Here is a 112,648-nt window from a genome sequence, read left to right on the forward strand (position 1 = left end):
CGTCAGCACGTCCGGGACCATGTTCCCCCGGATGCGGCCGCCGGCGTACATCGTCGCCCGGGTCTCGTCCGAGAGGTTCCCCTCGCGGGCCAGCAGGGACACCGAGACGACGTGGCCCTCGTGGACGAGCGCGTGGACGGTCAGGTTCGGCGCGTCCAGCAGGCGGGCCAGATCGGCCGGTTCCGTCCGGTAGTGGGCCAGGACGAGGAGCCCGAACACCTCCCGGAGCAGGTGCTCGTCGGCCAGCAGATCCGCCGCCGTCAGCCGATGATGGGTGACCGATTCCGGTGTGGCTTCGGCCACGAGCGGGTCCACGGCAGGGCGCGCGTCCAGCAATAGCGCCCGGAACGCCCAGGTCTCGATCGGGTCGGCCGGCGCGTACCGGATCGGCGTCGTCATCGTCACGTCGGTCACCTCGTGGTCGCTGTCGGCCAGGTGCCCGCGGAAGCGGACGTCGAAACTCCGGCCCGCTCCCTCGTAGCCGTGGACCGTCGTCGTGAACGCCACTGCGGGTGCAGCCAGCAGTTCCTGCAGGCGGTGGACCGGCAGGGCCGCCGCCTCGTCGACGACCACGACGTCGGCCGAATCCAGCGAAGCGACCACGTCGTCCGGCCGCTCGAACCGGATCGACCCACCGTCAGCGAGGATCAGCCGGTGCGGTTCGTCGGTATCGGCACCGTCGACGGCCACGCCGAGCGTCTCGAACAGCGCCCGCGCACGGACGAACACCTCTGCTGCGCTGCGGTACTGTGGGGCGGTCACGAGGACGTCAGCGCCGTCGAGCGCGAGGTTCGCGGCCGCCAGGCCGGCAGCCGCGGATTTGCCCCGTCCCCTGTCGGCCTCGACGACGACGGCGTGGCCGGGCTCTCGCAGTGCCTCGAACGCCTGGACCGCGTCGACCTGGTCGTCGGTGAGACAGGCGTCGTAGGTCGCCGGTCGGAACCTCGCGTCGGCGGGCACCGCCGGTGGTTGTGGGGGCCGACGCGGCGGCGGGTCGGTCAGCCCGTCTGCTTCGACCGTTCCGGTGTCGACGTCGACGATAGCGATGCCGCGGTGGGCCCGCAGCGTCTCGACGACCCGACGGCGGAAGTGGCCGGTCACCTCGGCTACCTCGAACGGCGGCACCGCCAGCGTCTCGTCGAAGGCGTCCCGACTGTCCGGCCACTCGCCCAGTGGGGGTGTCAACAGGACGAGCAGGCCACCGCCGTCGACGGCCCCCACGGCCCGCCCGAGCGCGTTGGGTCGGAACTCGTCGTGGCAATCCAGCACGACGGCCTCGCGGGTCCGACCGAGCAGTTCCGAGGCCCGTGACTGGGGGTACTGCTCGCAGTCGAGGAACGGGTCGGGACCGACGAGGGTCGTCTCGGACCGTGGAATCTCGGCAGCGTCGAGGGCCTCGGCCACTCGCTCGCGCGTCGCTGCTGGGTCCCCAGCGAGGACGAGTACGCGTCGCTCGTTCGCCCGTCGAGCCTCCGCTCTGAGCGACCGCGCGATGTCCATACTGGTGGTGGCAGAGCCGCCGATATGGACCTGGCGGTCGTCCGGATGGCTTTTGCCGACAGCGTATCGAATCCCGCCCATGTCCTCGCTGCGAACGCCGCTGTGTGACGTCCTCGGTGTCGAGTATCCGGTCGTCCAGGCACCCGTCGGGAGCGTCTCGACGGCGGCACTGGCCGCTGCCGTCGCCGACGCCGGCGGTCTCGGGATGCTCGCGATGTCCTGGCGAGACGCCGCGTCGATCCGAGACACCTACGAACGAGCAACGGCGGCGACCGACGGCGTCGTCGGCGTCAACGTGGTGCTGGACGACGAGACCGGCGTCGACTCGCCCGAGGCGTGTCTCGATACGTGTCTCGACGCCGGCGCGAGCGTCGTCTCGTTCTCGTTCGGCGAGGCGGCCGGGTTCGTCCAGCGAGTCCACGAGGCCGGCGGAATCGCCATGGTGACCGTCGGGAGCGCTGCCGAAGCACGGGCGGCCGCCGACGCCGGGGCAGACGTCGTCGTCGCACAGGGAGCCGAAGCCGGCGGCCACGTCCAGAGCGACGTGACGACGATGGCCCTGGTCCCGCGGGTCGCGGACGCTGTCGAAATCCCCGTCGTCGCCGCAGGTGGCATCGGCGACGGCCGCGGACTGGCGGCCGCACTCGCGCTCGGGGCCGACGGGGCCTGGCTCGGGACCCGCTTCGTCGCGACCCGGGAGTCCGGCGCCCACGAGTCCTACCGCGGAGCGCTCGTCGACGCGGCAGAGACCGAGACCCGGCGGACGGAGGCCTTCGACCGGGGATGGCCCGACCAGCCACACCGGGTCCTCGATACCGAGGAAGTCCGGCAGGGAGAACAGCAGGACGGAGAGCGGCCGGGCGTCGGCGAGACGGTTGCCACCACGTCCGACGGCGAGTCGGTCGAACGCTACGCCGACCTCCCGCCGCTCTCGGGGATGGACGGCGACGTCGAGGCGCTCCCACACTACGCCGGTCAGAGCGTGGGGCTGGCCGATTCGGTCCCGTCGGCCAGTGACGTCCTTGAGACACTCGTCTCGACGGCGTCGGCGGCTATCGAGGACGTGACTCGCCAGCGGTAGGACCACCCGACAGCGACCGTGTGGCGGGCTGGCACGTCGTTTCGGCTTCGAAAGCGCTTTTAGGGGCGGTAGCACAGAAAGGGATACAGCCTGTGCCGGGTTGATGATGCTCCCAGCCTTCTCAGGACACCGCGTACCAGCGGGGTGCGCCGCGGAACGCCCGCGAACGGCGGGGGAGCCTGAGCCCGCGCGCAGGAGGTGCACATACCAATGCCAGTATACGTAGATTTCGACGTTCCGGCCGACCTCGAGGACGACGCTCTCGAGGCGCTGGAGGTCGCACGAGACACAGGCACAGTCAAGAAAGGGACCAACGAGACGACCAAGGCCGTCGAGCGCGGCTCCGCAGCACTCGTCTTCGTCGCCGAGGACGTCCAGCCCGAGGAGATCGTCATGCACATCCCGGAACTCGCCGACGAGAAGGGCGTCCCCTTCATCTTCGTCGAGCAGCAGGACGACCTCGGTCACGCTGCTGGTCTCGAAGTCGGTTCGGCCGCCGCCGCTATCGTCGACGCGGGCGAGGCCGAGGCCGACGTCGAGGACATCGCCGACAAGGTCGAGGAGCTTCGGTGAGGTGACGACGGATGAGTGCTGAGGAATCCGAAGGCAGCGGCTCCACGCCCGCCGAGGTCATCGAGATCGTCGGCAAGACGGGGATGCACGGCGAGGCCATGCAGGTCAAGTGCCGCATCCGCGAGGGCGAGAACCAGGGTCGTATCATCACCCGCAACGTGCTGGGCCCGGTCCGCGAGGGCGACGTCCTCCAGCTGCGGGAGACGGCCCGCGAGGCCGACGCGATCGGAGGTCAGTAACCGATGCCCCGAACACGCGAATGTGACTACTGCGGCGCCGACATCGAGCCCGGCACGGGCACGATGTTCGTCCGCAACGACGGCACGACCATCCACTTCTGTTCCTCGAAGTGCGAGAACAACGCCGACCTGGGCCGCGAGGCCCGGAACCTCGGCTGGACCGATGCCGGCCGCGAGGCCGCCCGTCAGGAGACCGCCGCAGCAGCGGCCGCCGAGGAGTCCGCCGAGCCGGAGCCGGAGACGGCCGACGACGAGGAGAGCGCGGCGCCCGACCTCGAAGCGGCCGAGGAAGCGGCCGAGGAATCTGCCGACGACACCGAGGAAGACGACGAGGAAGCCGAGGAGGCTGAAGCCTGATGTCCGAGAGCGAGCGCACCTTCGTGATGGTAAAGCCCGACGGCGTCCAGCGTGGCCTCATCGGGGACATCGTCTCTCGGTTCGAGGACCGCGGCCTCAAGATGGTCGCCGGCAAGTTCATGCAGATCGACCAGGAACTCGCCGAGGAGCACTACGGCGAGCACGCGGACAAGCCGTTCTTCGACGGACTGGTCGACTTCATCACGTCGGGTCCGGTCTTTGCCATGGTCTGGGAGGGCCAGGACGCGACCCGCCAGGTTCGCACCATGATGGGCGAGACCGATCCCGCCGAGTCCGCACCCGGCACCATCCGCGGTGACTACGGGCTCGACCTCGGTCGGAACGTCATCCACGGCTCCGACCACGAGGACGAGGGCGCCAACGAGCGCGAGATCGCCCTCTTCTTCGACGACGAGGAACTCGTCGACTGGGACCGCATCGACGAGCCCTGGCTGTACGAGTAATCATCCGTTGCGGTTTCTCCGGTTTTCTCCACCGCTCAGTCACAACGCCCATCTGGAGTCAGTTCGTACTGGTTGGTATGACGCCAACGCTCTACCAGCTCGACGGCTGTCCGTACTGTGAGAAGGTCGCCGACCGCCTGGACGAACTCGACGTCGACTACGAGAGTATCTGGGTCGATGCGCTCCACTCGGACCGGAACGAGGTCAAGCAGGTCTCGGGCCAGCGGGGGGTTCCGGTCCTGGTCGACGACGAGTACGGCGTGACGATGGCGGAGTCCGACCGGATTCTGGAGTTCGTGAACCGGAGCTACGCCTGAGCGCCGTCGTAGGCTAGCGCCGCCCCGACCGAGACGAAGACCATCGGAAAGAGGAAGAACATCAGCGCGGTAAAGTACAGGTCCGGCTGCTGTGTAACGACGCCGTCAGTCCCGCTGATCGGGTTCCGCTGGACGAGTAGGAGCGATCCGAGGAGGCCGAGCAGCCAGTATCCTGCCGTGAATCCGGTTCCGACGAGCCCTGCTTCCGAGAAGCGGCCCGGGGCGGGCGACTCGCGGTACCGCTCGAAGACTGCACCGGCGATCACCAGCGAGACGGCCGGGATGAGGAAGTAGACGACTGGATGGGTCGCTGCGCCGCCCCGGATCAGCGCGACCCACAGGTCGTTCGCGAACGGTCGCGGAATCTGGACGCCCGGCGCAGTCGCCCCAGTGATGGTCCAGACGAAGTGTGCGTTGTACAGGATATGGGCGTACTGGACGAGAACGGCGACCGTGGAGTTGATGATCGGTTCCGATCGGTCGACGTTCGACGGGCCGAGGACGAACAACGCCGCAACGAGTAGGTACTCGACCAGGAACGTTCCGACGGCCGCAGCCGCGGCCCAGGGCCACGGGAACTGCCGGATACTGGGCGCAAAGAAGTGATCGTCCGCGTCTGCGTCCGTCTCCACGTCACCGTCGTGCTCGGCTTGGGCAGTCACTGGCACACCTACAGCACGGCGGAAAATGAGTCTGGTGGTGGTTACTCGTCGGGTTCGAAGTCGAGTGCGGCCCCGTTGATGCAGTAGCGCTTGCCCGTCGGCTCCGGGCCGTCGTCGAAGACGTGGCCCAGGTGGCCACCACACTCGGCACAGACGACTTCGGTCCGGCGCATGCCGTGACTCTCGTCGAGACGCGTCTCGATGTTGCCTTCCTCGTAGACGTCCCAGAAGCTCGGCCAGCCGGTCTCGGAGTCGAACTTCTCGTCGCTGTCGAACAGTTCCGCTCCACAGCCGGCACACGTGAACACGCCCTTGCCTTTGACATCGAGGAGGTCGCTGCTGAACCGGGGCTCTGTGCCTGCTTCACGGAGGATCCGGTACTCCTCGTCGGTGAGAATCTCGCGCCACTCGTCGTCGTTCTCGGGGAGGTCTTCGGCTTGCTCGCTCATGGGGTTTCGTAGGCGCCGGAAGTGGATAAGCCTCTGGTGTCGGAACGGTGTCACCGACTGGTGTCACCGACTGTCGAGACTGTGGCCCGCCTGCGCGAGCGCGTGGGCTCGCTCGTTGCGATGTCGCGAGACACTCCGATAGGTGACGACCGGGATGTCACGGAAACAGGACCGGACCGTCTCGACACGGCGTCGTGCGAGTCGGGTCGACGGTGTCGCCGGACGTGACGGGTCGGCGAGCCGGATCACGGCGTCGGCGTCGCCGTGGACGTGGACTGAACTGACGACTTCGGTCGACTCGTCGACCGCGCGTGCCGCCTCGACCAGCGCACGGAGTTCGAGGGCGGCGCTGGAGACGAACGCGTCGACGTGCTGTGACCCTTCGAGGAGGGTAGTGGTCCCGTCGTCGACGACGTAGCCGATGGCGGCGGAGGCGGGAGTCGCATTGTCCGGCCCGTACAGCAGACTTCCATCGAAATACAGCAACAGCGGACCGACTGCGCCGTCTGGTGACATCGGTCTCACTGCGCCCGGATGGCGCAAAACATCGTCGAATCGTCCGGACTCGGCTATGAGCGGTCCCCGGGTGTCCGGACGATTGCGTCCCGCGTGGGTGGGGCACACGAGGCCGTCTCACGCGCCACCGTCACTCACGCAAGCTATATATGTAACTCAGGATGATTGTAGCTCGATGCAACAGTTGAACTATCGATGCAACGTCTGTGGCACGGAGTTGAGCTACCAGACTACGAAACACACCGGCTGTGCGAACTGCGGCTATCTGCCCGCACACAGCGCCGACTGAGAGGATCTATCCGGTTCTGTCTGTCCGAGTTCCCGACGGGTGGCCGCTCTCTGCGTGTCACAAGATATTCAATCCTGCTTCGGGTAGCGCCACACATGACCCAGAGATTGGTCCTCGCGTTCGGGTCACTCCTCCTGCTCGCGGCACTCGGCGGCTGTTCTGCCGCCGGCAGTATTTCGATGACGCCGGTCGAGGACAGCGAGTCCCTCGGGGCCAACGCCAGCCACGAGATCGGAGCGAACTCGGACACCTACGAGATGCACCGACAGCAGCCCATCGAAGCCGCTATCGAGAACGACGCTGTCACCGTCAACGGCACCCACCTGACGACTGGCTCAGACCTCCCCTACGAGCACCGTGGCCGGTACTACAACGTCACCGGAGAGATAGTCGGCCAGACGGATGGCTATCACGGCGAGGCCGGTATCGACTACAACAGTTCCACAGTGGACGGAACCGTCGTCGCGTATCGTGACCTACCGGCGGTCGACCGGCGGGCACTGGCACCACTGCTGGCGCCGCCACGCGAGGGCGACGAGCCAGGAAGCGACATCGACATCCCGGTCTCGTACACCGAGGCCCAGGCGAACACGTCGATGCTCGTGACCGAACAGGAGATCGACGGGATCCGCTACGAGGGCGAGACCTACGACATCTACGTCACCACCGAATCGGCGACGCTGGACACCTACCGCTACAACGCGACACTCGTCGCCGCAAGCAGCGACGAGTACGCCACCATGCTCGACAGGCGGTACGCGTTCACGCTGACGAACCTCTCGGACGAAGAGACAGAGATACTCGATCGGTCGATCGGAGATACACACTACATCGAGAACGAGGGCAACAGCGGGTTCGCCTCTCTCGTCGACCGGTTCCGACATCACCGTCCAGTCAGGGTCAGCGAGTACGACGGCGCCTGGCTGGTCCGGTACGAAGGTCGTCGGTACTGGACGGAGGTCGACTTCGGCATGTACGTCTCCGACGACGAGCGGATCATCCTTGCGAACTCGACAGCGTCTTCCTGAAGACGTAACGAAGAGGCCTCACAAACGTTCTCCGTCGACCGGTGGCTTGTGGAAAGTTAACAAACATTCATGCGCGTCCAGGTCCAACAGCCCCCCATGCACACGAGACTGCGTATCGCACTGCTCGCGGTCGCCATCCCACTCCTGTTTACGGGTGTCGTCGCTGCACAGACCGGCGGCGGTGTCGGCGGACTCATCGACATCGTCGAATCGCTGATCGCGATACTCCAGTCGGTGCTGGAGTTCCTCCGGAACCTCGGGAGTGCCCCGAGCGTGTAGCGGCGGGTTCCGCTCGATGAGACACCATCCGCTCTCCCGGTGACCACCGATCCGAGCCCTTGTTGGCAAACGTATATTTGATAGTGGACAAAATTGTCTACTAGTGATTCAGGATGTCTCCTTCAGGCGACCACGGAGCCGATACAGAGTTCGAGACGGCCTTCGAGGACGCCACCGTGGTCTCTCCGCCGGACGACGTGTTCCGAGCGCTTTCGGAGGCTCCCCGGCGACGGATCCTGTCTCTGTTGATCGATGGGGACCGACGCGACGTGCAGGAGCTCGTAGACATGCTGGTCGGGTGGCAAGCGACCATCGACGGGCCTGCCGGTCCGGCGGAGTGGGACACGATGCGGACGGAACTGATCCACTCTCACTTACCGATATTGTCGGATGCAGGGTTGATCACATACGACCCAGCGAGTGACACTGTCGAACTCGCGTCGCTTTCTGGACCGATTCGGATGCTGCTTTCCCTCGCGGAGGCGTACGAACGTACCTGGTCCAGGTCGGACAGACAGGGGCTCGACACCGAGAGTCGATGAGTTTCGCAGCACTTCTCGACGACGTCGCCGACCAACGGAAACGTGTCGTCGTATACGCACCAGAGGCGACACGGACAGACCTTCAAGACCGGCTAGAGACCCGAAACCTTACTGTCGACCAGCGAACGTTCCCGGGACGTGCTGCGGACGCGTTCGTTATCGTTCGGGACGACGGCGAGTTCCGTGGTGCCATCGCGCTCGCGGACCTGTTGACGTTCCTCGAACCGCCCGTGAAACACCCCGATGAACTGAACACGCTCGAACCGGGGTATCGAGCGGTGTACGAACTTCTCGACGACACTCTCTTTGTCGGGCTCAGCAGACGACAGCTACTCGCGACTTCCAGGGAGTTCGAGGACCGCGCCTGGCGGACGGGACGCGGTCGACTCCACGCTGGCTTTCAGTCTGCGACTGCGCTGCAAGCGCAAGCGAGCCTCTATCGGGAACTGGCCGCGACGACGGACGTCGAGGTCCACGTCTATGCGGCAGACACTGTCCCGGAGGTGTTGTTCGAGGGGACGAGCGTCACTACACATACCGAACCTGCACAGGAGGTCGGACGGTTCTGGTTCCTCCTGTTCGACGACGGGGGCGACGGCAGTCAAAACTGTGCGCTCGTCGCGGAGCAACTGGACGACGAGTACAGAGGCATCTGGACCTACGATAGCTCACTGGTAGCACGGGCGTTCGAGGCGCTGGAGTGACATCGTCGTTTCGCCAGGGCGGCAATGGATGCTGTCCCAGTGGGGCCGGGACTGCAAAATAGTGTCAATAATACTATGGGTGCGGCGACAGACAAGGGACGAGTGGTCTCGACCCTTGGAGCGGGGACGGCCCTCCGGCGTGCTGTCGCCTTCGTCATCCTCACGTTCGGTCTGGTACTGGCTGTTTATAATCACGCACTGGAGACCTACCTGTGGGACGGCGGCCGACACACTGGGCATCGAGCAGTTCACCGCTGCCGATCGCCGACGTCCCGTATCAGGGGTATGCTGGACGTACGACGGAAGACACCAGGGCGGTGGAACCGGGTATATCGCCGCTTTCGTCCATTCATGACGGTATTCGGTTTGTCGAGCGTGGCACCGCCTACACAGTTGCGTCGCCGGGTCGTTCGAGGACTGTCCGTGGTTCCGGGGAATTTCTCACAAGTTTGGTAAACTTTTTACTAAAGAGTTGGCACACGAGAATTGCGTTCGAATGGGCAGAATAAAGTACAACCTACTGGAATATTATGGTATGAAATCACAGCCACCGGCCACCGAGTCTTCGTCGGCCCTCGAAGACCACCTGGAGACGGCCCTCGAACACGCAGAGAACGATACTGTTCGGTACCATCTTCGCGAGTCGCTCCAGATGGTCTACGGGCAGAACGACTCTTAACTGGCCGTTTCGAGTGGCGGGATGGTTGTCGAAGCCTTCGCTGCTCACTCCCGCCGAGCCCGTTGAATCCAGTCAGATTCCTGTTTCCGTTCGGCGGCATGGCGCAGGCCGCCGGCGACTTCTTCGGTGACCGTCTCGCCGAATGCCACGATGTCGGCGAGGAACGTGTCCTGGAAGGTTTCGAGGATGTCGTAGGACCACCGGCCGCCGAAGGCGTCGTCGGAATCGCGCTCTGCGACGACGCCACGCGGGAGATACTCGTCCCGCAGGTCGTCCGCGAGGTCGTCGTAGCCGCAGTCACGCAGGATGTGCTCGGCGCTCGCCAGGTGATCCATCGCTCGGCCGGTGCTGTGATGGAAACTCACCAGATGGCCGTGCGCCCTGTGGAGGTTCTCGACTCCCAACTCGACCTGGTGGAGTGCTTCGCGTTCCCGTTCGGTCAGGTTCTCCGGATACTGTTGCTCGTCTGTTCCCATGTGTATTGGTACCACCTACCGAAAAATACAACTTTCGTACAGAGACGATACCGCTCGGACGCCGGTATAGCCCATCTTCTTTGATATTTTACGCCCCTGACGACACTGTCGGTAGGTGTGGGGCCGGCCGTCTCACAGTGGTCCGAGCCAACACGTTCGCTCAGGGTGTCCCGCCTGGCTGGTGGCGTGTGACAGTGCTGCCGCTGGAGACACGGTTAAAAAATCCAGAAAGTGGAAGCCGATCAGGCTTCGGGACCGCTGTCCTGCCCGAGCGTGGCCGAGCTATCCCCGGACGCCCCTTCGTAAACGACCCTGATCGTGTAATCGTCGTTGACACCGACGGTGACACTGGTCCCGGCGGACACCTCGCTCGAACCCGAGACTGTCCAGTCACCACCACTGCTCTGTATGTCTGAGCTGGCTCCAACGTTCGTGATACTGTCACCCCTGACGTACAGTTCTGACGCGGAGATCGTGTCACCGCCATCGTGCGTGATCGTGAGCACGCCGCTGGAGGTCCCCCCAACGCTGGCATCGTAATCGAAGGCGAAGCTCGCCTGCGGCGCCGTGTTCTGCGTCTGATCTCCCAGTCCGAGCACGAACGACGCGATGACTGCCGCGAGGATCACCGTGATGGCGACCATCAGGATCACACCGATGACCGGCGAGACGGCCTCATCGTCGTCGAACAGTTCTTTGAGTTGCATTACACCTTCCCAATCTGTAGCATTTGTATATTGGAATGAGCCGTATTCCGGTCCCCCAGCGAGTTTCAGCTACCGCTTGATACTGCCGTGATAACGCCTCCGGATCTCCCGACACGGTTTGGATACTATCGGCTAAAGCGGACTGCAGACCTCCAGATCCCGCTTCTCTACACGGTCGGGGCCGCCTAACGTTCGGACGTCCTTTTCAGTACTACATGTCGGTGCTGTTTCGTGATCGCAGCCGATAGTAGGCATCTGCAAAGCGGAATAAAGCCCTCTGAAAACGCCGGGAATGACCGTCCTGGAAATACGTCTTCGAATGATTACACTCGAAGTGGGGTAATGTACTGCCTTCGATGGTCGAATCGGGGTGAGGTCGCACACAACCCTCTAACTACGGCGAAAATACGGGAGGGAGCCGACAAACCAGTATTCTAGTTGGGAGGATAGCTATCATCGGTGAAATTCCGACGGGCAGATTTATACAGGATACCGACCGGTCTTCAGACAAGTGTCCACCACGAGTCAGTACAGGTTGCTTTTTGTCACTCCGAGTGGCGATACGCAGCCCGCACTCGTTCCAGAACTCCGGGGAATTTCGGCGTTCGACGTCGAGACGCTTTCTGACCTCTCCGACGCGACGAAGATGCCCGATACAGCGGCCGTCGACTGTGTCTTGCTCTCGGGCGGATTTAGCGACACGAGTATCGAGAACACCGTTGTGACCGTCCGGAACCGCTGGCCAGATTCACCGGTCATACTGGCGCTCACTGATCGGCAGGGCCAGACGCCAAGCGAGGAGGTCTTATCGACGGTCGACGATTGCCTCGTCGGTGGGTCGGAGACGATACCACAGTCGGTTCTCGAACACCGCGTCGTCTCGACGATCGAGAACTCGCAGGCGCGAGCGGAACTGCATCGACATCGTGATTTCCTCAGACGAACCCAGGAGCTGGGCAATATCGGCGGCTGGGAGTACCATCTGGAAGAGAGTGTGCTGCGATGGACGGAACAGGTCTACGAAATATACGAACTCCCGCACGAATACGAACCGACTGTCGACAACGCGCTGGGCTTCTATCACGAGAAAGACCGTCCGCAGCTCCGGGAGAAGCTGGAGACACTGTTCGAGACTGGGGAGCCGTTCAGCATGCAGGTTCGCCTCGTGACTGCGGAACGGAACGTCAAGTGGGTCCGCGTCCGGGGAGACGCCGAAATCAGTGACGGCCAGGTGAAAAAGACACGCGGCGTCGTGCAGGACGTCACCAGTCTCGTCGAGCAACGGACCGAGACAGCGAAACTACGCGAGAGTCTTCGAGACGAGAAAGATCGGCTCCAGCGGCTGTCGAGAGTTCTCTCGCACGAACTGCGGAACCCGCTGACTGCAATTCACGGGCAACTTCAGCTGTACCACGATTCCGGCGACCAGACGCATCTCGAGAGCGTAGAGCGCAACGTCGCTAGACTCGAAGAGGTCATCGACGACACACTGTGGCTGGTCCACGAAGAGGACACCGTCTCTGAAATGTCGATGGTCGATGTCTCGTCGGTGGCATACGACGCGTGGCGAACCGTCGGTATCGACACGGTCACGCTCACCACCGACTCGATGGAGCGGATTCCTGCCAACAGGTCACTCCTCCAGACCGTCTTCGAGAAACTCTTCGAGAACACACTGATCCATTCCGCTGCGAGCGAGATCGAAGTCGGGCCGCGGTACATGGGCGACCATCTCGATGGGTTCTACGTCGAAGACAACGGAGACGGGTTCGATACGGGTGTTCCGGACGAACTGTTCGAGGTCGGCGTGAGCGGCGACGGCGGGAACTCCGGTATCGGCCTCTCTGTCGTGCAGGAGATCGTCGATCGACACGACTGGTCGATCGTCGCAACGGACAGCGAGACGGGTGGTGCCAGGTTCGAAATCAAGACCAGCCTTTTGTGAGGGCTTCGAACGTCTGCTATAGTAACAGTTGAACCGATTCACACACCGATCGCACCACAGTTGTGCGATCGGGTGTGCATTGCTTTTCAATGGCCACTATCGTGCACAGCGGCCGGTGAAGAGCATACGTGCTTCCACGCGTCCGCAACTGCGTTGCCGACCGCGAAGTCACGCCCAGGCTACTGCACCCAACTGATAGTACCCGTCGAATTCAGTGGCCTCCCGTCTGCGTGGTACCGATATCTGTTTCCAGCAACTGTCCGAGAACAGCCGCTACATGTCTGCTACCTTTAGAAAACTTGAAGATCGAGATGGGGTCGGAGGGATTTGAACCCCCGATCGGCTGATATCTCCGTCCTGTGCCTCGGAACTCCAGAGGGTCATCGTCGCGAACCGGTGATCAGCCGGACGCTCAGTATATCAGCCCTTGGAGTCTCGTCCCAGGCACGTGGCCTCTGGAGTCAGCCGCCTTCCCGGACTAGGCCACGACCCCGCACTCCGGCGTAAGCCGAGTCACACTAAAGGGATTTCGGTTGCCGGACGAGATATCGGTCGGCAATCACACACGAAGTATGAGTTTGCGGATCGGTTACTGTCCAGAACTACCCGCAGGAGCCGTCAGTCCCGTTCGGTGTCGGACCAGTCGCACTCCTGGCATTTGTACCCGGTGACGAACTCCAGGGCCGAGGGCATGTAGCCGACCGAGACGACGTTCTCTCCGCACTCGGGACACGCCTCGTCGGCGTCTTCGATCGGTTCGGCGTCCATTACGCTGTCGCCCTCGATGAGTTCGGCGAGGCTCTCCGGGGTCTGCATCCGCCCCTGGATAACACGATTGTCGGCCATGTAGATGCGAGGGGACGGGACGCGCCTAAACCTTCCCCCTCAGAGCCAGGGCGCACGTTCAGTGTCGGGGTCGTAGTCGACAGCGGCACCGTCGTCGGTCCGCTGGTCGCCGGCGACACCCTGGGAAGCACCGCCGTCGGAGAAGGCGGCGGTCAGGTCGACGTCGTCGGGGTGGTAGTCCGTGTGGCGCTCGCGGGCGTTGCCAGGGTCGAACGAGAGCAGTGCGGTGACCGCCAGCACGCCCAGCGCGACCGGTGCCGTCGTGGGGAGGATACCCAGGATGGACAGCGAGAGGACGCCCAGTGCGACGGCGCTACCGAAGCGGAAGCGGTCGATGTCGACGGCGTTGCGGAGCCACGGACTCGACAGCGCGATGACGAGCGCGAAGGCGACACCGATGCCGGCAGTGGCGGCGGCACGGGCCAGCATGCCGAGTTCGATCTCGGTAACGAGCGTCGCTCCGGCGGGGTCGAAGCCGGCGAGTAGTCCCAGTGCCACGATGACAGCCGGTCGGGGGAGGAACTCGCTGACTCTGGAACTGGCGGTCTGAGCAGCGATAGCCATGATGACGATACCGGCGAACCGTTCGAGGATGCCGGTTCGGACGACGCTGTCGATGGTCGGGGCGAGGGCAGCTTCGATGACAGCGAGCGGTATCAGCAGGCTCCCGATGAGGAGGACGGTCGTGGCCTGTTCGCGTGGGCCGCCGTCCATCTCGGCGAGGACGACCGCGACGGTCGCGGACCCACCGAAGACGAGCAAGCCGACTTCGAGCATCCCCGTCCAGGTCGTGAGTGCTCCGGCGAGCACGAGCACGGGGAAGATGCCGTCGATGAGCGGCAGGGCCATGACGGTACCGAGCAGTCGGCCGCCACGGCCGACCTGTCGCTCGACGCGGAGTGCGACGGGATGTCTGGAGCTACTCATCCTGGTTACAGACGGGATTCACCCGGTCTCCCTCGGGTGGCTACCGCACTGGGCAGGCACGGAAGAGTGGACCAGACCTGTTTCCAGTTCCCGAACCCTGTGAAGAATGTGTTGCCAGCCGCGGTCGAGAACGTCGGTTGCCGGACCGTGTTGGCGCCGAAGGGTTCGGTAGTTCGCATATGTAACATTATCTTTCGTCGCAGTATAAACGTTGTGTGAGAAGCGGCCACACAGGGCGTGAAACACAGTATAACCCGGTTCTCGTGGACAGATGTCACACGGCGAAGGCGGCTGATTCCCATGGTATCTCCCCCCAGTGGCAGCCTATCTCGCAACGTTTTTGCCCGGCCGTCGTGGACGGTTTACATGGCGAACGATTCCGAGCCCTTCTCCGAGAAACTCCGCGTTCCGGAGGCTCTCACATTCGACGATGTACTGCTGCGACCGAAGGAGTCCCGCGTCGAGCCGGACGAGGCCGACACCGCGACCAGTGTCTCCCGCTCGGTCGAACTGAACGTTCCGGTTCTGACGGCGGCGATGGACACCGTCACCGAGAGCGACATGGCCATCGCGATGGCTCGCCAGGGTGGGCTGGGTGTCCTGCACCGGAACATGAACGCTGACCAGATGGCCGCCGAGATCGAGCGCGTCAAACGCGCCGATGAACTCATCATCCGTGACGTCGTGACTGCCAGCCCCAATCAGACCGTCCGAGAGGTCGACGACATGATGGAACGCCAGGGCGTCTCCGGCGCTCCGGTCGTCGACGAGGAGAGCGATGAGGTTCTGGGTATCATCTCCGGGACGGACATCAGGCCGTACCTCGAAGTCGGTGAATCCGACGCCGTCACCGAAGCGATGACAGACGAGGTCGTCACGGCCCCCGAGGATGTCACGCCGCGGGAAGCGCTGGAACTGATGTACGATCACAAGATCGAGCGTGTCCCTATCGTCGACGAGGAGAACCGCCTGGTCGGTCTGGTCACGATGAAGGGCGTCCTCCAGCGGCGTGAGTACGACGAGGCGGCCCGCGACGAGGGCGGTCACCTCCGAGTCGGTGCCGCGGTCGGCCCGTTCGAGCTCGACCGCGCACAGGCGGCCGACGAGGCCGGCGTGGACATCCTCTTCATCGACTGCGCCCACGCGCACAACGCGAACGTCATCGACAGCGCACGCGACATCAAGGACGAGGTCGACGCCGACGTCGTTGTCGGTAACATCGGCACCCGCGAGGCCGCCGAAGCGGTCGTCGACTTCGCCGACGGCGTGAAGGTCGGTATCGGCCCGGGGTCGATCTGTACGACGCGGGTCGTCACCGGTGCCGGGATGCCGCAGATCTCGGCAGTCGCGCAGGTGGCAGACGTCGCCAGCCAGCACGACGTGCCAGTCATCGCCGACGGTGGGATCCGGTACTCCGGCGACGCGATCAAGGCCATCGCCGCCGGCGCGGACGCCGTGATGCTGGGCTCGTACTTCGCCGGCACCGACGAGGCGCCAGGTCGCGTCATCACGATGAACGGCAAGAAGTACAAGCAGTACCGCGGCATGGGCAGCGTCGGCGCGATGAACGAGGGCGGCGGCGAACGCTACCTCAAGGAAGACGAGGAGGACGAGGACTACGTCCCCGAGGGTGTCGAGGCGGCGACGCCGTACAAAGGCTCCCTGGAATCCGAACTCCACCAACTCGTCGGTGGGATGCAGTCCGGGATGGGCTACGTCGGCGCCGAGACGATTCCGGAGTTCAAAGAACGGGCGGAGTTCGTCCGTGTCTCGGCCGCGGGCCAGCAGGAGAGCCATCCACACGACGTGATGATCACGGACGAGGCGCCGAACTACAGCCCCGATAGCTGAACGGTCTCAGTATCCTTCTCCCGCGGACTGGCACGCGGGGCTACAGTACTCGGTCTCGGTTGCTCGCGCGCTCGGATGCGCGGCGAACGAGTCGCCACAGTTCGTACAGTCGTAGCGCTCGAAGTCGGACATCGCAAGCTTTCGATACCAGACGGACACCAAAAATCGTTGTGCCGCTCAGTCGTAGAAGTCGTCGTCGAGCGGCAGGTCCACGTCCGCGTTGGTTATGGACGTCACCGTCGTCTTCAGCGCCAGCGTCTCGCTACACTCGGGACAGATGACGGCCACGTCGACGTAGAGGCCGTCGTCCCGTTCGTAGATATCGAGCACCGCGGCATCTGTCGGATAGAGGTACTCTGCACCCAGTTCGTGCTCGTGATCGCTGGCGTGTTCGGCCGACATACACGTAGTGAGACGCGACCCGTCCTGTTGGCGGTTCCGGGCGCTCTCGTCGGCAGGCAGCGAACGCAAACTTCTCCGCGACCGAGCGAGAATCTCTCTTCATGTCTACGTACACCCTCCACGTCGGTGACGACGGGACAGTCGGTGACAGAGCCCGTGACGTCCGACGGACCGTCTTCATCGACGAACAGGGCGTCTCCGAGGCCGAAGAGATGGACGACAAGGACGAGATCGCGACCCACCTCCTGCTGACCGACGACGAGCAGCCCGTCGCCACCGCGCGCTACCGGCTGATCGACGATGAGACCGTCAAGATCGAACGGGTGGCTGTGCTCTCGGCGTATCGTGGCGAGGGCCTCGGTGTGCGTATCATGGACGCTGCCGAGGACGCCGCTCGCGAGGACGGCGCGACCGAGGCCGTCCTGCACGGCCAGCGCCGTGTCGAGGGCTTCTACACCAGCATCGGCTACGAGACGGTCAGCGACGAGTTCGTGGAGGCCGGCATCCCACACGTGGAGATGCGCAAGGACCTGGACTGAGTGGCCGATCCGCCTATCTTGAGTCAGCGAGAGAATCCCGGCCTTCAGGCCGGGCGTGAATCGCGTACACTCCGATGAGAAACCGCCGTGTTACTGGTGGTCTTGAGTCTCCAACGAGACTGGCTGAGTTCTACTTTCACTGTGGATGGCTGACCTTCAAGTCCGAACCAAACGTGATCTAAACTGGCTGATGAAGCGCACCAATACGTTCGCCGTGCGACCACTCTCCGACGAAGGGGAGCAGGTGCTACGGGACCTGTTGGACGCTTCTGCCGCGCTCTGGAACGAGATAAATTACCAGCGCCTCATGCGCTACAACGACGAGGACGGCTTCGAGGGCGACGTGTGGGACGCCGACACAGGAAGACTCGAAGGCAAATACAAAGACGTTCTCGGCGCGTCCACCGCTCAAACTGTCCGGCGAGCGAACAGCGAAGCGTGGCGCGGGTTCTTCGAGAACAAGAAAGCGTATCACGACGAGTCGAACACGTCGGTTACGCAACACCCGGAACCGCCGGGATTTCGTGGCAACAAGGACAACGGACGTGTCCTCAAAGGCGTCGTCCGAAAGGACGCATACACCGTCGAATGGGGAGACCGCTCTCGACTTGAGATGGTCGTCGGCAAAGAACTCCGTGACAGGCACAACAGCCCGAAAAGCCGTCTCCGGCTGGAAATCGTTGGCGACCCGAATTGGCCTGACTACGAAGACCAGAGCCGATTAGAATTGTGGTATGACGAGACTGACAGCACCTTCCGAGCTTCGCAACCTGTGACTGTTTCTGACGAGACACGGGACACTCCACTGGCCGACGAGATGGCCGCTCTGGACATTGGTGCAAACAATCTCGTTGCCTGTACCACGACGACCGGCGAGCAATACCTGTACGAAGGCCGCAAGTTATTCGACCGTTTCCGGCAGACGACGCGAGAAATCGCCCGGTTACAGTCCAAGCTACGGGAAGGCCGATACAGTAGCAACCGTATCCGGCGACTGTATCGGAAGCGAATCCGCCGCCGCAACCACGCCCAAGAAGCACTGTGTCGTGACCTGCTGGACCGACTGTACGCCGAAGGTGTCGATACGGTGTATATCGGTGGCTTGACCGACGTACTCGAAACACACTGGTCGGTCGAAACCAACGCGAAAACGCACAACTTCTGGGCGTTCAAGCAATTCACCGAGCGACTGGTCTGTACCGCTGAGGAATACGGTATCTCGGTCGAAGTACGGTCAGAGGCGTGGACCAGTCAAGAGTGCCCGCAGTGTGGCGGCACAGACTGGACGACACGGCATCAAGACACGCTCACCTGCCCGTGTGGGTTCGAGGGCCACGCCGACCTCACAGCGTCAGAAACGTTCCTGAGACGGCATACGAACAAAGAAGTCAGGCCGATGGCACGGCCCGTGCGGTTCGAGTGGGACGACCACAACTGGTCGGAGTCACCACGCTCTCCCGCGAGGGAAAGTCCCAAAGAACAGCGCACAGACCCGAGTACCGTCCACCACAACGGGAATGTTGCTTCCGGGGAATCGGCATAGCCGAGACTCCCACGGAGGAAACCGCGCCCTTCTGGGCGCGGAGGATGTCATTCGCGGACAACCACGTAGACCACCACTACGACGAGACCGGGGATCAGGCCGATAAAGAACCCGAGTGCCGTCAGGACCGCCCAGAGCGCCGCGTTGTCGTTCCCGCGTTTCTGTGCGTCGTTGTAGACCCAGTAGGTCGCACCGATCAGGATCGCCAGTCCGACGACGAAGAACACGAGCATCAGCAACAGTACGACGATCTCTGCACCGCCGGGGAACTGCAACAGTGGGAGGGCCATATCCGGTGGAAATATCGGGTTCTGTATAGGTTTTCGGGTTCAGGCAGCGATAGCGGGCCGGAAGGGAGTTGAACTTCCTGCACTTCACTCGCTATCGCTCGTTCGTACCGTCATTCAAATCCTTCCGCATTAGTATACGGCGCTCACGGGTTGTTCGCGCCATCAGAACGGGCCGGAAGGGATTTGAACCACTGTCGGACGTGCTCGTTCCTGTGCACGCCCTCCCTGCTTCAAATCCCTTCGAGCGTTTCCACTGCTCACAGTTGTTCGCAGGGAAACGGGCCGGAAGGGATTTGAACCCTCGACCGACGGCTTAAGAGGCCGTCGCTCTGCCAGACTGAGCTACCGGCCCAGTGCACTCGATTCTGGGTGCGGCCTGCTCAAATAGGTTTTCATTCGGCAGGCTCGTGTCGGGCGTTCCCACGGTACTGTGGGGTGGGTGGGGGTGGGAAAGGACGTGATTAAAGGGGCTGGCCGTCAAGCGATACAGACACTAATGAGTGCAGCCAGCGGCATCACGATGGCCTCCATGTCCACGTACGCTATCTTAGGGTGTGGGAGCGTGGGACACGCGGTGGCCGAAGAACTCGTCACCGAGGGGAAAGACGTACTCATCCTCGATGCCGACGAGGGCCGGGTGGAGGCCCTCCGAGATCAGGACCTCAACGCACAGCAGGCCGACATCGTCGAAGAAGACGTCGTCGGGATGGTCAGCGACAGGGACGTCGTGCTCATCATGTCGCCCGACGTCGCTGCTAACGCGAAAGCCGTCGAGAACATCCGTGCTGCCGACGGCGACCAGTTCATCGTCGCCCGTGCGGACGACCCCGTCTCGGCCGACGAACTGACCGACCTCGGTGCCGACGTCGTCATCAACCCCTCCGCGGTCATCGCCGACTCGGCGCTGCGGGCCCTGGAGACGGGCGAACTGGAGTATAAGGCCACACAGCTCAGTGACGTCATCGACGGCACCGAAGAGCGGATGGCCATCCTCATCCACCGCTCGCCCGACCCCGACTCTATCGCGTCGGCGGCCGCCTTGCGGGCAATCGCTGCCAGCCGCGACGTCGAGGCCGACATCATCTACGAGGGCGAGATCGGCCACCAGGAGAACCGTGCGTTCGTCAACCTCCTCGGGATCGACCTCGAATCGCAGGACGAGATCGACCTCGACGACTACGATACCCTCGCGCTGGTGGACGTGGCCAAGGGTGGCGAACCGCTGGTCGATCCCGTCGACATCGTCATCGACCACTACGAGCACGAACACGAGTACGAACACGACACCGCGTTCTCGGACATCCGCCCGAACGTCTCCGCGACGTCGACGATCCTGACGAAGTACATCCAGGAACTGGATCTCACCCTCGACCAGACGGTCGCGACGGCGCTGCTGTACGGCATCCGGGCCGAGACGTTGGACTTCAAACGCGACACCACACCCGCCGACCTGACGGCTGCGGCGTACCTCTATCCGTTCGCCGACCACGACACGCTCGAACAGGTCGAGTCGCCGTCGATGTCACCGGAGACGCTGGACGTGCTGGCAGAGGCCATCCGGAACCGCGAGGTCCAGGGGAGTCACCTGGTCTCCAACGCCGGCTTCATCCGTGATCGGGACGCCCTCGCACAGGCGGCCCAGCACCTCCTGAATCTGGAGGGGATCACCACGACCGCCGTGTTCGCCATCGCCGACGACACCATCTACCTGGCTGCACGCTCGAAGGACATCCGCATGAACATCGGGAAGGTGCTCTCGGACGCGTTCGGCGAGATGGGCGAGACGGCCGGCCACTCCACGGACGCCAGCGTCGAGATCCCGCTGGGTATCTTCACCGGCCTGGAGACCAACGACGACAATCGGGACACGCTCCTGGAGTTGACCGAAGAAGCGGTCAAGCGAAAACTGTTCGAAGCGATGGGCGTCGATAGTTCGAGCAGTGAGGGTGGAAACGGGAACTAGGCGGCGACCTCTTCACTGTCGCTGTCCGAATCGGCCTTCTGGAGTCGTTCGACGACGTCGTTGACGATGACGACGTCCCCGACGGCCTGCACCCAGCGGTACGGGATGATGACACCACGGGAACTCCGGGCCTGTTCGCCGAACAGTTCGTTGTTGAGCTGGTGCAGTGCCAGTCCCGTCACGGCCTGTCGATCAAGATCGAGCCGGATATCTTCGACTTCGCCGACGAACACGCCGTTCTTCGAGTAGACTTCGCGCCCGACCAGGGTCGTGATCTCCTGCGGGACAGTCTCTGGGTCCATACGCAGGTGCTTGTCCGGGCGGGCCTTAAATGTTCTTTGCGTGGACACGGTCCCGGACGACGGGCGTCACACGCCCGGATGACACACTTGTCGGCGGTCACCCGTTGGTGGCAGGTACCAGGACCTGGCTGGATTGGGCAGCGTGTTTTTGACGCTTCAGCCCCTAGCCGGCTCCGATGCGGGAGCTCTCGATCAGCGTCGATATTCCGGTCCCGCCCGACGTGGTCTGGACCGTTCTGACAGACACGGACGCCTATCCGCAGTGGAACACCCTGTTGCGGATCGAGGGGACCGTCGCCCCTGGCGAGACGGTCGACGCACGGTTGTCCGTGCCGGGGCTCCCGACGGTGTCGTTCAGCCCGGAGATCGTGACCGTCGAGCCAGAACGGGAACTTCGGTGGCTGTCGTCGTTGCTCGGTGTGACGGCCGAGCACGCGTTCCTGCTCGAACCGCTCGACGGGGGTTCCAGAACCAGATTCACGCAGTACGAGACCATCAGTGGACCGTTGACCGCGCGAGTCGTCGATCGGCTCGCACGCCGGCTACGTCGTGGGTTCGAACAGATGAACGTCGGTCTCAGACGGCAGGCGATCGCGGTACACGAGCCAGGTTAGCGGAGATCCAGTTCCGTGTCGGTGCACTGGCGGAGGCGGGCGTACGTGTTGTCTTCGACGGCGTCTCTGACGAGTCCGTAGACGCCACAGAGGTCGTGGTCGCGGGCCTGGGCGGTCGCGTGGTCGAGAAACCGGACGACGCGGTCCGTGTCCGCGTACATCAGGAACACGTTGAGGTTGTCGAACAGGATCCAGCCGCGGCCGTCGTCCAGCGCGTCGTAGGCCCGCGAGAGACGCATGCTCAGTCCCGTCAGGTCGTCGGGCACCAGCGGGTCACAGACCCACATGTCGCCGTCGTATTCGGATTCGGACCCCGAGATCGGGATCTGGCCGACACTGGAGAGGGCCGCCCCAGCGGTGGCCAGCGTCTCCGCGACCTCCGCTGGCGCCGAGGTCGTGACGATCAGCAGGTTCTCGTATGCAATCGGTGGTAGTTCTCTGATCGGCGATTGCATCGTCGAGAGCGAGACGAGCGCCTGTGCCCCGCTGTCGAGTAGCAACTCCTCGCCGGTCGAGTGGCGAACGTCGTCGTTGCTACTCACCGTCTGTACACCTCACAGTGCCCGGTACCCAACCGGACAGCCCCACCCAGTTGATACATAACAGTGTTTCTTGCGGGCTATCTGCCGTCCGCAAGGATATATTTTTCGGCTAGACCGCAACACTCATCAATAGCGTGTTGAATGGTAACGTATGCCGTCGCTGGTCGTCCACTACGCGTTCGTCGGACTCCTCGCTGCGACCCTGCTTGGCGCTGCATTCGACAAGCGGTCACTGTTGCTCGCCCTGATCGTGGTCACGATTCCGGACCTCGATTCGTTCATCGCACTGGTCTCCGAAGTCGGCCATCGAGCGGCGATGACGAATCTCGTGATTCCGGCGATTCTCGCCATCCTGCTGGCCATCGACCGCTACGTACGCGAGGAATCGTACGTTCGGGCACGCTGGGGTGCCTACGGGGTTCGAGTCGCGTGGTTCTGTGTGCTGGTCTACGCGGTCGGGCACGTCCTGTTCGATGCTGTTAGCGGCGGAGCGAACCTCCTGTGGCCGCTCCACGACCAGTTCTACAACATCCGTGGGCGGTTCGAGTTGTCGACCCAGCGTGGTATCGTCCAGACGTTCGTCGAGGTTAGCGGAAACGGCGGTGGGAGCACGAGTAGTGCGAGCAGTGGAAGCAGTAGCGGCGGTGGGCTACCGACGCTGAAGGGGATGGGGAACACCAGCGAGGTGCAGATGAGCACGGCTGTCGATCCCGACCCGTCCGGGACCAACGAGGGACCAGTCGACCGGATCTTCCCGGTCGTCCGTGGTGGCTGGCAACTGTACATCCTCGTCGTCGGGACCCTCGCGACTGTCGGTCGATTCCTCGTCGGGCACGACCTCCCCGAGGAGTGAGCGAATTCCGGACCCTTCATGTGGTTCGTGGGCGAGCGAGTACGCATGGGCTTCGAGGTGTCTCGCCGACTCAGTGTCGCCGACACGGTCACGCTCGTCAACGCCGTCGTCGGGTTCGTCGCCGGTGCGGTCGCGTTCGCCGACCTCCACCTCGCCGCACGGCTCCTCCTGCTCTCCGTCATCACCGACGCTCTGGACGGTATCGTCGCCCGCGGGAGCGAGTCTTCCGAGGTCGGTCCGCTGCTGGACTCCATCACCGACGTCGTTTCGTTCGGAGCGACCCCGAGCCTGTTCGTCTACGTCCTGCTGGCGAACGAATTCGGCGGTGTCACGAACGCTGGACTGGCGGTCTATCTCGCCATCACGCTCGTCGCGGCTGCCTACGTCGTCTTCTCTATCGTCAGGACCGCCTTCTACGAGACGTACATCGAGAGTGCCGACGGGCGGCCGGGGATGCCCAACTCGCTGGGCGCGATTATCCTCTCGACGGCGTACCTGGGTGGCATCAGGAATCCCCTGTTGCTGGCCGGTGCGATGGCGCTGTTCTCGGTGGCGATGATCGCGCCGTTCGACTACCCAAAACCGGGCCCCAAGCACGTCACACCCGTCGGCGTCCTGGTCGCGATGGCGCTGTTGGTCCCGGAGGCACTCTACAACGTCGGCCCGCTGTCCGTGCTGGCCATCGCGGTCCTGTTTTTCCTCCTGGGGCCCCGGTATTACTGGGCCGAGTGACGGACGCTCGCTGCTCGGGGCCGGGGACTCTCTTCGTACTTGATTCCACGCACGGGCCGCGTAGTGTCCACTCCTACCGCCTCCATCACACTGATATCGGTGGGGGATCTAGTGTGAACCGCATTCAAGGGATTCTATCGAACCCCTTAGCCGTGAGGGGGATTTCGACGAAATGTTTATATACTAATCGCACTTACCTTGGGTTAGGATGACTGCAGAAAAACAGCTATTCGACGAGACTCCGCTCCGCCGATTCGAGTACGACGACAGCGTCGTGCTCGCGGCGGACGTGGGTGCTGTCGACGACGCCTCCGTGGACGTGGTCGACGGGACGGTCATCGTCGTCGTCGGCGACGAACAGCGCGAGTTCGACGTCCCCGAGGGTGACGCACGAGCGTTTATCAACCACGGGATTCTCACTATCGAAATGTCTCCCAGCGAGGAGGATCACTGATGAAACTCACCGTCAAACCCCTGAAACAGAAAGACGCAGGTCGCGGGCTCGCAGCCATCGACAGAGCAGCGATGGCCGAGATGGACCTGGAGAACGGCGACTACATCGTTCTCAGCGGGCGCCAGAACAACCGCGCGGTCGCCCGGGTGTGGCCTGGCTACCCGGAAGACGAGGGGCAGAACATCGTCCGGATCGACGGCCAGCTCCGCCAGGAGGCCGGTGTCGGCATCGACGACAACGTGACCGTCGAGAAGGCGGACGTCCAGCCGGCAACGAGTGTCACCGTGGCGCTCCCCCAGAACCTCCGTGTTCGGGGCAACGTCGCGCCGATGATCCGGAACAACCTCAGCGGCCAGGCCGTCACGCAGGGACAGACGGTGCCGGTGAGCTTCGGCCTCGGCCCGCTCTCCTCGATGTCCGGCCAGAAGATCCCGCTGAAGATCGCCGAGACCGAGCCCTCGGGGACGGTCGTCGTCACGGATTCGACCGAGATCCAGGTCAGCGAAAAGCCCGCAGAACAGATCCGTGGCGGTGAGGGCGAAACCGGTCGCGAGACGCCGGACGTGACCTACGAGGACATCGGTGGCCTCGACAACGAACTCGAACAGGTCCGCGAGATGATCGAGTTACCGATGCGCCACCCAGAGCTGTTCCAGCAGCTCGGCATCGAGCCACCGAAAGGCGTGCTCCTGCACGGCCCGCCCGGGACGGGGAAGACCCTGATGGCAAAGGCCGTCGCAAACGAGATCGACGCGTACTTCACGACCATCTCCGGCCCGGAGATCATGTCGAAGTACTACGGCGAGAGCGAGGAGCAACTCCGTGAGGTCTTCGAGGAAGCCTCAGAGAACTCGCCGGCTATCGTCTTCATCGACGAACTCGACTCCATCGCGCCCAAACGTGGTGAGACCCAGGGCGACGTGGAACGCCGCGTCGTCGCACAGCTCCTGAGCCTGATGGACGGCCTCGAAGAGCGCGGGCAGGTCATCGTCATCGGTGCGACGAACCGCGTCGACGCCATCGACCCGGCACTGCGCCGCGGTGGCCGCTTCGACCGCGAGATCGAGATCGGCGTCCCCGACAAGGAGGGCCGCAAGGAGATCCTGCAGGTCCACACCCGCGGGATGCCCCTCTCCGAGGAGATCGACCTGGCCGGCTACGCCGAGAACACCCACGGCTTCGTCGGTGCCGACCTCGCGTCGCTGACCAAGGAGGGCGCGATGAACGCGCTCCGTCGCATCCGGCCGGAACTCGACCTCGAATCCGACGAGATCGACGCCGAGGTGCTCGAACACTTAGAGATCACCGAGCAGGACTTCAAGGAGGCGCTGAAGGGGATCGAACCCTCGGCACTCCGTGAGGTCTTCGTCGAGGTCCCGGACGTCACCTGGGACTCCGTCGGTGGCCTGGGCGACACCAAGGAACGGCTCCGCGAGACGATCCAGTGGCCCCTGGAGTACCCCGACGTCTTCCGGTCGATGGACCTGGAAGCGGCGAAGGGCGTGCTCCTGTACGGCCCGCCCGGCACGGGGAAGACGCTGCTGGCCAAGGCCGTCGCCAACGAGGCCCAGTCGAACTTCATCTCCGTGAAGGGGCCGGAACTGCTGAACAAGTTCGTCGGCGAGTCCGAGAAGGGCGTCCGCGAAGTGTTCAGCAAGGCCCGGGAGAACGCCCCGACGGTGGTGTTCTTCGACGAGATCGACTCCATCGCCAGCGAGCGTGGCAGCGGCCAGACCGACTCCGGCGTCGGCGAACGGGTCGTCAGCCAGCTGCTGACCGAACTCGACGGCATCGAGGAGATGGAGGACGTCGTCGTGGTCGCGACCACCAACCGGCCCGACCTCATCGACGACGCACTCCTGCGTCCAGGTCGGCTGGACCGCCACGTCCACGTCCCCGTCCCCGACGAGGACGCGCGGCGTGCCATCTTCGACGTCCACACGCGGGAGAAACCACTGGCCGACGACGTCGACCTCGACCGCCTGGCCCGCCGGACGGAGGGCTACGTCGGTGCCGACATCGAGGCCGTCGCCCGCGAGGCGTCGATGGCCGCGACCAGGGAGTTCATCCACAGCGTGGACCCGGAGGACATCGGTGACTCCGTCTCGAACGTCAAGGTCACCATGGACCACTTCGAGGCGGCACTCGACGAAGTTGGCCCCAGTGTCACCGAGGAGACCAAGGAACGCTACGCGGAGATCGAAAAGCGGTTCGACACGGCCGCGCCCGACCTCGAAGAGGACAAGGTCGGCCGGACGTTCCAGTAGGCCCGATCGCCGCACTCGGTGACCAACCGCTCGATTTTATCGACGCTTATCGCCCGGCTGGATCGCTGTCGGTCAGCGTCACCTCGAAACACTCGTACGCTTCGAGGACAGCCCCGCCACCGCCGAGCGAGACGACCCCATCGGTTGTTTCGATCCAGAGACTCTCCTCGGCGGCGAACCCACTGGTCACCGGATAGACGATGTTCTGACGGACGTTGACGAGGCGACCCTCGATCGTCGTCTCGGTCCGTTCACCGTCGACTGGGTAGCCCTTCGCGCGCACCCAGACGGTGACGTCGTCCTGCAGCAACAGCGCGGCTTGTACGGTCGCACCGCGGAAGTCAGTGTGTGTCGTCGGGAGCGTCGACCAGTCCCGGACGTACAGTTCCTCGCCGTTGGTCCAGAAGTTCCCCAGAAACGCGTTGGATACTTCGTAGGCCAGGTTCTCGCTCTCGAAGTACGTCACCGTACGGTCCTCGGGCGCCACCGTCAGCATCTTCCAGTGACCGCGCAGTCCACACTCCAGGTCGGCAGTGGCCAGGAGCGGGGGAACACCGTGCGGGATGTACCGAACGGCGGTCGCCAGCCCGCAGAACTGATCGTCAGGTGACACTTTCGGGACGCCCTCGCCGTAGACCAGTAACAGTACCAGCAGGTCGCGGTCGTACGCAGTCCGTAGCTGCTCGGCGATCAGGTCGAGCCGTTCGTAGGGGAGCGCGACGGTGAGCCCTGACTCGGCACTCTCGACGAGTTCGAGGAGTTCCGTCTCTACGTCCGCCCGCGTCTGCAACACCTCCAGCCGACCCTCTGCCATACCTGTCACACGGGAGTGCCCCATGTAATAGTTTCCGCGACTCGTTCCAGAGTTTCGTTGGCAATTGACTCCTGTCTGACCTGTCTGGCGAAAGTTGAAGGGGGATTGTCTGTAGTATAGACTCATGCCCGACAGCCCACAGGTGCTGTTCGTCGAGAGTCAGTTGTTCACTGATGGGGTCGTCGAGTACCTTCGTGGGGCAGGGTTCTCGGTCACGACTGCGGAGTCCCTGGACGACGCACTCGCGGTACTGCAGGCCGCGACTGTGGACTGTCTCGTCACCAACTCCGAGGTCGAGACGAGCGACGACACCACCTACCTCGGCGGTCTCGATGTTCTCGAAGTCGTCGGTGGACTCTATCCGGATATCCCCCGATTGCTGTATGCGGAGGTCGACAACCGGGATCTGGCGGACGAGGCAATCGAACGCGACGTCTTCGCGTACGTCCCCGCCAAGTCCGTGACCGACGCGCACGAACGGCTCAAGCAACAGATCGAGGCCGCTATCGCCTATCTTCCCGCGCGACGCCGTGCGACACGGCAGGAGGAGATCAACACGGCCGTCCGGAAAGTAAACGAGGCGCTCGTCAGAGCCGACTATCGTGAACTGATCGAACAACGGGTGACCGAAGTCATCGCCGAGACTGGACGGTACACACATGCCTGTCTGGCGAGTCTCGACGACGACGAACCGGTGATCGAGGCCTGTGCGACCAACTCTGGTGTCGAGACGACGACCCTGCTTCCCCACACCGAGCAGCTCGTCGAGACCATCACCACTGGCGAGGTTCTGCGTTCGACGATACCGTACGACGGCGCCAACGTCCCGGACAGGGTCGAACCGAGCACGCTCACCCTCCTCGCTGTCCCGGTGACCTACGAGGACGAGTCCTACGGCGTGTTGACCATCTGGTCCGACAGGGAGAACGCCTTCGACGAGCGTGAACAACAGACGCTCCGGGAACTCGGCCGGAACGTCGCGCTGGCCATCCACGCGGTCACGACCAAGCGGGAACTGGCTGCCCAACGGGCCGAATTGAAGTCACAGAAAGAGCGACTGGCGACGCTGGCACGCGTCATCTCACACGAACTCCGGAACCCCCTCCAGACCGCGATGGGACGGCTCGAAGCGGTCAAACGTGACGTCGACCATCCCGAACTGGACGTCATCGACCGCAATCACGACCAGATAGCGTTTCTCATCGACGACATGCTCGAACTGACCCGTCGCGGACAGCGGAGCTACGAGACGCTGCCGGTCGATCTCGAAGCGACCGTCCAGCGGGCGTGGGAGACGGTGGCACCGAAACACGGGACCTTGACCGTCGAGTCGGCAGCCACTATCGACGCCGACGACGAGCGGCTGGTACAGCTCCTGGAGAACTTCGTCCGTCTCGCGACGGCCGGCGACGAACCCGTGAGCGTCGAGGTCGGGACCCTCCCCGACGGGCTCTATCTCCAGCACGACGGCCCGGAGCTCCCACACGCCGAGGGGGAGTCGTTCGAACTGCGCTACGCGACGAGCGAGGAGGGTGTCGGGCTCGGGCTGACGATCATCAAACAGATCGCCGGCGGCCACGACTGGGAAGTCACCATCCCCGCTACTGGCGACGGGAGCGTCCGCCTGGAGATTCGAGGTGTGGAGAGGGTGGAGGCGTAACGCAACGCCCTTGCCTGCGCTTTCCCTAGCGAGGCTATGCAGGTCACGGCCCGTGATCACGTCGGTACGCTGACTGGCTTGCTGACCGTCGTCTCTCTCGCGCTCGTGTTCGGAGCGGTGCTGGGTGCGATCCCGGCATGGGTGATTCCCCGTGCTCCGGAGTCGGTGCTGACCGCGATTCCCCACGTCAACGCTGCCATCAGCGCGCTCGCCATCCTGACCATCGTCGGCGGTATCCGAGCGATCCGTCGGGGCGACATTCAGCGCCACCGGCGACTCATGCTGACGACGTTCGGGCTCTTCGGGACCTTCCTCGTCCTGTATCTCTACCGCGTCGTACTGAAGGGGCCGACCGACTTCACCGGGCCAGCGGCCGTCGAGACCTACGTCTACTTCCCGGTGCTGGCGATCCACATCCTGCTCGCCATCATCGCGATCCCGCTCGTCTACTACGTCCTGTTGCTGGCGCTCAGCTACCCGGTCTCGCAACTGCGCCGGACGAACCACCCTCGGGCCGGCAAGGCCGCCGCGGGGCTCTGGCTCGTCTCGTTCTCGCTCGGCATCGTCGTCTACGCGATGCTGTACGTCGTCTGGTGACTACGGCTCCCACTCCTCCCGGAGCAGGCCGAACCAGTGTGTGTCCCGCCACTCGCCGTCCAGCCGCCAGTCCTTCCGGTGTCGTCCTTCCTCGACGAAGCCGAGACGTTCCAGCACTGCCATCGAGCGGTCGTTGCCCCCGACGACACGGGCCTGCCACTTTCGAAGTCCGCGCTGGTCGAATCCGTATGCGACGAGGCGTCTGGCCGCCTCCGTGGCGAACCCCTGGTTCCAGGCGTCGGGGTCGAGCCAGTATGCTAGCTCGGCCGTCCCCTGCTCGGGTTCGTGTTCGGTCATGGCGACGAGTCCGATTCGATCTGTCCGCTGCTGGACCTGCCCAGGCTCGTCGGTGTCCGCATCGACACAGATCAGGAGATGGACCGAGTCACCGTCTGCGAGCGTCTCCTCGTAGAACGTTTCCATCTGCTCGTGTGTCATCGGCTGCGGATACGTCCCCCACCCCCACACCCGTTCGTCACAGAATACGGACTGCATCCAGTCGAGGTCGTCCTGTTCTGGCGGCCGGAGGGCCGTCCGTTCGGTCTCGATGAACGCGGGGCTCGGCATATTGGTGTCGTTTCGTTCCAGTGGAATAATCGTACCGCTGGTTCGGGGGTCTCTCACAGTACACATTCAAGCAACGTCGCGCCACACTCCATGGCTCACTCTGTTCACGGCTCGCTGTGCTCGCCGTTCACAATCGAGGCGGTTCACGCCTCGCATTCCCCGTTCGTGTTTCGTGGTTCTCGCTCGCTCCGAACCGCGCTAGTCGTCTGCTGGCGTCGCCGACCCACCGATCTCCGGGCGGACGACGTCCCGATCGGTCTCCTCGCCCTCGATATCGTAGGGGTATTCGCCGGTGACACAGCCCAGACAGAGGTCCGCACGGCTCGTCTCCAGCGTCTCGGCGATCGCGTCGATCGAGAGATAGGAGAGCGAGTCGGACTCGATCTCGTCGCGGATCTCTTCGACCGACTGGTCGCCCGCGATGAGCTCGTCGCGCGAGGCCATGTCGATGCCCATGTAACACGGGGCGACGATGGGTGGCGCGCCGATCCGCACGTGGACCTCCTCGGCACCGGCGTCCTTCAGGAGCCCGATGAGCTGTGTCGAGGTAGTCCCGCGGACGATGGAGTCGTCGATGATGGTGACCTTCTTGCCCTCGATGGTGGACTTGATCGGGTTCAGTTTCAGGCGGACCGCGCGTTCGCGCTCGTCCTGTGTGGGCATGATGAACGTCCGGCCGACGTACCGGTTCTTCATCAGCCCCTCCGCGAACTCGATGTCCGAACCGTCGTCCTGGGCCGCCTCGGCGTAGCCGGAGGCGAACGCACGGCCGGAGTCCGGGACCGGGAGGACCACGTCGGACTCGACGCCGGACTCCTCCCAGAGTTTCCGGCCCAGTTCGCGCCGGACCTCGTAGACGAGGCTCTCGTCGATGGTCGAGTCCGGCCGCGCGAAGTAGACGTGCTCGAAGAAACAGTGCGCCGTGTTCTCCTGCTCGACGAGCTGGTAGGTGTCGTAGCCCGTGCCGTCGGGATGCAGGACGACGAGTTCGCCGGGCTCGACGTCCCGGATGAGTTCGCCGTCGAGCGTATCGATGGCAGCGGACTCGGAGGCCAGCACGTAGCCGTCTTCGAGTTCGCCGATACACAGCGGGCGGTTGCCCTGCGGGTCACGCACACCGAGTACCGTCTCGTCGTGCATGATCGTCAGCGAGTAGGAGCCGTGGATGCGCTCCATCGTTCGCTTGACCGCACGGACCAGGTCCTCTTCGAGGAGGTTCCGGGCGAGGTCGTGGGCGATGACCTCGGTGTCGCCGTCGGAGGTGAAGGCATGACCCAGGTCGGCCAGTTCGTCGCCGATCTCGTCCGCGTTGACGAGGTTGCCGTTGTGCGAGAGGCCGAGCGACCCGGACTTGAACGAGACCGAGAACGGCTGGGCACAGCAGGCGTTGACGCTGCCTGCGGTCGGATACCTGACGTGACCGATCCCGTTCGAACCGTTCAGCGATTCGAGATCACCGGGGCCGAAGGCGTCGCCGACGAGGCCCATCTCGACGTGGCTGTGCTGCTGGAAACCGTCGTGAGTGACGATGCCGGCCGACTCCTGGCCGCGGTGCTGGAGGGCGTACAGGGAGTAGTAGAGGGGACGGGCGGCGTTTCGATCCTGCAGCGAGATACCGACAACGCCGCACTTCTCGTGCATGAATTGTGGGCCTTATTCGCCGGCTTTCGACTGCCACTCGTAGTCTCGTCGCTTCGCCGACTTGCCGAAGCCACACGACGAACAGACTTTCTTCTTTGTGTGATAGGACTTCTCTCCACACCGGCGACATTTCGTGTGTGTCGTGGTGTTCTTCTTGCCCTGAGAGGGAGTTCCTTTGCCAGTCATGGGTTAATCGAGACGACGTTATCCCCGCGTATAATCGTTGTGTCTTCGTCCTCGATGACGAGGTTCATATGCTGATCGTAGCCCGAGAGCTCGCCGGTGAAGATCTCACCGCCCTTGAGCTGCACGGTAACCTCCTCACCGAGCGACGCTTCGAGCACGTCCAGCGGTCGGCCACTCATGTTCGGGAAGGATAGTGACGGGCGCTTAAACGTACCGCTTGCGTGGTCGGCTATACGTCCACCGAGAAGGGCGCGTACTCGTGAGCACGGACGGCGAACCCGGCCATGAGGTCCGCTGCAGCGTCCAGATCGGCCGGATCGACGACCTCGACGGGGGTGTGCATGTACCTGTTCGGCAGGCCGACGTTGACCGAGGGGATACCGCCACGGGAGGTGTAGAACGCGTCCGCGTCGGTGCCGGTCCGCAGGCCGGTCGCCTGGAGCTGGATGTCGAGGTCGTCGGCCGCGCCCGTCTCGCGGAGCGCGTCGACGAGCACAGGGTGGTTCGCGCTGCCGCGAGCCACCGCGGGCCCCTCGCCGAGTTCGACGCCCGTCGACCGATCACTCGGGGCGTCCGGCGAATCGGTTGCGTGGGTGACGTCCGCGGCGAGGACGGCGTCGGGTGCGAGGTCGAACCCGACCATCTGTGCGCCACGGAGGCCCAGTTCTTCCTGGACTGTCGAGACGGCGTGGACCGTGACGTCGGTCCCGCGCTCGGCCGCACGTCGGAGTCCCTCGGCAGCCGCCCAGATGCCGACACGGTTGTCCATCCCGCGGGCGGCCAGGCGCCCGTTCGCGAGCTCGCTGATCGTCTGCGTGAACGTTACTGGGTCGCCCCGGTCGACCAGTTCCTCGACCTCGTCGCCGTCCTCGGCCCCGACGTCGACGAACTGCTCGGCGATCTCGGGAACGCTCTCGTCGCCGTTTTGCTCCCGGAGGTGGATCGCAGTCTGTCCGACGACGCCCGAGACCGGCCCGTCGGCCGAGTGGATCGTGACGTGCTGGCCACGGGAGATCGTCTTGTCGGACCCGCCGATACGGGAGAGACGGATGCAGCCGTCGTCGGTGAAATCCCGGACCATGAACCCGATCTCGTCGCCGTGGCCGGCCAGCGCCACCGACGTCTCGCCACCCGAGACTGTCGCGACCGCGTTGCCGTAGTCGTCGACCGTCACCTCGTCGGCGAACTCGCTGACGTAGTCGATCCAGACCCGCTGGCTGTCGGTCTCGTAGCCCGACGGGCCGGGTGTCGAGAGCAACGATTCGAGGAAGGATCGCCGTTCGTCGTCCATGCACCCCCCTTGCAGGGTCCGGGATATGAATCACCCGGAGCAAAGACCGATAAAGGACGCGCGTGTACTCCTACCTGTATGACCAAGATCACGTTCTTCGAACTCCATCTGGACGGTGCAGAGTTTACAGCCAACGCGCCGGGCGTCGGCGGAAGCGAGTCGGACGAAGAAGCCTCCGCGGTCGAATCGGCGGACGAGTCCGGATCCAGTGTCCTTCCCGTCCTCCTCGGACTGGTCGCTATCGTCGGTATCGCAGTCGCAGTGAAGAAGCTGCTCGGAGGCGACACAGAGCCCGCTCTCGACGACCTGGAGGAGTAGCCCTCGGGGAGAAGGCCTATCCCAGTCGCCCCCGTTCTCCGGGTATGGGCCTGTATCATAGCGTCCGTGCCGTCGCCGGCGCGTCCGGCGATGGCCCGATCGACTGGGCCGCCGTCGCTGAAGCCGCCAAAGAGTCCACCGCCCCCGGCGATCTGAACGTCTCGGCCGACGAACGGTCGGGCTACGCGACCGACGTCCGCGACGCCCGTGACCGTGTCCGCGAGGTCGGTGCCATCGACTTCGACCTCCCGGGGACCGTCGAGATACAGCACCGCCACCACTGGATCGACGCCAACGTCGAGACCTTCCAGCGGGTGATGGAACCGATCGAGCAGCAGGCCGACCACATCCCCGGCATCGCCCGTGTGGTCAACACCGGGTCGATGGCGTTCGCGCTCTCCTTCCTGGCGAACAACGTCCTCGGCCAGTACGACCCGCTCTTGCTCGCCGACGGCGACGAGCACGCGCTGTACTTCGTCCGGCCGAACATCCGGCAGGTCGCGACGCAACTGAACGTCGACCACGACCGGTTCCGTCGCTGGATCGCCTTCCACGAGGTCACCCACGCCGCCGAGTTCGGTGCGGCCCCCTGGCTCTCCGAACACATGGAAGATGCCATGGAAGACGCTATCGAGAATCTCTCGGGTGGTAGTATCGACCGCGCGTCGCTGGGCGAACTCGACACGATCATGACCGCCGTCGAGGGGTACGCCGAACTCCTGATGGACCGGGCGTTCGACGACGAGTACGACGATCTGCGGGCGAAGATCGACGCCCGTCGGCAGGGGCGTGGTCCCGTCGCCGAACTCGTCCGGAAGGTGCTGGGACTGGGCATGAAACGCCAGCAGTACGAGCGCGGCAAGGCGTTCTTCGACGAGGTCGCGGACGCCCGCGGGGTGGCCGCTGCCGGACTGGTCTGGCAGTCGCCCGACAACCTCCCGACGGACGCCGAGATAGAGACGCCCCGCCTCTGGATCGACCGGGTCGATCCGTGATCGGCCACGGGGCCGTCGCGGGTAGCACCGTACTTCTTTGACAGCGCGCTCGGAAGGACGCACGTGCCATCGAGCCAGTACGACCCGTCGGCGACACTGACCCCGGCGACGCCAGAGGGGTACGCCGATCCCGAGGCGTTCCACTACTCGTTCGCCGCTCTCCTCGGTCTCATCCTGCTCTTGCTCGTCCCCTGTCTCCTGCTGTTTGGAAACCTCCTGTGGTACGCGCAGGGGGGTGAGGCACTCGCCGACCTGTTCGGCTACGCAGTGACCGACGACGCGGGGTTCGAGTTCACCGTCCCGATTGCAGTCGCTGGTGTGTTTGTCGTCGCCATCGGTGTGGTGACTGTACTGCACGAACTCGTCCACGGGCTCGTGTTCCGACTCCAGGGGTACGACGTCTCCTTCGGCGTGGCCCCCCAGCTCGGTGCGTTCTACGCCGCCGCGTTCCACCAGTTCCAGGACCGTGACGACACGATGCTGGTCGGTATCGCGCCGTTGCTCGTCCTCGATCTCGCGCTCGTTCCGGTCCTGTTCGTCCCGATCCCGATGCTCGCGTTCGGGGCGTTCGTCGCCCTCCTGTTCAACACGCTCGGTGCTGTCGGGGACCTCTATCTCCTGGCGAACCTGCTCCGGATGCCGCCCGGAACGCTCCTCTACGACAGCGATATGCGCCACTCGTACGTGTTCTACCCAGACCGGTGAGGCAGTCTCGGATCTCGGTGCTACATCCGTCGGGCGGGTTGTCCGTCCGGCCCGTCTCAGGGCGGCGGACTACCCGGATAGATTCGCTCTCAATCGGTAAAAATCCGTCTTGAGTGAACGGTATCTTATCAGGAGTCTCCGTTGAACGACCGATATGATCAATCAGTACACCACCGTCGCAGTCGTCGCGTTGCTCGTCGGCTCACTCGTCGGCGCCGGCACGGTCTTCGCTGTCGGGGCGTCCGGTTCGGCAGGCGGGCCCACCGATGCCGGCCCGTCGACGACAGCGACACAGCCGAGCACTGTGACGCCCGTCGACAGCCCCGACGACACTAACACGGGGACGGTCGCACAGTTCGGCAGCGAGGCAGCGTTCGACAGCTACGTCCAGCAGGGATTGCTCGAGGCGAAGCATCGACAGCCGCGTCCGCGAGTCTTCAGGTTCGATACCCAGATCCAACTGACCGAGAGTGCGGCTCTGACGGCCAACACTGCCGGCGGTGACGGTGGCGGGGGCGACGTCGCGGTCAAAGCTCCGTCCCGTGTCGGGACGACGAACGTCCAGGTCGCCGGGGTCGACGAACCGGACACGGTCAAGACCGACGGGCGGAACTTCTACTACACGCCGTTCCAGTCCCGCGGGCCGATCGGTATCCTCCAGCCGCGGCCACCGGCGGCAGGTGTCGCACCGATGCCCGACGTCGAGCGGCCCGATACCGACACCCACGTCATCGACGCTAGCGACCCGGCCGCGCCCGAGGCGATCAGCGAGATCGACGACTCCGGCAAACTGCTCCAGACCGGCGATACGCTGATCGTAATCGGCTATCGCAACGTCACCGGCTACGACGTCAGCGACCCGGAGGACCCCGAACAGACCTGGGAACGACCGCTGAACCACTCGGTCGTCACCGCACGCCAGCACGACGGGACCGTCTATCTCGTGACTCGCTCGGCCGTCAGCCTCGATACGCCGTGTCCGATCAGGCCGCTCGGCGACGAGCACGCCATCGCGTGCAGTGACGTCTACCGGCCAGGCTCACAGATTCCGGTCGACGCGACCTACACCGCGCTCTCGCTCGATGCCAGCGACGGCGAGATCCGCGATTCGGTCACGTTCGTCGGGACCGGCCAGAACACCGTCGTCCACATGTCGACCGACGCGCTGTACGTCACCTACACCGAGGAGACGAGCCACGCCGAACACCTGGGGACCTTCCTCCGGACCGAGTTCGACGAGACGCCGGACCACCTGGTCCAGCGCATCGCCGAGATCCAGTCGTACAACATCTCGGCACAGGCAAAGAATCGGGAGATCAACCGCGTCTTCGACCAGTGGCTCGCGACGCTGCCGACAGCCGAACGGGAACGCGTTCGGGAGGAGTTCCGCCGGCAGTTCGACCAGTACCGCGCCGACAGACAACGCAACACGACGACGACCGGCATCGTCCGGGTCGCCGTCGACGAGGGTGACCTCGCCGTCGAGGCGACCGGTACGGTCCCCGGTCGGCCGCTGAACCAGTTCTCGATGGACCAGCACGACGGGACGCTCCGCATCACGACGACGATCCCGGCAATCGGGAACGCCGATAGCAAGAACGACCTCTACACCCTGGACAGCCAGACGCTGTCCGAGCGCGGATCGGTGACCGATATGGGCGTCACCGAGCGAGTCTACTCCGTCCGCTACGTCGGTGATACCGCCTACGTCGTCACCTTCCGACGTGTCGATCCCTTCCACGTCGTCGACCTCTCGGACCCCGAGAACCCCGAGGAGACCGGCCAGCTCAAACTGCCAGGGTTCTCCTCGTACCTGCATCCCATCGACGACGACCACGTCCTCGGTATCGGCGAGGAGAACGGGAAGGTCAAGACCGTACTGTTCGACGTCTCGGACCCGTCGAACCCGACCATCGACGACCAGGAGATACTTTACGACCACCACTGGTCGGCCATCTCACAGAGTCACCACGCGTTCACTATCGACCGCAAGCACGGCGTGTTCTTCCTCCCGGCGGGCGAGGACGGCATCGTCGTGGACTACACGAACGGGTCGCTATCCAGGACCGAAACGATCCAGACTCACGACAGCGTCTCACGGGCGCGGTACGTCGGTGACTACCTCTACGTGTTCAGCGGTGACGACGTAGTCGTGGTCGACGAACGGACCTGGGACAGAGAGACGACGCTCCGACTGGACGACTGATCAGTTCCGGTTCGACTCCGGCGACTGGCCCTTGCCGTCGGTCGCCCGCGGGTGCTCCTCGCGGTCCTCGCGCTGTTGTTGCCGCAGCGCAGTGCCGGGTTTGGGTCCCCGTGTCCGCTCGTCGTTGCGTTCCTCGTAAGCGATTCCTGCGACGCTGTCCGGGATGGTGAACCAGGCGAGCGCGGCGCCGACTACTGTCGCCCCCACTGTCGCGCCGACGACGAGTGGTAGGTCGGCGCCGCTGTAGAGCGTCACCAGCCCCATCGAGAGGCCGACCAGGAGCGCGAATCCGATCTTCAGATTCCTGACGAACGCCTTGCGGTCGTCGTCGGTGATCGAGGGGCCGACCATCAGTGCCCACCGCGACTCATCAGTAGAACCCCCGTTCGACGTCCTCCTCGATGACGTCCTCGAACTCCTTGTCGAGCAGCTCCTCGGCTTCCTCGAAGGTGTCTGTCAGGTCGTCCATCCCGTCCGGTCTGTCGTGCTGGTCGAACTCCATCGGCCCGTAGGCCGGCGAGTCGACGGCGTCCATGATGTCTTCGAGCATCGCTTTCGGTGTCGTCGGAGCGTCAGCGTGCGTTTCGAGGACGGTCTTGAGCTTCTGAGCCTTCTCCTCGGCCTCGTTCTCGTCGTCGACGCCCTGCTGGACGCCGAACATCCCGCTGCCCTCCTCAGGGAACAGTGGGTCGATGTCGTCGTCGATACGGCGTGCGACCTGTGAGCCGACGCCCTGGACCTCGAAGGGGTTCTTCGCGTAGGTCTTCAACTGGTAGACGCCCGCGTCGGGGTGACCGAAGTAGATGTCCTCGCCGATCCCGTTCGCGCGGTCGCCCCCGACGGCCCGCCAGCCGCCAGGGTCCGCTCGGCTCTCCATCACGTCGTCGAGGATGTCCTCCCAGTCGCGAACGCGCATTGTCGTCTCCACCTTCGGCCTTCCACAGAATGAAGGCATCGGTCCGTGGGACGCGCTCGCGGGGAGCATCGAACCCTTTTCCCGGATCGCAGCGCCAGACGCGGTATGGAGAGCGAAGCGAACGTCCTCGGCGGCGACCTCGCCTGTTGTTCGACCGATCCCGTGACAGGGTTCATGCGAGACGGCTACTGCTACCCGCTGCAACGGGACCCAGGGCGACACGAGATCTGTGCCGTGATGACCGACGAGTTTCTGCAGTACAGCAAGGCACAGGGGAACGACCTGATGACGCCCCGGCCGGACCTGGATTTCCCCGGGCTGGAACCGGGCGACCACTGGTGTGTCTGTGTCCCTCGCTGGATCGAGGCCGAGGAGGCTGGCCACGCGCCGCCCGTCGTCCTCGAAGCGACAAGCGAGGACGTGTTGGCGGACGTCCCGCTTGAAACACTCCGCGAGTACGAGTGGACAGCTGACTGAGACGCCGACCTGACGGTTCCATTCGGGGCGCCAGTGTCGATCGAGGACCGTTCGTTTCAGAACCCGATAGCTGGGCAGAACGGCTTAAGACGGCTTTCGAGGATCATATGTGGCCTGCACGTCCTGTTATCAATCCCTGAGAACAGCGGGGAAAGTTAAAGCGGTTCTCCGGGAGAGGTATCCATACGCATGACTGAACGGCTGGTAGCGTGGTACAAAGGGCAGATACGTCGCTCGCTCGACTTCGTCGGTGTCGACGACTCGATCGAGCGGAAGGTGCTGGCGGCGGTCGCCATCCAGTTCGGTGTCTCGGTCGGCCAGGCCGTCGTGGCGCTGGCGGTCGACGGCGTGCTCCAGATTCTCCTGGCGGGGGCATTGTTGGTGGGTGCTGGCGTCGCCTTCGCCAACACCGTCTTCATCACCAGAGAGGACCTCGTCGAGCCGATCACGACGCTGGCCGACCGAGTGGACCGGATCGCTCGGGGAGAGGTCGACGTCGTGGTCCCGGAACACGATCAGGACGACGAGGTGGGGGCGCTGGTCGACTCCTTCGGAGCCATGCAGGCACATCTCGATACGGTCTCCCGACAGGCGGACGCCCTGGCCAGCCAGGAGTTCGACGCGGCCGTCCTCGACGAATCCGTCCCGGGTACGTTCGGCGAATCGCTCGACCGAATGGCACAGAACCTGGAGGCGTACACGACCGAACTCCAGGAGATGACCGAGCAACTGGAAGCGCGCTCCGAGCGTCTCAAGGCGCTCGTCGAGGCCTTCGGCGCGGCCGCCGAGCGCGCGAAAGACGGCGACCTGACGGCGACTATCGACATGGACGTGGCCGCACACGACGACGAAGCCGTCCAGGCCGTCGTCGAGAACTACAACGAACTGGTCGGGACGCTTGCCGATACCGTCGCCGAGGTCACCACCTTCGCCGGGTCGGTCTCGGAGGCCAGCAGTCGCGTCAGCGAGAGCATGGCTGAGGTCGATCAGGCCAGCGACGAGATCGCACGCTCGGTCCAGGAGATCTCGGCGGGCGCGACCAAGCAGACCGACCTCCACGACGACGTCGCCAGCGAGATGAACACGCTCTCGGCGACCGTCGAGGAGATCGCGGCGACCGCCGACGACGCAGCCACCACCGCACGGACCGCCGCCGAGCGCGGGCAGCAGGGGCGTGACGAGGTCGCCGACGCCATCGAGGAACTCGATACGCTGGAGGCGCGCATCGACCACATCGCCGACTCGGTCGAAGGTCTGGTCGACCACGTCGAAGAGGTCGACGACATCATCGAAGTCATCTCGGAGGTCGCCGAGGAGACGAACATGCTGGCACTCAACGCCTCTATCGAGGCCGCACGGGCCGACGAATCCGGTGCTGGGTTCGCCGTCGTCGCCGACGAGGTCAAGGCCCTCGCCGAGGAGACCCGCGACTCCGCAGACGACATCTCGGGGCTCATCGAGGAGGTCCAGAACGCCGCACAGCACACCGCGGGCGACGTCAGAGAGATGCACGATCAGGTGACCGACTCCACGAGCACGATCGAGTCGGCGCTCCGTGACTTCGAGGACATCGTCGACGTCGTCGGGGACGTCGACGAGGCGATGCAGGAGATCTCGGACGCGACCGCCGAACAGGCCGAGACCACCCAGGAGGTCGTGACGATGGTCGAGGAGGTCGGCTCCGTCAGCGAGGGGACGAGCGAGGAGGCCGAGAGCGTGGCAGCCGCGACCGAGGAACAGACCGCGACGATCACCGAGATCACCGGCGATATCGACGGCGTCGCTGACCGGACCGACGAACTGATGGACCTGCTCTCGACGTTCGAACTCGAAGCGGGCACGACGGTGGACAAGCAGACCAGTCGGACGGCGATAGCCGACGGCGGGCGCTGACTGCTCACGAGCGTCGGCTCGACCCACGGCACCGACAGGGTTTTTCCGGGGCCACTCCTGACACTGCCTGTGCAACTCCGCGGTGTCGTCGTCGAGGTCGCCGACCCGAAGACCGTCTCCACACAGTACGGCGAGAGCGAACTCTGCGAGGTGACGGTCCGGCCCGAACGGGGCGCCGGCGACCCGACGACCGTGACTCTCTGGGGAAAGTGGACCGAGACCGGGGACTACCTCGAACCGGGGGTGGAACTGGCGGTCTACGATGCCGACGAGAAACAGTACCAGGGCGAGACCCAGTACTCCGTCGGCGGCGACGGAAGCGTCGTCGTCGAACCGGACATCCTCGTCGACGTGACCGACGTCCGGGCCTGGGTCCAGTGTCCTCGGATGTACTACCTCCGGAAGCTCGACGGGGCGGACCTGGCCTACCCCCTGGTGAAGGGGACCGTCGTCCACGAGGTGTTCGGCGACCTGCTCCGTGGCCGCGACCTCGACGACGCCATCGAAGACCAGGTGGAGGCTGCCGGCCTCGACATCGGTCTGCTGGGCCGGGCGGCCGACGAGGTGGCGGGTGACGTCCGAGACCACGCGGCCGCTATCGAGGGGTGGCTGAACCAGGGGACGCTGACCGAAGAGGACGAGTGGCGCTCCGAGATGACGCTCATCTCCGAGCGCTACGGGCTGAAGGGACGCGCCGACGCGGTCCGGCGCGGGATGCCGGTCGAACTGAAGACCGGCAAGAACACCAAGCGCGAACCGCGCTTTCAGGACAAGATCCAGGCGACCGCCTACGCGCTGATGCTGGGCGAGCGGGCGGCCAGCACGCTGGCGGCCAGCGACGTGATGGCCGACGGTGGCGCGACGAGTCCGCTGGAGGCGGCCCCGGATACGGGGACGCTGCTGTACACGAAGAACGCTGCCGTCGACCGAAACGAGGAGAGCGGCGACCTCTCGCCGGCCAAGGAGTTCTCTCTCGGATCCGGCCTGCTGAAGTACGTAATTCGGACCCGCAACGAGATTGCAGCGATGGAGCACGACAGCTCCGTGCCGACGGGCTACGAGGGAAACGCCAAGTGCGAGTACTGTTTCGAGCAGGACACCTGCATGGCGGTCTCGGGCCGCCTCGATCAGGAGTCCAAAGCCGGCCAGGTCGGTGTCGCCATCCCCGAGGAAGAACAGGACTACTTCGAACGGTTCTACGAGGCGATCGAGGCCGAGCGGCGGGCCGTCCACCGCGAGTACGCCAAACTCTGGGAACAGAGCCCGCAGGAACGGGCCGACGACGACCGCGCCCTGGTCGACCTGGAGCCGCTGGACCGCCGGGAACTCGACGGCGGGCGCTGGGAACTGCGCGCCCGCGGGACCGGTGCCGTCTCGAAGATCCGCGAGGGCGATCTGGTGCTGGCAAGCGACGGCCATCCGATCACCGGCGACGCCGAACTGGCGCGTGTCGAGCGTATCGGTGGCGCCGACGGAGACAGTGCGGACGGGGCGGACACCAGCGGCCGCGAGATCGTCGTCACTGCCGACGAACCCCTCTCGCTGCGCCGCCTGGACGTCTACCCCTCCGAGTTGACGACCGATCGCCTCCAGAACGCGCTCCACGACGCGCTGTTGACCCAGTCGCCCGAGCAGAAGGACGTCCTGTTCGGCCGTCGCGACCCGGCGTTCGACGAGCCAGCCGAGACGTTCATCGACAACAACGAGGGCCAGGACGCGGCGGTCAGCAGGGCCGTCGGCGCCGAGGATTTCGCACTCGTCCACGGGCCGCCGGGAACCGGCAAGACCTACACGCTCGCCCGGATGGTCCGCGCGCTCGTCGAACGCGGCGACCGGGTCCTGCTGTCTGCGTTCACCAACCGTGCCGTCGACAACGCCATCGAGGCCCTGGAGGAGCAGGGTTTCACCGACATCGTCCGGGTCGGCACCGAGAGCGGCGTCCGCGAGGACATGCAGAAATACCGCCTCGAACAGTCGGGCGACCCCGACGAGTGTGCCAGTCGGCTCCAGACCGCCCAGGTCGTCGCCGCGACGACCGCGACCTGCGGCGGGACCGCGATGCAGAGCCAGTCGTTCGACACCGTCGTCGTCGACGAGGCCGGCCAGTTGACCGAACCGGGGACGCTCGCCGCGACGACGCTCGGCGACCGGTTCGTCCTCGTCGGCGACCACCAGCAACTCCCGCCGGTCGTCCAGTCCGAGGACGAGACGCTCTCGCAGTCGCTGTTCGAGCGCCTCATCGAGGCCCACCCCGAGGCCGGCATCCTGCTGGACCGCCAGTACCGGATGGCCCAGCACATCCAGGCGTTCGCCTCCCGTGAGTTCTACGGCGGGCAGTTGCGCCCGGCCAGCGGCGCGGTCGCGGCCCAGCGTATCGACGACCTCGACGGGGTGACCGTGGACGCGCTGCCCGAGCACCTACGTGAGCGAGTGTCTTTCGTCGACCCCGACGGTTCGCGCACCGGGAACACGAACCCCACGGAGGCCGACGCCGTCGCCGAGGTCGTCGCCGCCTATCGTGACGCAGGAGTGCCGGCCGACGACGTCGGTGTCATCGCACCCTTCCGCGCGCAAGTGGCCGAACTGAACCGCCGGCTCGCCGACGTGACCGTCGACACCGTCGACCGGTTCCAGGGCTCCAGTAAGGCGGTCATCGTCGTCTCGTTCGTCGCCACCGGGAGCCTGGACGGGCCGCTGTTCGAGGACTATCGCCGGATCAACGTCGCGCTCACACGGGCGAAGAAGGCCCTCGTCCTCGTCGGCGACGCCGGCGCGCTGGCGACCGACGACGTCTACGGTCGGATGGTCGAGTGGGCGCAGGGCTGAGTCCGGCGTGTGGATTTATGCCTCGGCGGCCGTAGGGTGGCTGTATGGCCGGGTCGACGGACGTGGCAGCCGAGCACGCCGATTCTGACGAGCACGACCACGCGGAGCACGAACACCGGAGTCGCTGGCCGCTGATCGCCGCGGGCGGGGCGGCCGCACTCTACTTCGGCGCCGGCTTCTTCTTCGTCGGTCGGAATCTGTTGCCGACGATACTCCCCACTGTCCTCGCTGCAGTCGGCGCCGTCGGACTCGTCGTCGGCCTCGCTGGCTGGGCCAACGAGGCGTTCATCGCGGACTACCGGGCCAGTCACGGCGCCGATCAAGGGATCTATACAGGCGGGATGATCATGTTCTTGGTCTCGGACGTCGCCACGTTCTCGGCGGGGTTCGTCTACTACGCGTTCATCCGGGGCGGCGCGTGGCCACCCGAGCACCTCCCACCGTTGCTCGGCTCGCTGGTCGTCGTCAACACCGTCCTCCTGCTGGCGAGTAGCGTCACCATCCACTACGCCCACCACGCGCTCGTCCACGGCAACCGTCAGCGGTTCCTGGGTCTACTGGGCGTGACACTGGTACTCGGCCTGGTCTTCCTCGGCGGGCAGGTCCTGGAGTACTACGAGTTCGTCGTCGGGGAAGGATTCACCCTCTCCAGCGGCGTCTTCGCCAGTGCCTTCTTCGGTCTGACGGGTCTGCACGGCCTCCACGTCGCGCTCGGGGCGGTGCTCATCGGCATCACGTTCGGTCGGGCGCTGCGGGGTCACTACTCGCCCGAGCGCGACACCGCGGTCAGGACGGCATCGCTGTACTGGCACTTCGTCGACGCCGTCTGGATCTTCCTGGTGCTGGTGGTCTACGTCGGCGCCGCGGTCTGAGTGGTCATTCGCCAGGGCTCGCCGATCGCTCCAGTTCGACGAGCTTGCGGTACATCGGCGGCGTGAGGATGCCGATCAGGCCCAGCCCAATCGCGAACAGTCCCAGCGGGAACTGCAACGACGCTGCCTGGAAACAGGGGTTCTCCGAGACGACGGTGACGTAGTGGCGCTCGCCTTGGTAGGTGACGAGACTCCCGTTCCGGAAGGCCGGGCCGTTCGGGAACGGCCCCTCGACGTGGGCCTCACCGCGTGCGTCCGCCAGCCCCTCGCGGAACGCTGCCTGTTCGGCCGCCGAGAGGTCCGCGAACTGGAAGCGCGCGACCTGTGGCTGCCGGTCGGCGAACCGCTCGCGGGTCTCCTCGGGACCCTCGACGGCGATTGTCGGCTCGCCACAGCCACCGATCTGGTCCTGGACCATGGCGTAGCCGCCGGGGACGGCACCGCCAATCCCGACCGCGACCAGCAGGACCCCCAGGAACGGTGCGACGTACGTGAACAGCACCGAGTCCTCGTCGGTCGCGTCGCTCATCGGTTCATCCCTCCGCCTCGCGCTGTCGCCGGCGGCGTGCTTGCAGGAACTGGAACGTGACCGTCAGTCCGAGGCCGTAGGCCCAGTGGGCCACGAGGACGAAGCCGAGATAGCCCAACAGCGAGAGCCCCTGCTGACCGGTGTAGAAGGCGATGGCGAATCCGGTCGAGATCAGCGTCGCGAACACGGTCCCGGTCTCGAAGAGGTAGCGCCCTGGGAGGTACTCCTGAAAGGCCAGGAACAGCAGCGGCCAGGTGACCGTCCCACCGACGAGGAACAGCGCGGCGCCGAAGATCGGGTCGGCCGGCAGGCCGACCAGTTCGGCGATCTCGCCGAACGAGACCGGGTCCAGCACGTCGACGACGATGGCCGTGCCGAGGCCGCCGGCCATCAGGATGGTCCCGACGAACCCGCCGGCGGCGGCTGCCGAGGCGTTCCGGTAGACGTTCTCTGCGACGGTACCGACCCCGCCCAGCAGCCCCATCGGCTCCAGTTCCGGCGCGTACGAGCGACGGGTCTCGTCGGGCGTGGCCGGGTCGAGGTCGTACTTCTCGATCATCCGTTCCTCGAACCACTGCCACTCCTTGGTGAACTGGTTGGTGGCCTTCAGTTCCCAGGGGTCGGTCGTCTGGACGACGTCGCCACGCCAGTACGAGACCAGCATGTTGTAGAGCCACAGTAGCGCGCTCAGCCCGATGACATACGCGCCGACGGTGGCGATCTGCTGGGCCAACTGGTACTCGGGCGGATAGATGGCCTGCCGGCGCGGGAGCCCCACGCCGCCGATGACCAGCAGGGTCATGAACGTCACCACGGAACCGAAGATAAGCAACACCGACTGGAACTTCGCCATGCGCGTGTCGTACCACCGACCGGTGATCAGCGGATACCAGTAGTAGCTCGCCGCGATCATCATGAACGGGATGATGCCGACGACGATGAGGTGGAAGTGACCGACGACGTAGTAGGTGCCGTGGTAGAGGACGTCGATGGGGATGACCGCGAGGAAGACGCCCGTGACGCCGCCGACGATGAACGTCCCGATGCTCCCGGCACAGAGGATAAAGGGCGCCGACAGCTGGATGTCGCCGTCCCACATCGTCGTGATCCAGTTGAACACCTTGATCGCGCTCGGGACGGCGATGGCGATGGAGATGGCCATGAACGACGCCTTCAGGCGCGGGTCGACGCTCGTCGTGAACATGTGGTGGGCCCAGACGCCGAACGAGAGCACCGCCAGCCCCAGCGTCGAGTAGACGATGAACTGGTAGCCGAACAGTTTCCGGCCGACGAACTTCGGCAGGATGGTGCTCATCAGCCCCGTCGCCGGGAGGAACAGGATGTACACCTCGGGATGGCCCCAGAACCAGAACAGGTGCTGCCAGAGGATGGCACCACCACCTTCCGTCGCGAAGAAGGTCGTCGACAGGTTCCGGTCCAGGATGAGCATCACCAGTGCACTGCCCAGCAGCGGGAACGCGAACAGCGCGATGCCGCTCGTGACCAGCATGTTCCACGAGAAGATGTCCAGATTCGCCCACGTGACGTCCTCCGAGCGCTCGTAGACGATGGTGACGATGAAGTTGATGGCACCGACCGTCGTGGCGATGCCGCTCAGATGCAGCCCCAGCAAGAGGAGGTCGATCTGCGGGTTCGGTTGCTGGACGGAGAGCGGGGCGTACAGCGTCCACCCGATGCTGACCTCGCGGACGGTGAGGAAGAACCGGATGGATTCCTCGGGGAGAAATAGGTTCAGCACCTGCCCGCCGACCTGGACGAGCAAGCCCATGCGGGCCATCAGGAGCGCGGGCGGCAGGAGCCAGAAGCCGATGGCGTTGACGCGGGGGAACGCCATATCGTCGGCGCCGATCAGCAACGGCAGGACGTAGTTCCCGACGCCGAAGAACACCGGCAGCACGAAGAAGATGAGCATCGTGAGCCCGTGCGTGGTAAAGAGGGCGTTGTACGTCTCCGGCGTCCAGATGTCGGCCGGCGGCGTCAGCAGTTCCGTCCGCAACATCATCGCGTCGACACCGCCCCAGAGGCCGGCGACGGTACCGAAGGCGATGTACAGCAAGCCGATATCGCGGTGGTTCGTCGTCGTCAGCCAGCGGTAGGCCTCCGACTGGAGGCGACCGATCTCGAACTCGATCTCCTCGCGGGTAGTGTAGCCGCCGTCGCTCTCCGGGCGGGCGGCGTGGCGAGCGCGAAACCAGACGAGCGCGATGGTGAGCGCGAGGACGGCGAGTGCCGACCCCTCGACGATGGCCCGGTTCATCGTCGTCCGAGAGCGATTCCGGCGATGATCGGCACCGATACGACCGAGGCAGGCATTACCATACGCTGACGCTCGCTCTCACATAAAACTACGCGACGGCAGGTGGCTCCCACGGTGTAGCGAGGGGGTCGACTGCCCAACCTATATGTCACCGCCGACAGAAGGCTGTGGTAATGCGTCGCAGTCGTTGGCTGGGCTGGCTCTGTCTGGTGGTCGCTGGAGTGTGTCTGTTCTCGACCCCCGCGGCGGCCCAGTCGCTCAACCGGGCCGCTATCGACGACCTGAACGAGCAGTTGCTCTACGTGGCGCTCCCGTTGACGCTGTTCGTCGAGTTGACGCTCGTCTACGCCATCTACCGGTTCAGGAACAACGACTCGCCGCGCCCGACCATCGACGACCCGGCCCTGGAGATCACCTGGACCGCCGCGACCGGTGCCATCCTCGTCTTCGTCGGCATCTCGGCGTTCTTCGTCATGTCGAACCCCTACATCACCCCGGCGGCCGGCGCGGCCGACTCGCCGGCGACCGACGCCGACGTCGAGATCGAGGTCCTGGCTTACCAGTGGGGCTGGGAGTTCCACTATCCCGAGGCCAACGTCACCACGCAGGAACGCCTGGTCCTGCCCGTCGACGCGGACGTCAGGTTGACGATGACCTCGACGGACGTCATCCACTCTATCTACATCCCGGACATGGGTGTCAAGCAGGACATCTACCCCCAACAGGAGAGTGTCGCACTGACCAACGCCACCGAGACCGGGCGCCACCGGCTCTACTGCGCCGAACTCTGTGGGTCGGGCCACTCGAAGATGCACGCGACGGTCGTCGTCCGGAACGAGAGCGGCTACCAGGCGTTCCTCGACAACCAGTCGAGCGCGGCGACGGCGTCGGGCTGACGGCTCCGACATGTATTCCTCGCTGTGCTGCCAACGACCGGCCAGTGACAGTGACGCTTCCGCTCGGTGACGGCGCGCTCGACGTGTCGTTGCCCGACTGTGACGTGACGGTCTGTGAACCGCCAGGCGGCGAGCCAGTGGACCCGGCGACGGCTGCCGAGGCTGCACTCTCGGACCCGCACGGCCTCGCGCTCGAACAGGTCGTCGACCCGGACGACACCGTCGCCATCGTCGTCACCGATGTCACCCGCGCGACGCCGGACGACGTGTTGCTCGACGCCCTCCTCGAACGGCTCGAATCGGCCGGCGTCGCCCGCGAACAGGTCAGTATCGTCGTGGGGCTGGGACTCCACCGGCCGATGACCGACGCCGAACTCGCCGACGCGCTCGGCGACCACGCCGCTCGGGCGGTGAACCACGACCCCGAGGAGACCGTACGAGTCGGTGAGGTGGACGGCGTCGACATCGAGATCCACGAGACGGTCGCCGCGGCCGACCGCGTCCTCGCGACGGGGATGGTCGAGCCACACCAGTACGCCGGCTTCTCCGGCGGCGCGAAGACGGCCGTGATCGGCGCTGGCGGGGAGGCACAGATCGCCTACACCCACGGGCCGGAACTCCTGGGCCAGGACGGCGTCCGCCTGGGTCGGGTCGCCGACAACCCCTTCCGGTCGTTCCTCGACCGCGCGGGCGACGTCGTGGGGCTGGACTTCTGCCTGAACGTCACGCACGGCCCGTCGGGAATCCTCGACGCTGCGGCGGGGGACCCACGAGCGGTCGTCGACGCCCTCGCAGCGAGCGCGCGAGAGGCACTGTCGGTCACCGTCGACGGCCGCTACGACGCCGTCGTTGCCGGCGTGGGCGCACCGAAGGACGCGAACCTCTACCAGGCGACGCGGGCGGCGACCTACGTCGCACTGGGCGACTACGATCCGTTGAAACCCGATGGCCGGATCGTCGTACCGGCGACACTCCCCGAAGGTGCCGGCGACGGGACGGGAGAACGGCGGTTCCACGAGTGGCTCTCGTCGGCCGACAGCGCCGCTGCGCTGTACGCGGAGATGGCAGACGGGTACGAGCCAGGCGCCCAGCGAGCGTTCGTCGTCGCGCGGGTCCTCCGCGAGTACGACCTCTGGGTGACAAACAGCGACCATCCCGAGGTCGCCGAGGAGTGTCTGATGCACGCGGCCGAGGACGTCACGGACGCGATCGACCCCGGAAGCGACGTGCTGGTCGTTCCCGACGCACTGGATACACTACTCGTCGGCTGATTCGCCGGCCGGAGCGGGCGGGTCGCCGTCGTGTGTCGGGCCTCTGTCCGCTCGGCGGCGGGCACGCTGTTCGAGCAGGTCGGTGTAGAGCCGGTCCCTGAGCGTCTCACGGAGTCGGACGGCCGTCCCCTCGTCGACGTCGTAGGCCCTGGCGTCCCCGCCGAGGATGCTCGCCGTACTGGCGGTGTCGGCACTCAGCGTCGCCAGCCGGCGTCGTCGCTGGAACGGCGTCCGACTGACGAGGATCGTCTGCATCCGGTAGTACGGGACCACCCGCGTCGTCTCACGCCAGAAGCCCGAGCGCGTCGCGACGACCTCGTCCCCGAGCGCGTAGCCGCGATGGCGCCACCGGTAGTGTGCCGCGACCGGCGCGAGTACGAACAGCCCGAGCAGCGCCCACCAGGTGCCGGATTCCAGGAGGAACCGATCGACCCCGTAGCCGACGGCCGTGAGCACCGCGGCGACGATCCCGAACCGGACGGCGTAGCGGCGTCTGGCTCGCTTCGGGGGTTGTTCGAACGAGAGCTCCCCGAACGGCTCGATGTCCCGCGCGAGGTCGTAGACCGCCTCGCGCCGTGCCATCGGGACCGCCACTCCCTGTGTCGATCCCTGTGACCCGCCGGCGTAGCCGGCCGTCTCCACCGTCAGCGTCGCGTAGCCGAACCGGCGCATGAGGACGTTCTCCTGGACGGTCACCGTCTGGACCTTCGCCAGCGGGATGGTCCCGCTGTACCGACGGATCAGTCCCCGCTCGTACTGGAGGTCGTCACCGTCGCGGGTGAGTCGGAAGCCGTAGTACTCCAGCACGGTCAGGACGACGCTGACCACCAGTGCGACCAGCACGAACTGGACGAGTGTCAGCACCGCCAGTGCGACCAGTCGGGGGACGGCCGCGTCCCTGAAGACCGGCACACCGACTCGTTCGCCGACGCCGACGAACCGGACGTTGAACCGGAGGACGGCGAACACGAGGTCCTGTCCCAGCGGAAGGCCGACCAGTGTCAGGACGGGGGCTGCCGGCCGGACCGAGACAAGCGCGTACGTTATCAGGTCCCGCGGCCCGAACGCGAACAGTTCGGTTGGGGCAGCGTCGGCAATCCCCTCCCGCTCGGGCCCAGTTGCGGCGTCCACGCCGGCCTGCGCCGCGGCCGATTCCGGTTCCGCCTCCCGGTCGTGTTGTCGGACCAGTCGTCGGAGCCGTTCGGCCTCGTCCATCTCGACAGCATTCAGTGTCGCCTCGGTCGTGCTCCCACCGGCGGTCTCGAAGGCCACGACGGCAAGCCCCAGGACGCGGTTCAGGACCCCCTGACGGATGTCGACGTTCTGGATGCGACCGAGCGGAATCTCGCGGGACTGTCGCGCGAACACGCCAGAGTCGACGGCGAGCGTGCCGTCGCTGATCTCGTAGCGAAAGCGGAGATAGCGGGCGGCGGCGTAGCCACCGAACAGTGCCGCGCCGGCGAACGAGAACCCGCCGATAGAGACGAGTGGGAGCGACCCCATCCCGGCGAGGGCGGTCCCGAGGAAGAAGCCGAGGAACGCTCCCTGGAACACCGCCTGGGTGACGCTGATGATACCACTGGTTGGGTGGAGCCGTCTCATACTGCGTCGGTCGCCTCGCTCTCGATGGCCAGGTCACGCAGTCGCTCGCGCAGTTCCGTCGCCCGCGCTGGCCGGAGTCCGGGGATCGTGATATCCGCGCCACGTGAGCCGGCGGTGTATACCACGACGCTCGCGAGCCCGATAGACCGCTCGACCGGGCCGCGGGTGGTGTCGACGTGCTGGACCCGGACGTACGGGACGGTTGTATCCGTCCGTGTCAGGACGCCGCGAACGAGGAAGAGCGCGTCGTCCTGCAGCGCGAACTGCCAGATGCGGTGCGCGAGAACCGCGTGGACCACGCCGAGTCCCACGACGACGACCCAGCCGCCGACGAGCAGTGCGGGCGGTACCGGCACCACGAACCGGTCGACGGCTAGACCGATGCCTGCGAGTATCGAGGCCAGGAGGAGCGTCCGGCCCGCCCACAGCCAGCGTACCCGCGGGTGCAGGGATTCCATACACCACCTGTCACACGGCGGGCGGATTATACTGTTGGACGGCGGAACGGATGTACAGATAGGCGACAGGAACGGGGAGGCGGATCGAGTCCCAGGGGTTCACTGGTCCTGTTTCACCGTGATGACGGGCACCGGTGCCGAGCGGACGGTCTTCTCGGCGACGCTGCCGAGCAAGATCCGGTCGGTCCCACGATTCCCCCGCGTCCCCATGACGACGGCGTCGATGCCGGTGGTCTCGATAGTGTCGAGGATGGTCTGGACCGGACTCCCGTGTTCGACGTGTTGAACGGTGTCCGTGACACCGTGTGTGTCTGCCTTCGACACGATCTCCTCGACTGCATCCGTGGCGTCCTGCTCGCGCCCTTCCCTGGTCACGCTCGACCGGACGTCGACACCGAGGGACAACTCGTCCACGACCGACAGCACGTGCACGGTCGCATCGAGGGCCGCTGCGAGGGCGAGACCGTGCTCCGCTGCGTGGACGGCACCGGCGCTCCCGTCCGTCGGAAGCAGGATGTTCTCGTAGGGGAACCGCAGTTGCTCGTCGGGGCGCATCCGTGCGGTCAGGACAGGCACGGACGCCAGGCGGACGACCTTCTCGGTGATACTCCCGAGGAGGTACCGCGACACGCCCTCCCGGCCGTGGGTCGGCATCACGATCAGGTCCTGGTCGTATCGCTCGGCATACTCGACGATCGTCGGCGCGGGATTCCCCTGGACGACATCCGACTCGGCGTCCACGCCGAGCGTGCGCAGTGTCTCCGTGGCCTCCTCGACGATTGATTCGCCCTTCCGGGCGAGCGCGTCGACGACCTCCGTCTCGACGACGGTGACGCTATCGCGCGCCGTATCCGCCACGAAGAGGACGTGGATAGTCGCGTCGGCCCAGTGAGCGAACTCGGCGGCGTGATGCAGTGCCGCTGCCGCCCCGTCGCTGCCGTCGTACGGGAGGAGAATGTCGTCGTACATACGGGCCCCTACGCGGATCACGTTCAAGTGATTTGTCTCCCGAGCGGTCGGTCGACGGTATTGTTGGATCGAAATTGGAAGAGTCTCGGAAGCGACTCTTCCCATAGTCGGCCCGAATCTCGAAAAAATCCCTTTTAGGTGGCTCTCGCCGGTCCAGACGCAATGAACAGTGACCGACGCACCTTCCTGACGGCGCTGGCGAGTGCGGGGGCGACCCTGACGCTGGCTGGCTGTAGTGGTACTGGTAGCGATGACAGTTCCGGAAGCGGCGGGACCATGACCGAGGGCGAAGCGATGACCGAGAACGAAGCGATGACCGAGGGCGAAGCAATGACCGAGGCAGAGATGATGGACGCGGAGCTGAGTGTGACCGACCCGGAAGAGGCACCCAGGGCCTCGATCGATCGGTTCAGTGACGCGGCTGGGACGCTATTCCGCCGAAGTAACAACGACGCGCTCCCCGGATCGGACGAGCCCATCGACTTCGACGATAACTTCCTCACTCAGGGGTACGGCCCCGACGGCGACGTCATCCAGTACTACAATTTCGACGTCATGCCCACCACGCCGGCACCCATCTACGCACTGTTCTACGAGAACGGCGACCCCGTCGAAGACCAGCTCAACGTCATCGACGTCCTCCCTGGTGACGATGGCTACAACGACTTCTGGCACGTCCACAAGGTGACCGTACCCGACGACTACGAGGCCAACTCGGCAAGTAGCCTCGCAGATATCCAGAACGCGGGGTTCGAAATCACGGAAACCGACGTGATCAAGAACTGCCCGGTCGTGCCGGCTGGCTCGACCGCGTCCCGACGACACAGCAACGACGCGAGTCCGACCGGAACGGTCGAGGGCTGGTACGATGGCGAGGTCGTGGAGTATTTCCTGTTCGAAGAGAAGTCCCTCACCGCACAGAGTGGCTCCGTCCCCCTGTCGCCCATCTACGTCAGCTTCAACACCAACCCTGGGCAGGACGGAGGCGGTCCGCCGTCGGGCTTCATGACCGAGGAAGGCAGCGTGCAGACCCACAACGTGGCGGCGACGACGCCGAGTGACGACAGCTACTCGCCGCTATGGCTCGTCAACATCTACGACAACGCCGACTTCGACAGCGTCGATGGCCTCGACAGCGCCGAATCGGCCGACATCCTCGCCTCCGGTGGGGCGATGGTAAACTGTCCGACGGTGTCCGAACAGTAGAGGCGTGAACAGTACTGGTCGCCGCTCTCTCGCTGACGCTTTGGACCCTCTGCACGTGACTTCGGTCCTGTTTCGGCCGAGTGGAGTCAGACCCGTTCGTTGACCTGGGTCGCGACACGCTCGCCCGGCCGTCGTAGGTGGCCGCTCTCGACCTCGTAGACGTACCCGGTCACCGTCACCGAATCCGGGATGAGGTCGTGCTCGCGGAGGTACTCGACCTGTCGGGTACAGGCCTCGTCGATGTCGTCGGTCATGCGCACCCAGTCAGCGATCGATGCGTCGCCGATGTTCAGTTCCGGCAGGGACGGGTCCAGCGGGACGTCGTCGAGATCACCGCCGGTGGCCGTCTCCAGTCCGTCGACGACGGCCTCGTCGGACGCGCTCATCATCCCACAGTCGGTGTGGTTGACGACGATGATCTCCGTGGTGTCGAAGAACTGTGTCGTCAGCGCCGCCGAACGGATCACGTCGTCGGTGATCTTCCCGCCGGCGTTACGGAAGATCTGCGCGTCGCCCAGTTCGATGCCGAGTGCGTCCTCGACCGGGATGCGTTCGTCCATGCAGGCGACGACCAGCAGTTGCTTGTCCGTCGGGATACCCTTCCGTCGTCGTCTGGCCCAGTCGTCGCGCATCTCGACGTCGTGCTCGATCGTCTCGTGTACCTTCCCTGCCTCCGGTTCCGGTCGCTCCTCGCCGTGTCTGTGGTGTGTCATCCCGCACCACTTCGTTCGTAGCGACTGTCGTTCTAGTCTTTCAGGTAACACGTACCGGCGTCTGTGACGCCGTCTAGTCGTCGGTCGCCACCGCTTCGTCACCCTCGATCTCGTCGAGAACGCGCTCGTGGAACTCCTGGAGGACGGCCGACTCGTCCTCGGCCAGGACGACGTCGCTTGCCATCAGCGTCGCCAGGCCGAACGCGCGCGGCGTCGGTGAGTCGACCCGCGTCGCGACCACGTCGATAGCACCCCTGTCGATATCCGTCAGGACCGCTTCGATGGCCGCGACGTTGAGTTTGTCCTGGAGGATCTCCCGGTAGGTCTCCTCGACGACGGCGAACTCGCCGAGGTCCTGGGCGAAACTCAACAGCATCTCGGCGGAGACCTGCTGTTCGCTGGCGGACTTCTCGTAACCCTTGTACCGCTTGAGGATCATCAGCGACCGGGTCGCGTTGATGCGGAAGTACCGCTGGAGCAGGTCGGTCCCGTCGAGGCTAGCCCGCAGGTCCGTGCGAACCTTCGTCGGATCGATATCCTGAATCAGGCTCTGGATGTCCACCTTCCGGTTCAGCGGCATCGAGAGGGTGAACCCGTGGTCGGCGACGGCGACCTGGACGTTGGCGTTGGCGGCCTGGGCGACGTGGTGGGCCAGTAGACGGGAGAACCCGTCGTTGAACCGCCGGCCGTAGTTCGAGTGCACGTAGAAGCGCCGTTCGTACTCGTTCTTGTCGAGTTCCTCCTCGACGACGAGTCGCTCGTCGGTGGCGACGCTCTCGGCCCCCGCGTAGGCCACCTGTTCGCGGAACATCCGGGCGATAGCGCGGACGCTGTTCTCGTCGAGGGGATACTCCCGGAGCCAGTTCCGAATCTCGGGCATCCCGCCCCGTTCCAGTTTCGCGAGCAGTTCCCGCTGGAAGGTCAGTATCTCCCGACCGAGGTCGTAGGATAGCGGGAGCCGTTCGGAGAACCACGAGGGGACCGTCGGCCGCGCCGCCGTCGGGTCGACGTACACCTTCGAACCGCGGCGATACCGGTACTCGAAGTTGTCCCCGCCCAGGACGAAGACGTCGCCCTGCTCCAGCGTGTCCAAATACTCCTCGTCGAGCTGGCCGACCCAGCGGTCGTCACTCCTGGTGAACACGTCACACGTGAACGAGTCGGGGATTGTGCCGATGTTGGTCATGTAGATGACCCTGGCCATCCGGCCGCGTTTCCCCACGAGCGACTCGCCGACGTCGTACTCCTCGTAGTGGTACTCGCCGTCCTGCGGGTCGTTGGTGTCCCGCCAGATCTTCGCGTAGACGTTCTTGTCCTCCATCCCGTCGTAGTCGGCGGTGAGATAGCGGCACAGTTGCTCCCACTCCGCGTCGGTGTAGTTCCGGAACGGATAGGCTCGCTGGAGGATCTCTCGCACCTCCCGCTCGGGACGGACGGCGTTGATCGCCATGCCGTAGACGTGCTGTGTCGCGACGTCCTGGGCGTCCTCCGGGATGAACACCCGGTCGACGAACCCCTCGTGGGCCTTCTTGAGCATGACCGCACACTCGACCAGTTCGTCCCTGTCGAGGGCGACGACACGGCCCTCGACGGTCTCGCCGAGCTGGTGGCCCGCGCGACCGATCCGCTGGAGGAGTGCCGCGACGGATTTGGGCGAGCCGACCTGGACGACCAGATCGAGGTGTGGCATGTCGATGCCCAGTTCGAGGCTCGTCGAGGTCGTCACCACGTCGAGGTCGCCCGCCTTGAGCGCGCGCTCTATCTCCTGGCGTTTCTCCTTCGAGAGCGAGCCGTGGTGACAGCCCGAGTTCGACTCGTCGTAGGCGTCGAACCGCTCGCGCAACGTCTGGAGGACTCGCTCTGCCCCAGACCGCGTGTTCGTGAACACCAGCGTGTTCGTGTGTGACTGGATGTGGTCGTGGAGCTGTCTGTAGAACCGTTCGGTGACCCTCTCCTGTGGCGTGTTGATGAGGTCGTCGGCCGGGCAGGACAGTTCCACGTCGAAATCCCGCGCGAAGCGGGTGTCGACGATCTCGTAGTCGCGGGGCTCGTAGTCGCCGGACTCCGGGTCGCGCTCACAGCCCACCAGGAACTCCGCGACCGTATCGAGCGGTTCGACCGTCGCCGAACAGCCGATGCGCGTCGGCGACGTCTCTGCCATCGCTTCCAGTCGCTCCAGGGAGACTGCGAGATGCGTGCCGCGTTTGTTCTCGGCGAGACTGTGGATCTCGTCGACGATGACGTACTCGACGGTCCGCAGTTTCTCCTTGAACTTCGGGGAGTTGAGCAGGATCGCCAGCGTCTCCGGGGTCGTATTGAGGATGTGCGGCGTCGTCTCCAGCATCGCCTGGCGCTCGCTGTCGCTGGTGTCGCCGTGGCGGATGGCGTGGCGCAACTCGACGTCCTCGTCACGGGCGTCGAGTTTCTCGGTGATGTCGGCCAGCGGCACCGAGAGGTTGCGGTGGATGTCGTTTGCCAGTGACTTCAACGGCGAGACGTACAGACAGTAGACCGAGTTCTCCAGGTCGTCTGTGCGGGCCTTCGCGAACAGTTCGTTGATGATGCCGGTAAACGAGGCTAGCGTCTTCCCCGACCCGGTCGGCGCACAGATGAGCGCGTTCTCGCCCCGGTGGATGAGCGGGACGGCGTCCTTCTGTGGTGGGGTGAAGAAGCCGCCGTTGCCGGGGACGAACTCGCCGAACTGGTCGACCCACCACTCCTGGACGACCGGGTCGAGCAGTTCCAGAACGTCGGCGTCGTCGATGGCGACCGTCTCGGCGTCGAACGACGGATCTGTCGCTGCCAGCCGCTCGCGTCCTCCCATTACCCGAGGGTAGGACTGGGGAAAGAAGTGGGTTCCGGCGACGACCCCAGGTCCATCGTGACCTCACAGACGGGGCAGCCGATGGATGTCTCTCGCCCTCCGGTTCCGAGGGGCGTAGCGAATTTCTTCCGTTTCGAACCGGGGTGATGAAACGTGGGGCAACGCGGTAGTGTCGTTTTCAGTGTTCGTGTGGTCCCGGCATCGACCGTCGGACGAGTCCAGCTGACCACCCTCTCCAACCGACTGCCTGCTATCGGTCTATCCGGATTGTAGTGTCACCGAGAACGCTGAAATCCTTATCTGAGTCATCACGAGATTCATTACGCTGGAACGTCGTACTCCTCGTATGTCGCTGTTGCCCTCCAGAGGCCCCGACGCCAGTTCGTCCCAGGAAGGGGAACTGGAGATTCGGGGTGTCGACGAGGACGTCTCGGCTGTTCTCGACGCCCTCTCCTCCGATACGGCTCGTGAGATCCTCAACACTGTCTACGACGAGCCGGGGACCCCCTCGGAACTGGCCGACCGGCTCGGGATGTCGATCCAGAAGGTCTCCTACCACCTGGAGAAGCTGGAAGACGAGGAACTGATCACCGTCGCTGGCACGCGCTACTCCGAGAAGGGCCAGGAGATGAAGGTGTACGAACCGCCAGACGACCCACTCGTGCTCTTCGTCGGCACGCGTGAGCGGAAGCGCTCGCTGCGCTCCCTGGTCAAGCGGCTGGTACCGGTCGTCGGACTGCTCACCGCTGCCAGCTTCGTCATCGAGTTGCTACTCGGAAACTTCCCCTTACCGTTCGGGACCGCCGACAGTGGTGGGGCAGAGGAGGGTGCTCCGCAGGCAGGTGGTGACGGTGGTGGCGATGGCGGAGGCGGCGGCGACGTCGTCAGTACCAGCGACCAGGGGGGAGACCCGGACCTCGCAGGGAACGTCACCGTCGAGACAGAGACCCCGACGCCCGCGGCGACGGCCGAGCCGGCGACCACCTCAGGCGGTGGCGATGGCGGTGGCATCAGCATCGCCGAGGCCACGGAGACTGCTACGCCGGCAGAGACAGCGACGCCTGAAGCGACCGGGACGCCGGCGAGTTACCAGCTCGACGCGGCCACCGAGGTCGCTCAGACCGCCGCCTCGGACGGTGGGACGGCACTGACGCTCTCGCCAGGGCTCGCGTTCTTCCTTGGCGGGCTGCTGGTACTGTTCGTCGTCAGCGCCGTCTGGATGTACGACCGTGACGTATGACGCTCAAAAGCCGTTTTGAGCATTGGCCGGGGTTATAACGGTTCCACCTGTATCCCTAATTGCACCGTCGACGGGCGACCCGGTCACGGGCCTGCCCTGACCCACCGGTCCCCGACGACGGCTAGCCGCCACCCCCCATCCGCTGACGTGGCCCCGAATTGGGCCCCACGAGTCCGCCCGGCCCCGCCCTCCACACCCCTCCATCCCCTGATCCCCCTGACCCCCCCCTTTCTTTGTGCTCCCCGCTGGCGTTTCCTCGTCGACGACCACGAATCACTTTCAGGCTGTAGGCTCCCAGTTCCACTATGCAGTTGACGTTCCTGGGAACCGGCAGCGCGATGCCGACCGGCACCCGCGCACAGTCGGGGTACCTTCTCGAAGACGGTACGGACGCATTACTGGTCGACTGTGGCAGCGGTGTCCTGGATGCCCTGGCACGGACTGAACTCGGCTACGAGGGCGTCGACACGGTGTTGCTCACGCACCACCATCTCGATCACGTCAGCGATCTGGCCGTCCTGATGAAAGCCCGGTGGTTGGCTGGCGAGACCGATCTGACCGTCGCTGGACCGCCAGGGACGGCGGCGCTGGTCCGGGATACCCTCGCAGTCCACGACTACATGCAGGATCGCCTCGATCTGACGCTCCGTGACTACGAGCCCGGTTCGTTCGACCTCGCGGGGTTCGCCATCGAGGCCATGGAGGGCCGGCACTCGATGCAGTGTTTCGCCTACCGTCTCACGCCGAGCGACGGCGGCCCCACGGTCGCGCTGAGTGGCGACACCGAAGCGTTCACCGAACTGCTCGAGTTCGCCGACGGTGCCGCACTGCTCGTCCACGACTGTTCGTTCCCGGACGACGTCGACGTCTCGAACCACCCGACACCGACAACCCTCGGGAGTGCTCTCGCAGCGGCGGAGGCCGACCTGGGACGGATCTATCTGACCCATCTCTATCCACACACGGCGGGCCGCCACGAGGAGATGCTCGCGTCGCTGGCCGACCACTACGACGGGGATGTCGAATTCGCCAAGGACGGACTAACGGTCAGCTTCGAGGACAATTAGACGGTTTCGAGGGTGACACGGAACTCCGCGCCGCCGTACGCGCTGTCGGTGACACCGACGCTCCCGCCGTAGGACTCGGTCAGTGCGCGCACGAACCCGAGTCCGAAGCCGCTCCCGTTGCTATCGGGCCCCTTCGCCCCCATCTCGAATATCTCCTCGCGAATCTCGGGGTCGACCCCGCGGCCGTCGTCGGCCACGCAGACGACCACTTCGTCGGGGTTCGGCCGTTCAGCGTACACCTCGACGGACACCTCGCCCTCGTTGTGGACGGCGGCGTTCGAGACGAGGTTCGTGAAGACGGAATCGAGCAACTCCCCGCCGTAGACGCGGTAGTCGAACTCGCTGGGATCGACCTCCACCGAGAGGTTCCCGTGGTTATCACGGGCTTGTGAGACGGTGTCCGAGAGGAGCGCAGCCAGGTCCCGTGGCTCGGGTTCCGCCTGCTGTTCCAGCGTCGAGACCAGGTCACCCACCCGCTCGATGAGGTCGGCGGAGTTACGAGCGGCCCGCTGGATCTTCGCGGCGTGTTCCGCGGTCTGGCCGTCGACCTGTGCCTCGACGGCGTCGGCGAAGCCAGCGATGATCTGCAGGTCGTTGCCCAGATCGTGGCGCAACAACCGGTCGTACAGTTCGATCATCTCCTTGCGTGTCTCCAGGTCCTGTCTGGCACGCTCCAGGCGCTCCCGCGAGCGGATGTTGCTGATGGCAGTCGCCGCATGGGAGGCCAGTATCTCCAGTGGGCGACTGTGAGCGTCGCCGAAGGTGTTCTTCGAGGTCGACCGCGAGACGAGCACGGCCCGTACCTCGCCGGCCATCTGCGCCGGGACGGCCAGCGTCGCAGTCACATCGGAATCTGCGGTCACCCCTGCCGTCGCGCCCGTCTCGACGATCGTCTCCCCCTTCTCCAGGGCTCGCTGTGCCGTCTCGCTCGGTTCGTCACCCGGTGTGTGATGTGGGTTGGTGCTGTGGACCACGCGCAGGTCGCCGTCACGCGCCTCGACGAACGTCGAATAGGACAGATCGAAGAGCAGCGACATCGCTTCGAGGGTCAGAGAGACGACCTCCTCGACGCTCTCGCAGCGATTGAGTGCCTGGCCGTACTTGTTCAGGTCGGCCACCTGCCGTGCGAAATCTGGTTGCTCTTCGAATGACATACTACTGACTCCAGCGGCCGGGTATTATCTGAACGTAGGTAGCAGTATAAAAAACCGTTTCGGGCCATTATCCGAAACGATAGTCGGGGACGGGGTAGGGTCGCTTAGTCGAGTCGGTAGCGTAGCAACGCTGCAATACCGCCCAGGTTCGACAGTTGTTGACCGGGTGCGAACTCGGCCGAGAAGACGGTCACGTCGCCACCCTTCTGTTCGGTGGTCTCGATGAGGTGGTCGATGTCGACGTCCCACTCGCCCTCGTCGGCGCGCTCGGCCCGGAGTCGTTCGTCGAGGACGAGCAGCGTCTCGATGGCGCCGTAGTCCGCGGCCTTCGCTACCTCATCGGGGCCGTAGGCGACCTCGCTCCCCTGGCCGATGCGTTCCATCAGTTCGTCGATGAGTTCGGCCTCCTCTGCGATCCGGGTCTGTTTCTGGACGTCCTCGACGGCACCGCGCTTGAGCACCTCGTGGACCCCGCGGTCGCCGACGCTCGCCGTGTCGACCATCGTGATCTGCTCGGCGATGTCGGGGATCTCTTCGGTGAAGTAGTCCAGCGCGTCCTGCTTCGTGAAGCCGGGGCCGGCGAGGATGTAGGCGTCGACGTCCTGGCGTTTTAGTACGTCGGCCAGTTCGGCGAACAGTTCCGAGCGCGGCCGGGCGTAGTCGCCCTTCCCCGTTGTCGACGTGATCGACGCCCGCTCCTCGGTTCCGTACTGGGCGACAGTGTGGACGTGTGCTTCGCCCTCCTCGACGGTGGCGATGGCGACGTCGGGGTTGTCGGTCGACTCGACTGCCTCCTCCAGTCGGTCGTTCTGGTCCGGTTTCCATCGTTTCTCGATCTCCAGTTCGGTGTGTTCCTCGACGTTGAGCGTGTGGTGAAAGCCCAGTTGGTCCTCCCGCGAGCAGTCGATGATCTCGCCGCCGATCCGGAGGCGGTTTGCGAACTTCGCGAACTCGACGTCGGTGACCTCGATCTTGAGCCACATGTGCTCGCGCTCGCCGCCCGTGTCCCGGAGGTTGTCGTCGTTGCGCTGGATGCGCCGCGTCGTGTCGCCGGAGACGTGGTCGCCTGGCTCGACGATGTACGAGAGGTGCCAGAGGTCGTCGAGCGTCTCGGGGACCACCTCGACGCGCTCGCGACCCTCGCCGGTGGCCTCCCGGCTCTTGATCTGCATGGGAGACCATCCGCCGTAGGGACACAAGTGCCCTGCTATTCAGATCGCGGGCTGGCCGGTGACGGCGTCGTCGCGGTGATCGGCCCGCAGTTCCGTCTCGCGGATCCCTGTCCCGATGGCGTAGGCGCTCGCGACGTTGCCGTAGAACGTGACGAACGGAACGAGCAGGGCACCGATCACCGTCGCAGCGACGAGTCCGCCGACGATCTGTGCGATGAGGCCGATGAGGATCGCGATCAGGACGGCGACGGCGTAGTTCCCGTCGGTGCCGACGGCCCTGAGGGTGCTCGGTGAGAACGCTGCCCCGGCCCGCCCGGTGACTGCGTACGCTGCGACGGCCGCTGGGAGCAAATAGAGTGCGCCCACGAGCAGGACGAGCGTCACGAGGGCGACCAGAAGCGCCAGTAGCAGGCCGCCGACGGCGAGTCCACCACCGCCGCCCGTACCGGGCCCCTCCACGACAGTGACCGGGACGATGAACGACAGCACTGCGAGGGTAACTGCGACTGCCGGGACGAGCGCGTAGACGAGCGAGATCAGAAAGGCGACGAGGCCGTCGACGAGCAGGTCACCCCAGTCGTCGAAGACCGGCGGCACGTCCTCGTCTCCGGCACTGACCCGACGGATCACGCGGACCAGGTACCCGTAGACGAACAGGACCGGGACGAACAGGACCCCCAGGAGGCTCAACGCACCCCCGATGAGGATGGTCTCGACGTGCTGCTCTCCCTGCCATGGATACCGGAGTGCGTCTTCGAGCATGTCTATCAGCCACTGGCCACGGTGTGAGAGCCATTTCGAACCGCCCGGCGGGTCCGCGGTCTGTCAGTGACACGCTGAAGATGGTCTGGCCGAGTCATAAAAGTATGCTAACAAGTATTCGGTTGTGGTGACGATTACAGAACGTATCTTTCAGAACGCTTCGACGGCCGTATCAGGCCATCGGCTGGCCGGCGGGCGTCTCGGGCGATTCCTCGACCGTGGGCATCTCCCGGACGGCGCTGGCGATGGCGTGGGTCCCCGCGACGTTCGCGTAGAAGGTCACGAAGGGGGCCAGCACCGCACCGATGACGACGGCGTTCAGCACGCCGATGACGATACCGCTCAGGAGGCTGATACCGAACGCGACGGCCCAGCCAGTGGCGTAGGTCTTGCTGAAGGCCATCCGGCGGATCTCGCCGACCGAGAACGCCGCGGCCATGCTGTCGGTCCGGACGTAGGCCACGATGGCCGCCGGCAGGACGTAGGCGATCGCGAGCGAGACGACGAAGATCGCGAGGCCCGCGACCAGCGCGATCATGGAAGCGACGAAGCCGCTCCCCGCGCTCCCGTTACCGAGGCCCAGCGACATGACGCCGCCCAGGACCGCGACGATCGCGATGATCGCCGGGATCAGCGAGTAGACGAACCCGATGACCGTCGCCTTCAGGCCGTCGATCGCCAGGTCGCCCCAGTCCTCGAACACCGGCGGTTCCTCGTTCCCGTCCAGCACGGATCGCAGGACCTGCAGGATGTAGCCGACTGCGATGAACAGCGGGACGAGCAGGAAGCTGAAGAACAGCAACACGCCGCCGATCAGGACTGTCTTGAGTACGTCGTCGCTCTCACGTGGATAGTTGAGTGCTTCTTTGAACATTGGGTATCTCCTGTGGACGTCCGCGGCGCTGGCGGGCCGGTGCCACGTCGAGCGTCGACGGAATCTACGATGTATACTACGACCAACAAGTATATCAACGTGCGTGAGACGTGCTACACGGTAGCATGCTACCGGCACGGGGGCCGAAACCGCCCGTCTGCGCTTACTTTTCGACCATCCGACTGCCGCCCGGCGGCAGGAACTCCTGGATGCGGTCGGGGCTGGCGACCTTCCGGACGAACGTCTCGTCGGCGAAGCGGGACTTGAACTCCCGGTAGAGCCGTTTGGCGATGTCGTTCTGGGCGTACTGGCCCGGTTCGACGGTGATGCTGGTCGCCGCCTGCGGGGCGATGGCCGCTGGCGGGCCACCGATAACGCGGGTCTCGTCTTCGCAGGTGATGCCGACGGCGACGCCGACCTCGGTGTCCTCGAAGTACGTCCGGTCCCCGCGGATGGCGAACCCCCCCTTCTCCAGGAACTCACCGCTCTCGGGGGTCTTCGAGACCTGGTCGGGATCGACCATGTAGACGTCGCCGGCGTACTTCCCGTCCTTCCAGACCGAGGAGTACGAGACGGCGAACTGTGCCGCCTGGTCGAGCGAGGACTGCGGGAACTCGACTTCCTTCGCCGGTTCACTCGGGCCGGTGGCCTTGAGGACCGTCACCGGGCCGCCGTGAGCTTGCGCGTGGAAGAACTTGTCTCCCCGTTCGCAGTACTTCTTGACCAACTCTTCGTTGTCGTCGGCGTCACGCCCGCCGATGACCAGATAGCCGTCCGAAGTGTGGAACCATCGGAACTGCTCGTACCACTGCTCGGTACTCCGGATTGGGATCGACGGTTCGGCCAGCCAGTCGGTCGGTTCGTCGTCCTCGTCGTCCTCGCCGCCTTCCTCGGCCTCCTGGTCGGCGGCCTCCCAGTTATCGCGTCGCTCTTCGACCTCCGCCAGGTCCTCCCTGGTGTCCTCGATGGCCGCGAGCGCGCCCTCTTTCTTCTCCTCGATGCGCTTTGCCTCGGTGTACAGGTGGTCGGCGTTCTTCTCGACGCCCATCGTTGTGTCGACAGTGACGCGTGTCCCGTCGACGTCGAGCGTGACCGTCCCCTCGCTGCCGTCGACGCCGACGACCGCCTCGGCCGCGTCGATGCCACGTTCGGCACCCTCCGCGAACGTCGCCTCGATCTCGTCCCAGGCGACGTCGTCCGCGCGGGCGTCCTGAACCGTCGAGATGACGTCGTCGACGAGGTCGTAGCGGGCGTAGAGCAGTTCGGCCTTCTCGCGCTCGGCCTCGGCGTCGGCCTCGAAGTCCTCGATGGCCTCCTCCTGCTGTCTGATGATGTGTTCGTACTTGTTGATCTCCGCCTCGAAGTCCGGTCGCTGGGTCTCGCCACCCTCGACCTCGTCCTCGCGCTCGAAGTTGAAGAAGTAGTCGTCGAGCGCAGCGTTGAACTCCTCGAAGGACTCACTGTACAGCGATTCGTACTCCTCCAGAGGGACCGGCGTGGCGTCGACGCGGTGGCGGTCGTCCCCGTCGCCCTCGTAGTAGACCCGCGGGTCGAGGTTCCCCTCCTGGAGCCGTGTCGCCAGGTCGTCGACGACCTCGTAGAGACGCTCGAACTGCTCGTCGGTGAGGTCCTCGACCGGGACGTTGTACTCGATGCCGGCGCGTGTACATAGCTCCTCGCCGTAGAGCCCGCCGAAGTTCAGTTGTGTCGCCAGTGTCCGGACGAGGTCCGAATCGGAGTCCCGGATGCGGGCGACGAACTGCTTGTAGCTCACCGTCAGCGGATTGAACCGCGCCGACGGGAACTCGTAGGGAGCGCCCGGTGCGACGGTCCGTGACTTCAGTCGCACCGTTTCCAGACAGTCGACGACGTCCCCATGTTCGTCGAGCACGACCACGTTGCCGTCGCCGAACAGTTCCGCGACGATGGTCGTCGAGCCGTCCTCGCGGTCGAACTCCAGTTCGAGGATGCGGTCGAACTCGAACTGCTCGACGCGGACCAGGTCGGCGCCCGACAGGCGGTTCCGCAACATCATCGCGAAGTCCGGCGGCCGTCCGGGGGCGTCGGGGACGTGTTCGGGCGCCGCTGCGTGGGCCCGCATCACGTCGCCGAGTTCGATGATGAACTCCACGCGTCCGCGGTCGAAATCCCGGAGTTTCAGTCTGACCAGATTATCGTCCTCGTAGAGATAGGCCTTGTCGAGTTTCGCGCCGGTGTAGCCGGCGAGTTCGCCCTCCAGCGCCGCGAGGTCGACGCTGGTCATCTCCCGCTTCGTGTCCATGTCCGTGGCTGTCGGCGCCCGCTGAAATGCCTATCGGGACCGCTCTCGTTTGGGATGCCCCCCGCCGTTCATATCGGGCCGCTCGTCACTTCTCGTATGACTCGTCCTATCGTCCTCCTCTCCGTCGCGGTCCTCCTTGCCGGCTGTGGCTCGGGCGGCCCGGCCGGCCCGCCGTCCGGGACTGTGCCCGACATCACGGTCACGCAGGGTGACACCGAGGCCGTCACCATCGACGTGATCGAGGTAACGGGTGTGCGGCTACGGCTCCCGAACGCGTCCGGCGTCTCGCTCGACGTCGGCAACGCGACGGTCGAGCCGTCGCCCGATTCGGTGGCGGAGAGCTACCCGCCCATCTGGCAGTGGGACAGTACCCAGTCGTCGGCCACCGTGACCGTCACCATCCAGGTAGCACCTGACGCTCCGACAGGACGTGTCGCGTACGGTGTCGAACTGTTCGGCACGGAAAGCGCTACAGCGACCGCGACAGGGCATATCACCGTCCAGCAGGCCGATACGATCGACGGGACTCAGTCGTCGTAATCGGCGGCGATCGTCTCGCCGGTCTCCAGGCCGTTGCGGACGGCGGCGTGGAGTCGCGGTTCCGACGCCACCCAGTCCCCCGCGAAGTAGAGGTCGTGGGTCGCCGCGTCGGCCAGGACCTCGCGGTCGACCTGTGCCTCTGGCTGTGCGTACCGCCAGTGCTGGTAGTCCGTCCAGTCGGGATCGGTCAGCCGGTCGTCGTCCAGCAGGTGGGCGGTCCGATCGGCCATCGCCGCCAGCATCCGATCGGGCCGTTCGTCGTAGTTGGCGATGGACCACGGTTCGTTCATCTGGACGAGTAGCAGCGACTCGCCGTCGGGGACGTGTCCCTCTTTGCACTCCTCGCGGGCCACCCAGCCGATGTCGTGGTCCTTGTCGGTGTTGACCGCGCCGTACCACGGCCGGTCGAGTTCGAACGGGTAGTGGAAGATCCCGGAGACCACGGTCCGATAGGGAACCGAGGCGATGGCCTCTCTGAAGCCGCGACAGTCGTCGTGGTCCCACTTTGCCTGCCCGAGCAGGTCCGCCGTCTGTGGGGCTGGGGGTGTGAGCAACACCGCGTCGTACTCGCCGTGGTCGGTTCCGTCCTCGTCGACGACCCGCCAGCCGTCGTCGATGCGGTGGAGCGTCTCGACACGGACGCCGTTGTGGACCGTCGCGTCGGTCGCGTCGAACAGTCGCTTCGCCAGTTGTGTGATGCCCGCCTCGTAGGTCCACTTGTGGTCGTCGGTGTCGCGTCCCTCCTCGATGCCCCCGGTCCGCTCGAAGGCGTAGATCGGCTCGTCGACGTCGACGAGGCCCTCGGTCGGGAGCTGTTCGGTCACCAGATCCGTGACGCGCTCGTCGTCGGCCTTCAGGTAGTTCGCGCCGTACTCGTAGGTACAGTCCTCGTTCCTGCGTGTCGCGGCACGGCCGCAGACGCCGCGGCTCTTCTCGAGGACCGTGACCGCTATCGGCGTGTCTCGAAGTGCGTAGGTCGCCGCGGCACCGGCAGCACCGGCCCCGACGACAGCCAGCGTCCCCGTCATATGGAAACCGAAGGTCGGCCCCAGTAAATAACCTCCCCACCCGGTCAGACCTGTGCGGCCAGCGCTCGCAGTGCCGCACCGCCACCCGTCGTCAACGGGTCACCGTGCCCCATCGCAGCGATATCGAACTCCGGGATGGACGCGGCCAGGCCGGAGACGCTCTCGCGGAGGCGATCCATGTCGTAGGAGTCGCCCCAGAACGGCGTCGTCAGCCCACCTGCCTCGCTCCAGACCAGATCACCGAGGAACGCCGCCGAGGCGGCCTCGTGGTGGTACACCACGTGGCCGGGATTGTGGCCTGGCGTGTGATAGACCGTGAATCCGTCGACCGTCGCGCCGTCTGTGAGTGGTTCGATGTCCAGCTCCGGCAGTGGGAACAGACGCCGGCTCGCGCGGTGGAACAGCCCCTTGTGGTGGAGCCATCCGGGGTCGTCACTGCCGTCCAGCAGCGCCAGGTCGTCGCTTCCGACGCCGACGGGGCCGTCGAAGGCCGGGACCAGGCGGTTGAGACCGCCGACGTGGTCGAGGTCGTAGTGGGTCAGCAACACCCGGTCGAGATCGCCCGGCGCGAACCCCAGGCCACCGAGTTCGTCGACGATGGTGGGCTCGTTCCACCACAGTCCAGTGTCGACGAGTACCAGATTGTCACTCTCCCCGCGAAGCTCCCGCTCGTCGACGAGATACGCGTTCGATGCCAGGGGTGGGACGAGGCCGAGTTCCAGCAGCCACACGCCGTCCCGGAGCCGGCGGACCATATTGTGTCCTAGTGACGGAAACAGAAAACGCTGCGGGTGCCGGCGGAGCGATGTTCGGCCCAACAATAGTTGAATTTCCAATAGGATTATGCTGGCTCGGCACCAACTCATACGGGCGACACGGAGGTTGTACCCATGAGCACAGACCCCATCTCGACAGACGCGGAACAGGCGAAAGCCGACTTTCTGAGCACCGTTCGGCACGGAATCGACGGGCTGAGCGAGAGCGCGAGCGTCCAGCGCGTGTTCGGCGACCCCATTACGACGGAGGGCAAGACTATCGTCCCTGTCGCCAGGGTGGCCTACGGCTTCGGGAGCGGATTCGGAAGCGGCCCGAGCAATGACGAGAGCGACGAGGCGGAGACCGATGACGAGACCGACCAGGGCGGTGGCACTGGCGGTGGGATGACCGTCGCACCGGTCGGCGTCCTCGAAGTCACGGCCGACCAGACCCGGTTCGTCCGGATTGCGGACCGGCGGCGGACGGCGCTGGCGGTCGGTGCCGGCATCGTCCTCGGACTCCTGCTCGGCCGGCGCTGAGTGCCGCCGCTCCAGGGCAAACTGTTTCTCCCGCGTGGCCGAACGCACGCCCGTGAACCGGCTGAATCTGCTCGCCGGCGGCGGCTGCCTGACTGGCGTCGGATTCCTCGCAGTCGTCTTCGGTCCGCCGTCGTTGCGTTCGGGCCCCGGGCCGACGCTCTTTGCAAGTGCGCTGGCACTGGCGGGCCTGCTGTTCCTGCTGGCGGCGACGACGGCGACCGTCGAGGTAGCCGGCCACACCGTCGACCTCTACGATTGCAGTCCGCTCGGGGACGTCGCCGTCGGCCTCTCGATTCTGGCCGGTCTGGCTGCCGTCCCCGAAGGCACTGTCGGACTCCTCTACGCCGCGCTCGTCGTCGCCGGAAGCGCGAGTGCGGTGGCCTTCGGCGTCGTCGGCCTCGCGGAGAAATACGGCGTGTTGTGAGCCAGCGAGCGACGACGCTCCGCGCCCCCGCTCACTCGACGAATTCGACGCCGGTTATCTCGAAGCGGGCGCCACCCGCCGGCCCGTCGCCGGCCGAGATATACCACCCGTGGGCGTCGACGACACCGCGAACGATAGAGAGGCCGAACCCCGTCCCGCTTCGGTTCGTCGTGTAGCCATGGTCGAAGATGTCTTCGCGTTCCGCCGTCGGCACGCCCTCACCGTCGTCCTCGACGAAAAAGCCGGTGAACGACTCGTCGCCGTCAGCCGCGGTCACGCCCACACGGACCGTCAGCGGGTCGTCGTTGTGTTCGCTCGCGTTCCGAAAGAGGTTCTCGAACACCGTCCGCAGACGGGCCGGGTCCGCCCGAATTCGGGTCGCCGCGGGAACCTGCAGATCGAGTTCGATACCGTTCGTCTCGACGGTTCGCCAGGCTTCGGCGGCGGTCGCGGAGAGCCGGACGGGTTCGCTGTCGACGCTCGCTCGACTGGCGCGGGACAGCGCCAACAGGTCGGTGATTATCTCGGCCATCCGGTTGCCTGATCGCTCGATTGCGTCGACGTGCTCTGGGCCGTGGCTCTCGTCCAGCAACTCGACGTGGGCGAGAATCACGTTCAGCGGGTTCCGCAGGTCGTGGGAGACCACGCCCGCGAACTCGTCCAACCGATCGTTTTGCTCCAGTAGCGCATGCTCGCGATCCTCCAGCGTCTCGTGTGCGCGAATCGAGTCGACGGCGTGACCGACCGCCTCGCCCAGTTCCGCGAGCACTTCTCGCTGGTGGTCGTCGAAGGCGTTCGGTCGGTCGGCACAGATACAGATGAGACCGTACACGCGGTCGGCACCGACTATCGGGACGACGGTTATCGACGCCACGCCGTGTCGTTCGAAGGCGTCGGTCCACGGTTCGGCCCGCTCGTCGGTGCCGGCGTTCTGGACGAGTTGCCCCGACGCCGTTTCGACGACGCGACGCCAGACGCTGTTGCCCGCCACCTCCCCGTTCGTTGGAATCGATAGCGAGGCGACATCGTCGTCGAACCCGGCCCACGTTGTCGGTCGTATCTCCCCCTCTCCCTGGTCGTACCGCCCGAGCCACGCCGCGTCGAAGAAGTCCGCGTCGACCAGGCGGTCGCACACGACGCGTTCGAGCGTCTCACGGTCGGACTGCTCTATCAGTTCGCCAGTCGCGATACGCAGTGTCTCGTTGATTCTGCCCAACCGTTCGACGGCCCGCTTCCGTTCGAGGCCGCGGGCGTCGTACGTACCGACGAGCAACCCGACGAGCGCTCCCAGCATGGGGAGCGTCATGATCCCGACTGGCGGTTGAATCGGCGCGATTCCTCTCAGGATCGCCACCAGGCCGTAAAACCACGCCCCTAACAGTACGAACAGCACGACCATCGCGACCGTCCACGTGAGGAGTCGTCTGAGGTATCGCTCTGGAACAAGATTACCGCGTGCCAGCAGGACACCCCCACCGGTCACCGCGAGCGAAATCGCTATCGGATACGACTGTATGAGCCAGTACGACAGGGGCATCGACGGATTCCAAAGCGAGATAGCTGTCTGGAGAAAGAACGCACAGAAGACAACGCTGACGCTCGTGAGTATCCCTCCGCTCCACTTCGTCGCACGCGCGCTCACTGCCTGTACCTCTCGTCGCATTCATCATATACATTCGGCTCAGCGCACCTCAAGTACGTCCGCTCGCCCCCTCACACCAACCGCTTGGAGACGTACGGGCCGTCCTGCTGGTAGTCCAGTTTGTTCCGGTAGTACTCCCGGACGCCGATGCCGGAGATGACGGCGAGCTTCGAGAACCCTGCGTCACGGGCCATCTCCTCGGCCTCCCGGAGGAGCCGTTGGCCGTACCCCTTGTGCTGGTGGTCCTCGTCGCCGCCTTCCTGTCCAACGCCCACGGCGTTGCCGTAGACGTGTAACTCCCTGACGAGCGCGGCGTCCTGGAGTTCGCGGCGGACGGGGTCGTTCGGGAACCGCAGGCGGCAGAAGCCGACGAGGACGTCCCGGTCGAAGTCCTCGAAGGAGATGAACTGTTCCGTCCCGCCACAGGCCTCGTATGTCATGACGTCGAGTTCGACGTCCTCGGCGGTCTCCTCGCTGTGGCCGGCCTCGCGACAGCGGATGCAGTCGCACGTCCAGCCGTGTTTCTCCATCTCTTTCCAGGCGAGCTGTCGGAGGTTTGACTTCCAGACGCCGCCCTCGATGAAGTCCGCCGGGATGTCGCGCTGGACGCGCTGGAGCCGTGTGTATCGGGGGATCATGTCCTTGATCTCCGCGACGAGTTCCGCCGCCTCCTGGTTGTCCAGTGGGTCGAAGTCGTTCTTTTTCCACCAGTCGTAGGTGACCGTCCCGGGGACGACCAGCGTCGGGTAGATCTTCAGGTAGTCCGGCCGCCAGCGCGATTCCTCGAAGATGCGCCGGAAGTCCTCCAGACACATCTCCTTGGACATCCCCGGCTGGCCGGGCATCATGTGGAAGCCAACCTTGAACGCAGAGTCCCGGAGCCGGCGGTTGGCGTCGATGGACGCCTGGACGCCGTGGCCCCGGTGCATCTCCCGGTTGATCCGCTCGAAAGTGGTCTGGACGCCGACCTCGACCTTGGTCCCGCCGAGCCCGAGCATCCGGTCGATCTGCTCGGGGTCACACCAGTCGGGCTTGGTCTCGAACGTCGTCGCGACGTTGCGCACGTCCGCTGTCTCGTTTTCCGCGATGACATCCTCCAGATAGGAGAACTCGTACTCGTCGGGGTCCTGGGCGAAGCTCTCGCCCTCCTTCGGGTTCGGGTCCGCTTCGGGGTCGAAGTCGTTCATCGCCTCCAGGGCCCGCTTGACGAACCACTCCTGGTAGTCGTGGCTGCGGGCGGTCATCGTCCCGCCCATGATGATCAGTTCCGCTTTATCGACCGGGTGGCCGATCTCACGGAGCTGGTTCAGGCGAAGGGTCACCTGACCGTAGGGGTCGTAGTCGTTCTGTTCGCCGCGGGCGGCGGCTGGTTCGTGGCCAGTGTAGGACTGTGCGGAGGAGAACTCCGAGTCCGGCCCCCCCGGACAGTAGAGACACTTCCCGTGCGGACAGCGATGGGGCGACGTCATGATCGCGATCGGCGAGACGCCCGACGCAGTCCGGACGGGCTTTCGCTGGAGCACCTCCTCTAGAACCTCGCGGTGCTCCTGGGGAGCGTAGTCGAGCAGCTCCGAATTCTGTGGGACCTTCGGTGCCGAGTACTCGCGACAGACGTCGATCTTGGCGGACTCGACGTCGTCGCGTTCGACCTCGCCGGCGAGGATACGGTCGACCAGCTCCGCACACACCTGCTGGAAGGCCTCCGTCTCGCGGGGGTTGTCGCTCTCGGTACTCACGGTGTCGGTTCTCGTCGCCTCGACCGAATAAGCGTGTCGTTCGGGCCAATGTCCGGTTACGATCCCGAGTTGTACGTGACGATGACCTGCAGGACTTCGCTCGTGGTGAGATTTCCAGTGTTGAAGTCGACGATCGCCTGCAGTACCTCTCCTCGCTGGATTCCCGGCGTACCGTTCGTATCGTACTGGCTGACGACCGACGTGCCGATGTTCACCCGTGTGTTCACCGTGCTGGTGTCACTGGAGCCGCCGATGTAGCCCGTTGTGGTGATGTTGCGGGTACCTTCCGCGACGTTCGCGTCGACTTCGTAGGTGACCATCGTGGTCAACGTCTGGCCCGGGTCGATGTTCGGAGTGAAGCCGGAACCGTAGTGGACAGACGGTGGGGACGAATTTGGATCCGGGGTCCCGTTACCGGAGATGGCGACTGGCGCGATGGTACTGGACGTGTTCAGTTCGATCCAGCCCGACGTGGCTTTCTGTGACTGGGTGTTGGTGTACTCGTAGGTGACGGTGAACGTGCCGCCGGGCTGGGCCGTGACACTGCTATCCTGGGTCGCCATCGAGATGTCTGCGGTCGATCCCTGAGAAGTGACGACGATATCGGCGTCCGCGGTTGTGTTACCCCGGGCGGTCACGAGGCTGGCACCGGCGTTGCCGTTGATCACAGCCTTGACGCGATAGTTGCCGTCCTGTACGCCGGTGAAGGTGTACTCACCCCGCTGGTTGGTCGTCGTCGCCGCCACGGCCGTGGTCCCGTTCTGGCCGTACAGTGTGACGGTCGCGCCGGGCAGCGGTTTTTTCTGCGCGTCGGTCACGGTCCCAGTGACGAAACCGGTGGTCGACGCCGACGGTGCGGTCTGCGGGTCTAGGACATCTGGATTGGAGTGTGCTGGCTGTGCAACAGCGATACCAGCGCTCCCGACGAGACAGAGCGTTGCCAACAGCACTGACACTGTGATTCTTGTCGTTGCAGAGTTGCGGGTTTGCCAATTCATGGGCGGACCATGATAAAAATTGAAATTATCCGTAAAATAAACCTTGCGAACTGCATAGGTTGTGCACCTACCAGCGTGTCGCACTCGTGTCGATCAGACCAGTGTCCGGTTACGATCCCGAGTTGAACGCGACGATGACCTGCAGGACTTCGTTCGTGCTGAGGTTCCCGGTGTTGAAGTCGACGATCGCTTGCAGTACCTCTCCTCGCTGGATTCCCGGCGTACCGTTCGTATCGTACTGGCTGACGACCGACGTGCCGATATTGACCGTCGTCGTGGTCTGGTCCGTGCCGTCGGCGCCACGGATCAGGGCACTCCCGACGATCTGTTCGGTCCCCGTCGACGCGCTGGCGTCCACTTCGTAAGTGACAACCGTGGTCAGCGTTGCACCGCCCGGGATCGGCCCCGACGCGCCGTAGATGATACTCTGTTGTGACCCACCGAGGCCACCGAAGCCGTCACCCGAGACAGCGACAGCCGTGATATTCTCCGGCGTGTCGAGGTTGATGGCTCCACCTAATCCCTGGGTCGACTGGTTGTTCGTGTACTCGTACGTGACGTTGAACTGCTCACCGGGCGCGGCGTTCACCGTCTCGGGAGAACCCGACAGTTCGAGCTTGGAGGGTGCATCGACAGTGACTGTTGTACTGGTCGTCGCGCTGCTCGAACTACCGTTGACGAACGCCTCGGCATCGATCTGCGCGGCACCGGACGTTGCATTGGGGCCGACAGTATACGTCACGGTCGTCTGTCTGCTCTCGCCCGCGGGGATGACCCCGGATAGGCCATAGAAAATAACCGGCGGGTCGCCGGTCACCGCTCCGTTCCCGTCACCCGAGGTGCTGGTCACGTTGATTCCGGTCGGTGCCAGGAGGTCGATTCGGGCGGACCCTGCCGTCTGATCTCCCGTGTTCGTGAGGGTATACGTCACCGTGAACGTGTCGCCTGGCTGGACAGTACCGGCGTCGGACGGGGCGCTAATTCCTGCCTGTGGGGCGGCAGCCACTGGGCTTGCGATGGCGACCATCGACAGCGCCATGAGGGCACACACCGCGAGTGTCGTCACGGGGATTCTATCGGAGCTCATTCAGTAGGATACCTCTATTGCTGAAATACATGGGAGTGATTAATAAGGGTACCGAAGGGTGTAATTTGCCCCTTCCAGCAGGCGTTTGGAGGTACTGTCGCCGCGAGGCAGTCGTCGGATACAGGCTCGCCGCCGCTACTCCTCCCAGTAGTCCAGCGTCGCCGAGAGGTCCAGCATCGTCGAGATATCTCGCTCGTCCTCGTCGCCACCGGGGGGAGCCCCGGCGAACAGGTGGACCGCACCGCGGCCGGGCATGTGCGTGATGTCGGGGTCGTTCATCTCCGAGACGACGAGCAGACGCAGTCCGTCCTCCCCGGCCTCGACCTCGTGGGTATGTTCCTGCCCGGTGGGAAGAGCAACGTAGTCGCCCGGTTCGAGCGCGTGGGGCTCACCGTCCATGCCGAGAAAGAGCGTGCCGCTCCCGCCGAGGACGAACATCGCCTCCTCGTTGCCGTAGTGGCTGTGAGGCGGCCACGTCCGTTTCCCGGCCGGAATCTCGTAGAGACTCGTCCCCAGGGCGTCACCCCCGGCGGCCGCACCCAGTTGCGTGCGCCTGAACTGCCGGTCGCCGTGGTCGTACTCGGTCCACTCCAGGTCATCGACGTTGACAGGGCCGTCGCTCATGGGTACAGGCAGGACGGCCGGGGAGAAAAACGCTGGTCTACAGCTGATCGCTCAGGCGGTCCAGCGTCGCGTCGAGAACGGCGTCACGGGCGCCGGCGAGGAACCGGATGGATCCGTCGCGAGCGCTCCGCGTGGCGACACCGCCTTCCGGCACCCACTCGGCCACCTCGTCGGCCAGTTCGTGGATGTCGACGTCGGCGTCGGTGCGAACGTACAGCGTGTCGGTCGCGATGCCGACGATCGCGTCCGTGTCCTCGCGCATATCGCGGTGCAGTTCGTCCAGCAGCAGTGTCTCCGGCGGGAACTCGTACTGATGGACGTAGGCGTCGGTGTCGAGGACGGCGATATCCGACTCCGCGACGGTCCGGTGTTCGAGGTTGACCCGTGCGGTCGAGACCTCCTCGTCGACCTTCTCGCGGAACTGCTCGGCGATGTGGCCGGCCAGGCCGCCCACGTCGTCCTCGTCGTCGCCGAACACGAGGTCGGTGATCAGTTCGCGCTTGTCCTCGTAGGACTGGTAGTGTGCCTCCAGCGCGACGGCCTCGCGGAGTTGCGAGACGGCGTCCGCGTCGTAGCCCGCATCGGTTGCTGCATCGAGGTACGAGGACGGCGCTCCCTCCCAGAAGCTGACTGCGGGGAGGTGCAGCAGGTCCTCGCGGACGTCGCCGTTGACGTGTGCGGCGACGTTCGCCGCGAGGGCCGTTGCGGTCGTCTCCGGGGCGTCGACGACCGAGGGGGCGACGACAGCGTCGACGGCGTCGACGACCTCCTCGTCGACATCGACGTCGTCGATGACGATACTCGGCGCGCCGTAGACAGAGAGCAGATCGAAGCCGTCGCGGCTCTCCCGGGTACCACCGGCGGCGACGAAGACGAACAGCGGGAGTGCCTCACCGTGGCGCTCCCGGTTGTCGAGCATCGTCGTGGTGTCTTTCGTCGCGTCATCCATGTCGTAGACGCCGCCCTCCAGCGGCCGGCGGTCGAAGTAGTGGTACTGGGCGTCGTCGCGGCGGTGCTGGTCACGGACCAAGGGGAGCGTCGCCCGTTCGAGCGCGCTGCCAGCCAGGTAGCCGTCGGCCGTGTTGGCGTGGCGGACGATGACCGGGCGGTCGGTCAGGACCGCCTTGCGGATCTGGGTCGCCGCCTCGACGAGTTCGCCCGAGAGCGCCGCGATGGCGGGGTCGTCCGCCAGGGATTCGACGGCGTCTGGACGTGCTTCGTCGTCCAGTGCGTCGGCCAGTCGCTGCTCGACGGCCTCGCGCTCCTCGCCCTCCAGGACGGTCAGCGTCTCCGTCTCGACCTGCAGTTCGCCGCGTCGCTCCCGCACGTCGCCTTCGATGCTGACGACGTCACCTTCTTCGACCTCCGGGTAGGCTCGCACGCCCGCCTCGACGAAGGCCGCACAGTCGACGGTCCCGGTCGAGTCCTGCAGTTCGAAGACGGTCGGACCGGACGTCTGGCGGATGCCGACGATGGTACCCTCCAGGAGGACGTCGTCACCGACGCGGTCGGACAGGTCGCCGATAGCTGCCTCCTCGTAGGTCACGCCGGCGTCCGTGGACGTCTCGTCGTCGCTCTCGGCCGCCGTTGCCTGGTCGTCCCCGTCGTCGGACGTCTCGGCGTCGCTCTCGGACGCCGTCGTCTGATCGTCCCCGTCGTCGGACGCGGTATCGTCGTTGCTGGTCTCGCCGACGGTCCCGCCGGCGCCCTCGACGCGGTCTGCGTCGCCCGCAGCACTCACGCTGCCGGCGGCCGTCTCGGTGCGAGCCGCACCGCCGTCGGTCGGCGTCGCCTGCTGTGCCGACTCCTCGTCGGCGGCTTCATTTCCCTCGGGCGACGCGTCCTCCTCGTCCTCGTCCGCCTCTTCGAGCAGGATCGCGTGTCCGATGTCCGGGTCGTCGACGAGGTGACCTCGGAACTCGCGTTCGGCCTGGCGGATCGACCAGCCCAGGTCGACGTTGCCGTTGTCACGTACGTTGGTGACCTGCACGTAGACGTCGTCACCTGGCTCCCAGTCGAGCGAGTCCAGTCGACGGTCCAGTTCGCTCCGGTGGAGCAACCCTGTCACGCTGTCACCGATATCGACGAAGACGCCGAATTCGGCGAATCCGTCCACTTCTCCGCGATAGTAGCGACCGACCGTCAACTGATCGGGGCGATTACCTCGGAATTCGAACAACGCATCCTCCTCGTGGAGGTCACAGATGTGACCCTCGACAGAGGTGCCACAGATGATACACGAACCCATTGCTCGGTGAAAACGGTTCGGGCCTAAAACTGTTGTCGGATTCGGCGCGCCAGCAGACCTGTCTATCAATCGATAATATCACTCTCTTCACGGAGTCCGTCGAGCCCAGCAGCGAGTGCCTCGACCTGCTCGGGGAACAGTGCGATTTCGACCTCGCTGCCCTGTTCGTCCTCGAAGGCCAGTTTCACGCGTTTGTCGCCGTACTCTCTGACGTCCACGCCCTCGACGTCGTAGAGTTTGACCGTCGCTTGCTTGTTCGACGGGCCGACGTTCTTGAACGCCCCGTCTTTCAGTTCGAGCATGAAGTCGTCGATGTCCAGCGTGAGCATGGGCTAGCTCCGCCCACCGGCCACCTAAAACCGCCCCCTACAGCAGGACGCCGGCCGCGAGGAATCCACGGAAGCCGTAGCCGAAGACGATAGCTGCGGGGACTGCCCCCAGGACCACCGCCCGCGGCAGCGAGAGGTCGTGGACGACCGTCAGACCGATCACGTAGAGACTGGCACCCCAGGCTGCCACCAGGACGCGGAGTTCCGGGAACGGCAGGCCTGCGAGCACACAGGGTGCCATCGCGTAACACATGACCTGCACCGTCTCGCTGATGCCGCCGCGCTCGGGCGCGCCGACGACCAGAAACAGCGTCTGGACGGCCGCCGTCAGGTGGACCGTCGCCGGCATGACGAACATCGCCACCGCGAGCAGGGCCAGCAAGGCGACGCCCGGCGAGAAGCCGCCGACTGCGGGGTAGGCGAACGGCCCCGTCGAGATCGTCCCCTGAGCCGCCAGTCGCGCGACGGCGAACCGGCTCAGTTCCTCGACCAGGACGACGAGCGCCGCGAAGACGAGTCCTGGCGCCTGATCGCCGGGCGCGACGCCGGTCCTGAAGAACCGCCGCGGGCGGACGAGCACTTCGCCCCACGCTCTGAGGACGGCGAGCGGACCCCGCTCGCGCCCGCCGGAGGGGTTCTCGACCCACTGAGTCACGGACGACAGTTAGGAGTGAGGTGATTTGACGGTTCCGTCTGCGAGCGAGAGCGGACAACCGCTGGACCGACCTGCCAGGATCAGTCGTCCGCGCCGACGTTCTCGGTACTCTCGAAGCAGGGCGGATCTGGTTCGATGTTGGCGTACTGGACTGCCTCCTCGCCCAGCGTGTCGACCCGGTCGAGGATGCCGTCGTCGACGATCCGGCCGTTTTCGATGCTGTTGCGAGCCCGCGGGATGGCGGCCTGGTGGGGGATGACCCAGCAGTTCAGCGCGCGACAGACCGACCGGAGGTGTTCGAGCGCGGTGATCGGGAACCCGCCGCCGGCCACGGCCAGCAACCCGACGGTCTTGTGTTCGAACTCGTCGAAGCCGCAGTAATCGAGTGCGTTCTTCAGCGGCGCGGAGTACGAGCCGTGGTAGACGGGCGTCCCGAGCAGGATGGAGTCGGCGTCGTGGACAGCGTCGGTCAGCGCGACGGCGTCACCGGCCTCGCGGTGGTCGGCGTCGAACACCGGGAGGTCGTACTCCCGGAGGTCGAGGAGTTCGGTGGTCGCACCGGCCTCCTCGGCGACGTCCAGCGCGCGCTGGATGCCGATCCGCGTGTAGCTCTCGTCACGGAGACTGCCGGCGATACCGACGACGTGTGGCCTGGACATACCTCGAATCCGGTCGGGGCGGGTTTAGGGGTACCGCTACGCCCGGGACTCGACTACGGATCACGTCGAGAAGTCCGGTACTCGTCTGTCACGACGACGAGGTTCACGACGCCCTCGGGAACGCGGTGGGTTGCCACGATGGACCGGTGCGCTCGGAGCGTCCTCCGTCCTATCGATGTCCGATCTGTATCGATGTCCGATCTGTATCCAACGCACGTGCATGCGCAACGGATGACCTACCACGACCGGGTAGCCCCAGTCGAGGCTGTCGAAGTACTCGGACCGGTGCCACCCAGGTTTCGGCCGGCGACACCGCCGGGCTGACGTTCGAACTGGAGAGGAACGTCGACCAGGCCGAACGGTACGAACTCTCGATCCAGTGGCAGAGCGAGCGGGAGCCGGTCGGGGACGACCCCGACCGCTCATACCGACGGCCGGAGAACGCGCCAGACGACCTGCGGTCTGAGGAGCGAGCGTGGCCTGGTTTTCATACTGACCACCCGCGAGTACTCCTCCGCGAGGTGGCGGTCGTCGTGGGCCCGGCGGGTAAGGCGAGCGAGATAGCGGTTCAACAGATCCGTGCCGACCGGCTTGGGGCCGCTCGTCTCGGGGAACCGGAAGTCCGTCCCGACCGCGAGTCGCCACGCGTCGCCGACCACCGGCCGGATCTGCTCGAAGAAGCGGTGACCGATAGCTCTCTGGTCGTCGTCCGTCAGGACGTGGTGGAGGTGGAGTGCCTCTAGGGCGGCGACGGACATCCCCTGCCCGTAGACCGGGTTGAAACTCGCGACCGCGTCCCCCAGGACGACGAAGCGCTCGGGAAACCGGTCGAGTTCCCAGTACCGTCGTCGCCGGTTCGACGGGAACGGATACCGTTCGATCGTATCGGAGCGGACCGCCTGCTCTTCGAGAAGCCGGTGGTACGCCTCGACCGGCAGTGTCGAGGCGAACTCGACCAGCTCGTCGTAGGTCCCCGGGGGGTGGTCACCGTGGAGGCCGGCCATCGTCAGCAGCCACTGCCCGTCCTCGATCGGTACCAGTCCGGCGCCGCGTGTCCGTGGTGGCGCAGGCAGGAGGATCACAGCCTGCAGATCGTCCACGGGCCTGTCCAGGCGGAGCGTACTGTACGCGAGGTCGACCGCGACTTCGTCCAGCGACGGTGTGGGGTATCCGTGGCTGTCGAGCCATGCTGGCGTCCGTGACGTTCGCCCCGTCGCGTCGACGACCAGGGTCGCCGAGATCATCTCGGACGGACCGGCGTCGGGACTGACAGCTACCCCATCGACCTGTGATCCATCGTCGCCCGTCGTGTACTCCTGGACCTGGACCTCGTCTCTGATCTGCACGTCAACGAGGTCCTCGACCCGCTGGCGCGTCACGGTTTCGAACGCCGGACGGCTCGCACAGTACATCGGGATACGACTGATGCCGGAGGCGATGAAATCGCCCTCGTCGTAGAACTGCAGATCGGTCGCGAAATCGACGACCGCTGCCCCGGCCGCCGTCAGGTCGTCGCTGAACCCCGGAAAGAGTGTTTCGAGCGTCTGTCTGCCGGCCTCGTGGAGTACGTGGACGTGGTGCGCCTGGGGGGTCCCTCGGCGGACGACGGGCTCGTCGGGTAACCGATCCCGTTCGAGGACGGTGACCCGTTCGTACACGTCCGCGAGAACGCGTGCCGCGACTAATCCTGCCATGCTCGCGCCGACGACCACGGCGGTCCCCGACCGCGCGGATACTGTTTCGCCGTCGTACGGTGGTGTTGTCGCCAGGGACATTGTCGGTTGGTCCCATTCAACAGTAATCCTGTTATACTATTTATAACTCCGCCGGCACGACCGCCCCTGTCCCAGCCGGTCGGACCGTAGCAACGCCCCGAACAGCCGAGTGACAGAGGTGCCCGGCGTTCTTGCCCGTCCGAACCGGGTCACTGCTTCAGTCGGACTACCGTCTCGCGCGCTCGCTCGCTCGTCTCGACGAGGCCGTCCTCGGCCAGTCCCGACACGAGGTCACCGAGCCACTCCCGGCCGTATTCCCCCGCCGGCGCGTAGTCGACGCGGATACGTGGCCCGAGGTCGTCCAGCGGTAGTTCTTCGTACTCGTTCAGCACACTCACGATACGCCCGCGGAACTGTCGGCGACTCCCCTCGAAACTGGGCTGGGTGGGGACGTCCGGCGCGGTGAAATCCCCGCTCTGGTACGCCTGACACCACTCGCGCCAGGGGCACTGTGCACCGTCACAGTCGGGCGTCTTCTCGCAGGCCACGCCGCCCAGTTCCATGATGGCGTTGTTCCAGACGCGGGACTCGCCGCCTGGCATGAGCCCCGACGCGACTTGCTCGAAGACGGTGTCGTCGTCCGGTACGTCGAACGCCCGATAGAGCACCCGTTTGACGTTGGTGTCGACGACGGCGTCGCCGTTGTCGAACGCGAAGGAGGCGACGGCGTTGGCGGTGTAGGGACCGACGCCCATCAACTCCGAGAGCCCGTCGGGGTCGCGTGGCCACTCGCCGTCGCGGTCCTCGGTGACCTGTCGGGCGGCCTCGTGGAGGTACTTCGCGCGGTTGTTGTACCCCAGCGAGTGATCGGTCCAGAACCCCACTACGTCCGCGCGGTCCGCCGCCGCCAGGTCGGCGGCGGTCGGCCACCGGTCGAGGAAGTCCTCCCAGGCGTCGACGACCCGAGCTAGCTGGGTCTGCTGGCTCATCACCTCGGAGACGAGGATCTCGTAGGGGTCCGCTGTCTCGCGCCAGGGGAACTGTCGGTGGTCGGCCTCGTACCACTCTACCAGCGCCCGCTGGACTGCCTCGACGTCCGCCGGGAGGTGTTGCGACGCCGCCGACTCGGACTGCTCGGTCATCGCCCCTCGCTAGCGGTTCTCCTGGCTTGTGTGTGGCGGTCCGGTCGCCGGGTCCCTGCCCGCCCGTGGGCTGGCTGGGGCGCACCCTCAATCGTCGGCCGACAGTTCGTCCACCCACTCGAACTCGCTGTTGTACCAGTCCGGTTCGTCCTCGCGGAAGACATCGTCGAAGACGAACATCGCCCCGTCCTCGTACGTGGTGTCGACGTAGAGCCGCCAGCCGTGGGCCTCCGCGATCGTCTTGACGATAGAGAGGCCGATGCCGGTCCCGTCCTCGCTGGTCGTGTGGCCGTACTCGAAGAGGTTGTCGACCGCCTCGGTCGGGATTCCGGGGCCGTCGTCGACGACCGTGAAGCCGCCGCTTGTCAGTCTGACCTCGACGGCGACCTCGGGGCCGACGTGGTCGATAGCGTTCCGGAACAGGTTCTCGAAGGCACGCAGGAGTCGTGTGCGGTCGGCTTCGAAGATCCGTGTCGCCGAGACGGTCAGGGTCGCGTCCTTGTTGTCGATGTTGGCCCAGGCCTCGCGGGCGACCTGTTCGAGATCGATCGGCGCCGTCTCCTCGACGCTCTCACCCTCGCGGGTCAGCGTAAGGACGTCCTGGATGATCGAGTCGATACGGTCGTGGGCGTCCTCGATGGTCTCGACGTGTTCCTGCAGGTCCTCGGTGTCGTCGGACTCCGGATCGAAGCTCGCCAGACTCGCAGAGAGCAGCTCCAGGTGGCCCCGTGCGACCGCCAGCGGGTTGCGGAGGTCGTGGCTCAATGTCGAGGCGAACTGGTCGAGGCGGTCGTTCTGCCGTTCCATCTCCTGGCGCGATTGCTCGGCCTCCTCACGCGCGTCGCGGGCCTCCCTGATCTGGCTGCGCAACGCGTCGCGCATGTTCCCGAACGCGTTGTAGAGCCGCCCGATTTCGTCCTGACGGCTCGTCGAGAGATCGACGTCGAGCGTCCCTTCCTCCATGGTCTCGATACGCTGTCGGAGTTGCACCAGCGGTGTCACCGTCTGCCGGCCGAGGACCACTGCGACGGCCCCCAGTGAGATAACGCTCGTCAGGATCAGGACGATGATGCTCTGTCTGATCGTCCGACTGGCACGGTAGAGCTCGCTTTTCAGCGCCATCGTGACGGCGACCCAGTCGACACCCTCCACGGGCGCGTACGCGTACACCTGCGACGTCGTCTCGGCAGTCGACGGGAGCGTCCCGCTTTCGCCGACGAACCCGGGCCCAGGATCGTACTGGTTGCCCGACCCAAGGTCCGTTCCAAGGACCGGTGCGCCCGACTCGTCGACGATCGTCGTCGTGTAGGCCGCCTGGTGGCCGTCGAACGCCTGCAGTTCCTCTCCGAACGTGCTGACGAGGATCAGGACACCGTCGCCGCTGGAGACGGGGCTGGCGAACGCCATCGCCGCGCCGTTCTCGGTCCGGTAGGACGTCTCCGAGGAGACGACTGCGTTCGTCGAGTCCGCCTGTTTCGCAGCAGAGAGTGGCCCTTCCAGATTCGTCTCGACCATCGCGATGGATTGACCCTTGATCTGGTCGACGGTACTCGCCGTGATCACGTCCGCGGACCCGGACGTATCGACGTAGTGGATCTCGATCGTGCTCTCCGACGTCGGGACGGTTACCTCTCCGATGTACCGGTCGATACGTTCCGTATCGCCGTCGGCGTACACTTCCGAGGTCGAGAAGGCACGGACCTGTGTGCGCATGTTCGACCGCCACTCGTCGACGGCTTCGGCACGTAACTGTGCGGTCGACTGGAGGTTCTCCGTCGCCGTCTCCTGTGAGAGGTCGCGTATCTGGACGTAACTGACCGTTCCGACGAGTGCGATCAATAGGATGACGACCGTCAGCGAGATCGCGAACTTCGCGGCGTAGCTCCGCTTGACCACAGGAGGGACGAACCGGTCGGCCAGACCCGAGACTAGCGACGATGGCTCGCTGTCCCGATCCACATCTGACCCTGTCATACTCGACAAACGAGGAGTAGTACAGCGGGTAATCTTGGCCTATCACGAATAATGTTGCGATACCGCTAAGGGGTCACGACCGCCAGAAGCGACGAGACACAAGGTGTTTGCCCGTGCCCGCCAACGCGTTCGTATGTCACTCGACGACCTTCAGGACGACGTCGCGGCGGCCAACAGCGAGTACGGTGACGAACTCACGGTCGATATCGACCGACAGACGCGCCACGAACTGGCGATGCTGGTCGCCGCGCTCGACCCCGAAGACACCGACGAACTCGTCCGCCAGGCCGTCCACGCCTACTTCCAGTCCATCGTCGACCGCGGGACGCTGGATTTCCACCTCCGCTCGGGCTACGATTGCACCTACGACGAGTACCTCTCGGGGATGACCTACGACCAGATGACCGGCAACCAGTTCCCTCAACAGCAGGACAACGACGACCGTAGATACCAGTTTTAAGGTGAATTTGCCCTCAAAAACGACCTGAAGTAAACCCCGCCTTTATCTGCTCGCCCTCCCGAAGGGCAGATGACCACGCCGCCCCCCGAGATGATGCAATTCGCCGACGCTTTCCAGACGCCCACCGGTCTCGCTGCCCTGCTCGCACTGGTCCCGCTGGTCATCCTCTATCTGATCAAACCGGACCCGCGCGAACTGACCCTCCCCACCCTGCAGTTCCTCCAGTCCGACGAGGGCGACGGTGGTGCGACGCCGGTCATCGAACGACTCACCAGGAACCTCCTGTTCCTACTCCAGGTACTGGTCGTCGTGCTGCTCGCGCTCTCGCTGGCCTCACCCACGGCGTCACTCCCCCGCGAGCGCGCAGCGGATTCGACCATCGTCGTACTGGACGCGAGTGCGAGCATGGCGACGGAGACGGGCAGCGGGACGCGGTTCGAAGCCGCCAGGGCGGCCGCGACCGACGAGGTAGGCAGTGAAACCACCGTCGTGGTGACCGGCGCACGGACGGTGACGGTCGTCGACCAGGCACCCGCCGCCCGCGCCGAGGCGGCGCTCTCGTCGCTGACAGTCACCGACAGCCCCGGTGACCTCCGGAGCGCCATCTCACAGGCGGCCGCCTCCGTCGGCCCCGAGTCCCACGTCGTCGTCCTCAGCGACTTCGTCGACGAGAGCAGTTGGCGGTCGGCGGTCCGGGCAACGCGAGCGCGCGGAGCGACGGTCGAACTCCGACAGTTCGACGGTGGTGGGACGGACAACGTCGGCTTCGTCGCTCGCGACGTTTCAGAACGGCAGGTCACGCTGACCGTGGCGAACTTCGGGACCGAAACCGAACAACGGACGGTCCAATTCGCCGGCGAGTCCCAGCAGGTCGCGCCGGAACCGGGCGACGCGGAGTCGGTCAGTTTCCCGCTCCCGACCGATGGCGCGACGGCCGGGCTATCCGGTCGGGACGACTTTCCGACCGACGATAGGGTCCCGGTCGCAGCCCCGTCGAACCCCACTGTCGATGTCCTGTTGCTGACCAACGACCCGAACCGCTATCTCGTGGCCGCCCTGGATGTCAACAACGCCGTCTCGCTGACGGTCAAGCGGCCACCGACGACCGTCACCGGGGAGTACGACGTGTTCATTTTCGGTGACGTCAGGAGCGATGCAGTGCTCGACAGCACCATCGAGTCGGCCCGTGACACGGCCGAGGGTGGCGGTGGCGTCGCCATCGTTGCGCAGGGTGACGCCGGGCGCGTCGGCTACGGCGACCTGCTGGCGATCGAGCCAACTGGCGTCGGGTCGGACCCACAACTCGGAGCTATTACCCGCCATCCACTGACCGAGGGGTTCGATTTCTCGGCGCCCGACCGGTACGTCCAGGGGAACGCCAGCGACGCCAGGACACTGGTCTCCTACGACGACGGGTCACCCCTGATCGCCGTCGGGAACCGAGGCGCCGGACGGGTGCTGTACTACGGTTACCTGTCGAATGCCTCCGATTTCAAGAACGGCTATCGCTACCCCGTGTTCTGGAAACGAGCGGTGTTCTATCTGGCCGACCGGCCACAGGCGGCGTCGCTGAACCGCCAGACGGGACAGCACCTGACCGTCGGGTCCAATACGACGGTCACACGGCCCGACGGGAGCCAGACGACGGGCAGCGTCCTCATGGACAGACAGGGGTACTACGCCGTCGGGAACCAGCGCTACAGTGCCGCGCTGCTCACGCAGGCTGAATCGAACGTCACCGCGCCGGGTATCGAAGATATCCGGAGCGAAGCGGCGAACAACGGGACCACGACTCAGTCACAGGCCATCGACCTGACGCCGTTCGCGGCCGCACTCGCCATCCTGGTCCTGTTGGGCGAACTCGCCTTCCTCCGGTACCGGGGTGATCTCTGATGGCCGTCGAGTTCGTCGTCGAGGGGACGACCGTCGGGTTCGAGCGACCGCTCGTCCTGGCCGGAATCCTGGTCGGGCTCGTCGCCGTCGGAGCGCTCGTCCTCCGGTCCGGTGTCGGGTCGCTCTCCCGCGGACGTCGGGGGCTGTTGTTCGCGAGTCGCGCGCTCGTGGTGACACTCCTGATCGTCGCTGCGGCAGGCCCGTACACGCTCGCGACCGAGACGACGACGGCCGACCCCCACGTGACCCTGGTCGCGGACCGGTCGGCCAGTATGGGCGTGGGTGACGACCCGACCGGGCGACTCGCCACGGCCATCGAACAGCGCGGCGTCTCGGTGACCACACGAAGCGTGGGCGATACGACCGGTTCACCGGTCGGGGACGCGGTCGCGTCGTCGCTCTCGCCGAACGGGACCGTCGTCGTCGTCTCCGACGGGCGAGTAACCGAAGGTCAGTCGCTGGACGCGGCCGCCGAACTGGCGACGCAGGTCAACGCCACCGTCAGCGCGATTCAGCCCGAGCCAACCGAGACCGAGCGCTACGTCACGGTCAACGGCCCCGCGAAGGTCAGCACCGGCGTCGAGAACAGCTATCTCGTCACGGTCGACGGGGTCGAACTCAACGACAGCGAGGCGACGCTGACGGTCAGCGTCGACGGCACCGAGATCGAATCGCGGACGATCAGCGACACAAGTAGCTTCGAGTTCACGAGGACGTTCAACCAGACCGGGAGCCATCGGATCACGGCCCGACTCGACGGTACGGACCGATACGAACGCAACAATGTCTTCCGAAAGTCCGTCCGAGCCGTCGAACAGCCCCGTATCCTCTACGTCTCGCGTGGGAGCTACCCGCTGGAGTCGTACCTCTCGACGCTGTACCAGGTCGACCGTGCGGAGTCGGTCCCCGACGACGTCTCCGATTACTACGCCGTCGTCACGCAGGACCTCTCCGGGCTGCACGTCGGGAACCAGACCGCACTCCAGCAGGCGGTCGTCGACGGGACCGGGCTGGTCGTCGTCGGCGGCCCGAACGCCTACGAACACGGTGGGTACAGCGAGGAGATCATCGGCGATCTGGTCCCCGTGCGACGGGGGGACCCCGGAACCGACTCTTCGATCGTCATCGTGGTCGACATCTCGGCCAGCGCCAAACAGGGTCTGGCGATCCAGCAACGACTCGCTCTGGACGTTCTGGACCAGCTCGGTGACGACAATCAGGTCGGGCTGGTCGCGTTCAACACGCGAGCGTTCGCTATCGTCGAGCCACAACCGCTGGGCGGGAATCGGCCGTTCGTCGAGGACCGCATCCGTCGCCTCCAGACCACCGGCAGCACACGGATCGCTGCGGGGCTGGAAGGCGGTCGCGAGATGCTCGGTGACGGCGGCGGCACGATCATCCTGTTGAGTGACGGCCGCGACAAGCGCGGTGGCGCCGTCGCGGCCGCCCGACAACTGGGCAGTGAGGGGACCGAGGTGACGGCTATCGGCGTCGGCGAGCGCCGCAACGAAACACTGTTGCGACAGATCGCCAGCGCCAGCGGCGGGACCTACCTGCAGGCCGACGAGACGAGCCGGCTCCGACTGCGCTACGGCGGCCCCGACCGCCAGTACCAGGGGTCGAAACTCACTGTCGTCGACAGCTCACATTTCATCACCGACGGCGTCGAACTGACCGCTGCGCCGGGGCAGTCCCACGAATTGACCGTCAAGGAGCGGGCGGACTTCCTCGTCGCCAGTTCGAGCGGTCGGCCGGCTATCGCGGCCTGGAATTACGGGCTCGGTCGTGTCGTCTCGGTGACGAGCTACAGTTCCGACGGGACGCTTGGTGGACTCCTCTCGCGGCCGGACTCGCTGGTGATGACCAAGTCCGTCAACTGGGCGATCGGTGACCCGCAGCGACTGGCGACCGGTGTCACTGACGTCCCCGATACACGAGTGGGACAGCAGACGACGGTCCAGTACCGCGGGTCGAGCAAGCCCACAGCGGAGACCGTCTCGTTCACTGCGGTCGGCGAGGACCGCTACCAGGGCTCGTTCGTCGCGACGGAGCAGGGGTATCACAGCGTCCTCGGTGCCGAGTACGCGGTCAACTACCCAGAGGAGTACGCCGGCTTCGGCCCGTCGCCGGCACTCCGCTCGGCCGTCGAGACGACGGATGGCCGGGTGTTCGAACCGAGTTCGGCCGCCGAGATCGCCGAGTTCGCTCGGGAACAGGCCACGCGACCCCGAACCGTCCGGACGGACTGGTCGTGGCTCCCCCTCGTGGCGGGACTGGTCCTGTTCCTGATCGAGGTATCGGCCCGGCGGCTGGACGAGATCTACGCGTGGAGCGGAGGGACAACGACATGAGCTACATCGGACGCACACTCAACCTCGGCCTGGTGATCGTCACTATCCTGGCGACCGCCAGCGTCGGCGGCACGACACTGTACTATCAGGAATCGGTTACGGAGGTCACGGAGCAAAACGACCGGCTCCGGGCGCAGAACCAGGAGCTACGGGCTGAGCTTCAGCAATCCAGAGCTAACGTTACGTCGCTACAGAACAAGCTCCAGCGGATCAACAACAGCCTGGAGACGAGACAGCGAGACCTGCAGTCACTGACCAGGCAGCTCAACGAGACGGAGCAGAACCTCACGCGGACCCAGAGTGCCCTCCAGGAGTCCCAGCAACGGTCCCAGCAGCTCCAGTTGCGCGTGAACAACCTGGAATCGTCCCTGGAACGCGTCGAGGACCAGAACCAGGACCTCAGAGAGGAGCGCAACCGCCTCGAACGGATCAACGAGGACCTCAACGAGACGAACGTCGACCTGCGTTCCGAACGGGAGACGCTCCGACGGGAGAACGTGCGACTGGAGAACGACGTCGAGTCGCTCAGAGAGGAGGTCGACGATCTGGAGCAGCGGAACCAGGACCTCGAAGATCGGATCGACGACCTGGAAGACCAACTGGACAACCAGACACCCAACAATGGCAGCTGAACGTGACGACGTGAAGGCGGCACTGACCGCAGTCCGCCGGGAGCGCTACAAGGCGACGCTCGTGACTGCAGTCGCCGACGCGGTCGTCGCACTCCTGGTGGTCAACCTCGCACTCTCTGTGCTGGATGTCGAGGCCATTCCGTCGACAGTCGGGCCGGTTGCGACACCGACTGCAGGCGGAGTCGCCGCCGGTGTCGCCGTCCTCCTGGGTGCCACGGTCGTCCACGCACGTCGGTACTCTCTCGAACGGTTCGAGGCCGCAAACCCGAACCTGGAGGCCGCGGTCAGGACTGCCAGGGACGTTCTCTCGGACGACGCCGACGACACGATGGCACGTGTCCTCTACGGCGACCTGATCGACCGGCTCTCGGCAGCCTCCAGCCAGCAGCTCCTGCGGGCACGATGGCTCGGCGTCAGACTCGTCGTCGTCCTGGTCGTGAGCCTGGTCACGCTCCACGTCACCGTCGCCGGTATCTCGGTCGCGCCGGTCCCATCGGGATCGGTCGGCGGCGACAGTGGCCCCACTGGCCCGACCGATGGGTCCGGGTCGCAAGGCCAGAACGACCCCAGCGGCCAGGGACTCCAGTCCGGCGACGAGGTCCTGGGCGACAGACAGGAGATCTCCGAGGGTAGCGACCCGCTGGAGTCGAATATCTCGGGTGGGCCCGGCAGTGGCGAGGAACGGAACCCGGCGAGCTACGACCGCCAGGGGCTAACCGCCGGCGGTGGCGGTGTCGAGGCCCAGCGTGGCGGCTTCGACGATCCCGGAGAGGTCGAGGACGCGGATCTCATCCGCGAATACACACTGCGAGTCACGAGGAACGATACAGATGAGTGATACTGAAATCGACGAGCGAGAGGTACAGGAGATACAGCAGGCCCTCCAGTTGCTCCGGCAGGAGGTCGGCAAGCGTATCGTGGGCCAGAAACCGGTCATCGAGCAACTCCTCGCGTGTCTGCTCTGTGATGGGAACGCGCTGCTGGAGTCGACGCCCGGGCTCGGGAAGACGTTGCTGATCCGCACTATCGCCGACGCGACGGCGTTGGACTTCTCGCGGATTCAGAACACACCCGACCTGATGCCCTCTGACATCACTGGGACGGAGGTCATCCGCGAGACCAGCGAGGGGACGCAGTTCCGGTTCGAACCGGGGCCGGTGTTCGCCAACGTCGTCCTGGCCGACGAGATCAATCGGGCGACACCGAAGACGCAGGCCGCGCTGCTGGAGGCGATGCAGGAGGGCCAGGTGACCGCCAGCGGCGACACCTACGCACTGCCGGAACCGTTCTTCGTCCTGGCGACACAGAACCCCATCGAGCAGGAGGGGACCTACCCGCTCCCCGAGGCACAGCGGGACCGCTTCCTGTTGAAGATCCTGCTCGATTACCCGGAACGCGACGAGGAACTCGACATCGTCAACCGGTACACGAAGGGGACCGGTGAGACAATTCCGGTCGACCGCATCCTCGACGACGGTGACTTCAAACGGGCCCAGCGACTCGTCCGTCAGATGCCTATCGCCGACGACATCACCGAGCGAGCGGTGGAACTCGTCCGTGCCACCCGTCACGAGGATCGTCTTGAGTACGGTGCCAGCCCACGTGCGAGCATGGGCATCGTCCTGGCCGCGAAAGCCCGCGCGTTCCTCGAAGGACGGTCCCACGTCACCGACGCCGACATCCAGGCGATGGCACCCCCGGTGTTGCGCCACCGGATAATCGTCGATTTCAAGGCCGAACGCGACGGGATCACCCCCGACGACGTCGTCGCCGACCTGCTATGATCTCGCCGGCGTTCCTCGACGAACTCGACCGCTTTCGGGGGTCGATCGATCGGCTGTCTAACGCCAGACAGCGCGGCGAACAGCGGTCGACGGTGCTGGGCGAGGGCCTGACCTTCAGCGACTACCGGAACTACGTTCCCGGCGACGACACACGGCTCGTCGACTGGAAGCTCTACGGCCGGACCGGCGAACTGTACGTCAAGCAGTTCGAGTCCGAACGGAACCTCACCGTCCACGTCTTGCTGGACGGCAGCGAGTCGATGGTCGCCGGCGAGGGCGAACAGAACAAGTTCGAGTACGCGGCGAAACTCGGCCTCGGGTTCTGTTCGCTTGCCGCCGCCGAGCACAACGACTTCCGGTTCTCGTTGCTGGGCGAGACCTACGAGCGACTGGACACGCGGGTCTCGAACCAGGGCGCGGTGCTGGCACTGATCGACCGCCTCAACGCCATCGAATCAGCCGGTGAAACGTCGTTCGCCGAGGCGCTGTCGGAGTACGCCGGAACCATCGACTCGCGGTCGCTGGTGCTGGTCGCGAGCGACTTTCTCGCCGACGTGGACGGGATCGCCGAGGGGCTCGACGCGCTCGCGGACAACTATCTGGTGCTTGCACACGTCCACTCGCCCGAGGAGCGGGACCCGCCCACGACCGGCGAGACCATCTTCAAGGGCCTCGAACGACCCCGGACTATCCGGACGTATTTCGGCGCGCGACAGCGACGGACGTACCAGGAGCGACTCGCAGCACACATCGACGAGGTCGCGGAGGCCGCCCGGCAGCGACGTGCTCGCCACGTCGAGGTGACGACAGACGAGGAGTTCTTCGACGCATTCGCACGGGCCTGGATCGGGTGATACTGTTGGCTGTGCGAGTAGTGACAGGAGATGTGCCGAGCACAAAGTTGATTACATCCTGCAGAAATCACCCCAATGGGGGCCCTGGTTGTGGTATAGTGCGCCAGTGTCCCCCGTATACTCTCGAATCGAATTCGTCCGGGAATCACTCCAGTAGAGACCATCAGTCGCCGCTATACCGACCGATATCCCTCGGGACAGCTTTTTATTCATCGGTGTGGAATCCGAAGCCATGGCATCTTACGACGTCGATGTCGACTGGCCCCGCGCCTTCTGGATCGGTTTCGGCGTGGTGCTGGCGGCAGCCCTCCTCTTCGTCGTCTACTCGTTCATCGGCACGTTCGTCTTCGGCGTGTTCATCTACTACGCGACGCGGCCATTGTTCCGTCGCGTCTATCGGCACGTCCGCCAGCGGACCGCAGCGGCGATGGTCTCGTTGTTCCTCCTGGCGCTCCCGGTGTTGGTACTGCTGTACTACACCATCGCCATCTCGCTCCAGGAGTTCCAGCGGTTCACGAAGAACGTCGATCTGGGCCCCTACGAGAACGTGCTGGACCCGTATATCGACGTCTCGGCGGTCGTCCAGAACCCACAGAGTCTCATCACTGGGTCGGCAGGCCCCGACACCGTCGTCTCGACGCTCTCCCAGGCGCTGGACTTCCTGGGACTGATCGGGACGGGACTGGTCCACGCGTTCGTCATGTTCGCGTTCGCCTTCTACATGCTTCGTGACGGCCCCAGACTCACCGAGTGGGGGAAGAACATGCTGGACCACCACGGCGTCCTGGACCGGTACTTCCACGAGGTCGACCGGAGCTTCCACCGCGTGTTCTACGGCAACATCCTCAACGCAATCGTCACCGGTGCCATCGGTGCAATCACGTTCAGTATCGTCGACATCGTGGCGCCCGCCGGCCTGGGCGTTCCCTACCCCGCACTGACCGGCCTCCTTGCCGGGGCCGCCAGTCTCATCCCCATCATCGGGATGAAGATCGTCTACGTCCCGATCAGCGGCTACCTCGCGGTCCAGACGGCCTTCAACGGTCAGGAGTGGTGGTTCGTGATTCTGTTCTTCGCGACGGCGTTCCTCGTCGTCGATACGATCCCCGACCTGCTCGTCCGCCCGTACGTCTCCAGCGGTGGATCGATATCGTTCGGGCCGTTCGGATCGGAGCCGGTCGAGACCGCGAGCGACTCACAGCCTGCGCTCCACACTGGGACGCTGATGTTCGCGTACATCTTCGGGCCGTTCCTGTTCGGCTGGTACGGTATCTTCCTGGCGCCGATGTTGCTGGTGCTGATCATTCACTTCGCCAGGTTCGTGCTGCCGGAACTGGTCAACGGGTCGAAAATACAACCGTACGCGGTCGACCCGGCCACGTCCGTGGAAGAACCTCCGCCGGTCGAAGACGACACGCCAGCGGACGGGACGGCGCCGGGCAACGGTGTCGACCCGGACGATCACTCACCCGGTGACCCGACGACCGACTAATCGCCGAGGTCCCGCAGCAGTTCCTCGGCCGTCGACGTCGTCACGTAGTAGGTGTGTTTCCGATGGGTCTCGTCTTTCGGCTTGAGTTTCCGTTCGGTCCCCTTGATGATGCTCCCTTCGTAGACCGTGACCAGGCCGACGCGACGGAGCGCGCGATAGAGGTGTCTGACGTACTCGAACTCCAGGTCCAGTTCCTCGGCAGTCATCCGGGGATAGTCGGGTCCACCACGCGCCAGTCGGCGGGCGATGGTCTGTCCGTCCGGGAGGTGCCTGAGGACGTTCCGTTTTCCGTCGCGTTCGCCGAGGAACCGTAGCAGGTGATCGCCCTCACGTGAGAGACGGTAGTAGGTGTGGTGCTGGCGCACCTCGTCGGCCTGCTTGGCCTTCACCCGGCGTTGCTTGACCGTCCCGGACTCGACCCGTTCGAGGATCCCAGCCGTCTCCATCTCCTCACAGAGCGCTTCGACCTGTTTCCGTTCGGCGTCGAGGTGGCCGGCCATCGACCGCGGGTAGTTACCTTCGACGGTATCGAGGTGGTAGCAGACCAGATACGCCACGGGATCGGCTGGCATCGGGGCGAGCTGGCCGACGACCGACTGCTGTCGTTCCAGCTCCGACTCCAGTTCTTTGGCCCGTTCGTACCGGGCCTGGGCGTTGCTGGCGGCGTCGGTATCCATGTCGATCGTCACCTCGATAGGCTCTCCCTGTGGCGTCTCGAGTGTCAGGTCGAGTTCGCCATCCTCCCAGTGGTCGCCCGACTCGTTACGGGCCTGCTCCAGTGCCGTCGAGACACGCTGGATGCGGGTCATGATGGTATCAGCCTCGGTTCGGAGTCGGTCGATCTCGGCCTGGGAGACCATCGACCGGCGATAGCGCTGTCACGTCTTTCAACCTATCGCCCCGTCGCGTCGAGAGCAGCCACCGGCGCCCGGGCGAGTCGCTAGCCAGGCGGCTACCCAGGGGTCGGGCTGCGACTGTTGCCGGTTCAACGATTCGTCAATGTTGGTTGTCTGCCGACACCGCACGACAGTTGCAGCCCCGTCTTCGAGATTACTTCCCCCCTGTTCGAGATTGCCGGCCGTCAGCCAGCCGTTACTGTACTGCTCCGGGCGTTTCTCGACCGAAACGCTTTCCGGATCGTCTGTCGGTCCAGTGTCGTCCGCTGGTGAGCCCTCGGAGGCGTGTGGCGATTGTAGAGGTAGCCGACTGCCAGGAAGTTAGACAGCTGGGTGAACGAGCCGGGTATCTAGGGATCGTGACTCGGTCGCCACCAGGTTGTCGCCCGGACGAAACCACATCGACGACGCCACCACGCCTACGCTGCCAGAGGGCAACGCCCACGAGTGGATGCCTCCCAATTAGAACAGCGATTCCAGGATGAATAGTGCGATACTGGGGCGCCGTACTGTACCCTTCCGAGACCGACGTCTACTCTCTAACCTCACTACAGGGCCCTGACTGGTCTCTGTTCCCTTTGATCTCAACTGGTGCCTTCCACGACTGTGGTTTCCTGAAGCGCCCTCCGTGGGCCTGAATCGAAATCTCCAGTTCTTCCCGCAACTGGACGAGAGTGCGTCTCCAGCCGGTGTCTTGTCGCTGTCGCACCAGCCCGAGCTGGAGCGAACACCTCGAATTTTATATAGCGATATGCGATTTATATGTCCACAGCAGCCCGCCCGGTGTATTGGAATTCCTATACTATCGAATAGATATTCGACTGATATACCTCCCGAACGCGGTCCCCCCACTCGTGCGTGTACGTGTCGATGACGTCCTGTGCGACGTCACCGCGGAGATATTTGACGATCCCGCGGTCACCAGTTCGATCCCGAAGATGCGTCGTAAAGAAGTGTCTGAAGTAATGTGGCGTCACGTTGACCTCCGGTCCGCCACCTGATTCGTACCACCCCTGGTCTCGCGCGTAGTGTTCGACGATGTGGTGGACCATATCTGGCGTGAGCCGCCTCCCCCAGCTACCGCTCGTCGAGACGAAGACTGGTGTTGCGTCCGAGAGGCTATCGGGCCGGATTGCGAGCCAACGGCGTAGTACAGTGGCTAGTTCGGCGTCGACTGGGACAGTGGTGTCTCGCTTGCGTTTGTTCGATGCCGACCGTTCCTCACCGTTGACTGTCTCCCCCCGTGCAGGTTCAGCGGCGACGTAGAGCGACCCAGGCCGGCCTTCGAGAGCCGCACGGACAGGAACGTCGGGGCGGGGCCCTGGCGATTCGAGGTGGAGGTCCCGCATATCGAGATTACAGAGTTCACCGGCCCGCATTCCGGTTTTCAAGAGGGTGACGACGACGGCCCGGTCCAGCGGGTGAGAGATGCGACGGACGAACTGACGCATCGACGGTACCGAAATCTCCCGCCGCGTGGGGTCTGTGTTGATCGACTCGTCCATCTCCTCCATCACCAGCGTCATCGGGTTGGTATCGAACACCCCGACCTGGGCCATGTAATCGAAGAACCGGTGTAAGTACGAGGCGTAGGTGGCGACGGTACTGGCACTGTGCTCACTCCGGAGTCTGTGAACGTAGGCGAGACAATCACGATGGGAGGCTCCGCTCACCCGTGTCGGTTGCCCCTCGTCGTCGAGGTACGACTCGAAATCCCGCAGCACTCTCGCGTAGAACTCCCGAGTGCGTTCGCTCTTCCCGTGGAACGTGATATCGTCGAGGAAATACTCGATGGGATCGTCTAACTCGTCTGGGGTGGTGGAATCAGTCGGGTCGACACTCATTCGTTCAACACGTACCCCCCGTGACGCCCACTGTAGGTAACGGTCCCTTCGGCCTGTAGTTCCTGGAGTATCTCTTCGAGTTGCTGTTCGATATCGTCGGTCAACTCTGCGACGAGTTGGTCCCAGTCGTAGTACGTGTCGTCGTCCAGAACCCCGAGTACCCTGTCTTTCACCCCATCAACCCCCGGGGTAGCATCTCGAATATCCCGTTCCTCCGCATCGCCAGGTTCGTCGACCGGTTTCGATTGTTCGGAATCCTGTGGCTCGAAGCCGCTCCGGCCTGCCTGGACCATCGTTCTGACGAACTCGCTCTGACTCATGTCGAGTTCGTCGGCATGGTCCTGCCAGATCTCCTTCTGGTACGCTGGGACGTACGTTCGAACTGACGTTCGCTCGACATCATCTCCGTCGCCTGCCATGGTACGATACTCATACGCCAGGTACATCAAGTTAATCCCAGATTTACAGATAAAGACACTTATTTTGATAATTAGCCCCATCAAGAGGGGGCCTCAACGCCCTACTCCCACAAATATCTAGTACTGATCCAGATATGAGTACTATACATACAAATCTAAACTAATATCAAGAATTGAACTAGTCATCCATCTCTCGCCGTGCTGCTCGTCGGATGTCCGGACTAACGTCGAAACCGAACTCTGTCCAGCGGAACGATCATTCGATGTGACACAACCTCCGGGCGGTCGGTACGAAACCCTCCATCTGATCGCCCGTCTGACCACTCGTTCACCCACGTTGCCGACTACCCTCGAACTCGTATATCACATATCGCTATATTTTCTCGACCCCTCACCGGGCCGGAAATCCGACGAAAACTGATCTCACAGCGATCGTCGTGGATCGGGGGTAGAATCAGTCCTACCACCGTCCACTGTCGGGTTCTGTAGCGGAGTCAGGTATCCTCTCGATATTTCTGGAGTTCCACGACGAAGACAGCTCCAGTCGAGTTCTCGTCCCGGAGCCACACGTCACCACCGTACCGATCTGTGAGTGTGCGCACGAGATGGAGACCGAGTCCGGTTCCACTGCTATCCAGGCCTCTCGTCCCCTTCCCGAAGATATCGGATTGCTGGGACTCGGGCACACCGGGGCCGTTGTCGGCGATGGACACCTCCACCGTGTCGCCACGGTCGGTGGCGGCGACCGTAACTGCTGGAGTCGACTTGTCGTTGTGCTGGATAGCGTTGTTGAGCAGATTCCTGAACACTGATCCCAGCATGTCGTTTGCTTCGACCGACACAGGTGGTATCTCACCGTCGACCTCGATCTCTGCACCCGGATGTGCACTCCGCACGTCCCGTATCTCGTTCATGACGCAGTCGTTGAGCAACACCGGCTGGACCACTGTTCCATCTCCGAGCATCACCCTGGCGATATCGCCCGCGGTGAGCGTCAGATTCACCGCCTGTTCGGATCGATCGCGGAGCGTCTCGAGGTACCCGTATTCCTCGCTATCCGGATCGATCCGCTGCGAGAGGATATCTGCGTAGGCAGTCACCAGTTGCAGGTCGTTCCGGATGTCGTGCCTGACTACCTGGTTCAGCGTCTCGAGGTTGTCCCGTTGTTCCTCGATCCGTTGCTGGTAGGCCTTTCGTTCCGTGATATCACGACTACTCACCAGGATGCCGTCGATAATATCGTCGTCGAGGTGGTTCCGCATCGTCGACTCCACCCACACCCAGGATCCGTCCGCGTGCCGGAACTTCGTCTGGACCGTCCTCGCTTTCTCAGGTTGTTCGATCACCGCCTCGATCGCTGCGCGGACTAGTTCGCTTGTCTCGCCCGACTGGAAGCTAAACCCGTCTCTGTCTACCAGTTCGGACGGCTCGTACCCGAGAACACGTTCGACCGCGGGACTCACGTACGTGATCGACCCTTCCTGATCGACGATGGTGGCGATATCCGTCGAGGATTCGATGATACGGCGTGATCGTTCCAGATCTCGTTTCCGCTCCGTTCGATCAGTGACGTCCCGGTACAGCCACATGTTCGCCTGGCTACCGAAGAGTTCGTATGGGACGTAGTCGCGTTCGAGGGTGCGGCCATCGGCGAGTCGTATCTCCTCACCTCTGACAGGTTCTCGGGAATCGATCCGTTCGTCGATCCCCTCGATGAATTCCTCGGGTTCGGCGAACAGGTCCTTCATCTGCCTTGCTGCGACGTCACAGTCCTGCCCGATTATCTCGGTACAGTCGACGGGAAGCGAGAGGACGGAGCACAGCTGTTCGTTCGCCGTCAGTATCGTCCGATCTGCGTCCTCGACGAGGATTCCACTGGGAAGGTTCTCCACGATTGTCTCTAGGATCGCGTTCGTCGCCATCTGTTCCTGTTCTCGTTCCTTCCGCTCGGTAATCTCACGAGAGAAGATCGAGAGTCCGTCTTCGTCGGGATAGATATCTATCTCTACCCAGTAATCGAACGGGTCGTCGAGTCGGTGTTCGATGGACCGGTATTCGTTCTCTGCCATCGCTTCCCTGTAGGCTGTTTCGAGTTCGGTACCCTCGATCGACGGGAACGCCTCCCAGAGGGGGATTCCATGGACTTCGGTCGCCTGGATTCCCGTTCGTGCCGCCATCTGATCGTTCCAGTAGGTGATCCGCCACTCGTCGTCGACCGCGTAGTACGCTTCAGAGATTCGAGTCGTAAACCGCTCGTACTTTTCCTTCTGTGCGGTGAGTTTCTGGCGGGCTTGGACCCCTGAGAGGGCAGTAGCGAGCGTCTCACCGAGTTCTTCGAGTACCTCCCGTTCGCGCTCGTCGAAAGCATCGGTACGGTCCGCATAGAGAGTCAAGAAGCCGAACTCCACGTCGTCGTTCACGATCGGGATAACAGCGGCTGCAGTGTAGGTGACATCGATGGTCTCTTGCTGCCACATCTCTGTCGGGACCCTCTCGCTAGACTCCTTGACAACCTGTACAGTGCCGGTACTGACCGCTTTTGCGGTCGGGGCTGTCGATAGATCTGTCTCGGACGAGACGGACGGACTCTCCCGGAGTGCTGTCGAATCGATCGCCGCCGCGGTCCGGAGATCGATATGGCCATCGTCGCTATCGAGCGACCCGAACCAGGCGGCAACGTACGGACCTGACTCGGCAAACACCTTGCACACCTCTGATTCGAGCGTGCCGGGTGATTCGGAGTCGATGAGGGCCCTGTGGATCGACCGGATCACGGGGTGTATGTCGAGTCCATCGTCCCTCGATCCATCGTTCATGGTACGACATTGGGTTGGGCACATATCAATGGCGGAGGCGCAAAGCTGGATACGGGTACCGTGCCGCCGAGCGCTCAGTCCCTCCCCGTGATAGAACACAACGGATTAGGGGATACTGCTCGAAGGACCACCTATGACCACCACGTACAACGAGACACTGGATCCGTCGGGGGGAGTGTGAATGGCCGATCCCGGGTCCGTGCGCCTCATCATGATCGTGATCGTGCTGGTCGCGATGCTCATCAGCATTCTTGGATCAGTACTGTTGCTGAAGTTCTTGATCGGGTATACGTTCGAATCCTGACTCCTCCGGTCGCCACAGGTTGGTCGATCGGCCGCCGTAGTCGCCCGGTCAGTCTCGCTCAGTCGTTCGAACCGCCCGTGTCGAGGCCGCTGTATCCAGAATATATGGGAGTTTATAAATCTGATTTGACGGTTTCGTTATCGGACCGGTGCTCGAACGGCAACATATAAACTGTATATTGCTATACGAAACCGCCACGAGGAACAGCGTACGCTCGCACCGTGGACCTGGCCGAGGACCTAAACGGTTAGTGAAGAACTATTTCCGCCCGTTCGGCGTACCGATGGGGAGTGATATGCGTTCTGAAGAATATACGGGGCAGCGCTTCGTGGTTCCGCGGGTCCCTGACTGTCCGAGACTGTGCCAGACGATCAGAGCCCTGGAACACTCACTGAAAGCAGGGTATCGACACGCGGCGTCGAGACCTCCGAGACACAGATCGCACCTAAGCGAGGTGGGAATGTAGTGCGGTTCGTCGAGGTCCGTGTCCCGACGGCAGACCTCGAAGCGGTCCAGCGCTCACTGGACGACGAGGACATCAGCTATCTCACACTCTCAGAAGCTGACGACGATGTGGCGGTCCTGCAGTTCCCGGTACCCACACAAGCGGTCGACCACGTGCTCGATTTGCTGGCCGAACACGACCTCGACGACGAGGAGTACGTTGTCGTCATCGACGCCGAAACCGCCAGGGTACCCGATGTCGACGTCCTCGAAGACCGGTTCGTCGACGGGGCCGAAGGCGAGGAGAGTATCTCCCCGGACGAGATCCGCTCCAGAGCGCGGGACATGCACCCCGACAGGATCGCCTACTACGGCATGACGTTGCTGAGTGCAGTCGTCGCAGCGGCCGGGCTGTTACTGGACTCGCCTGCAATCGTCGTCGGGTCGATGGTCATCGCCCCGCAGGTCGGCTCGGCACTCCTCGCCAGTGTCGGGACGGCACTCGGGGATCAGAAACTCCTCTCGACCGGCCTCAGAGCACAGGTCGGGGGGCTCCTGCTGGCGATAGCCAGTGCGACAGCCTTCGGGATCACACTCCGCTCGACTGCGTTCGTCGCACCAGTCCTCGACGTCACCACCATCCAGCAGATTAGCAGCCGTATCTCCCCGGGATTGCTCTCGCTGGCGGTCGCACTCTGTGCAGGGGCTGCTGGGGCTATCGGGCTCGCAACCGGACTCCCAGTCTCGCTGGTCGGCGTGATGATCGCGGCAGCGCTCATCCCGGCTGCCGCGGCCATCGGCATCGGTATCGCCTGGGGTCTGCCTGCCGTTGCCCTCGGTGCGTCCGTCCTGCTCGTCGTCAACGCAGTTTCGATCAATCTCGCGGGCGTCCTCACACTCTGGAGTTTCGGCTATCGTCCAGCAACGCGCGAGGGCGCACCGGACCGTAACGACAGGAACCTCCTGCCAGCAGTCCTCACCGTCGCGGTGCTCCTCGCTGTGTTCGGTGCCGCGAGCGTTCCTATGAGCGAACAGATGGCCTTCGAGCGAGAGACCAACCGGGTCGTCGAGTCGGTCCTGGAACGTGATGCCTACGAGGCGCTCGAACTCGTCTCGGTCCGGGCGTCCTATGCCGGTCCGGGCGTGCTCGTCGAGGAGCGGACCGTCACGGTCGTCGTCAGTCGGCCGGTCGGAACCACCTATCCACGGTTCGCGAGTGACGTCCAGACCGGACTCGCAGGCACGGACGGGCCCGTCTCGGTCGAGGTCGTGTACCACGACCGGCAACGGACGCCCGGAACGTGACCGATTCTCGTGAGGCGAATCGAACGCGTCGAGCCCGCAGTAAAAAAAGTCCAGCTACGCGATCAGTTGTTGTCGTCGTTCTCCGCGAGACCCTGCGATGGCCCACCGGAGAAGACGAACTCGTGTTCGGCCTCGGTCTGGAAGCGTCCGAGGATGTCACCCAGCGGCTGGGCGTAGCGTTTCAGCTGTTCGGCACGCGAAGAGACCTCGTTGAGTTCGGCGGCCTGTTCCTCCGCGGCACCGGCGACGGTCTCGGACTCGGCCATCATCTCCTGGCTGGTGTCGGCCGCGTCCTGCAGCGTCGTCGCGACGGTGCGGAACTGGTCGAGCGAATCCTGGATGTCGACGTCCGGGTTGTCGTTCTGGAGCTGTTCCAGCGAGTCGACGAGGTCGTCCAGATCCTCCGAGAGGTTCCGGAGTCGCTCTTTCTGGTCGTAGGCGTCGTCGGAGACCTTCTGGATGGACTCGGCGACCTGTTCGGAAGCCTCACGGACGGACTCGGAACTGGTCAGCACGACGTCTCCGGATTCCGCGACTTCGCCGGCGAAGCTGTTGAGCTGCCCGACGGTCTTCTCGAGTTCGTTGATCATCCCGTTGAACTCGCTCGCGATGCGGTCCATCGACTCGTTCTCGCCGTCTGTCTCCATGCGCTTGGTGAGGTTCCCACCGGCAGCCGCCTCCATGACCTCGGAGAACTCCTCGGCTTTCTGCTGGAGGTAGTTGTTCATCTCCATGGCCTCCGCCCGGGAGACCTCGGCCTCCTTGCGTGCGCTCTCCGCTTCGTTGATCTGTTGTTTGAGCGCGTCACGCATCTCCGAGAAGCCGTTGTACAGCTCTCCGATATTGTCGATCCGGCTCGTGGTGATATCGACACCCAGGTTGCCCTGGCGCATCTCCTCGGTCTTTCTGGTCAGGCGGTCGATGGCCGACGCAGTGTTGTACCCGAGTGCGGCACCGACGCCACCGATCAGGAGCACCATCAGGCCGGTCCCGATGAGCCCGTAGACGCGGACGTTCTCGACGAACCCGAAGACCGACGAGTACGGTGCGTGGACGAGGACGACCCAGTCGGTCCCCTCGATCGGTGAGTAGCCGACCGTGTACCGCTCGTTCATCACGTTACCGTTCGCAGGCATCTCGGCGATGACACCTGCCGTTTGCGTCGATCCCCGCAGGGATACCGCCGCGTCGAGTGGGCGACTGGCAGGCCCGTCGCCCGCGTAGGCCGAAAGCGTCTCGCCACCGACACCGGTCGAGGCGTCGCGGGGCTCGTCGATCATGATCGTCCCGGATGCGTTGACGACCTGGGTGAAGCCACCTTCCTCACGGTCGGCACCCTGGAGCGAGCCGGCGATCCGGTCCGTGGTGTACTCGATGACGATGAATCGGTTCTGTGAGGCGTCGACCTGACTCATGAAGCCCAGGACGGGGCCGTCCTGTGTCTGGTAGACGCTGGACATCTTCACCTCGCCGGCACGGCTGAACCGCAGGTCACTGGTCCAGCTGCGGCCGGCATCGGCCACGCTCGTCCCGGGGCTGACGGCCGTACTCGATACGATCGTCGTCCCCGAGGGGCTCCGTTCGAGCAGATGGATGTGCGCGACGTCCGCCGAAAGGCCAGCCCGCTGGTTCTGGAGTTCGGTCCGTAGTTCGCCCTGGTCGTCGGACGTCCAGACGCCACTGGAGGAGATGAACTTCGCCGACAGTTCGTTCCGCTCGATCCACTGCTCGATGATGTCCCCTTCCTGGGACGCGATACCTTCGTACTCGTCTTCGACCTGGGTCTGCGTGAAGTCCTGTACACCCTGTGTCGCTGCCAGACCGACGGCACCGACCGAGAGCGCCATCACCACGAGGACGATACCGAACTTGAGCGCGAAGTTCTGCCGGATGAAATCCGGCACGACAGTCCCGAGAATCCCGGCACTTGGTCCATCTTCAGAATCTGTTCCGCCTGACTGTGATTGTTCCTGCGAACTCATTGTTAGCTACCTCCCAGCGAGCATTCGCTCGCCGGTTCTTCCTGACACGAATACGCCGTGTCCCGTGTTGTTTTGATCAGATCGAAATACCGCCCGAACGACTGCTGGTCTTCCGGCCGGCCACGGACGATCGGTACCGGCCGCATTGCCTGGTGGTCACACGCGCGCATCTCCTGTGACCCGACCCCTGCACCGTACTGAGTCCCTTCGAGTGTACTGATGACCGAATTGGGGTTGAAACTCCCTACCCGTGCGACCGCACTCGCGTACAACAGCGTCTGTGTGTACGCGACCTGTGCCGGTCCAGACGGGACGGACGAACTTGTCGATGCGGTGCCCCCCTCGTACTCTTCGGCGAACGCAGAGCGGAACGTGTCCGACAGTGGGGTGTCGATGGATGGGTCCCAGGCGACTGTCCCGATGACGTCCTCGATGGCGCCCCCTGCCGTCTGTGCAACCGCTCGCGTGTACAGCGGGATGACGATGTTCTCGTCGGGGAACTCGTCACGGAAGGTCCGGACTGCATTGGCTGCGTCCAGCCCACGGAGGTTCAGGATGAGGACGTCCTCCGTGGCGTTCTCGATGTCCGGGATGTACTGTGAGTAGTCGCGTGTTCCGACCTGGGAGACCAGACTCCCCGTGAATCGCCACCCTGCTTCTCGTAACCTCTCGACGAACAACTGCCGCTGTGCGTTGCCCCAGTCGTCCTGTGAGTAGATCTGGAAGAACTCCGTGTCTTCGCCGTACTCGTCCAGCAAGACCGGGAGCAGCGCATTGGTCGTCATCGTCGAGTTGAACATCTCACGGAAGGTAAAGCGGTTGCAGTCCGACCCGGTGAGCGAGTCGATCTGGGACATCGTCGCCATGTAGATCACCTCCGATTCCCCGGCGATCTCCTGGTGGGCGAGTGCGGTGTCGCTCGTCGACCCACCCGAGAGCATGATCACGTCCTCGTTGTCGATCATCGACTGGGCCGAGAGTCGTGCTGACTCCGGATCGCTCTCTGTATCACCGACGGTGTAGTCGACAGTCTTTCCCAGCAACCCATCTCCGTCGAGACTGCTGAAGATGCTCTGGCCGACCCAGCCACCACCCTCGTTGATGTGTTTGACCGCTAGCTTGTGGCCGCGGAGTTCCTCCTCCCCTGCGGTAGAGAACGGGCCAGACTGTGCGACGTTGAATCCGAACGTGACCGTGTCACCGGTTACGGGAAAGTTACCGATCTGCTCTCCTGTCGGAGTTCCGGTACCACCGCCGCCGCAACCGGCGAGGCCGGCAAGACTCGACGCCCCGACAGCCCTGAGAAACGATCGACGTGAGAAAGCGGACTCACGACGCACTGGCCTACGTCCCATAGGTTTGTGTGATATATTCGAGTACAAAAGCTTTTGGAGCGTTTCAGCCGGTCGTCGTCCCGCAGTAACGGTGTGATTACATAGCTGCTATCTGATGGTAAGGCGACCTTAGGCCGGGTACAGTCGATACGCTGGCGGTATCGCGATCTCGGTGCGGACTTCGACGGGATTTATAGCCACCCCACCATCACTGGAGAGTATGACAGATCTCGTTACATTCGGTGAGACGATGCTGCGGCTCTCGCCCCCGGAGCAAGAGCGTCTTGAGACGGCGGATCAGTACGACGTCCACGTCGCCGGCGCCGAGTCGAACGTGGCAGTGGCAGCCGAACGACTCGGACTTGACACCGCGTGGCTCTCGAAACTGCCGGACTCACCGGTCGGGCGACGCGTCACGGGCGAACTCAAGCGACACGACGTCGACGTCGAGATCTGCTGGGACGACTCCGGGAGCGGGCGCCAGGGGACATACTACCTGGAGATGGGCGAGATCCCGCGCGGCAACGAGGTTATCTACGACCGCGCGGGCGCGAGCGTGACGACGCTCTCGACGGACGAAGTACCCGAAGGGCTCATCGAGGACGCGGACGCCGTTCATACGTCGGGGATCACTCCTGCACTGTCCGACACGCTCGAACAGACGACGGCAGAGCTGCTCGCACGGGCGAGTGCTGCCGGGACGACGACCTGTTTCGACATGAACTACCGGTCGAAACTCTGGTCCCACGCGGCGGCACGGTCCGTCGTGACCGACCTGTTCCCGGATATCGACGTGCTGGTCGTCGCGCGCCGTGACGCCGAGAACATCCTCCAGGCGGAAGGCGACGCCGTCGAGATCGCGGCCGACCTCACGGCGGAATACGACTTCGACGTGACTGTCGTCACCCGCGGTTCGGAGGGCGTCGTTGCGGCGACAGACGACGACGAGTTCGTTCAGGATTCCTTCGAAGCGACAGACGCACATCCCGTCGGTTCCGGGGACTCCTTCGTCGGCGGGTTCCTCTCGCGGTATCTGACCGGCCACTCCGTCTCGGATGCGCTGGCCTGGGGTGCGGCGACCGCCGCGCTGAAACGGTCGGTCCCCGGTGACATCGCCGTGGTCTCGCCCAGCGAGGTTCGGGAACTCATCGAGGGCGAAACCGTCGACATCAGTCGATAGCCGGACGGCGCCGTCGGTGAGTTTCGCGTATCAGACAACCTTCTTATCCCCCGCGACGGTATCGCTATCTATGATAACACGATGTATCAGAGTAGTAGCAAGCAGCACGGGGGTCGTCGCTGATGCGTAGCGCGAAGATCGTCTGTACGCTCGGCCCTGCCAGCGAATCGACCGACCAGATCGCGTCGCTGGCCGAGGCCGGCATGTCGGTCGCCCGACTGAACGCCAGCCACGGTTCGCCCGAACACCGCCGGGAGATGATCGACCGTATTCGAGAGGCCGACGATCGGGTCGACAGCCCGGTCGCGGCGATGCTGGACATGCCAGGCCCGGAGGTCCGGACCGCACCGATCCGGGACTCGATCGAACTGGTCGAGGGATCGACCGTCGAGTTCGTCGTCGGTGACGAGGCGACTCCCGAACGGGTGGGCCTCTCGAAATCCATCACCGCCGCGGAACCGGGTGACAAGGTCCTGCTCGACGACGGCCGCATCGAGACGACCGTCGAACGTATCGAGGGGGATTCGGTCTTCGCACACGTCGAGAGCGGCGGGGAACTCGGCGCTCGCAAGGGAGTCAACGTCCCTGGCGTCGAACTCGACCTGCCGACGATCACGAAGAACGACGAGCAGGAACTGGACGTCGCTGCCGAGAAGGAACCGGACTTCGTTGCAGCCTCGTTCGTCCGCTCAGGCGAGGATATCTACGAGATCAGCCGCGCACTGGAGGACCGCGGCGTCGACATCCCGATCATCGCCAAGATCGAGCGCGCGGGAGCGGTCGAGAACCTCGACTCCATCATCGAAGCCGCCTATGGGGTCATGGTCGCCCGTGGCGACCTGGGAGTCGAGTGCCCGCTGGAGGATGTCCCGATCATCCAGAAGCGCATCATCCGGAAGTGCCACCAGGCCGGCGTCCCGGTCATCACGGCCACCGAGATGCTCGACTCGATGATCCACTCGCGGCGACCGACTCGCGCGGAGGCCTCGGACGTTGCCAACGCGGTGCTAGACGGGACTGACGCGGTGATGCTATCCGGTGAGACGGCCATCGGAGACCACCCGGCCCGCGTCGTCGAGACGATGGACCGCATCGTCCGGGACGTCGAGGCCAGCGAGGAGTACGCCGAGTCCAGAGAACAGCGCGTCCCCGCCGCGGGCGACACGCGGACCGACGCGCTCGCGCGGTCGGCCCGGTTCCTCGCGCGGGACATCGGCGCCTCGGCCGTGGTTGCTGCATCCGAATCCGGCTATACCGCCCTCAAGTCCGCAAAGTACCGGCCGTCGATCCCCATCGTCGCGTCGACACCGAACGAGCGCGTCAAGCGGAAGCTCGCACTCTCGTGGGGCATCACGCCGGTCCTCACCGAGTACACGACCGAGGGTGCCGACGCCATCATCCAGAGTGCCGCCCAGGCGGCCCTGGACACCAACGCTGCAGAGGGCGGCGACACGGTCGTCGTCCTGTCGGGGATGATGACCGAACTGGAGGGTCTCAACACGGCGAACATGCTGAAGGTCCACGTCGCCGCCGAGACGGTCGCCAGTGGACGCTCGGTCGTCGAGGGCGTCGTGACGGGGAAGGTCTACCGGGCGACCGACGGGAACATCGAACACATGCCCGACGGCGCCATCGTCACTGTCCCGAGCGACTTCGAGGGCGAGTTCGTCGGCGACACCGACCGCATCGGCGGTATCATCGACGGCAATCCGGGCATGACGAGCTACGCCGCCATCGTCGCGCGCGAACTGGATATCCCGATGATCGCCGACGCGACGCTGCCCGAGAGCATCGAGGAGGGGTCGACGATCACGCTCGATGCCGAACGCGGGGTCGTCTACGAGCAGTCCGTCGACCGCGAGGACGCGGAGAACCGTCGGCGGTGACCGAGCGTAGAATATGTGTAGTTAAGTAGCGGAAGGGCGACGTTCCCACCAGCATGGGCGCATACGCTGGGGTCGATCTCGGTGCGACACACATCCGGGTCCTCATCGCAGATGAGTCCGGAACTGAACTTGCATCACACAAGACGAAGACCCCGCGCGGTCCGACAGGCATCGCCGTGACGGAGGCGGTGCTCGATTCGCTGCGCGAGGCCAGTGACGCTGCCGACATCGTCCCCACCGACATCGTCGCCGCCGGTATCGGCTCCTTCGGCCCGATGGATCTGGCCGAGGGCGTTGTGACCAACCCCGCGAACCTCCCCGATACGATCGACCGGATCCCGTTGACCGGCCCGGTCGAGAACCTCATCGGGAGCGACCGCGTCTACCTCCACAACGACGCGATTGCGGGTGTCATCGGCGAGCGATACTACTCGGACCGCAACCCCGACGACATGGTGTATCTCACCATCTCGTCGGGTATCGGTGCCGGTGTCGCCGTCGACGGGAACATCCTCTCCGGCTGGGACGGCAACGCCGGCGAGGTCGGCCACCTGACTATCGACCCGACGGGCTTTATGACCTGTGGCTGTGGGCACGACGGCCACTGGGAGGCGTACTGCTCGGGTGAGAACATCCCGCGATACGCGACGCGGCTCCACCGCGAGGACCCCGTCGAGACGGCACTCCCCATCGACGAGGAGGGCTTTACCGCCGCGGACGTCTTCGAGTACGCCGGCGAGGACGACTTCGCCGCGCACGTACTCGATCAGATCAACCACTGGAACGCGATCGGCGTGGCGAACATCGTCCACTCCTACGCCCCGCTGGTCGTCTACGTCGGCGGCGCAGTCGCGCTCAACAATCCGGACCTCGTTCTGGACCCGATCCGCGACCGACTCGACGATATGGTGATGGCGAACATTCCGGACATCCAGCTCACGACGCTGGGCGACGACGTGGGTGTCCGCGGTGCCCTCGCATCCGCGCTCACCGGTGGAACCGGCGATCCGTCACACACTGGCTGAGTAGAGCCGACCAGCGCCGCCAGTTCGAGTTCCGCCGGCGGAACTGTTTTGCTCCGCTATCTCTAGATGGGTCTCATGTCGACTGACCAGGGGGACATCTACACCGAGACGCTCTCGGTCTTCTCGGACGTCGAACCCCGAGAACCGCTCACAACACCGGAGATAGCCGACCGACTCGACGCCGGTCGCCGGACAGTCCACAAGCGCCTTACGACGCTCGCCGACCGGGACGAACTCCGGACCAAGAAGGTCGGAGCCGGCGGACGCGTGTGGTGGCGACCGGCCGCGTTTGCGGACTCGGGAGCAGAATCCGATCGAGCCGCCCCCTCCGAACTGGAGCGGTACAAACGTATCATCGACGCGGTCGGGGACCCCGTTTACGAACTCGACCGTCAGGGGCGGTTCACGTACGTCAACCAGGCCGCCGTCGATCTATCCGGGTACAGCAGGTCTGAGTTGCTCGGAAACTCTGTCGCGGTAGGGATGGACGAGGAGACCATCGCCGAGACCGAATCGATAATCGTCGACCTCGTCACCGACGACAGCCGCGACAGCGCGACGCTGGAATACGAGGTCACCACGAAAGGGGGCGATACGATCCCTGTCGAGAACCACCTCACACTGCTCACAGACGATGACGGAGACATCCGCGGGACGGCAGGGGTGTTACGGGACATCTCCGGCCAGAAGGAACGGGAAACAGCACTCCGGCGGACGACGGACCTGCTTCGACACACCGAACGACTCGCGGACGTCGGCGGCTGGGAACTCGACGTCTCGAAGCCGCCCCACGAGGCGATCTGGACCGAGCAACTGTTCGACATCTTCGAAGTCGACCACCAGGAATCGTTCCTCCCGGACGAGGTGCTCTCGTTCGTCCATTCCGAGGACCGCGAACGCGTTCGCCGCCAGACCGATCGCTTGCTCGAAGACGGCGAGGGCCTCGTTCAGGAGTACCGGATCGTGACGGGCGAGAACAACGTCAGGTGGATCCGCGCGGTCTCCGAACCGGCCGACGACGGCGACGTACTACGGGGGGCGACGATGGACGTGACCGAACGGAAGGCACGCGAACAGGAACTGGAGGAACAGCGCGCGCGTCTAAGGGCACTGAACGACCTCAACGAGGTTGTCAGGGGGATTACGGATGCGGTCATCGAGCAGTCGACCCGCGAGGAGATCGAGCGGACGACGTGTGAACGTCTCACCGCGGCGGACTCCTACTCCTTCGCCTGGGTTGCGGAGGTCGACCCGGAGACCAGCGAGATCCGGCCGCGCGTCGAGGTCGGCGTCGACGGCTATCTCGACGACGTGGAACTCTCGGCGGATCCCGACGCTCCCACGGGACAGGGGCCTGCCGGGCGCGCCGTGCGGACCGGTGAGATGCACGTCGCTGCGAACGCACGGACCAACGCGGAATTCGAGCCCTGGCACGACGTCGCCAGGGAGTACGGCTACCAGTCGGCGGCGGCGATCCCCATCGTCCACGAGGGGACCGTCTACGGGCTGGTGGGGATTTACTCCGACAGGCCGGACGCCTTCAACGAGGCCGAGCGGGACATCGTGGGCCAGATCAGGGAGGTCGTGGGACACGCCATCGCTGCTGTCGAGCGCAAGCACGCCCTCCAGCGCGAGGAGGTCACCGAGATATCCTTCCAGGTGAGAGACGTCTTCGAGAATATCGGTGTCTCGCCACCCGCCGACGGAGAGATAACGGTCGACAGAACCGTTCATGTCGAATCAGAGACCTTTCTCGCGTACGGTCGGACGACCGAGAGCGGCGTCGCGACGCTGCGGGAACTGGTCGAGAGTGATGCTGCGGCGCACTGGGACGAGGTCAGTATCCTGGACTCCGACGGCGACGACGTCTCGTTCGAGGCGCGATGGACCGACCCGACGATCCTCGCGAGTATCGCCTCGGCCGGCGGGCACGTCGATCGGGTCGTGCTCGAAGACGACAGATTACAGATGACGGTTCGGTTCGCCTCGGAGTCGGATGTCCAGACGCTGGTCGAGAGCGTGACGACCACCTATCCCGACGTGGAACTCCTGACACGCCGGCGGACGGAGCGGGCCGGTCCATCCCCCGGACCACTGATGGAGGCTCTCTCGGCCGAACTCACCGACCGACAGGCGATGGCACTGAAGACGGGATACTTCAGCGGCTTCTTCGAGTGGCCGCGCCGGAGTTCCGGCGAGGACGTCGCCCGGTCCCTCGATATCAGTGCGTCGACGTTCCACCAGCACCTCCGCAAAGCAGAGAAGGAACTTCTGGATCTCGTGTTCGATGGCCAGTAAGGACTCTCAAATTTTCGGCAGCGGGGATATGCGGGGCCGGGTCTAGTCTCTGTCCATGAGTAGTGGTACACGTGTTAATCACTCACGCTGTGTCGGGAGCGACGCCTCTCCGATCGCCACGGCCGAACGCCGCCACGTGCTCGCTATCCTCGTAGATAGCGCCGGACCACTCCCGGCGTCAGTGCTAGCTCTCCGCCTCGCTTCCAGCACCGGTGGTGTCCCGTGTGAGGCGGTCCCCGACGACGAGCGTCGTCGACACGAGATATCGCTGAGACACTCGACGGTCCCTGCGCTCGCAGCACAGGACGTCGTCGAGCAGGGTCCACAGGGTGTCCAACTCAGGCAGTCCTGGCAACCCGATTTCGGCGCTCTCGAACTGAACGTCCCCGACGTTTCCGACCCCGACCACCCTGCCTGGGACGTGCTGGCGGCGGTTCGAGCCGACCCGATCAGGCAGCAGATCCTGAAGCGGTTCGCCGAAGACGGGGCCCCGTGTCCGCTGGTCCCACTGGCGCTGGAGGTGACAGCCGAGTCAGAGCCGCTGACCGACGACGAGTTCGAGAGCCTCCTGACTCGACTCCACCACGTCGACGTCCCGAAACTCGCAGATATCGGTGTCCTCGACTACGACCCCGGTAGCCGGACCGTCGCGCCGGGACCGACGTTCGAGACAGTCGTCGAACCGGTCGCCGTCCCCGGAAGCGAGTAGTCGGGAGTCGACAGATAGAGTGTCGGACGGCTTAGACTAATCTCGTTCTCCCTAGGTTTAATCGGCCCCGGCGGAAACCGGCGCGACCGATGGCAGACACAGAATCAGGACTGCAACGCCGGATACTCCATATCGCAGCCCACCCGTCGCTAGTGTACCGCGTGGTTCTCTATCTCGGGGGTGGATTGTTCGCGTTCCTCAGTCTCTTTCCACTCTACATCACGATGGTCCTCGCGGTGACGTCGACCCGAGCCGTCAGGCAGGTCCCGGTCGTTCCGGAGTCCGTCTCGCCGGCCGGGTTCGTCATCGCTATCGGGATGGTCGACTGGCTCCAGGTACTGGGGAACACCGTCGTCATCGCCTCGGTATCGACGCTGCTCGTGTTGTCAATCGGCTCGCTGGCCGGCTACGTGTTCGGCCGTGTGGAGTTCTACGGGCGACGCCCACTCTTC

At 64.7% G+C, this 112,648-nt stretch carries 107 protein-coding genes and 2 tRNA genes (2 of these 109 running past the window's edge); 55 read left to right on the forward strand and 54 right to left on the reverse strand.

The window, feature by feature from the left end; genetic code table 11:
- Window positions 1-1,500, reverse strand: the 5' portion of a protein-coding gene (gene tmcA / locus Hhyl2_RS04630; protein ID WP_483549559.1) for a tRNA(Met) cytidine acetyltransferase TmcA. 732 nt of this gene lie to the left of the window's left edge; the window shows 1,500 of its 2,232 coding nt (coding positions 1-1,500); its start codon is at window positions 1,498-1,500; its stop codon lies beyond the left edge, outside the window.
- A gap of 79 nt (window positions 1,501-1,579) precedes the next feature.
- On the opposite strand from tmcA, the gene Hhyl2_RS04635 reads away from it, so the two are divergent.
- The 6 genes from Hhyl2_RS04635 (at window position 1,580) to Hhyl2_RS04660 (ending at window position 4,531) form a co-directional block, all read left to right on the forward strand.
- A complete protein-coding gene (locus Hhyl2_RS04635) occupies window positions 1,580-2,581 on the forward strand; it encodes an NAD(P)H-dependent flavin oxidoreductase (protein ID WP_483549560.1) in 1,002 nt (333 codons plus the stop codon).
- A 210-nt stretch (window positions 2,582-2,791) separates the two neighbouring features.
- Window positions 2,792-3,154, forward strand: coding sequence for a 50S ribosomal protein L7Ae (gene rpl7ae / locus Hhyl2_RS04640; RefSeq protein WP_483549561.1), 363 nt, complete (start codon window positions 2,792-2,794; stop codon window positions 3,152-3,154).
- Between the two features lie 11 nt (window positions 3,155-3,165).
- Window positions 3,166-3,393: a 30S ribosomal protein S28e gene (locus Hhyl2_RS04645; protein ID WP_284009558.1), complete on the forward strand. Its 228-nt coding sequence runs from the start codon at window positions 3,166-3,168 to the stop codon at window positions 3,391-3,393.
- Window positions 3,394-3,396: 3 nt separating this feature from the next.
- Entirely contained in the window at window positions 3,397-3,750 is a 354-nt protein-coding gene (locus Hhyl2_RS04650) for a 50S ribosomal protein L24e (RefSeq protein WP_483549562.1), read from the forward strand.
- Window positions 3,750-4,214 (forward strand): nucleoside-diphosphate kinase, encoded by a 465-nt coding sequence (ndk, locus tag Hhyl2_RS04655; protein WP_483549563.1) that lies wholly within the window; start codon window positions 3,750-3,752, stop codon window positions 4,212-4,214. Before Hhyl2_RS04650 ends, ndk begins: the two co-directional genes overlap by 1 nt.
- A 77-nt stretch (window positions 4,215-4,291) precedes the next feature.
- On the forward strand, window positions 4,292-4,531 hold the full coding sequence (locus tag Hhyl2_RS04660; protein WP_483549564.1) for a glutaredoxin family protein: 240 nt from the start codon (window positions 4,292-4,294) through the stop codon (window positions 4,529-4,531).
- Here the strand turns inward: Hhyl2_RS04660 and Hhyl2_RS04665 are convergent.
- The 3 genes from Hhyl2_RS04665 to Hhyl2_RS04675 form a co-directional block, all read right to left on the reverse strand.
- Window positions 4,522-5,193: a DUF7978 family protein gene (locus Hhyl2_RS04665; protein WP_483549565.1), complete on the reverse strand. Its 672-nt coding sequence runs from the start codon at window positions 5,191-5,193 to the stop codon at window positions 4,522-4,524. The two genes, Hhyl2_RS04660 and Hhyl2_RS04665, sit on opposite strands and share 10 nt — an antisense overlap.
- Before the next feature lie 41 nt (window positions 5,194-5,234).
- On the reverse strand, window positions 5,235-5,642 hold the full coding sequence (msrB, locus tag Hhyl2_RS04670) for a peptide-methionine (R)-S-oxide reductase MsrB (RefSeq protein WP_483549566.1): 408 nt from the start codon (window positions 5,640-5,642) through the stop codon (window positions 5,235-5,237).
- A gap of 63 nt (window positions 5,643-5,705) precedes the next feature.
- A complete protein-coding gene (locus Hhyl2_RS04675) occupies window positions 5,706-6,158 on the reverse strand; it encodes a reverse transcriptase-like protein (protein WP_483549567.1) in 453 nt (150 codons plus the stop codon).
- 384 nt (window positions 6,159-6,542) lie between these two features.
- Here Hhyl2_RS04675 and Hhyl2_RS04680 point away from each other — a divergent pair, with 384 nt between their 5' ends.
- From Hhyl2_RS04680 to Hhyl2_RS04700, 5 genes are all read left to right on the forward strand, one after another.
- Window positions 6,543-7,475 (forward strand): hypothetical protein, encoded by a 933-nt coding sequence (locus tag Hhyl2_RS04680; protein ID WP_483549568.1) that lies wholly within the window; start codon window positions 6,543-6,545, stop codon window positions 7,473-7,475.
- Between the two features lie 96 nt (window positions 7,476-7,571).
- Window positions 7,572-7,754, forward strand: a complete 183-nt coding sequence (locus tag Hhyl2_RS04685; protein ID WP_483549569.1) for a hypothetical protein — start codon at window positions 7,572-7,574, stop codon at window positions 7,752-7,754.
- A 113-nt stretch (window positions 7,755-7,867) separates the two neighbouring features.
- On the forward strand, window positions 7,868-8,296 hold the full coding sequence (locus Hhyl2_RS04690) for a DUF7344 domain-containing protein (protein WP_483549570.1): 429 nt from the start codon (window positions 7,868-7,870) through the stop codon (window positions 8,294-8,296).
- Window positions 8,293-9,000: a DICT sensory domain-containing protein gene (locus Hhyl2_RS04695; protein WP_483549571.1), complete on the forward strand. Its 708-nt coding sequence runs from the start codon at window positions 8,293-8,295 to the stop codon at window positions 8,998-9,000. The genes Hhyl2_RS04690 and Hhyl2_RS04695 overlap by 4 nt, the downstream gene beginning before the upstream one ends.
- A gap of 535 nt (window positions 9,001-9,535) precedes the next feature.
- Window positions 9,536-9,679: a hypothetical protein gene (locus tag Hhyl2_RS04700; protein ID WP_483549572.1), complete on the forward strand. Its 144-nt coding sequence runs from the start codon at window positions 9,536-9,538 to the stop codon at window positions 9,677-9,679.
- A 44-nt stretch (window positions 9,680-9,723) separates the two neighbouring features.
- Here Hhyl2_RS04700 and Hhyl2_RS04705 read toward each other — a convergent pair whose 3' ends face one another.
- Both Hhyl2_RS04705 and Hhyl2_RS04710 read right to left on the reverse strand, forming a co-directional pair.
- Complete coding sequence (locus Hhyl2_RS04705) at window positions 9,724-10,155, reverse strand: hypothetical protein (protein WP_483549573.1); 432 nt, start codon at window positions 10,153-10,155, stop codon at window positions 9,724-9,726.
- Window positions 10,156-10,397: 242 nt separating this feature from the next.
- Window positions 10,398-10,862, reverse strand: a complete 465-nt coding sequence (locus Hhyl2_RS04710; RefSeq protein ID WP_483549574.1) for a type IV pilin domain-containing protein — start codon at window positions 10,860-10,862, stop codon at window positions 10,398-10,400.
- Window positions 10,863-11,373: 511 nt separating this feature from the next.
- Here Hhyl2_RS04710 and Hhyl2_RS04715 point away from each other — a divergent pair.
- The gene (locus tag Hhyl2_RS04715; RefSeq protein ID WP_483549575.1) at window positions 11,374-12,807 is read left to right on the forward strand and encodes a sensor histidine kinase; all 1,434 of its coding nucleotides are present in this window, start codon (window positions 11,374-11,376) and stop codon (window positions 12,805-12,807) included.
- A 312-nt stretch (window positions 12,808-13,119) separates the two neighbouring features.
- Here the strand turns inward: Hhyl2_RS04715 and Hhyl2_RS04720 are convergent.
- The 3 genes from Hhyl2_RS04720 to Hhyl2_RS04730 all read right to left on the reverse strand — a co-directional run bounded on the left by Hhyl2_RS04720 (window position 13,120) and on the right by Hhyl2_RS04730 (window position 14,580).
- Window positions 13,120-13,300: transfer RNA gene (locus Hhyl2_RS04720), tRNA-Trp, on the reverse strand.
- A 125-nt stretch (window positions 13,301-13,425) separates the two neighbouring features.
- On the reverse strand, window positions 13,426-13,653 hold the full coding sequence (locus Hhyl2_RS04725; protein WP_483549576.1) for a DUF5795 family protein: 228 nt from the start codon (window positions 13,651-13,653) through the stop codon (window positions 13,426-13,428).
- Between the two features lie 39 nt (window positions 13,654-13,692).
- Window positions 13,693-14,580 carry a DUF5794 domain-containing protein gene (locus Hhyl2_RS04730; RefSeq protein ID WP_483549577.1) on the reverse strand — a complete coding sequence of 296 codons (888 nt, stop codon included), beginning with the start codon at window positions 14,578-14,580 and terminating at the stop codon, window positions 13,693-13,695.
- Between the two features lie 366 nt (window positions 14,581-14,946).
- Between Hhyl2_RS04730 and guaB the strand changes: the two genes are divergently transcribed.
- On the forward strand, window positions 14,947-16,431 hold the full coding sequence (gene guaB, locus Hhyl2_RS04735; RefSeq protein WP_483549578.1) for an IMP dehydrogenase: 1,485 nt from the start codon (window positions 14,947-14,949) through the stop codon (window positions 16,429-16,431).
- Between the two features lie 177 nt (window positions 16,432-16,608).
- Here the strand turns inward: guaB and Hhyl2_RS04740 are convergent, their stop codons facing one another.
- A complete protein-coding gene (locus Hhyl2_RS04740; RefSeq protein WP_483549579.1) occupies window positions 16,609-16,833 on the reverse strand; it encodes a hypothetical protein in 225 nt (74 codons plus the stop codon).
- 101 nt (window positions 16,834-16,934) lie between these two features.
- Here Hhyl2_RS04740 and Hhyl2_RS04745 point away from each other — a divergent pair, with 101 nt between their 5' ends.
- Both Hhyl2_RS04745 and Hhyl2_RS04750 read left to right on the forward strand, forming a co-directional pair.
- Window positions 16,935-17,372: a GNAT family N-acetyltransferase gene (locus Hhyl2_RS04745; protein ID WP_483549580.1), complete on the forward strand. Its 438-nt coding sequence runs from the start codon at window positions 16,935-16,937 to the stop codon at window positions 17,370-17,372.
- A gap of 190 nt (window positions 17,373-17,562) precedes the next feature.
- Window positions 17,563-18,915: an RNA-guided endonuclease InsQ/TnpB family protein gene (locus Hhyl2_RS04750; RefSeq protein WP_483549581.1), complete on the forward strand. Its 1,353-nt coding sequence runs from the start codon at window positions 17,563-17,565 to the stop codon at window positions 18,913-18,915.
- A 47-nt stretch (window positions 18,916-18,962) separates the two neighbouring features.
- Here Hhyl2_RS04750 and Hhyl2_RS04755 read toward each other — a convergent pair whose 3' ends face one another.
- Entirely contained in the window at window positions 18,963-19,205 is a 243-nt protein-coding gene (locus Hhyl2_RS04755) for a PLDc N-terminal domain-containing protein (protein WP_483549582.1), read from the reverse strand.
- A gap of 278 nt (window positions 19,206-19,483) precedes the next feature.
- Window positions 19,484-19,557: transfer RNA gene (locus Hhyl2_RS04760), tRNA-Lys, on the reverse strand.
- A gap of 144 nt (window positions 19,558-19,701) precedes the next feature.
- On the opposite strand from Hhyl2_RS04760, the gene Hhyl2_RS04765 reads away from it, so the two are divergent.
- Window positions 19,702-21,168 carry a DHH family phosphoesterase gene (locus tag Hhyl2_RS04765; RefSeq protein ID WP_483549583.1) on the forward strand — a complete coding sequence of 489 codons (1,467 nt, stop codon included), beginning with the start codon at window positions 19,702-19,704 and terminating at the stop codon, window positions 21,166-21,168.
- Here Hhyl2_RS04765 and Hhyl2_RS04770 read toward each other — a convergent pair.
- Window positions 21,165-21,470, reverse strand: coding sequence for a PRC-barrel domain-containing protein (locus tag Hhyl2_RS04770; RefSeq protein ID WP_483549584.1), 306 nt, complete (start codon window positions 21,468-21,470; stop codon window positions 21,165-21,167). The two genes, Hhyl2_RS04765 and Hhyl2_RS04770, sit on opposite strands and share 4 nt — an antisense overlap.
- A 176-nt stretch (window positions 21,471-21,646) precedes the next feature.
- Here Hhyl2_RS04770 and Hhyl2_RS04775 point away from each other — a divergent pair, with 176 nt between their 5' ends.
- Window positions 21,647-22,084 carry an SRPBCC family protein gene (locus Hhyl2_RS04775; protein ID WP_483549585.1) on the forward strand — a complete coding sequence of 146 codons (438 nt, stop codon included), beginning with the start codon at window positions 21,647-21,649 and terminating at the stop codon, window positions 22,082-22,084.
- Here Hhyl2_RS04775 and Hhyl2_RS04780 read toward each other — a convergent pair.
- Window positions 22,081-22,626 (reverse strand): DUF7504 family protein, encoded by a 546-nt coding sequence (locus Hhyl2_RS04780; protein WP_483549586.1) that lies wholly within the window; start codon window positions 22,624-22,626, stop codon window positions 22,081-22,083. The genes Hhyl2_RS04775 and Hhyl2_RS04780 overlap by 4 nt on opposite strands.
- 151 nt (window positions 22,627-22,777) lie before the next feature.
- Between Hhyl2_RS04780 and Hhyl2_RS04785 the strand changes: the two genes are divergently transcribed.
- The 4 genes from Hhyl2_RS04785 to Hhyl2_RS04800 all read left to right on the forward strand — a co-directional run bounded on the left by Hhyl2_RS04785 (window position 22,778) and on the right by Hhyl2_RS04800 (window position 26,932).
- A complete protein-coding gene (locus tag Hhyl2_RS04785; protein ID WP_483549587.1) occupies window positions 22,778-23,479 on the forward strand; it encodes a metal-dependent hydrolase in 702 nt (233 codons plus the stop codon).
- Between the two features lie 45 nt (window positions 23,480-23,524).
- Complete coding sequence (locus tag Hhyl2_RS04790; protein WP_483549588.1) at window positions 23,525-24,211, forward strand: protein sorting system archaetidylserine synthase; 687 nt, start codon at window positions 23,525-23,527, stop codon at window positions 24,209-24,211.
- A gap of 208 nt (window positions 24,212-24,419) precedes the next feature.
- A complete protein-coding gene (locus tag Hhyl2_RS04795; protein WP_483549589.1) occupies window positions 24,420-24,665 on the forward strand; it encodes a DUF7127 family protein in 246 nt (81 codons plus the stop codon).
- Window positions 24,665-26,932 carry a CDC48 family AAA ATPase gene (locus tag Hhyl2_RS04800; protein WP_483549590.1) on the forward strand — a complete coding sequence of 756 codons (2,268 nt, stop codon included), beginning with the start codon at window positions 24,665-24,667 and terminating at the stop codon, window positions 26,930-26,932. Before Hhyl2_RS04795 ends, Hhyl2_RS04800 begins: the two co-directional genes overlap by 1 nt.
- A 46-nt stretch (window positions 26,933-26,978) precedes the next feature.
- Here Hhyl2_RS04800 and Hhyl2_RS04805 read toward each other — a convergent pair whose 3' ends face one another.
- A complete protein-coding gene (locus Hhyl2_RS04805) occupies window positions 26,979-27,746 on the reverse strand; it encodes a TrmB family transcriptional regulator sugar-binding domain-containing protein (RefSeq protein ID WP_483549591.1) in 768 nt (255 codons plus the stop codon).
- Between the two features lie 124 nt (window positions 27,747-27,870).
- On the opposite strand from Hhyl2_RS04805, the gene Hhyl2_RS04810 reads away from it, so the two are divergent.
- Both Hhyl2_RS04810 and Hhyl2_RS04815 read left to right on the forward strand, forming a co-directional pair.
- Window positions 27,871-29,406, forward strand: coding sequence for a sensor histidine kinase (locus tag Hhyl2_RS04810; protein WP_483549592.1), 1,536 nt, complete (start codon window positions 27,871-27,873; stop codon window positions 29,404-29,406).
- Window positions 29,407-29,442: 36 nt separating this feature from the next.
- A complete protein-coding gene (locus tag Hhyl2_RS04815; RefSeq protein ID WP_483549593.1) occupies window positions 29,443-30,003 on the forward strand; it encodes a DUF420 domain-containing protein in 561 nt (186 codons plus the stop codon).
- Here Hhyl2_RS04815 and Hhyl2_RS04820 read toward each other — a convergent pair whose 3' ends face one another.
- The 5 genes from Hhyl2_RS04820 to Hhyl2_RS04840 form a co-directional block, all read right to left on the reverse strand.
- Window positions 30,004-30,570 carry a GNAT family N-acetyltransferase gene (locus Hhyl2_RS04820; protein ID WP_483549594.1) on the reverse strand — a complete coding sequence of 189 codons (567 nt, stop codon included), beginning with the start codon at window positions 30,568-30,570 and terminating at the stop codon, window positions 30,004-30,006.
- A gap of 198 nt (window positions 30,571-30,768) precedes the next feature.
- Window positions 30,769-32,211: an amidophosphoribosyltransferase gene (gene purF, locus Hhyl2_RS04825; protein WP_483549595.1), complete on the reverse strand. Its 1,443-nt coding sequence runs from the start codon at window positions 32,209-32,211 to the stop codon at window positions 30,769-30,771.
- Between the two features lie 12 nt (window positions 32,212-32,223).
- Window positions 32,224-32,397 (reverse strand): 50S ribosomal protein L37e, encoded by a 174-nt coding sequence (locus Hhyl2_RS04830; RefSeq protein WP_483549596.1) that lies wholly within the window; start codon window positions 32,395-32,397, stop codon window positions 32,224-32,226.
- Window positions 32,394-32,576, reverse strand: a complete 183-nt coding sequence (locus tag Hhyl2_RS04835; RefSeq protein WP_276221253.1) for an LSM domain-containing protein — start codon at window positions 32,574-32,576, stop codon at window positions 32,394-32,396. The genes Hhyl2_RS04830 and Hhyl2_RS04835 overlap by 4 nt, the downstream gene beginning before the upstream one ends.
- Window positions 32,577-32,626: 50 nt before the next feature.
- Window positions 32,627-33,688 carry a M20/M25/M40 family metallo-hydrolase gene (locus Hhyl2_RS04840; protein WP_483549597.1) on the reverse strand — a complete coding sequence of 354 codons (1,062 nt, stop codon included), beginning with the start codon at window positions 33,686-33,688 and terminating at the stop codon, window positions 32,627-32,629.
- Between the two features lie 78 nt (window positions 33,689-33,766).
- On the opposite strand from Hhyl2_RS04840, the gene Hhyl2_RS04845 reads away from it, so the two are divergent.
- From Hhyl2_RS04845 to Hhyl2_RS04860, 4 genes are all read left to right on the forward strand, one after another.
- Window positions 33,767-34,006, forward strand: coding sequence for a hypothetical protein (locus Hhyl2_RS04845; protein ID WP_483549598.1), 240 nt, complete (start codon window positions 33,767-33,769; stop codon window positions 34,004-34,006).
- Between the two features lie 44 nt (window positions 34,007-34,050).
- Window positions 34,051-35,001, forward strand: coding sequence for a zinc-dependent metalloprotease (locus Hhyl2_RS04850; RefSeq protein ID WP_483549599.1), 951 nt, complete (start codon window positions 34,051-34,053; stop codon window positions 34,999-35,001).
- A gap of 63 nt (window positions 35,002-35,064) precedes the next feature.
- Window positions 35,065-35,706, forward strand: a complete 642-nt coding sequence (locus tag Hhyl2_RS04855; protein ID WP_483549600.1) for a DUF3267 domain-containing protein — start codon at window positions 35,065-35,067, stop codon at window positions 35,704-35,706.
- A 154-nt stretch (window positions 35,707-35,860) separates the two neighbouring features.
- Entirely contained in the window at window positions 35,861-37,912 is a 2,052-nt protein-coding gene (locus tag Hhyl2_RS04860; RefSeq protein WP_483549601.1) for a beta-propeller domain-containing protein, read from the forward strand.
- On the opposite strand, the gene Hhyl2_RS04865 is transcribed toward Hhyl2_RS04860, so the two are convergent.
- Window positions 37,913-38,263: a hypothetical protein gene (locus Hhyl2_RS04865; RefSeq protein ID WP_483549602.1), complete on the reverse strand. Its 351-nt coding sequence runs from the start codon at window positions 38,261-38,263 to the stop codon at window positions 37,913-37,915. It abuts the gene before it with no gap.
- A 19-nt stretch (window positions 38,264-38,282) separates the two neighbouring features.
- A complete protein-coding gene (locus Hhyl2_RS04870; protein WP_483549603.1) occupies window positions 38,283-38,828 on the reverse strand; it encodes a hypothetical protein in 546 nt (181 codons plus the stop codon).
- A 105-nt stretch (window positions 38,829-38,933) separates the two neighbouring features.
- On the opposite strand from Hhyl2_RS04870, the gene Hhyl2_RS04875 reads away from it, so the two are divergent.
- The 4 genes from Hhyl2_RS04875 to Hhyl2_RS04890 all read left to right on the forward strand — a co-directional run bounded on the left by Hhyl2_RS04875 (window position 38,934) and on the right by Hhyl2_RS04890 (window position 44,896).
- The gene (locus Hhyl2_RS04875; protein ID WP_483549604.1) at window positions 38,934-39,305 is read left to right on the forward strand and encodes a DUF2237 family protein; all 372 of its coding nucleotides are present in this window, start codon (window positions 38,934-38,936) and stop codon (window positions 39,303-39,305) included.
- A 189-nt stretch (window positions 39,306-39,494) separates the two neighbouring features.
- Window positions 39,495-41,198, forward strand: a complete 1,704-nt coding sequence (locus Hhyl2_RS04880) for a methyl-accepting chemotaxis protein (RefSeq protein WP_483549605.1) — start codon at window positions 39,495-39,497, stop codon at window positions 41,196-41,198.
- A gap of 69 nt (window positions 41,199-41,267) precedes the next feature.
- Window positions 41,268-44,024 carry an AAA domain-containing protein gene (locus tag Hhyl2_RS04885; protein WP_483549606.1) on the forward strand — a complete coding sequence of 919 codons (2,757 nt, stop codon included), beginning with the start codon at window positions 41,268-41,270 and terminating at the stop codon, window positions 44,022-44,024.
- 44 nt (window positions 44,025-44,068) lie between these two features.
- Window positions 44,069-44,896, forward strand: coding sequence for a cytochrome c oxidase subunit 3 (locus tag Hhyl2_RS04890; RefSeq protein ID WP_483549607.1), 828 nt, complete (start codon window positions 44,069-44,071; stop codon window positions 44,894-44,896).
- Between the two features lie 4 nt (window positions 44,897-44,900).
- Here Hhyl2_RS04890 and Hhyl2_RS04895 read toward each other — a convergent pair whose 3' ends face one another.
- Together Hhyl2_RS04895 and Hhyl2_RS04900 are read right to left on the reverse strand one after the other, a co-directional pair.
- Complete coding sequence (locus tag Hhyl2_RS04895; protein ID WP_483549608.1) at window positions 44,901-45,425, reverse strand: DUF7979 domain-containing protein; 525 nt, start codon at window positions 45,423-45,425, stop codon at window positions 44,901-44,903.
- Between the two features lie 4 nt (window positions 45,426-45,429).
- Window positions 45,430-47,703 carry a DUF6789 family protein gene (locus tag Hhyl2_RS04900; RefSeq protein ID WP_483549609.1) on the reverse strand — a complete coding sequence of 758 codons (2,274 nt, stop codon included), beginning with the start codon at window positions 47,701-47,703 and terminating at the stop codon, window positions 45,430-45,432.
- A 173-nt stretch (window positions 47,704-47,876) separates the two neighbouring features.
- Here Hhyl2_RS04900 and coxB point away from each other — a divergent pair, with 173 nt between their 5' ends.
- Both coxB and Hhyl2_RS04910 read left to right on the forward strand, forming a co-directional pair.
- Window positions 47,877-48,599 carry a cytochrome c oxidase subunit II gene (gene coxB / locus Hhyl2_RS04905; protein ID WP_483549610.1) on the forward strand — a complete coding sequence of 241 codons (723 nt, stop codon included), beginning with the start codon at window positions 47,877-47,879 and terminating at the stop codon, window positions 48,597-48,599.
- A 50-nt stretch (window positions 48,600-48,649) separates the two neighbouring features.
- On the forward strand, window positions 48,650-49,870 hold the full coding sequence (locus Hhyl2_RS04910) for a lactate racemase domain-containing protein (protein WP_483550553.1): 1,221 nt from the start codon (window positions 48,650-48,652) through the stop codon (window positions 49,868-49,870).
- Here the strand turns inward: Hhyl2_RS04910 and Hhyl2_RS04915 are convergent.
- The 3 genes from Hhyl2_RS04915 to Hhyl2_RS04925 form a co-directional block, all read right to left on the reverse strand.
- Window positions 49,856-51,472, reverse strand: a complete 1,617-nt coding sequence (locus Hhyl2_RS04915) for a PH domain-containing protein (protein WP_483549611.1) — start codon at window positions 51,470-51,472, stop codon at window positions 49,856-49,858. The genes Hhyl2_RS04910 and Hhyl2_RS04915 overlap by 15 nt on opposite strands.
- Window positions 51,469-51,930 (reverse strand): PH domain-containing protein, encoded by a 462-nt coding sequence (locus Hhyl2_RS04920; RefSeq protein WP_483549612.1) that lies wholly within the window; start codon window positions 51,928-51,930, stop codon window positions 51,469-51,471. The genes Hhyl2_RS04915 and Hhyl2_RS04920 overlap by 4 nt, the downstream gene beginning before the upstream one ends.
- A 99-nt stretch (window positions 51,931-52,029) precedes the next feature.
- Entirely contained in the window at window positions 52,030-52,899 is an 870-nt protein-coding gene (locus tag Hhyl2_RS04925) for a universal stress protein (protein WP_483549613.1), read from the reverse strand.
- A gap of 162 nt (window positions 52,900-53,061) precedes the next feature.
- On the opposite strand from Hhyl2_RS04925, the gene Hhyl2_RS04930 reads away from it, so the two are divergent.
- The gene (locus Hhyl2_RS04930) at window positions 53,062-54,105 is read left to right on the forward strand and encodes a twin-arginine translocation signal domain-containing protein (protein WP_483549614.1); all 1,044 of its coding nucleotides are present in this window, start codon (window positions 53,062-53,064) and stop codon (window positions 54,103-54,105) included.
- Window positions 54,106-54,191: 86 nt separating this feature from the next.
- Here the strand turns inward: Hhyl2_RS04930 and Hhyl2_RS04935 are convergent, their stop codons facing one another.
- Window positions 54,192-54,818: a beta-class carbonic anhydrase gene (locus tag Hhyl2_RS04935; protein ID WP_483549615.1), complete on the reverse strand. Its 627-nt coding sequence runs from the start codon at window positions 54,816-54,818 to the stop codon at window positions 54,192-54,194.
- A 73-nt stretch (window positions 54,819-54,891) separates the two neighbouring features.
- On the reverse strand, window positions 54,892-57,642 hold the full coding sequence (locus Hhyl2_RS04940) for an ATP-dependent helicase (RefSeq protein WP_483549616.1): 2,751 nt from the start codon (window positions 57,640-57,642) through the stop codon (window positions 54,892-54,894).
- Window positions 57,643-57,988: 346 nt separating this feature from the next.
- Here Hhyl2_RS04940 and Hhyl2_RS04945 point away from each other — a divergent pair, with 346 nt between their 5' ends.
- Window positions 57,989-58,882 (forward strand): ArsR/SmtB family transcription factor, encoded by an 894-nt coding sequence (locus tag Hhyl2_RS04945; protein ID WP_483549617.1) that lies wholly within the window; start codon window positions 57,989-57,991, stop codon window positions 58,880-58,882.
- A gap of 305 nt (window positions 58,883-59,187) precedes the next feature.
- On the forward strand, window positions 59,188-59,949 hold the full coding sequence (locus Hhyl2_RS04950; RefSeq protein WP_483549618.1) for an MBL fold metallo-hydrolase: 762 nt from the start codon (window positions 59,188-59,190) through the stop codon (window positions 59,947-59,949).
- Here Hhyl2_RS04950 and Hhyl2_RS04955 read toward each other — a convergent pair.
- From Hhyl2_RS04955 to rqcH, 5 genes are all read right to left on the reverse strand, one after another.
- Window positions 59,946-61,103, reverse strand: a complete 1,158-nt coding sequence (locus tag Hhyl2_RS04955; protein ID WP_483549619.1) for a sensor histidine kinase — start codon at window positions 61,101-61,103, stop codon at window positions 59,946-59,948. The genes Hhyl2_RS04950 and Hhyl2_RS04955 overlap by 4 nt on opposite strands.
- A gap of 104 nt (window positions 61,104-61,207) precedes the next feature.
- Window positions 61,208-62,275 carry an mRNA surveillance protein pelota gene (locus Hhyl2_RS04960; RefSeq protein WP_483549620.1) on the reverse strand — a complete coding sequence of 356 codons (1,068 nt, stop codon included), beginning with the start codon at window positions 62,273-62,275 and terminating at the stop codon, window positions 61,208-61,210.
- Window positions 62,276-62,314: 39 nt separating this feature from the next.
- Window positions 62,315-63,037: a DUF4013 domain-containing protein gene (locus tag Hhyl2_RS04965; protein ID WP_483549621.1), complete on the reverse strand. Its 723-nt coding sequence runs from the start codon at window positions 63,035-63,037 to the stop codon at window positions 62,315-62,317.
- Window positions 63,038-63,209: 172 nt separating this feature from the next.
- Window positions 63,210-63,911 carry a DUF4013 domain-containing protein gene (locus Hhyl2_RS04970; protein ID WP_483549622.1) on the reverse strand — a complete coding sequence of 234 codons (702 nt, stop codon included), beginning with the start codon at window positions 63,909-63,911 and terminating at the stop codon, window positions 63,210-63,212.
- 163 nt (window positions 63,912-64,074) lie between these two features.
- Window positions 64,075-66,192 carry a ribosome rescue protein RqcH gene (gene rqcH, locus Hhyl2_RS04975; protein WP_483549623.1) on the reverse strand — a complete coding sequence of 706 codons (2,118 nt, stop codon included), beginning with the start codon at window positions 66,190-66,192 and terminating at the stop codon, window positions 64,075-64,077.
- 96 nt (window positions 66,193-66,288) lie between these two features.
- On the opposite strand from rqcH, the gene Hhyl2_RS04980 reads away from it, so the two are divergent.
- Window positions 66,289-66,732, forward strand: a complete 444-nt coding sequence (locus tag Hhyl2_RS04980; RefSeq protein WP_483549624.1) for a hypothetical protein — start codon at window positions 66,289-66,291, stop codon at window positions 66,730-66,732.
- Here Hhyl2_RS04980 and Hhyl2_RS04985 read toward each other — a convergent pair.
- Both Hhyl2_RS04985 and Hhyl2_RS04990 read right to left on the reverse strand, forming a co-directional pair.
- The gene (locus tag Hhyl2_RS04985) at window positions 66,720-67,760 is read right to left on the reverse strand and encodes an NAD(P)/FAD-dependent oxidoreductase (RefSeq protein ID WP_483549625.1); all 1,041 of its coding nucleotides are present in this window, start codon (window positions 67,758-67,760) and stop codon (window positions 66,720-66,722) included. The genes Hhyl2_RS04980 and Hhyl2_RS04985 overlap by 13 nt on opposite strands.
- Window positions 67,761-67,804: 44 nt before the next feature.
- Window positions 67,805-68,515, reverse strand: a complete 711-nt coding sequence (locus Hhyl2_RS04990) for an MBL fold metallo-hydrolase (protein ID WP_483549626.1) — start codon at window positions 68,513-68,515, stop codon at window positions 67,805-67,807.
- Window positions 68,516-68,650: 135 nt separating this feature from the next.
- On the opposite strand from Hhyl2_RS04990, the gene Hhyl2_RS04995 reads away from it, so the two are divergent.
- Window positions 68,651-69,055, forward strand: coding sequence for a spore germination protein GerW family protein (locus Hhyl2_RS04995; RefSeq protein WP_483549627.1), 405 nt, complete (start codon window positions 68,651-68,653; stop codon window positions 69,053-69,055).
- A 52-nt stretch (window positions 69,056-69,107) separates the two neighbouring features.
- Window positions 69,108-69,479 carry a DUF7994 family protein gene (locus Hhyl2_RS05000; RefSeq protein WP_483549628.1) on the forward strand — a complete coding sequence of 124 codons (372 nt, stop codon included), beginning with the start codon at window positions 69,108-69,110 and terminating at the stop codon, window positions 69,477-69,479.
- Between the two features lie 31 nt (window positions 69,480-69,510).
- On the opposite strand, the gene Hhyl2_RS05005 is transcribed toward Hhyl2_RS05000, so the two are convergent.
- The 12 genes from Hhyl2_RS05005 to Hhyl2_RS05060 form a co-directional block, all read right to left on the reverse strand.
- Window positions 69,511-71,142, reverse strand: a complete 1,632-nt coding sequence (locus Hhyl2_RS05005; RefSeq protein ID WP_483549629.1) for a sensor histidine kinase — start codon at window positions 71,140-71,142, stop codon at window positions 69,511-69,513.
- A gap of 50 nt (window positions 71,143-71,192) precedes the next feature.
- Window positions 71,193-72,857, reverse strand: coding sequence for a tRNA uridine(34) 5-carboxymethylaminomethyl modification radical SAM/GNAT enzyme Elp3 (locus Hhyl2_RS05010; protein ID WP_483549630.1), 1,665 nt, complete (start codon window positions 72,855-72,857; stop codon window positions 71,193-71,195).
- Window positions 72,858-72,913: 56 nt separating this feature from the next.
- On the reverse strand, window positions 72,914-73,813 hold the full coding sequence (locus tag Hhyl2_RS05015; RefSeq protein ID WP_483549631.1) for a carboxypeptidase regulatory-like domain-containing protein: 900 nt from the start codon (window positions 73,811-73,813) through the stop codon (window positions 72,914-72,916).
- A gap of 151 nt (window positions 73,814-73,964) precedes the next feature.
- Window positions 73,965-74,942 (reverse strand): COG1361 family protein, encoded by a 978-nt coding sequence (locus Hhyl2_RS05020; protein WP_483549632.1) that lies wholly within the window; start codon window positions 74,940-74,942, stop codon window positions 73,965-73,967.
- Window positions 74,943-75,077: 135 nt separating this feature from the next.
- Window positions 75,078-75,566, reverse strand: a complete 489-nt coding sequence (locus Hhyl2_RS05025) for a cupin domain-containing protein (protein ID WP_483549633.1) — start codon at window positions 75,564-75,566, stop codon at window positions 75,078-75,080.
- Window positions 75,567-75,603: 37 nt separating this feature from the next.
- The gene (locus Hhyl2_RS05030) at window positions 75,604-77,814 is read right to left on the reverse strand and encodes an OB-fold nucleic acid binding domain-containing protein (protein WP_483549634.1); all 2,211 of its coding nucleotides are present in this window, start codon (window positions 77,812-77,814) and stop codon (window positions 75,604-75,606) included.
- Between the two features lie 65 nt (window positions 77,815-77,879).
- The gene (locus tag Hhyl2_RS05035) at window positions 77,880-78,143 is read right to left on the reverse strand and encodes a hypothetical protein (protein ID WP_483549635.1); all 264 of its coding nucleotides are present in this window, start codon (window positions 78,141-78,143) and stop codon (window positions 77,880-77,882) included.
- 37 nt (window positions 78,144-78,180) lie between these two features.
- A complete protein-coding gene (locus Hhyl2_RS05040; RefSeq protein WP_483549636.1) occupies window positions 78,181-78,798 on the reverse strand; it encodes a YIP1 family protein in 618 nt (205 codons plus the stop codon).
- A gap of 80 nt (window positions 78,799-78,878) precedes the next feature.
- Window positions 78,879-79,457 (reverse strand): NADPH-dependent FMN reductase, encoded by a 579-nt coding sequence (locus Hhyl2_RS05045; protein WP_483549637.1) that lies wholly within the window; start codon window positions 79,455-79,457, stop codon window positions 78,879-78,881.
- Between the two features lie 422 nt (window positions 79,458-79,879).
- Complete coding sequence (locus Hhyl2_RS05050; protein ID WP_483549638.1) at window positions 79,880-81,232, reverse strand: FAD-dependent oxidoreductase; 1,353 nt, start codon at window positions 81,230-81,232, stop codon at window positions 79,880-79,882.
- A gap of 149 nt (window positions 81,233-81,381) precedes the next feature.
- The gene (locus tag Hhyl2_RS05055; RefSeq protein WP_483549639.1) at window positions 81,382-82,314 is read right to left on the reverse strand and encodes an HhH-GPD family protein; all 933 of its coding nucleotides are present in this window, start codon (window positions 82,312-82,314) and stop codon (window positions 81,382-81,384) included.
- 87 nt (window positions 82,315-82,401) lie between these two features.
- A complete protein-coding gene (locus Hhyl2_RS05060) occupies window positions 82,402-84,288 on the reverse strand; it encodes a sensor histidine kinase (RefSeq protein WP_483549640.1) in 1,887 nt (628 codons plus the stop codon).
- 133 nt (window positions 84,289-84,421) lie between these two features.
- On the opposite strand from Hhyl2_RS05060, the gene Hhyl2_RS05065 reads away from it, so the two are divergent.
- The 8 genes from Hhyl2_RS05065 (at window position 84,422) to Hhyl2_RS05100 (ending at window position 93,754) form a co-directional block, all read left to right on the forward strand.
- On the forward strand, window positions 84,422-84,748 hold the full coding sequence (locus Hhyl2_RS05065; RefSeq protein ID WP_483549641.1) for a ribbon-helix-helix protein: 327 nt from the start codon (window positions 84,422-84,424) through the stop codon (window positions 84,746-84,748).
- Between the two features lie 69 nt (window positions 84,749-84,817).
- Complete coding sequence (locus Hhyl2_RS05070; RefSeq protein ID WP_483549642.1) at window positions 84,818-86,641, forward strand: DUF7408 domain-containing protein; 1,824 nt, start codon at window positions 84,818-84,820, stop codon at window positions 86,639-86,641.
- A complete protein-coding gene (locus Hhyl2_RS05075; protein ID WP_483549643.1) occupies window positions 86,641-88,992 on the forward strand; it encodes a VWA domain-containing protein in 2,352 nt (783 codons plus the stop codon). The genes Hhyl2_RS05070 and Hhyl2_RS05075 overlap by 1 nt, the downstream gene beginning before the upstream one ends.
- The gene (locus Hhyl2_RS05080) at window positions 88,989-89,624 is read left to right on the forward strand and encodes a hypothetical protein (protein WP_483549644.1); all 636 of its coding nucleotides are present in this window, start codon (window positions 88,989-88,991) and stop codon (window positions 89,622-89,624) included. Before Hhyl2_RS05075 ends, Hhyl2_RS05080 begins: the two co-directional genes overlap by 4 nt.
- Complete coding sequence (locus tag Hhyl2_RS05085) at window positions 89,614-90,462, forward strand: DUF7502 family protein (RefSeq protein WP_483549645.1); 849 nt, start codon at window positions 89,614-89,616, stop codon at window positions 90,460-90,462. Before Hhyl2_RS05080 ends, Hhyl2_RS05085 begins: the two co-directional genes overlap by 11 nt.
- The gene (locus tag Hhyl2_RS05090) at window positions 90,455-91,408 is read left to right on the forward strand and encodes an AAA family ATPase (protein ID WP_483549646.1); all 954 of its coding nucleotides are present in this window, start codon (window positions 90,455-90,457) and stop codon (window positions 91,406-91,408) included. The genes Hhyl2_RS05085 and Hhyl2_RS05090 overlap by 8 nt, the downstream gene beginning before the upstream one ends.
- Complete coding sequence (locus tag Hhyl2_RS05095) at window positions 91,405-92,262, forward strand: DUF58 domain-containing protein (protein ID WP_483549647.1); 858 nt, start codon at window positions 91,405-91,407, stop codon at window positions 92,260-92,262. The genes Hhyl2_RS05090 and Hhyl2_RS05095 overlap by 4 nt, the downstream gene beginning before the upstream one ends.
- A 232-nt stretch (window positions 92,263-92,494) precedes the next feature.
- On the forward strand, window positions 92,495-93,754 hold the full coding sequence (locus tag Hhyl2_RS05100) for an AI-2E family transporter (protein ID WP_483549648.1): 1,260 nt from the start codon (window positions 92,495-92,497) through the stop codon (window positions 93,752-93,754).
- Here the strand turns inward: Hhyl2_RS05100 and Hhyl2_RS05105 are convergent.
- The 4 genes from Hhyl2_RS05105 to Hhyl2_RS05120 form a co-directional block, all read right to left on the reverse strand.
- Window positions 93,751-94,614 carry a DUF2250 domain-containing protein gene (locus Hhyl2_RS05105; RefSeq protein WP_483549649.1) on the reverse strand — a complete coding sequence of 288 codons (864 nt, stop codon included), beginning with the start codon at window positions 94,612-94,614 and terminating at the stop codon, window positions 93,751-93,753. The genes Hhyl2_RS05100 and Hhyl2_RS05105 overlap by 4 nt on opposite strands.
- An 833-nt stretch (window positions 94,615-95,447) precedes the next feature.
- On the reverse strand, window positions 95,448-96,494 hold the full coding sequence (locus tag Hhyl2_RS05110) for a tyrosine-type recombinase/integrase (protein ID WP_483549650.1): 1,047 nt from the start codon (window positions 96,492-96,494) through the stop codon (window positions 95,448-95,450).
- Complete coding sequence (locus tag Hhyl2_RS05115) at window positions 96,491-96,913, reverse strand: DUF5805 domain-containing protein (RefSeq protein ID WP_483549651.1); 423 nt, start codon at window positions 96,911-96,913, stop codon at window positions 96,491-96,493. Before Hhyl2_RS05115 ends, Hhyl2_RS05110 begins: the two co-directional genes overlap by 4 nt.
- Window positions 96,914-97,407: 494 nt before the next feature.
- Window positions 97,408-99,729, reverse strand: coding sequence for a PAS domain-containing protein (locus Hhyl2_RS05120; protein WP_483549652.1), 2,322 nt, complete (start codon window positions 99,727-99,729; stop codon window positions 97,408-97,410).
- A gap of 181 nt (window positions 99,730-99,910) precedes the next feature.
- Between Hhyl2_RS05120 and Hhyl2_RS05125 the strand changes: the two genes are divergently transcribed.
- Window positions 99,911-100,033, forward strand: coding sequence for a hypothetical protein (locus Hhyl2_RS05125; RefSeq protein WP_483549653.1), 123 nt, complete (start codon window positions 99,911-99,913; stop codon window positions 100,031-100,033).
- A 465-nt stretch (window positions 100,034-100,498) separates the two neighbouring features.
- On the forward strand, window positions 100,499-101,782 hold the full coding sequence (locus Hhyl2_RS05130; RefSeq protein WP_483549654.1) for a TIGR00341 family protein: 1,284 nt from the start codon (window positions 100,499-100,501) through the stop codon (window positions 101,780-101,782).
- 62 nt (window positions 101,783-101,844) lie between these two features.
- Here the strand turns inward: Hhyl2_RS05130 and Hhyl2_RS05135 are convergent, their stop codons facing one another.
- Window positions 101,845-103,764: a PDC sensor domain-containing protein gene (locus Hhyl2_RS05135; RefSeq protein ID WP_483549655.1), complete on the reverse strand. Its 1,920-nt coding sequence runs from the start codon at window positions 103,762-103,764 to the stop codon at window positions 101,845-101,847.
- Window positions 103,765-103,766: 2 nt separating this feature from the next.
- Window positions 103,767-105,119, reverse strand: coding sequence for an ABC transporter substrate-binding protein (locus tag Hhyl2_RS05140; RefSeq protein ID WP_483549656.1), 1,353 nt, complete (start codon window positions 105,117-105,119; stop codon window positions 103,767-103,769).
- A 199-nt stretch (window positions 105,120-105,318) separates the two neighbouring features.
- On the opposite strand from Hhyl2_RS05140, the gene kdgK1 reads away from it, so the two are divergent.
- The 6 genes from kdgK1 to Hhyl2_RS05170 form a co-directional block, all read left to right on the forward strand.
- Window positions 105,319-106,278 (forward strand): bifunctional 2-dehydro-3-deoxygluconokinase/2-dehydro-3-deoxygalactonokinase, encoded by a 960-nt coding sequence (gene kdgK1 / locus Hhyl2_RS05145; protein ID WP_483549657.1) that lies wholly within the window; start codon window positions 105,319-105,321, stop codon window positions 106,276-106,278.
- Between the two features lie 122 nt (window positions 106,279-106,400).
- Window positions 106,401-108,164 (forward strand): pyruvate kinase, encoded by a 1,764-nt coding sequence (pyk, locus tag Hhyl2_RS05150; protein WP_483549658.1) that lies wholly within the window; start codon window positions 106,401-106,403, stop codon window positions 108,162-108,164.
- A gap of 53 nt (window positions 108,165-108,217) precedes the next feature.
- On the forward strand, window positions 108,218-109,189 hold the full coding sequence (locus Hhyl2_RS05155) for an ROK family protein (protein WP_483549659.1): 972 nt from the start codon (window positions 108,218-108,220) through the stop codon (window positions 109,187-109,189).
- Window positions 109,190-109,264: 75 nt separating this feature from the next.
- Entirely contained in the window at window positions 109,265-111,487 is a 2,223-nt protein-coding gene (locus Hhyl2_RS05160; protein ID WP_483549660.1) for a bacterio-opsin activator domain-containing protein, read from the forward strand.
- A gap of 55 nt (window positions 111,488-111,542) precedes the next feature.
- Complete coding sequence (locus Hhyl2_RS05165) at window positions 111,543-112,196, forward strand: DUF7344 domain-containing protein (protein ID WP_483549661.1); 654 nt, start codon at window positions 111,543-111,545, stop codon at window positions 112,194-112,196.
- Between the two features lie 89 nt (window positions 112,197-112,285).
- Window positions 112,286-112,648, forward strand: the 5' end (the start) of a protein-coding gene (locus Hhyl2_RS05170; protein ID WP_483549662.1) for a carbohydrate ABC transporter permease. It continues 540 nt past the right edge of the window; the window shows 363 of its 903 coding nt (coding positions 1-363); its start codon is at window positions 112,286-112,288; its stop codon lies beyond the right edge, outside the window.

Source organism: Haloarcula sp. H-hyl2 (assembly GCF_056934385.1).

Excerpts from the sequence above, each read along its gene's own strand:
- Hhyl2_RS04635 (WP_483549560.1), top strand. The coding sequence starts at position 1,580 with ATGTCCTCGCTGCGAACGCCGCTGTGTGACGTCCTCGGTGTCGAGTAT.
- rpl7ae (WP_483549561.1), top strand. The coding sequence starts at position 2,792 with ATGCCAGTATACGTAGATTTCGACGTTCCGGCCGACCTCGAGGACGAC.
- Hhyl2_RS04645 (WP_284009558.1), top strand. The coding sequence starts at position 3,166 with ATGAGTGCTGAGGAATCCGAAGGCAGCGGCTCCACGCCCGCCGAGGTC.
- Hhyl2_RS04650 (WP_483549562.1), top strand. The coding sequence starts at position 3,397 with ATGCCCCGAACACGCGAATGTGACTACTGCGGCGCCGACATCGAGCCC.
- ndk (WP_483549563.1), top strand. The coding sequence starts at position 3,750 with ATGTCCGAGAGCGAGCGCACCTTCGTGATGGTAAAGCCCGACGGCGTC.
- Hhyl2_RS04660 (WP_483549564.1), top strand. The coding sequence starts at position 4,292 with ATGACGCCAACGCTCTACCAGCTCGACGGCTGTCCGTACTGTGAGAAG.
- msrB (WP_483549566.1), bottom strand. The coding sequence starts at position 5,642 with ATGAGCGAGCAAGCCGAAGACCTCCCCGAGAACGACGACGAGTGGCGC.
- Hhyl2_RS04675 (WP_483549567.1), bottom strand. The coding sequence starts at position 6,158 with ATGTCACCAGACGGCGCAGTCGGTCCGCTGTTGCTGTATTTCGATGGA.
- Hhyl2_RS04680 (WP_483549568.1), top strand. The coding sequence starts at position 6,543 with ATGACCCAGAGATTGGTCCTCGCGTTCGGGTCACTCCTCCTGCTCGCG.
- Hhyl2_RS04685 (WP_483549569.1), top strand. The coding sequence starts at position 7,572 with ATGCACACGAGACTGCGTATCGCACTGCTCGCGGTCGCCATCCCACTC.
- Hhyl2_RS04690 (WP_483549570.1), top strand. The coding sequence starts at position 7,868 with ATGTCTCCTTCAGGCGACCACGGAGCCGATACAGAGTTCGAGACGGCC.
- Hhyl2_RS04695 (WP_483549571.1), top strand. The coding sequence starts at position 8,293 with ATGAGTTTCGCAGCACTTCTCGACGACGTCGCCGACCAACGGAAACGT.
- Hhyl2_RS04700 (WP_483549572.1), top strand. The coding sequence starts at position 9,536 with ATGAAATCACAGCCACCGGCCACCGAGTCTTCGTCGGCCCTCGAAGAC.
- Hhyl2_RS04705 (WP_483549573.1), bottom strand. The coding sequence starts at position 10,155 with ATGGGAACAGACGAGCAACAGTATCCGGAGAACCTGACCGAACGGGAA.
- Hhyl2_RS04710 (WP_483549574.1), bottom strand. The coding sequence starts at position 10,862 with ATGCAACTCAAAGAACTGTTCGACGACGATGAGGCCGTCTCGCCGGTC.
- Hhyl2_RS04725 (WP_483549576.1), bottom strand. The coding sequence starts at position 13,653 with ATGGCCGACAATCGTGTTATCCAGGGGCGGATGCAGACCCCGGAGAGC.
- Hhyl2_RS04730 (WP_483549577.1), bottom strand. The coding sequence starts at position 14,580 with ATGAGTAGCTCCAGACATCCCGTCGCACTCCGCGTCGAGCGACAGGTC.
- guaB (WP_483549578.1), top strand. The coding sequence starts at position 14,947 with ATGGCGAACGATTCCGAGCCCTTCTCCGAGAAACTCCGCGTTCCGGAG.
- Hhyl2_RS04740 (WP_483549579.1), bottom strand. The coding sequence starts at position 16,833 with ATGTCGGCCGAACACGCCAGCGATCACGAGCACGAACTGGGTGCAGAG.
- Hhyl2_RS04745 (WP_483549580.1), top strand. The coding sequence starts at position 16,935 with ATGTCTACGTACACCCTCCACGTCGGTGACGACGGGACAGTCGGTGAC.
- Hhyl2_RS04750 (WP_483549581.1), top strand. The coding sequence starts at position 17,563 with ATGAAGCGCACCAATACGTTCGCCGTGCGACCACTCTCCGACGAAGGG.
- Hhyl2_RS04755 (WP_483549582.1), bottom strand. The coding sequence starts at position 19,205 with ATGGCCCTCCCACTGTTGCAGTTCCCCGGCGGTGCAGAGATCGTCGTA.
- Hhyl2_RS04765 (WP_483549583.1), top strand. The coding sequence starts at position 19,702 with ATGAGTGCAGCCAGCGGCATCACGATGGCCTCCATGTCCACGTACGCT.
- Hhyl2_RS04770 (WP_483549584.1), bottom strand. The coding sequence starts at position 21,470 with ATGGACCCAGAGACTGTCCCGCAGGAGATCACGACCCTGGTCGGGCGC.
- Hhyl2_RS04775 (WP_483549585.1), top strand. The coding sequence starts at position 21,647 with ATGCGGGAGCTCTCGATCAGCGTCGATATTCCGGTCCCGCCCGACGTG.
- Hhyl2_RS04785 (WP_483549587.1), top strand. The coding sequence starts at position 22,778 with ATGCCGTCGCTGGTCGTCCACTACGCGTTCGTCGGACTCCTCGCTGCG.
- Hhyl2_RS04790 (WP_483549588.1), top strand. The coding sequence starts at position 23,525 with ATGGGCTTCGAGGTGTCTCGCCGACTCAGTGTCGCCGACACGGTCACG.
- Hhyl2_RS04795 (WP_483549589.1), top strand. The coding sequence starts at position 24,420 with ATGACTGCAGAAAAACAGCTATTCGACGAGACTCCGCTCCGCCGATTC.
- Hhyl2_RS04800 (WP_483549590.1), top strand. The coding sequence starts at position 24,665 with ATGAAACTCACCGTCAAACCCCTGAAACAGAAAGACGCAGGTCGCGGG.
- Hhyl2_RS04805 (WP_483549591.1), bottom strand. The coding sequence starts at position 27,746 with ATGGCAGAGGGTCGGCTGGAGGTGTTGCAGACGCGGGCGGACGTAGAG.
- Hhyl2_RS04810 (WP_483549592.1), top strand. The coding sequence starts at position 27,871 with ATGCCCGACAGCCCACAGGTGCTGTTCGTCGAGAGTCAGTTGTTCACT.
- Hhyl2_RS04815 (WP_483549593.1), top strand. The coding sequence starts at position 29,443 with ATGCAGGTCACGGCCCGTGATCACGTCGGTACGCTGACTGGCTTGCTG.
- Hhyl2_RS04820 (WP_483549594.1), bottom strand. The coding sequence starts at position 30,570 with ATGCCGAGCCCCGCGTTCATCGAGACCGAACGGACGGCCCTCCGGCCG.
- purF (WP_483549595.1), bottom strand. The coding sequence starts at position 32,211 with ATGCACGAGAAGTGCGGCGTTGTCGGTATCTCGCTGCAGGATCGAAAC.
- Hhyl2_RS04830 (WP_483549596.1), bottom strand. The coding sequence starts at position 32,397 with ATGACTGGCAAAGGAACTCCCTCTCAGGGCAAGAAGAACACCACGACA.
- Hhyl2_RS04835 (WP_276221253.1), bottom strand. The coding sequence starts at position 32,576 with ATGAGTGGCCGACCGCTGGACGTGCTCGAAGCGTCGCTCGGTGAGGAG.
- Hhyl2_RS04840 (WP_483549597.1), bottom strand. The coding sequence starts at position 33,688 with ATGGACGACGAACGGCGATCCTTCCTCGAATCGTTGCTCTCGACACCC.
- Hhyl2_RS04845 (WP_483549598.1), top strand. The coding sequence starts at position 33,767 with ATGACCAAGATCACGTTCTTCGAACTCCATCTGGACGGTGCAGAGTTT.
- Hhyl2_RS04850 (WP_483549599.1), top strand. The coding sequence starts at position 34,051 with ATGGGCCTGTATCATAGCGTCCGTGCCGTCGCCGGCGCGTCCGGCGAT.
- Hhyl2_RS04860 (WP_483549601.1), top strand. The coding sequence starts at position 35,861 with ATGATCAATCAGTACACCACCGTCGCAGTCGTCGCGTTGCTCGTCGGC.
- Hhyl2_RS04865 (WP_483549602.1), bottom strand. The coding sequence starts at position 38,263 with ATGGTCGGCCCCTCGATCACCGACGACGACCGCAAGGCGTTCGTCAGG.
- Hhyl2_RS04870 (WP_483549603.1), bottom strand. The coding sequence starts at position 38,828 with ATGCGCGTTCGCGACTGGGAGGACATCCTCGACGACGTGATGGAGAGC.
- Hhyl2_RS04875 (WP_483549604.1), top strand. The coding sequence starts at position 38,934 with ATGGAGAGCGAAGCGAACGTCCTCGGCGGCGACCTCGCCTGTTGTTCG.
- Hhyl2_RS04880 (WP_483549605.1), top strand. The coding sequence starts at position 39,495 with ATGACTGAACGGCTGGTAGCGTGGTACAAAGGGCAGATACGTCGCTCG.
- Hhyl2_RS04890 (WP_483549607.1), top strand. The coding sequence starts at position 44,069 with ATGGCCGGGTCGACGGACGTGGCAGCCGAGCACGCCGATTCTGACGAG.
- Hhyl2_RS04895 (WP_483549608.1), bottom strand. The coding sequence starts at position 45,425 with ATGAGCGACGCGACCGACGAGGACTCGGTGCTGTTCACGTACGTCGCA.
- Hhyl2_RS04900 (WP_483549609.1), bottom strand. The coding sequence starts at position 47,703 with ATGAACCGGGCCATCGTCGAGGGGTCGGCACTCGCCGTCCTCGCGCTC.
- coxB (WP_483549610.1), top strand. The coding sequence starts at position 47,877 with ATGCGTCGCAGTCGTTGGCTGGGCTGGCTCTGTCTGGTGGTCGCTGGA.
- Hhyl2_RS04915 (WP_483549611.1), bottom strand. The coding sequence starts at position 51,472 with ATGAGACGGCTCCACCCAACCAGTGGTATCATCAGCGTCACCCAGGCG.
- Hhyl2_RS04920 (WP_483549612.1), bottom strand. The coding sequence starts at position 51,930 with ATGGAATCCCTGCACCCGCGGGTACGCTGGCTGTGGGCGGGCCGGACG.
- Hhyl2_RS04925 (WP_483549613.1), bottom strand. The coding sequence starts at position 52,899 with ATGTACGACGACATTCTCCTCCCGTACGACGGCAGCGACGGGGCGGCA.
- Hhyl2_RS04930 (WP_483549614.1), top strand. The coding sequence starts at position 53,062 with ATGAACAGTGACCGACGCACCTTCCTGACGGCGCTGGCGAGTGCGGGG.
- Hhyl2_RS04935 (WP_483549615.1), bottom strand. The coding sequence starts at position 54,818 with ATGACACACCACAGACACGGCGAGGAGCGACCGGAACCGGAGGCAGGG.
- Hhyl2_RS04940 (WP_483549616.1), bottom strand. The coding sequence starts at position 57,642 with ATGGGAGGACGCGAGCGGCTGGCAGCGACAGATCCGTCGTTCGACGCC.
- Hhyl2_RS04945 (WP_483549617.1), top strand. The coding sequence starts at position 57,989 with ATGTCGCTGTTGCCCTCCAGAGGCCCCGACGCCAGTTCGTCCCAGGAA.
- Hhyl2_RS04950 (WP_483549618.1), top strand. The coding sequence starts at position 59,188 with ATGCAGTTGACGTTCCTGGGAACCGGCAGCGCGATGCCGACCGGCACC.
- Hhyl2_RS04955 (WP_483549619.1), bottom strand. The coding sequence starts at position 61,103 with ATGTCATTCGAAGAGCAACCAGATTTCGCACGGCAGGTGGCCGACCTG.
- Hhyl2_RS04960 (WP_483549620.1), bottom strand. The coding sequence starts at position 62,275 with ATGCAGATCAAGAGCCGGGAGGCCACCGGCGAGGGTCGCGAGCGCGTC.
- Hhyl2_RS04965 (WP_483549621.1), bottom strand. The coding sequence starts at position 63,037 with ATGCTCGAAGACGCACTCCGGTATCCATGGCAGGGAGAGCAGCACGTC.
- Hhyl2_RS04970 (WP_483549622.1), bottom strand. The coding sequence starts at position 63,911 with ATGTTCAAAGAAGCACTCAACTATCCACGTGAGAGCGACGACGTACTC.
- rqcH (WP_483549623.1), bottom strand. The coding sequence starts at position 66,192 with ATGGACACGAAGCGGGAGATGACCAGCGTCGACCTCGCGGCGCTGGAG.
- Hhyl2_RS04980 (WP_483549624.1), top strand. The coding sequence starts at position 66,289 with ATGACTCGTCCTATCGTCCTCCTCTCCGTCGCGGTCCTCCTTGCCGGC.
- Hhyl2_RS04985 (WP_483549625.1), bottom strand. The coding sequence starts at position 67,760 with ATGACGGGGACGCTGGCTGTCGTCGGGGCCGGTGCTGCCGGTGCCGCG.
- Hhyl2_RS04990 (WP_483549626.1), bottom strand. The coding sequence starts at position 68,515 with ATGGTCCGCCGGCTCCGGGACGGCGTGTGGCTGCTGGAACTCGGCCTC.
- Hhyl2_RS04995 (WP_483549627.1), top strand. The coding sequence starts at position 68,651 with ATGAGCACAGACCCCATCTCGACAGACGCGGAACAGGCGAAAGCCGAC.
- Hhyl2_RS05005 (WP_483549629.1), bottom strand. The coding sequence starts at position 71,142 with ATGCGACGAGAGGTACAGGCAGTGAGCGCGCGTGCGACGAAGTGGAGC.
- Hhyl2_RS05020 (WP_483549632.1), bottom strand. The coding sequence starts at position 74,942 with ATGAGCTCCGATAGAATCCCCGTGACGACACTCGCGGTGTGTGCCCTC.
- Hhyl2_RS05025 (WP_483549633.1), bottom strand. The coding sequence starts at position 75,566 with ATGAGCGACGGCCCTGTCAACGTCGATGACCTGGAGTGGACCGAGTAC.
- Hhyl2_RS05030 (WP_483549634.1), bottom strand. The coding sequence starts at position 77,814 with ATGGGTTCGTGTATCATCTGTGGCACCTCTGTCGAGGGTCACATCTGT.
- Hhyl2_RS05035 (WP_483549635.1), bottom strand. The coding sequence starts at position 78,143 with ATGCTCACGCTGGACATCGACGACTTCATGCTCGAACTGAAAGACGGG.
- Hhyl2_RS05045 (WP_483549637.1), bottom strand. The coding sequence starts at position 79,457 with ATGTCCAGGCCACACGTCGTCGGTATCGCCGGCAGTCTCCGTGACGAG.
- Hhyl2_RS05050 (WP_483549638.1), bottom strand. The coding sequence starts at position 81,232 with ATGTCCCTGGCGACAACACCACCGTACGACGGCGAAACAGTATCCGCG.
- Hhyl2_RS05055 (WP_483549639.1), bottom strand. The coding sequence starts at position 82,314 with ATGACCGAGCAGTCCGAGTCGGCGGCGTCGCAACACCTCCCGGCGGAC.
- Hhyl2_RS05060 (WP_483549640.1), bottom strand. The coding sequence starts at position 84,288 with ATGACAGGGTCAGATGTGGATCGGGACAGCGAGCCATCGTCGCTAGTC.
- Hhyl2_RS05065 (WP_483549641.1), top strand. The coding sequence starts at position 84,422 with ATGTCACTCGACGACCTTCAGGACGACGTCGCGGCGGCCAACAGCGAG.
- Hhyl2_RS05070 (WP_483549642.1), top strand. The coding sequence starts at position 84,818 with ATGACCACGCCGCCCCCCGAGATGATGCAATTCGCCGACGCTTTCCAG.
- Hhyl2_RS05075 (WP_483549643.1), top strand. The coding sequence starts at position 86,641 with ATGGCCGTCGAGTTCGTCGTCGAGGGGACGACCGTCGGGTTCGAGCGA.
- Hhyl2_RS05080 (WP_483549644.1), top strand. The coding sequence starts at position 88,989 with ATGAGCTACATCGGACGCACACTCAACCTCGGCCTGGTGATCGTCACT.
- Hhyl2_RS05085 (WP_483549645.1), top strand. The coding sequence starts at position 89,614 with ATGGCAGCTGAACGTGACGACGTGAAGGCGGCACTGACCGCAGTCCGC.
- Hhyl2_RS05090 (WP_483549646.1), top strand. The coding sequence starts at position 90,455 with ATGAGTGATACTGAAATCGACGAGCGAGAGGTACAGGAGATACAGCAG.
- Hhyl2_RS05095 (WP_483549647.1), top strand. The coding sequence starts at position 91,405 with ATGATCTCGCCGGCGTTCCTCGACGAACTCGACCGCTTTCGGGGGTCG.
- Hhyl2_RS05100 (WP_483549648.1), top strand. The coding sequence starts at position 92,495 with ATGGCATCTTACGACGTCGATGTCGACTGGCCCCGCGCCTTCTGGATC.
- Hhyl2_RS05105 (WP_483549649.1), bottom strand. The coding sequence starts at position 94,614 with ATGGTCTCCCAGGCCGAGATCGACCGACTCCGAACCGAGGCTGATACC.
- Hhyl2_RS05110 (WP_483549650.1), bottom strand. The coding sequence starts at position 96,494 with ATGAGTGTCGACCCGACTGATTCCACCACCCCAGACGAGTTAGACGAT.
- Hhyl2_RS05115 (WP_483549651.1), bottom strand. The coding sequence starts at position 96,913 with ATGGCAGGCGACGGAGATGATGTCGAGCGAACGTCAGTTCGAACGTAC.
- Hhyl2_RS05120 (WP_483549652.1), bottom strand. The coding sequence starts at position 99,729 with ATGAACGATGGATCGAGGGACGATGGACTCGACATACACCCCGTGATC.
- Hhyl2_RS05125 (WP_483549653.1), top strand. The coding sequence starts at position 99,911 with ATGGCCGATCCCGGGTCCGTGCGCCTCATCATGATCGTGATCGTGCTG.
- Hhyl2_RS05135 (WP_483549655.1), bottom strand. The coding sequence starts at position 103,764 with ATGAGTTCGCAGGAACAATCACAGTCAGGCGGAACAGATTCTGAAGAT.
- Hhyl2_RS05140 (WP_483549656.1), bottom strand. The coding sequence starts at position 105,119 with ATGGGACGTAGGCCAGTGCGTCGTGAGTCCGCTTTCTCACGTCGATCG.
- kdgK1 (WP_483549657.1), top strand. The coding sequence starts at position 105,319 with ATGACAGATCTCGTTACATTCGGTGAGACGATGCTGCGGCTCTCGCCC.
- pyk (WP_483549658.1), top strand. The coding sequence starts at position 106,401 with ATGCGTAGCGCGAAGATCGTCTGTACGCTCGGCCCTGCCAGCGAATCG.
- Hhyl2_RS05155 (WP_483549659.1), top strand. The coding sequence starts at position 108,218 with ATGGGCGCATACGCTGGGGTCGATCTCGGTGCGACACACATCCGGGTC.
- Hhyl2_RS05160 (WP_483549660.1), top strand. The coding sequence starts at position 109,265 with ATGTCGACTGACCAGGGGGACATCTACACCGAGACGCTCTCGGTCTTC.
- Hhyl2_RS05165 (WP_483549661.1), top strand. The coding sequence starts at position 111,543 with ATGAGTAGTGGTACACGTGTTAATCACTCACGCTGTGTCGGGAGCGAC.